This is a genomic window from Shinella sp. 838 (assembly GCF_029623935.1).
GTDB lineage: Bacteria > Pseudomonadota > Alphaproteobacteria > Rhizobiales > Rhizobiaceae > Shinella.
In genome coordinates, this window is record NZ_JARSBQ010000004.1 from 168,385 (window position 1) to 282,600 (window position 114,216).

The window sequence follows — 114,216 nt, forward strand, 5'->3', positions numbered from 1 at the left end:
TTGCGAGCCCCGCCCCGACATTGCCGAAGAGGACGCGCGAGAACAGCGCGACGGAAAGCCCGGTGCGGATGGCGAAGCGGCTCAGCACCGCATTGACGACGCCATAGGCGATGACCGACAGCACGATGCCGATGATGGCGTTGCGCGTGCCGAAATTGAGCGCCATTGCCGCGCCGACGACGATATAGAAGACGGCGCTGCACACGGCCCACCAGGCCATGGTCAAGGCGCCTTTCGGCATGCGCGCGTGCGGCGGGACCGCCACGTTGGAAAAATCCGAATTGTCGGCTTCGGTGGCCGATACATTGCCTGCCATCTTGTTCCCCTCGATTGTTGCAGGTGATGCGGTTCGACCGGCGACAGTGTCAGCCGGGCGGGCGATTGGGTGCGTATCTGTCTGGTGGCGAGGTGCTTGGGTCTGATCCGCCGGCTTCGGATTGCCGATGCGAAGGGGATCAGGGACCTCGGAGAAGCGTCATCGACATTGGTGCGTGCATTGCTCCTCCCCACGCATGTCCTCTTTGACCAGCCAACGCTAGGCCGATTGCCTCCTTTTGAAAAATTCTATTTTTGCATGCTTTGCATCTGAAAATCAGAACTGTTCATTTGCTGCCATGGCCGTAAAAACCGCCGATTATACAGACGTTTAGGCGTATCTCGCAAAACGCATTTGCGGTTTCATTGGCGTGTATGCAAAGCGCCTTCTGTTTTTTTGATGCATGGCCGCCATAAACCAGAAGGCGCTTTGCAACGGGACGTTTCGGGCGGCTCCGCTGGCGCAACCGCCCAGGGCCGATTAGGTGCGGGTCAGCAGGTAGCTGCCACTTTCATGCAGCACGCTCGTCCAGCCGGGCTCGATCACGATGGTCGTCGTCACCTCCTCAATGATCGCCGGTCCCTCGATGCGGGCGCCCGCGCCGAACTTCGCGCCGTCATAGATCGGCGTGGACGTCGCCTTGCCGGATTGGTCGAAGATCGCCTCGCGGTAGCCTTTCAGGGCCGCTTTCGCCTCGCCGCCTTCGGCGAGTTTCGGCGGACGGACCTTTTCGATGAGGCCGTAGACGGTGGATTCGAGATTCACCACCTCGACCGCACTGTGGCGTTCGGCATAGGTGTAGAGTTCCTCGTGACGGGCGTGGAAGGCGTCCTTGACCTTCTCGATCGTCGTCCCGTCGATCGGGAAGGTGCCGATATCGACCGTGCATTCATGCACCTGGCCAACATAGCGCATGTCGATCGAGCGCTTGATGGCGATCGCGTCGTCGGCAAAACCGTCGGCCTTCAAATGCGAAACGCCCTTCTCCTCGATCTCGTGGAACAGGCTGTCGATGCGCTGGTAGGCGGCGGCATTGTCGAGGCGCACCGGGGCCGGGGCCATATAGTTGTATTTGACGTCGGAGATGATCTGGCCGAAGGCGCAAAGGCCGGAGGCGAGTTTCGGCAGGATGATCGTGTCGATGCCCATCTCGCTTGCGAGCGCCGTGATATGCGCTGCCGTCGCGCCGCCCGCGCCCACCAGCACGAAATCGCGCGGATCGTAGCCGCGTTCGACGGAGACGCGGCGGATGCCGTTGACCATGCTGTTGTTGACGATGGCGAACATGCCGTAGGCGGCCTGTTCGACGGAGATGCCGAGCGGTTCGGCGACCCGCGCCACCGCGGCGCGCGCCTTCTCGATGTCGAGCGGCAGCTTGCCGCCGAGCAGACCCTCGGGGTTGAGGTAGCCGAGCACGAGATTGGCGTCGGAGGTGGTCGGCTCGGTGCCGCCGCGGCCGTAGCAGGCGGGGCCGGGCTCGGAGCCGGCCGACTGCGGGCCGACCTGCAACAGGCCGAGCGGGTCGATCCAGCCGATGGAGCCGCCGCCGGCGCCCAGCGTCTCCACCTGGATCATCGGCACGCCGATGCGGTAGCGCAGGAAGTCGATGTTCTTGTTGAGGTTGGTCTGGCCGTTGCGCGTCAGCGTGATGTCGAAGGAGGTGCCGCCCATGTCGACGGTGATGACGTTCTTCTGGTCGAAGGGCGCCCCGGCATAAAGACCCGCCTGCGGCGCGGAGGCCGGGCCGGAATTGATGGCATAGACGGAGCGGTCGGTCATCACCTGGCCGATCGCAAGGCCGCCGTTCGACTGGAAATAGCGCACCGGCTGCTTGGCGCCGAGTTTGCGGAAATAGGCATCGACGGCGGCGACGTAGCGGCGCATGACGGGTGCCAAGTAGGCATTGGTGACGGCGGTGGAGGTGCGGGTGTATTCGCGTACCTGCGGGTAGAGCTCGCCGCCGACCGTCAGGATGGCGTCCGGCATCATCTCGCGCACGATTTTTGCCGCGCGCCGCTCGTGGCTCGGGTCGAGCACCGACCAGACGAAGGAGATGGCGACGGTCTCGACGCCCTCTTTCAGGAACAGGCGGCAGGCCTCGCGTACGTCCTCCTCGTGCAGCGGCGTGCGCACGGAGCCGTCGGAGAGAATGCGCTCGCGCACGCCGCGGCGCAGATAACGCGGCACGAGCATGGTCGCCGCCGGATAATCCGGGTCGTAGCGGAAACCGTCTTCCTTGTGACCGTTGCGGATTTCGATGGAATCCTCGTGGCCTGCGGTGCAGATCAGCCCCGTCTTGCCGCCGCGATGGGTGATCAGCGCGTTGAGGCCGACCGTCGTGCCGTTGATGCAGAGATCGCAGCTCGCGATGATCTCCTCGATCGGCTTCCTGAGATCGGCGGCGATGAGGCCGAGGCCGTTTTCGATGGCCTTGGTCGGGTCGGTGGGCGTGGAAAGCGCCTTGAACAGTTTTACCTCTCCGCTGGCGCGGTCGGCGATGACGAAGTCGGTGAAGGTGCCGCCGGCGTCGATGCCGAGACGATAGGAATGCAGGGTCATGTCGGATCTTTCTTTATGCGCTGGCGCGCAGCCGCGCGGTCTCGGCGGTATCGACGGCGAGGGTTTGCGGGTTGGCGATGGCGACGCCGTAGTCGGCGCGCGCACCTTCGATGGAGACGAGGCCGTTGCGCACGTCCCAGACGACCTTCTCCACCGGCCGCTCGAAGGGATTGCCGTAGCCGCCGCCGCCCGGATTGAGGTTGGTGATGGTCTGGCCCGGCTTGATGGTTTCAATGATGTTCTTGCGCTCGACCTCGACCTTGCCGTCGCGGCGCAGCTCCACGCGGCCGACCTTGGTGTCGACCATCGCCGATTTTGCGCCCGCCGCGCCCATGGCGGGAATGCGCCGGCCCTCGCCGAAACCGATGCACAGCATGTCGCCGTTGAGCGGTTCCACCTCCCAGGCGGTGCCGGAGCCGCCGCGGAATTTTCCTGCGCCGCCGGAATCGGTCATCAGCGAATAGCGGTGGATGACGATGGGGTAGGAATATTCGAGCAGTTCGACGTCGCCGGAGGTGAGCGCGCCGAAGCAGCATTCCGGGCCGACGGCGTGCCAGCCGTCCTGCTTGGGCGTCGCGCCGCCGCCGGAGATGATGGTGGCGAGCACCATGGTCACGAATTCCTCGTTGGTGCGGGAATCGCGGCCGGCGATGTTGAGGCCGTTGGCATGGCCCCAGGAGGCGGAGACTTTTGAGGGCATCGCCTTTTCGAAGGCGAGGCGCACGGCGTCGGTCAGCGTCTCCATCGGCGTCGTCGTGCAATTCATGTGCGGGGCGGGTTCCTGCGCGTTGCAGAGCGTGCCCTTCGGCCCGAAATCGAGGCTGACGCAGCGATAGAGGCCCTCGTTGTAGGGTGGCGGCAGGGCGGCGAACATCATCAGGCCGAGATAGACGCCGGAATGGGAATTGCCCTCGTAGGAGTTGATGAAATAGGGGATCTGCGGCGGGCTCGCGATGGCGATGTGGCAGCTATCGCCCGTGACCGTCACGGTCGCCTTGATCTCGAAATCGCCGAAACCGTGGCCGGCATCTTCCAGGATCGCGGACCCCTCGTAGGTGCCGTCGGGCACGGTGGATATCAGCGCGCGCATGTGCCGGTCGGCCATGTCGAGCAACGTGTCGACGCAGGCGTCCACCTGTTCCTTGCCGTATTTGTCGAGCATGGCGATGAGGTTGCGCTCACCCACTTGGCAGGCGCCGATCAGTGCCCGGAAATCGCCCTCCTGGTCGCGGCGGGCGCGCATGTTGGTGAGGATCATGTTGAGCACGTCGTGGCGCGGCGTGCCGCGGTCCCAGATTTTGACCGGCGGAATGCGCAGGCACTCGGCGTAGATTTCCGTGGCGTTGGGGTTGTAGCCGGCCGGAACGGGGCCGCCGATATCGGTGAGATGGCCCTTGCAGACGGTCCAGTAGACGAGTTCGCCCTTGTAGAAGACCGGCTTGTACATGCAGGTGTCGATGGCGTGGCTGCCGCCGAAGGCCGGGTCGTTGTGCAGGAACAGATCGCCCTCGTGGATGTCGTCGCCGAAGAAGGCGGCGACCGCCTTCATGGCGGGAATGAGCGAGCCGAGATGGATCGGGATGTCCTGGCCTTGCAGGATCATTTCCGGCCGGGCGTTGAACAGCGCCGTCGAATAGTCGTGTGCCAGGTTGAAGACCGACGAGCGGGCCGTCTTTTCGAGCGCGAGCGTCATTTCACGCTGGGTCGTCTCGAGCATGCCGCGCACGACCGACAGGGTGATCGGGTCTACCTTGGAAGTCTGGGTATGATTCATCGTGTTCACGCTGGTTGAGGGCGAGAACCGACGGCCTGGAAACCGTTGGAGGTGCTGATGTGACTGTTCCCTTAAGCCGCCGGTATCTGTCGCACCGTTGAAGCCGGGGTCAATCTAGGCAGAGTTTTCCGCTTCGGTCTTTGCAGTGCGGGAACGACAAATTGCGCTGGGGCGCACAAGCTGTCATTTTCGTTGCCTGGCGGAAATCCTGTGCGTACCTTTGTCCGAAGAGGGGAAGCCGCATGAAGACGAGCATCACCACAAGCGCGACACGCGCCCCGGACCGCAGCCGGCACTGGCACGAGGCCATCGCCTCGGCCTATTTCCCGCTCGACCTGCGTTTCCGTGATCCCGACCGGTTTTCCGGCGACCTGACGACCTGGCAGTTCGGCGACGTCTCGATCTCGCGGCTCACCTCGGATGCCCTGCAATACCACCGCCTGCCGCATCATTTTCGCGCCGCGCGCGACGAGGAGTTTCTGGTGACGGTGCCGGCCAAGGCGGAGGTGTTCTTCTCCCAGTGCGGCAAGGACATCAGATGCCCGCCCGGCGGCTTCTTCCTGGAGCGCAGCAGCGAGCCCTACCAGTTCAGCCATGCCGAGCCGGCGGACATGTGGGTGCTGAAGGTGGAGGGCGACGCACTGGCGGGCCGCATGCGCGCGCCCGATCGCTTCTGCACCCTGCAATTCGAGGCGGACAACGGGGCGGGCGGCCTCTTCACCGACATGCTGCATCTCCTGCCGGCGCGTTTCGACGGCATGACGCAGGAGGCGCGTATCACGGTCGGCCGGCAGCTTGTCGACCTGCTCGTTCTGGCGATCAAGGCGGACGACCGGGTGCTGGTCTCGGGCAATTCCACCGTGCGCGGCGCCCATCTCGCCCGCATCGAAGCGTATGTCCGTGCCAATCTCCAGGACTTTCGCCTGGATCCGGAGCGTATCGCGCGGGCCTGTGGTATCTCCACCCGCTACCTGCACGAACTCTTCCGCGATACGGGGCAGACGGTGCGGAGCTGGATCCGTGACCAGCGGTTGATGGCTTGCCGGGAGGCGCTGGAAGACCCGAACAATGTCGAGACGGCAGCGGAGATCGCCTATCGCTGGGGTTTCGGCGACCAGACGCAGTTTTCCCGCGTCTTCAAGGCCGAGTTCGGCGTGCCGCCGGGCGAATTCCGTGAAAACGCCCGGGCTGGCCGCCTGTCATAGGGCGAAGAGGCTGGAAAGTTCCGCGACCGGCTCGCCGTTCCGCACGAGCACGCGGCCACGGCGGATGACGGTGCGTTTTTGCGGCGTCAGCGCCACGGCTTCTGCGAGCGTTCGGGCGGGAACCAGCACGACGTCACCGAAATCGCCATTCGCAAAACCGTAGCCGGAAAGGCCGATGCCTTCAGCGCCGCCGAAGGTGCAGATGCACGTCGTTTCCGCTAGGTCCGCATCGTTGGTCATGCCGTTGCGCTGGGCGAGGTATTTTGCCCGTTCCAGCATGTCGCCATTGCCCCAGGGCTCCCAGGTACCCTGGATGCCGTCCGAGCCGGAGGCGGTCGTGAGGCCGCATTCGCGCATCAGGCGCAGCGGCAGGGCAGGCGCCGTGGGGCTGCCGACCGTCATGACAGAAATGTTTTCCGCTGCCATTGCCTCGATCAGCGCGCGCTGGCGGGCCGGATCCAGCATGCCGAGGCAATAGGCGTGGCTGACCATGACGCGGCCCTGCATGGCCAGCGCCCGCGTCCGCTCGACGATCAGTTCGAGGCAGAAGGCGCCAAGATCGCCGGGTTCGTGCAGGTGGATGTCAATCGGCTTTCCGTAACGCTCCGCGAGGGCGAAAATTTCGCCGAGATGGCGCACCGGATCGCGGTCGATGGTGGCGGGGTCGATGCCGCCGACGATATCGGCTCCGGCCCGCATCGCGGCGTCCATCAGGTCCAGCGTGCCCGCGCGCGGCAGCATGCCGCTCTGCGGGAAGGCGACGATCTGCACGTCCACGAGATCGCGCACCGCCTCGCGGGTTTCGATGACACCCTCGATATTGGCGGTGCCGATCTCCGTATCGACGTCGATATGGCTGCGGATGTGCAGCACGCCGTATTTCAGTGTCTGGAGAACCTGGCGGGCGGATTGCCGGCGGGCGTTGATGCCGAGGTCGCGCTTGGCCTTGCGGTCGGCGAGGATGCGGTCGTTGCGGTTCGGGCCGATGCGGTTCTCGAACCAGTCCATGCCGATCAGCGTCTTGTCGAGATGAGTATGGGCTTCGACGAGGCCGGGAAGCGCGATGAAACCGGCGGCGTCGATCACCTCTGCCGGCGGCTGATCGCCGGGCGAGCTGAAGCGGCCGTCGCGGATGACGAGATCGACCGGTGCGCCGCCGAGGGGGCGGGCGTTGCGGATGAGAAGGTCTTTGCTCATGGCGTTCTCCTTTTCGCGCTCACGCGAGGCCGGCGCGGCGCATGGCCAGGCGAAAGGCCTTTTCCGCCCGGTCGAGGATCGCGCCCTCGTCGGCCTGCACCAGCTTACGCCCGCGCATCAGGATGCGGCCTGCAACGATCGTCGTGTCGACATCCGCGCCGTTGGCGAAGCGCGCGAGGCGCTGCACCGGATCGGTAGGCGGCCAGAGATGCGGCTGACGCATGTTGACAAGGAGAATGTCGGCGCGCTTGCCGACCTCCAGCGAGCCGATCTCGTCTTCCATGCTGAGCGCCCGGGCGCCCTCGATCGTCGCCATTTCGAGAAGCTGTTGCGGCGGCAGCACGGCGTCGTCGCGAAAATGCCGGGCGTGGTAGCGGTGCGCCTGGAACATGTTGCGGAACATGTCGAAGGAGCGGTCGGGCGCTGCAGCATCGGTACCGAGCGAGACGGTGACACCGTCCTCCATCAGCTCCGGCGCCGGGCAGCGGCCGGAAACCGACATCAGCGCGCTCGGATTGTGCGCCACCTTGGCACCGGTACGCGTCAGCACGGCGCGGTCCTCGTCGGTGAGGTCGATGCAGTGGGCGAGCAGCGAACGGGTGTCGAAGAGGTCGAGGCTGGCGTCGTTGGCCGCGATCGAGCCGTCGCGGTGGCCGTCCTGCACCAGGAGCACGCCCTTTTCCCGGGCAAGGTCGCGCGCCTTCAGGCAAAGGGCGCGCACGGCGGGGTCTTGGAGGTCGCATGCATCGAAGACCGGCAGCGAGACGGCGAGCCGTACCCGGTCATTGCGGCTGGCCCAGGCATCGATCAGGGCCGTGCACACCTTCAGTTGTGTATCCGGTAAAACAGCGATTTCGTCATACGATTTAGCGTTGTATTTTCGGTAGATGCTCTTTGCCGAGAGCCGGTTGGGGCCGATGGCCAGCACTTCCCGCAGTCCCATTTCGGCGATAACGGCAAGATGCGCGTTGGCGGCGTCCGGCGCTTCGGTGCGCATGATATCCGGCCCGCCGCCGAAGAGGAGAGCGGCGGTGGTCGTGCCGCATTTGATGCGTTCGGCGGCTGAAAGCGCTGCTTCCGCTGCCCAGAATTCCGCATCCGTCGCCTCGGCGTAGACCCGGCCGGTGATCGTCATCCAGTCTTCTGAATCCCCGCCCAGACCCTTGGTCAGCATGTGTCCGGCGTGAGCATGGGTGTCGATCAGCCCCGGCATGACAACCATGCCGGCGGCGTCGATGCAAGGCGTTTCGGGCGGCATGGCAGGCACATCCGCACCGATGGCGGCGATCCGTCCGTCACGCACCAGCAGGGATGCCCCCTCCAGCACTCTCCGGCCGGCATCCATGGCGAGGATCACGCCATTTTTGATCAGCAATGTGTCGGTCACTCAAAATCCTCCTAAATTGGATACAATTTTTGCATATAGTGTGTGCAAATTCTAGCGCTGGTATCTTGATATTCCATTTTCATTATGTACAGTCATATTCGGAGTGATCGTATGCAAAAATAGTGTTGTATGCATACAAATCTGGGAGAATCCGCATGAAGACCTATGTGAAAACCCTGCTGGCGGGGCTGGCCATGCTGGCGCCGCTTTCCGTACCTGCCCTTGCCGAGACGCTACGCTGGGCGTCGTCCGGTGATGTCATTTCCTACGACCCGAATGCGCAGGTCGACAGCTTTACCCAGAGCGTGCACCACATGGTGTTCGACCCGCTGGTGCGGCGGAACAAGGAGCTGAAGCTGGAACCGGCGCTCGCCACCTCCTGGGAGGTCATCGAGCCGACGCGCTGGCGCTTCAAGCTGCGCCAGGGTGTGAAGTTCCATGAAGGCCAGCCCTTCAATGCCGACGACGTGGTGGCGACGATCCAGCGTCAGATCGATCCCGGCGCACGCAACCGCGAAAATCTCTCCACCGTTACCGGCGTCGAGAAGGTGGACGACTATACCGTCGATCTCATCCTGCGCGGCCCCTATCCGCTGCTTCTCAACGACCTCGCCGCCATCTACATCATGAGCAAGCCCTGGATGGAGGAGCATGATGCGCTGAAGCCGGGCAACGCCTCGACGGGCGTCGTCACCTATGCGAGCAACCACGCCAACGGCACGGGCGCCTTCAAGCTGAAGAGCTACGAGCCGGATTCCCGCTCGGTCTTCGAGGTGAACAAGGACTGGTGGGACAAGCCCGAGCACAATCTCGACGAGGTGGAGTTCCGCCCGATCGCTTCCGATGCGACGCGTGTTGCCGCGCTGCTGTCCGGTGAAGTCGACATGATCGCGCCGGTGCCGTTGCAGGATGTCGACCGCATCGCCGCCACGGACGGGCTGAAGGTGGCCGAGAATCCGTCGCTGCGCACCATCTTCCTCGTCTTCAGCTACCGGCCAGAGCTTCATGCCGCCCCCGGAAAACCCAACCCGATGCTCGACGTGCGGGTGCGTCAGGCGCTCTGGCATGCCATCGACATGAACACGATCCAGAAGCGCCTGATGCGCGGAAAGTCGCGTATCGCCGCCATGCTCGTCGCCCCTGCCGTCACCGGCTATGACGAAACCATCGACGTGCCGCTGCCCTACGACATCGACAAGGCCAAGGCGCTGCTCACCGAGGCGGGCTATGCCGATGGCTTCAAGACGGGGCTCGCCTGCCCGAACGATCGCTACATCGCCGACGAGCAGATCTGCCTGGCGATTGCCTCCATGTGGGCGAAGGTCGGCGTCCAGGTGGACCTCAGCGTCGAGAGCAAGACGACCTATTTCCCGCGCACCGACAAGGGCGAGTTCGATACCTATCTGCTCGGCTGGGCCTCGCTGCCGCCAATGGACGGTTTCAGCCCGCTGCAGTCCCTGCTGGCCACCAACGATGGGGTCTTCGGCGGCAGCAATGCGGATGGGTTGTCCAATCCCGAGATTGACAAGCTGGCGCATGCCGCGGCCGTCGAACTCGACGAAGCCAAGCGTGTCGACATGCTGAAGCAGGCCTTCCGCATCACTCATGACCAGGTGCTCTATCTGCCGCTGCACCAGCAGCCCGTCGCCTGGGCGATGAGCACCAAGGTCGACATGCCGCAGTTCCCCGACGAATACGTTCGTCCCTGGTTCGCGCAGGTCAAGAAGTAACGGGATTCTCCCGAGGCATGGTTCCGGCCGGTGAAAGTTGGCCGGGACCATTTCGCAAACTGGTTTGATCCTCCCGGCCTGCCAAGACGGTGCGCGGGGAGGCGGGGCGAAGAGCCGGTTCACCGGCGTGTTTCGATGCCGTTCCGGATGCCGGGCCGCTACGGCCGTTTGCCGCAATTGCCCGTGGAGCGCAGGCGCTCCCTAGCAAGGACTATAACGATGCTCAGACTTTTCTCGGTGAGGCTGCTCCAGGCGGTCCTTGTCATGCTGGCCGTGACGGCTATCGCCTTCGTCATGTTCCGCTTCGTCGGCGATCCCGTTGCCTCCATGGTGCGCGAAGGGGCGACCCAGGCGGAAAAGGACGCGCTGCGCGCGGCCCTCGGCCTCGACAAGCCTGTGCTGATGCAGTTCATGGATTTCGTCGGCCAGGTGCTGACAGGGGATCTCGGCACGAGCTTCCGCTATCAGCAGCCCGTCGTAAGCCTGCTGATGAGCCGCCTGCCGGCAACGCTGGAACTTGTGATCGTGGCGACCTTCCTGGCGCTCGCCGTCGGCATTCCCCTGGGTGTGCTCTGCGCGCTCAAGCCCAATTCCGTTCTGTCCCGTCTCACCCAGGCGACGACGCTGGTCGGCATTTCCATGCCCACCTTCGTCACCGGCCTGCTGCTGATCCTGGTCTTTGCCGTCAACCTGCGCTGGCTGCCATCCTCCGGCCGAGGCGATCTCGTCGACCTCGGCTTCTGGCAGACGGGCTTCCTCAGCTTCTCGGGCCTGAAATCGCTGATCCTGCCGTCGATCACGCTGGCGCTCTTTCAGCTCACGCTGATCATGCGGCTGGTGCGCTCGGAGATGATCGACGTGCTGTCGTCGGATTACATCCGCTTCGCCTTCGCCCGCGGCCTGCCGCGCGCCTATATCTACGGGCGACTGGCACTGCGCAACGCGCTGATGCCGGTCGTGACCGTCACCGGCCTGCAGATCGGCCAGCTCATCGCGTTTGCCATCGTCACCGAGACGGTGTTCCAGTGGCCGGGCATGGGCCTGCTCTTCACCAATGCCGTCGGCTATCCCGATGTGCCTGTTCTTGCGGCCTATCTGCTCTTCGTCGGCTTCCTCTTCGTCATGATCAACATGATCGTCGACATCCTCTACACCTTCATCGATCCGCGCCTGAGGACACGATAATGGCCACGCAATCCCTGATGCGCCGGCTGCCGCCGGTTTCCGTGATGATCGCCGGCCTGGTGCTTGCCGTCATGCTCCTGCTCGTCCTTTTCGCCCCGCTGATCGCGCCGATGGACCCGCGCGACGTTTCCTCCTACTCGCTGATCGACATGGAGATCCCGCCCGCCTTCATGGACGGCGGCGACCCGCGCTTCCTGCTCGGCACCGACAACCAGGGCCGCGACCTCGTCTCGGTCATCCTGTTCGGCCTCAGAATCTCGGTCGTCATCGGCCTCGGCGCAGTGCTGTTCGCCGCCGCGCTCGGCGTCATCCTCGGCCTCGTCGCCGGTTTCTTCGGCGGCATGGTCGACCATGTGGTGATGCGCATCGCCGACGTGCTCGTCAGCTTCCCGACCATCCTCGTCGCGCTGCTGATCAGCGGCATCGCCCGCGCGCAGCTCAGCGCCGAGACGATGCTGACCTGGGCGCCGCTGGTGCTGATCTTCTCCATCGCCGTCAACGAATGGGTGCAATACGCCCGCACCGTGCGCGCCTCCACCATGGTGGAAGTCGCCCGCGACTACGTGCGCGCCGCCAAGGTCATCGGCCTGCCCTCCGGGCGCATCATGGGCCGCCACATCCTGCCGAACGTCATGAGCTCGGTCATGGTCATCGCCACGATCAACCTCGCCGGCGCGATCCTGACGGAAGCGACGCTGTCCTTCCTCGGCGCCGGCATGCCGCCGACCTATCCCTCGCTCGGCACGCTGATCCGCATCGGCAACCAGTTCCTGTTCTCCGGCCTCTGGTGGATCGCCGTCATGCCGGCGGCCGTCCTCGTCGTCCTCGTGCTCGCCGTCAATGTCATCGGCGACTATCTGCGCGATCGCTTCAACCCGAAACTGATGGCCCGCTGAGATGAACACGACCCCCGTCCTCGACATCAAGAAACTCCGCGTCGAATATCCGCTGGCGAGCGGCGATACGCTCGTCGCCGTCAAGGATATCGACCTCCTGATCCGCCCCGGCGAGATCCACGCCCTCGTCGGCGAATCCGGCGCGGGAAAAACCACCGTCGGCAACGCGCTGATGGGCCTGTTGCAGGCCCCCGGCAAGATCGTCGCGGGCTCCATCGAGATCGCCGGCAAGCCGATCGACCTGCGCACCGGCCGCACCGAGGGCATCGTGCCCGGCCGTGACGTCGGCGCGATCTTCCAGGACCCGATGACGAGCCTCAACCCGCTCTTCACCGTGGAAAGCCAGCTCTGCGAAGGCATGCTGACGCACCTGAAACTCTCCCGCGCCGAGGCGAAGGCCCGCGCGCTGGAGCTGATGAAGGCCGTCGGCATTCCCGAACCGGAACGCCGGCTCGGCTCCTATCCGCACCAGCTTTCCGGCGGCCAGCGCCAGCGTGTCGTCATCGCGACGGCGCTCGCCTGCAGCCCGCAATTGATCGTCGCCGACGAGCCGACCACGGCGCTCGACGTCTCCGTGCAGGCGCAGATCCTGAAACTGATCCGCGATCTCGCGGACCAGCGCGGCGTGGGCGTGCTGCTCGTCACGCACAATATGGGTGTCGTCGCCGAAATCGCCGACCGCGTCACCATCATGCAGAACGGTGCCGTCGTGGAAAGCGGCTCGGCCCGCGAGGTGCTGACCGCTCCCAAGGCCCCCTATGCCCGCACGCTGATCGCCGCCGTGCCGCCGATTGAACACCGGCTCGAACGCCTGCCGGTGCCGAGCGAGGAAACGCAGGTGACGCTCGATGCGCGCGCCGCCGTGCGCGCCAAGAGCACGAGCAGCGAGACGGGCAGCCGCGACGACGTGATGCTCTCCGTCAAGAATCTTGCCGTTGAATATGGTGGCCGGTCGCTGATCCCCGGCCGCAAATCCTCCGTCTTCCGCGCGGTGAAAGGCGTTTCTTTCGACGTGCGCCGCGGAGAGATTTTTGGCCTTGTCGGCGAATCCGGCTGCGGCAAGACGACCGTCGCCAACACCATTGCCGGCCTCGTCACTCAGAGTTCCGGCAATATCGATTTTCAGGGCACGGCGCTCGGCGCAAAACGCGAGAAATCCGTGCGCAAGTCCCTGCAGATGGTGTTCCAGGACCCGTATTCGGCGCTCAACCCGCGCTTGCGCATCAACTCGGCCATCGCTGAGCCGATCCTGTTCTACAAGCTCGCCTCCAATGCGGAGGAGGCCCGGCAGGACGCCAGGACGCTGCTGGAAGCGGTTGGATTGCCGGCGGATGCGGGCGGCCGCTTCTCGCACGCCTTTTCGGGCGGCCAGCGCCAGCGCATCGCCATCGCCCGCGCACTCGGCCCGCGCCCGTCGCTCCTGATCTGCGACGAGCCAACCTCGGCGCTCGACGTCTCGGTGCAGGCCCAGCTCCTCAACCTCCTCAAGGACCTGCGCGCCCTCGCTGGCCTCTCCATGCTGTTCATCAGCCACGATCTGGCGGTCATTCGCCAGATGTGCGACCGCATCGCGGTGATGAAGTCGGGCGAGATTGTCGAGCTGGCGGAGACCGAGACGCTGTTCACCGCACCACAGCACGACTACACCAAGGAACTGCTGCGCCTCGCGCCCTCGCTCGACCGAATCCTGTCGCGGCAGGCGGCGGAGTAACGTTGCGCTCCGTCCCTTCTCCCCGCTGGGGAGAAGGGACGGAGCGGCACCGGTTCACGTTAAGGCGTCCGTGTGTCAGAGACTGAACCGAACCAATGGAGACCGCCATGGCCGACATCCTCATCAAGAACGGCACCGTCATCGCCATCGATCCGGACCGCCGCATCATCGCCGACGGGGCGGTCGCCATCACCGGTGACCGTATCGTCGCCGTCGGGCCGACCGCCGAGGTGGAGGTCGCGCATCCGGCCGCAGAGGTCATCGATTCGCGCGGTATGGCGATCATGCCGGGCTTCGTCGATGCGCATGCTCATGCCGGCCATGGCCTGATCAAGACGCTCGGTGGCGGGAAGAGCGATCCGTGGTATCAGGCCTGCCGCGGCGCCTATACCGTCGGCTCGACGCCGGATTTCTGGTATACCGAAGCGCAACTTGCCGCGCTGGAGCGCCTGCGCTTCGGCGTCACGACGGGCGTCTCGCTGCTTGGCGGCGGCGATTCCGTCATGCGCACCGACGAACCGCAATATGGCGATGCCCATATGGAAGGCGTGCTTGGTATCGGAACACGCTCTGTGGTGGCGGTCGGCACGACCCGCCCGCCTCATCCCCTGACCTATGCCCGCTGGCACGGCGAGACACGCACCGACTATCCCGTTTCCTTCGACCAGCAGTTTTCGACCTGCAAGGCGCTTATCGACCGCTGGCACGGCAGCCATGGCGGCCGCCTGCACCTCGCCTTGCTGACGCCCACCTTGCATCAGGGTTATCGGGACACGGCGGGAGCGCAGGAGGCCGTCGCCCAGTCACGTGCCGTCAAGCGCCATGCCGAGGAACGCGGCCTCGTCTTCACCCAGGACGGCCACACCAGCGGCAGCGTGCGCATCGCGCATGAGATCGGGATCCTTGGCCCGCGCACCCTCCTGTCCCATGCAACGGGCCTCGATGCGGAAGAAGTTGCGATCTGCGCCGAGACCGGCACGACCATCGTGCACAATCCGAGCGCTGTTGCCGCTATCCTGGCGCGGTGCCCCGTGCCGGAGCTGCTGGATGCGGGTGTCACCGTGGCCATTGGTTCGGATGCGACGGCACCGGATCGTTCGGCCGACATGTTCCGCCACATGCAGCAATGCATGCATTACCACCGCACCCATTTTCACGATCCAAGCTGGCTTCCGCCCGGCAAGGTGCTGGAAATGTGCACCATCGACGCTGCGCGGGTGCTTGGGCTCGAGGCGGAGATCGGTTCACTCGAGCCGGGCAAGAAGGCCGATATCATCCTCGTAGACCTGCGCCGCCCGCACCTCTACCCCGCCCACATGCCGGAATTCCGCGTCACCTGTTTTGCCAACGGCAACGACGTGCACACCGTTCTGGTCGATGGCAGGGTGTTGCTGCGCGACCGCAGGCCCGTCCATGTCGATCAGGACGCGGTGCTCGACGCGGCGCAGCGCGAGGCCGAGCGTATGATCGACCGGCTGGATTTGCGTTACGCGCTGGAGACGCCGCGCATGTTCTGGCGCCACAGCCGGGACCTCGACGTGCTCGACTGAACGGCGACGGGGTAGCCGCAAGCAGGCGCGCGCCTTTGGTGCAACATGTCATCCCGGCATCAGGCGTTCGATGCCCGCCCTGAGACGTGAAACGCCCTCGACGATATTGGCACGCGGGATCGAGGAATAGCCCATGCGGAAGTAGCGGCATGGCTGGTCGTTTCTCGGGAAGAACGGCGAGCCGGATTCGACGAGGACGCCGTCCTGGCGAAGTGCGGTGACCAGCCTGTCGGCATCGAGCCCGTTTGGCCCTTCCATCCAGAAGGACGTGCCGCCGAAGGCTGAGGAACCGACGACCGTCAATCCCTCGCGCTCCAACGCATCGGCCATGAGGACATGGCGCTTGTGGTACTCGGTGCGCATGCGGTGGAGCACGGCATCATAGTGGCCGAGCGCCAGGAAATAGGCGGCCGTGCGTTGCAGGTGGCCGGGCGGGTGGCGCAGCATCAGCGAGCGCAACGCCCGCGCCTCGCGGATGAACGGCGCGGGCGCGACGAGATAGCCGAGGCGAAGCCCCGGAAACAGCGATTTCGAAAAACTGCCGATATAGAGCACCCGCCCGGTGGAATCGAAGGCTTTCAGCGCCGGCGAGGGCGGGGCGAGATAGCTGATCTCGAATTCGTAGTCGTCCTCGACGATGACGAAATCCTTCTCCGCCGCCGCCTGCAAAAGCCGCGTGCGCCGGTCGATCGGCATGGTCGCGCCGGTCGGCGAATGGTGGCTCGGCGTGACGAAGACGGCATCGGTATCGTCGGGCAGCCCATCCGGCGGCAGGCCCTCGCCATCGACGTCGACAGTGGTGACCTTTGCGCCGCTGAGGAGCAGCGAGGCGCTGATATCGGGATGGCACGGGTTTTCACACACCGCGCTGGAGCCCCTGTCGAGGATCAGCCGCGTGACCATCCACAGCGCATTCTGCGCGCCGACGGTGATGAGCACCTCGTCCGGATTGGCATGGATGCCGCGCCGCGGCAGGGTGCGCGAGCAGATGTAATTGACCAGCCGCACGTCGTCGGCGGCGGCAAAATCGCTCGCCATCAGGATGAAATCCTCGCGCGCCAAGGCGCGGCGGGCGCAATCGCGCCAGGCGTTGAGATCGAACAGCGTCGGGTCCATCTGGCCATAGAGGAAAGGGTAGGGATAGCGCCGCCAGTCGAGCGGTTTTGAAACCTGGCGCACCACCTCGAAGCGCATCTTCATCTTGCCCGTCCAATCGACCGGGGCGGAGCCGGCGGAGGGACGGTCGCCTTCCACGCCGCGCCCCGGCGGATTGCCGGCGATGCGATAGGAACTGCGGTCGGCCGCCTCGACATAACCCTGCGAGACCAGCTCCTGATAGGCGAGCGTCACCGTGATGCGGGAAATGTTGAGGTAATCCGCGAGCTTGCGGGTGGAGGGCAGGTGCGCGCCGGGCTGCACGCGGCCGGCCAGCACTGCCGAGACCAGCGTTTCGCGCAACTGCGCCTGCAAGCCCAGCCCGCTCTCCCGGTCGATGAAGAAAATCGTCTCGGAAACGTTGGTGCGCACGTCTTCCGTCCTCCGTCCCGCCAATCTGGATCTATTCAACTTCCAAACTGGATATAACGCAAGGCAGGCTTCGCCCTTATCACTTTCATCAAGAAGACCGGGAGGAAACCGGCTCAAGCACCAATCGATGAGGAGAACGATGATGCTTTTCAAACATTTTCAACGCATGACCGCGACCGCCGGCCTTCTGGCGGGCCTTCTTGCTTCCAGTGCCGCCTATGCGGAAACCAATCTGGTCGTCGGCTATCAGCAGATCGTCGGCCCGTTCGTCGCCGCCATCGCCGACGGCCGTTTCGACGCGGCGGCCAAGGAGGTCGGTTACACGATCGACTGGCGCCAGTTCTCGTCGGCCGGCGACATCACCACGGCGCTCGCCTCCGGCGACGTGCCGATCGGCGTGCTCGGCTCGACCGGCACGGCGGCGGCCGCGACCCGCGGCGTCGAGCTGCAACTGTTCTGGATCCTCGACAACATCGGCAAGTCCGAGGCGCTGGTCGCCCGCGATGGCTCGGGCATCGAGACACCCGCCGACCTCAAGGGCAAGAAGGTCGCCGTGCCCTTCGTCTCGACCTCGCATTTCCACCTTCTGGTCGGCATGAGCAAGGTGTGGAACGTCGATCCGCGCGAGGTGGAGATTTTGAACCTGAAGCCGCCGCAGATCGTCGCCGCCTGGCAGCGCGGCGATATCGACGCCGCCTATGTCTGGCCGCCGGCGCTCTCGGAAATCCTCAAGACCGGCAAGGCGATCTCGGACAGCGAGGTCATCGGCGCGGCCAGCGTGCCGACCTTCGACGGGCTGGTGGTCGACAAGGCCTGGGCGGCGGAGAACCCCAAGCTGATGGAGGCCTTCACCAAGGTTCTCGCCGAATCCTATGCCGACTACAACGCCAACAAGACGAAGTGGACGGTGGACTCGCCCGAGGTACAGGGTATCGTCAAGCTGATCGGCGGCGACGGGCCGAGCACGGTGGAGGCGCTGGGGCTGCTCTCCTTCCCCAATGCGGACGAACAGGCCTCCGACACCTGGCTCGGCGGCGGGGCGACGCGGGCGCTCACCGAAAGCGCCAAATTCCTCGTCGAGCAGAAGCAGATCGGCAAGTCGCTCGACGATTATACGCCCTTCGTCAATGCGGATTTCGCCGCGGCGGCGGCGAAGTAACCATCCGTCGATGGCGCACCGGCCGGTGGAGCGGCCGGTGCTGCCATCTTCGCTTAGAGACGTGATCGAGGTGCAGGGAGGCATTTCTCATGGAAACACTCAGCGTCAGGAACATCAGTCTGACCTATCCGGGCTTGTACTCGGACCAGGCGGTGATCGCCCTGAAAGGCGTCAATCTGACCATCAAGAGCGGCGATTTCGTCGTCGCGCTCGGCGCTTCGGGCTGCGGAAAGACCACGCTGCTCAACCTGATGGCGGGCTTCATGGCCCCCTCTGAGGGTGATATCTCGCTGGGCAATCACCGGGTCAACGGTCCCGGCGCCGAGCGCGGCGTGGTGTTCCAGAAACATGCTCTTCTGCCCTGGCTCAACGTCATCGAGAACACCGAATTCGGCCTGAAGCTGCGCGGCGTCGACAAGGCGGAGCGGCGGGAGATCGCGACGAAAAACCTCGCCCTCGTCGGCTTGCAGGATTTCCACCGTCACATGATCTATCATCTCTCCGGCGGCATGCAGCAGCGCGTCGGCATTGCGCGGGCGCTGACCTGCGACCCCGCCATGCTTTTGATGGACGAGCCGATGGCGGCGCTTGACGCGCTGACGCGCGAGACCATCCAGGAACTGCTGCTGGAGGTCTGGCAGCTCACCAACAAGATGTTCTTCTTCATCACGCACAGCGTCGAGGAGGCGCTGTTCCTCGGTTCGCGGCTGATCGTCATGTCGCCGCGCCCGGGCCGCATCACCCATACCTACGAGCTTGATTTCAACCGCCGTTTCCTCGCCGAAGGCAATGCCCGCGCGATCAAGTCGAGCCCGGAATTCATCCGCATGCGCGAGGAAGTGCTCGGCATCATCTATGGCGACGAACGTGCGTCCGGCAACCCGGAGGTGGCCCATGCTTGACAGAGTGACACGGGCCAAGCCCGCCAAGGCCGGCAAGATTTTTGGCGCGCCGGGCGACGGCAGCAGCGGCCTGATCAGCTTCGTGACGGCGGCCGTGCTCGTCGCAATGTGGTTCCTCGTGACGGAGTCCGGCTGGGTCAAACCGCTCTTCCTGCCGTCTCCGCTGTCCGTCTGGGACAAGTTCTGGCTGGCGATGACGGAGGGCGTTTCGAACTCGACGCTGGCGCAGCACACGCTCGCCAGCATCGGCCGCGTCTTCGGCGCCTTCCTGCTGGCGCTGGTGACGGCTGTGCCGATCGGCATCCTGATGGGCGTCAACCGCTTCGTGCGCGGCCTGTTCGATCCGATCATCGAGTTCTACCGCCCGCTGCCGCCGCTCGCCTATCTACCGCTGGTCATCATCTGGCTCGGCATCGGTGAATTCCCCAAGGTGTTCCTGATCTATCTGGCGATCTTCGCGCCGATGGCGATTGCCGCAAGGGCAGGGGTGCGTTCGGTCTCGACGGAGCAAATCCACGCGGCCTATGCGATGGGCGCCACCCGCGGGCAGGTCATCAGCCAAGTGATCATGAAGGCGGCCCTGCCGGAGATCTTTACCGGCATGCGCATCGGCATCGGCGTCGGCTGGACGACCCTTGTCGCGGCGGAAATGGTCGCAGCCAACCGCGGCCTCGGCTTCATGGTGCTCAATGCGGCGGAAAACCTCGAAAGCGACACTGTGATCATGGGCATCTTCATCATCGGCCTCTTCGCCTTCGCCTTCGACCTGCTCATCCGCTACCTCGAAAAGACGCTGATCCCCTGGAAGGGGCGCATCTGACCGGCGGCGACGAGAGCAATTCCAGCAAAAGTGCGCAGCGGTTTTGCGTCAGGAATTGCCGAAAAACAAAGAGATAGAGCGTTTTAGCGATTCGAAGAAAAGCGGAAATGCTCTAGCCCCGACACTTCATTTCCCCGGCCGTGGCGGCCTTTCAAAGACGGCGTTTCCCGTCTCCGGCGAAGCCATGCCTTGCGACAAAGGACAGGACGATGACACTCACCGCAACCGATCTCAAAAGCGTGTTCGATGCCTTCAACCGGCATGACGTCGACGGGGTCATGGGTTTCTTCGCCGAGGACTGTGTGTTCAACGCCGTCGGCGGCCCTGATGTTTACGGCACCCGGATCGAAGGCGCCGTGGCGATCGCCGACGCCTTCAGCGGCGTGTGGAAGGCGATGCCGGATGCCGAATGGGGCAACCACAGCCATTTCGTCAGCGGCGACCGCGGCGTTTCCGAATGGACCTTTTCCGGCACGGCCGCCGATGGCAGCCGCATCGAGGCGGAGGGCTGCGATCTCTTCACCTTCGAAAACGGCAAGATCGTCCGCAAGCAGGCGTTCCGTAAGAACCGGCCGGTTCTGCAGCCCCGCTACTGAGGGATGGGAGGCAAGGCCATGCAGATGCGCACCATTCCCCCGAAAACCGGCAGGGCGCCGTTCGATCCCGCCTATGATCCCGAACACGCCAAAAGCCCCGGCACCGGCAAGGACTATGCGCCGACCTACTGGATCGGCACCGCCGGCCCCGAGCCGGAGGACGACGGCCCGGTGACGCGCGATATCGATGTCGACGTCGCCATCATCGGCTCCGGCTATACCGGCCTGTCCTGCGCCATCCATCTCGCCCGCGAGCACGGCATCAAGGCGACGGTGCTGGAAGCCAACGGCGTTGCCTGGGGATGCAGCACCCGCAACGGCGGGCAGGCGCAAATCTCCGCCGGCCGCCTGAAACGCTCGCAATGGATCGCCCGCTGGGGCGTCGATGTCGCAAAGCGCATGCATGCGGAAATATCCGAGGGTTTCGACCTGTTCCGCGCGCTGGTCCGCGAGCCTGACATCGACTGCGATCCGCAGGATGGCGGCCATCTCTACATTGCGCACCGCGACAAGGTCCTGCCGAACCTCGAAAACGAGGCCCGCGTCCTCAACGACACGTTCGGCTATCGCGCCCGCATGGTCTCGCGCGAAGAGATTCACAGCGACTTCGTCCGCGATGCGGAAGCCCGCGGCGCGATGTACGAGCCTGACGGCATGGGCATCCACGCCGCAAAGCTCGCCTTCGGCTATCTCCGGCTGGCGCGGCGCCTCGGCGCGACGGTGCACACGTCGAGCCCGGTGCTCGACTGCACGGCGAAGGGCGGCGTGCATTATCTACGGACGCCGGGCGGCACGGTGCGCGCTCGCGCGGTCTGTATCGCGACGGCGGGCTACACCTCGCCCGGCATGAATGCGCTGACGAAGCACAGGCTGATGCCGATCCTGTCGAATTCGGTGGTGACACGACCGCTGACGGCGGCCGAGCAGGAGACGCTGAACTTCAAGGCGCGCATTCCGTTGACGGATACGCGCACGCTCCGCCACTACTACCGCATGCTGCCGGATGGCCGGGTGCAGATCGGCAGCCGCAGCGCCATCACCGGGCGCGACGCCACCAACCCGAAACATCTCGCGCTGCTGCTGGAGGGGCTCTACCGCAAGTTCCCGATCCTGCGCGGCATCGAGATCGACTATTCCTGGTGGGGCTGGGTCGATGTCAGCCATGACATGATGCCGCGCATCTTCCAGCCGGACCCCGCGCAAAACCTGTTCTACGCCATGGGCTATGGCGGCAACGGCGTCATGTATTCGGCGCAGGCCGGGCGTCGCATGGCGCAGATGGTCGCCGGCAAGGGCGCGGGCCTCAACCTTCCGATCTTCACCTCGCCGCTGCCGAGCCACGGGCTTCTCACCCCGTTCCGCCGGCTCGGCCAGTGGGGCATGTACCGCTGGTACTACCTGCGCGACGAAATCCTCTAACCCATTGAAATCAGAAAGGGAACACGCCATGAAAATGACCACCGAGGAAGCCTTCGTCAAAGTTCTGCAGATGCATGGCCTCGAACATGCCTTCGGCATCATCGGCTCGGCCATGATGCCGGTGTCGGACCTCTTCCCGAAGGCCGGCATCAAATTCTGGGACTGCGCGCACGAGACCAATGCCGGCATGATGGCCGACGGTTTCAGCCGCGCGACGGGCACCATGTCGATCGCCATCGGCCAGAACGGCCCGGGCGTCACCGGCTTCATCACGGCGATCAAGACCGCCTACTGGAACCACACGCCGCTCCTGATGGTGACGCCCCAGGCGGCCAACAAGACGATCGGCCAGGGCGGCTTCCAGGAAGTCGACCAGATGGCGATGTTCAAGGAGATGGTCTGCTACCAGGAAGAGGTGCGCGACCCCTCGCGCATTCCCGAAGTGCTGAACCGCGTCATCGAAAAGGCCTGGCGCGGCTGTGCTCCGGCGCAGATCAACATCCCGCGCGACTACTGGACCCAGGTGATCGACGTCGACCTGCCGGCCATCGTGCGCTTCGAGCGCCCGGCCGGCGGCCCGCAGGCGATTTCCGAGGCGGCAAAGCTGCTGTCGGAAGCGAAATTCCCGGTCATTCTCAATGGTGCGGGCGTCGTCATCGGCGGGGCGATCGGCGCGTCCATGAAGCTCGCCGAACGGCTGGATGCGCCGGTCTGCTGCGGCTACCAGCACAACGACGCCTTCCCGGGAAGCCACCGCCTGTCGGTCGGCCCGCTCGGCTATAACGGCTCGAAGGCGGCGATGGAGCTGATCTCCAAGGCCGATGTCGTGCTGGCGCTCGGCACGCGGCTCAATCCCTTCTCGACCTTGCCGGGCTACGGCATCGACTACTGGCCGAAGAACGCCGCGATCATTCAGGTTGACATCAACGCCGACCGCATCGGCCTCACCAAGAAGGTGACCGTCGGCATCTGCGGCGACGCCAAGCAGGTCGCCGGCCAGATCCTGGAACAGCTCTCCCCCTCCGCCGGCGATGCCGGGCGCGAGGCGCGTAAGGCCGCCATTCACCAGACCCGCTCGGCCTGGCAGCAGCAGCTCTCCTCGATGGACCACGAGGACGACGATGTCGGCACGGAATGGAACGAGAGCGCCCGCTCGCGCGAGCCGAACCGCATGTCGCCGCGCCAGGCCTGGCGGGCGATCCAGGCCGCGCTGCCGAAGGAGGCGATCGTCTCCACCGACATCGGCAACAATTGCGCGATCGGCAATGCCTATCCGACCTTCGAGGCGGGCCGGAAATATCTGGCGCCCGGCATGTTCGGCCCCTGTGGCTACGGCTTCCCGTCGATCGTCGGCGCCAAGATCGGTTGCCCGGATATGCCGGTCGTCGGTTTTGCCGGCGATGGCGCCTTCGGCATCTCGATGAACGAGATGGGTTCGATCGGCCGCGAGGGCTGGCCGGCGATCACCATGGTGATCTTCCGCAACTATCAATGGGGTGCGGAAAAGCGCAACACGACGCTGTGGTATTCCAACAACTTCGTCGGCACGGAGCTGAACCCCAATCTCAGCTACGCCAAGGTGGCCGAGGGCTGCGGGCTGAAGGGCGTCGCCGTCGATACGCCGGCGGCCCTCACCGAGGCGCTGGCAAATGCCATCGCCGACCAGAAGCGCGGCGTGACGACCTTCGTCGAGGTCATCCTTAACCAGGAACTCGGCGAACCCTTCCGGCGTGATGCGATGAAGAAGCCGGTGCCGGTTGCCGGCATCGAGCGCGCCGACATGCGCCCGCAGAAGCGGGCCTGATCCTCCCCGACCCATGTCCCGCCCGGCAGGAAAACCGGGCGGGCCCGTCTTCCCGCAAGCGACCGGAACGACATCATGACCTTCGCCGCCTCCGTCCAAGACCGTTTCAGGGGCATGCCCTCCGGATTTGCCGCTTACTGGCCGGGCTTTGCCGTCACCGCCGCCGTGGCCGTCGCCGCCCAGTTCCTCTCCGATCACTACGGCGCGCCGGCCATGCTGATGGCCTTGCTGCTCGGCATCGCCTTCCATTTTCTCTCAGAAGAGGGACGCTGCGTCGCCGGCATCGATTTCTGCGCCAAACATGTGCTGCGCATCGGCGTTGCGCTGCTCGGCATGCGCATCAGCGTCGATCTCCTGATCGGGCTTGGCGCCAGCACCATTCTGCTGCTCGTCTCGGCGCTGGTCGCCACGATCGGCTTCGGCCTCGCTGCCGCAAAACTGCTCGGCCGCGGCTGGCGGCTGGCGCTGCTCACCAGCGGTTCCGTCGCCATCTGTGGCGCCTCCGCGGCGATGGCGATCGCCGCCGTGCTGCCGAAAAACGAGTTTTCCGAGCGCAACCTGATCTTCACCGTGCTCTCGGTGACCGTGCTCTCGACGCTCGCCATGATCGCCTACCCGATCATCGCCCAGACCATGGGGCTCGATGCGCGGGCGACCGGCATCTTCTTCGGCGGCACCATCCATGACGTGGCGCAGGTCGTCGGCGCCGGCTTTTCCGTCTCGCCGGAAGCGGGCGAGACGGCGACGCTCGTCAAGCTGATCCGCGTCACCATGCTGGCGCCCGTCGTGCTCACCTATTCGCTGGCGCTGCGCAATGTGCCGCAGCCGGAAGGGGAGGCGGGAAAACGCCCACCACTCCTGCCTGGCTTCGTCGTCGCCTTCCTTATCTTCGCGGCGCTCAATTCCTTCGGCCTCGTGCCCGAGATGGTGGCGACGGCCGGCATGGAGGCCTCGCGCTGGGCGCTGCTCGCCGGCATCGTCGCCGTCGGCATGCGCACCTCGCTGCGCCGGGTGCTGGATGTCGGCGGCGACGCCGTTGCCCTCATCGTCGCGGAAACCGCCTTCATCGCCGTCTTCATCCTCGTCGGCATCTATTATCTGGGGCACGCCTGATGAAACCGCTCGACCGCATTCTCGAAACCGCGAAAGCGGCGCCCCGCCATATCGTGCTCGCCGAAGGGGAGGACCCGCGCGTCGTCGAGGCAGCCGTGCGGGCGGTGCGGGCGGGCATCGCCGGAATCACGCTCGTCGGCAGTCGGACCGCCGTCGAAGAGCGGCTGGCGGCGGCCGGCGCCGATGCGGGCGAGATTCGTATCGAGGATCCCGCATCTTCCCCGCTCACGCGACGCCTCGCCGCCGCCTATCATGCGCTGCGCAAAAACAAGGGCGTCGATGCAGCGGCTGCGGCCGAGGCGGCGCGCTCCCCGCTCGTCTTCGCCGCCATGATGGTGCGGGAGGGCGAGGCGGACGGCACGGTGGGCGGGGCGGTGGCGACGACCGCGGACACGGTGCGCGCCGCGCTCCAGACGATCGGCCGCGCGCCGGATGTCGGCCTTGTCTCCAGCTTCTTCCTGATGATGCTGTGCGAGGCGCATCATGTGAAGAAGGGCGCCTTCGTCTTCGCCGATTGCGGGCTGGTGGTCGATCCCGATGCCGCGGGCCTTGCCGATATCGCCGTCATGTCGGCGCGCTCGTTCGAAGCCTTGGCCGGCAAGCCGGCGAAGGTGGCGATGCTCTCCTTCTCGACGGCGGGCAGCGCTGCGCATGACCGCGTCTCCAAGGTGGTGGAGGCGACGCGGCTGGCCCATGCCGCCGCGCCCGGCCTCGTCATCGACGGCGAATTGCAGTTCGACACCGCCTTCGTCGAGGCCGTCAGCGCCGCCAAGGCGCCCAATTCCGCGCTGCACGGCGAGGCCAATGTCTTCGTCTTCCCCAATCTCGACGCCGCCAATATCGGCTACAAGATCGCCCAGCGCATCGGTGGCGCCACCGCCATCGGCCCGATCCTGCAAGGCCTTGCCAAGCCCGCCAACGATCTTTCGCGTGGCTGCAACGCCGATGATGTCTTTCACATGATCGCGGTCACGGTGGTGCAGGCGGGCTACAACCCATGACGGCGCCTTGCGGATATCGTTGACGCAAGGGCGATGTTTCTTCGTGAGAATTGATGGCCTGTCTTGATCACAAGGTAGATATTCTATCAGCGTCCTGCTTCAGGCTAGCAGGTCTGCACCGATCACCGTGCCCGTTAGCCTGAAGCAGGTCCGGCGAGAGGGATCCTGCCGTTCCCGACCCCTTCGTTCCTGCTTTGCCGTGCCGCCCATGTGTCCGGGGGCGATCTGCGCGGCGGCGCCGAACGGCCGCTTGGTGGATCCGTACCGCCTGTTTTATGTCCTTTCGACCTCCGCGAGAGGCTCACCACCGCGTGGGGCCGGGCGTCGGCGCGGGGCTTGCCGCTTGCACCGACTCGTGTTCGTTACCAAAGCCTGCCATCGTGTGATCCAGTGCCGCCACGGTGCTCGCCGCAGCCTGGATTGCGCGGGGCTTCTGGGTTGGTTTAAGTTGACACATGTATGATAAGTGATATATCCATTTTACGATTGAATACCCTTGCGATCGGATGGCCGGGCCGGGCGGCAGATACGGTAGGGGTGCGGCGCTGTAAGGATGTCGTCTGTGGAGGGTGCGATGGTAAAGGATAGCCCGCGAAACTGCCGGGTCGGCGTCGATATCGGCGGTACGTTCACGGATATCGCGCTCGACATCGACGGCGTCCTTCATTCGACGAAAGTGCTGACCGACTATACGGCGCCCGAACAGGCGATCCTCAAAGGTGTCGTTGCCGTCGCGGATCTCGCCGGCATCGCCCTTTCCAAGATCGACCTCCTGATCCACGGCACGACGCTCGCCACCAATGCGTTGATCGAGCGGCGCGGCGCGAAGACCGCCTTCGTCACGACGGAGGGGTTTCGCGACGTGCTGGAAATGCGCACGGAAAACCGGTTCGAGCAGTACGATCTCAACATTACCCTGCCACAGGCCTTGATATCCCGCGCCGACCGCTTTGTCGTGCGTGAGCGCATGAACGCCGCCGGCAAGATGCTTCTGCCGCTGGACGAGGCCTCCGTTGCCGCCGTGGTCGAGGCGATTGCCGCCGGCGGCTACGAGAGCGTCGCCATCGGTTTCATCCATGCCTATGCCAACGGCGCGCACGAGGTCGCGGTGCGCGCGGCGATCCTGGAGCGCCTGCCGCATGTCTCCGTGTCGATTTCCTCCGAAGTCTCGCCGCAGATGCGCGAGTTCGAGCGGTTCAACACGGTCTCAGCCAATGCCTATGTCAAGCCGGCGATCAAATCCTATCTCGATCGGCTCGTCGTCTCGCTGAAGGAGATCGGCGTATCCTGTCCGGTCTTCATGATCCATTCCGGCGGCGGCATCGTCTCGGTCGAAAGCGCTGCGGAATTCCCGGTTCGCCTCGTCGAATCCGGCCCTGCGGGCGGGGCGATCTTCGCCGCCGACATCGCCCGCCGCCATGGGCTCGACACCGTGCTTTCCTTCGACATGGGCGGCACGACGGCAAAGATCTGCCTGATCGAGAACCAGGTGCCGAAGACGGCAAAGACCTTCGAGGTTGCCCGTACCTATCGCTTCCGCAAGGGCTCCGGCATGCCGATCTCCATCCCGGTCGTCGAAATGGTGGAGATCGGTGCCGGCGGCGGCTCCATCGCCTCGGTCGATGGCATGCGCCAGATCCGCGTCGGCCCGCATTCCGCCGCCTCCGAGCCCGGGCCGGCATGTTACCAGCGCGGCGGCAGGAACCCGACCGTGACGGATGCCGACCTTATCCTCGGCAAGCTCGATCCCGACAATTTCGCCGGCGGCGTCATCCCGCTTTCTGTCGAGGCCAGCAGGCAGGCCATGGCCGACGATATCGGCGCCGTTATCGGCCTCGATCCGGAGGCCGCCGCCTTCGGTACCTGCGAGATGGTGGACGAGAACATGGCCAATGCCGGCCGTGTCCACACGGTCGAGAACGGCAAGAACATTGCCGATTTCACCATGATCACCTTCGGCGGCGCCGGCCCGCTGCATGCCGCGCGGCTCTGCGAGAAGATGGGCATCTCCACCTTCCTCGTGCCGCCGGGTGCCGGTGTCGGCTCCGCCATCGGCTTTTTGCGCGCGCCGTTCGGCTACGAATCCGTGCGCAGCGCCGTTTTCAATCTCTCGGCATTCGATTTTGCCGCGGCGAACGTGCTGGTTTCAGCCATGCAGGCGGAGGCCCTCGGCTTCGTCGAAGGCGGGCTCGATCGCGGAACGCCCGTCATCGAACGCACGCTCTTCATGCGCTACGCGGGGCAGGGCTGGGACATTCCGGTGCCGCTCGACGTTGAGCAGTTCGATGCTGCGAGCGCGGTGAAAATCGCGGGCCTGTTCGAGAGGGAATATGAGCGCTTTTTCGGCCGCGCCATCGAGGGGCTTGCGGTCGAGATCGTCAGCTGGTCGGTCAAGGCAAGCTCCCCGCTGCCGCCCGTCGCCCGGGTTTCCATCGTCGATGAGGGCGCCGTCGTGGCGCCTCCACGGACGCGCCGCCTCTTCGACGCCGCGCACGGCGTCTTCCGCGATGCCGGCATTCATGAGCGGGACAGCTTGATGCCCGGCGACGTGGTCAAGGGGCCGGCCGTCATCGTCGAGCGCGAGACGTCCACCATGCTCACCGCCGCATTCAGGGCCGTCGTGCAGAACGACGGCTGCTTGCTCGTCACCCGGACCTGATCGAGGATCGAAGGCATGAACCAGTCGATGATCGATATTCACATGCAGGTCATGTGGAACCGCCTGATCTCCGTCGTCGAGGAACAGGCGCAGACGCTGATCCGCACGGCCTTCTCCACCTCGGTGCGCGAGGCGGGCGATCTTTCGGCCGGCGTGTTCGACCTTGAAGGCCGCATGCTGGCACAGGCCGTCACCGGTACGCCGGGCCATGTCAATGCCATGGCCGAATCCGTCGCCCATTTCATTCGCGACATCGGCCCGGAGAACATCTTCGAAGGCGATGTCTACATCACCAACGATCCTTGGAAGGGCACCGGCCACCTGCACGACATCACCGTCGTCACGCCCTCCTTCCACCATGGCAGGCTTGTCGGCTATTTTGCCTCCACCGCCCATGTGGTGGATATCGGTGGTCGCGGCTTCGGGCCGGATGCGCGTGAGGTTTACGAGGAAGGCCTCTTCATCCCGATCATGAAGTTCTTCGAGCGCGGCGAATTGAACCGCACGCTCATCCATATCGTGCGTAACAATGTGCGCGAGAGCGACAAGGTGGTCGGCGATTTCCATGCGCTGGCCGCCTGCAACGAGACCGGCCACCGCCGCCTCGTCGACATGCTCACGGAGTTCAACCTCGAAGACCTTTCGGTGATCGGCGGCTTCATCCTGAAGCACAGCCGCGCGGCGACGCTGGAGCGGCTGCAGGCGCTGCCGCATGGCAGCTGGTCCTACAGTCTCGATCTCGACGGTTATGACGAGCCTGTGCATCTTGCCGCAAGGCTGACCGTCAGTCCCGACGGCGTGCTGGTCGATTTCGACGGCACCTCGGGCATGAGCCGATTCGGCATCAACGTGCCGCTGGTCTATGCGAAAGCCTATGCCTGCTACGGCATTAAATGTGTGGTGGCGCCCGACATTCCGAACAACGCCGCCTCGCTAGCGCCCTTCGACGTTGCCGCACCCGAAGGCTGCATCCTCAATGCCAGACGTCCAGCCCCTGTTGCCGTGCGCCACGTGCTTGGCCATTTCGTGCCGGACCTCGTGCTCGGCGCGCTGCATCAGGCACTGCCCGGAAAGGTGCCGGCGGAAGGCGCGAGTGCACTCTGGAACCTGCATATGAGCGTGCGTCCGCTGAGCGACGAGATCGGCGGCAAGGGCGCGGAAATCCTGATGTTCAATTCCGGCGGCACCGGCGCGCGCGCCGCGCTTGACGGGCTCAACGCGACGGCCTTTCCGAGCGGCGTGCATACAATGCCGATCGAGGCGACGGAAAATGTCGGCCCGGTCATCGTCTGGCGCAAGGAACTGCGTGAGGGCTCCGGTGGCGCCGGTGCGCAGCGCGGTGGTCTCGGCCAGATGATCGAGATCGAAGCGGCCGAGGGTTTTTCTTTCCGCTTTTCCGCGATGTTCGATCGCCTCGGTCATCCCGCCCGCGGCCGCGACGGCGGCCTTGATGGTGCGCCCGGCGGTGTAGCGCTGGATGATGGCACGGTGCTGAAGGGCAAGGGCCTGCAGTTCGTGCCGGAGGGGCGCCGCCTCGTGCTTTCTCTGCCGGGCGGTGGCGGATATGGCGATCCGGCCGAACGCCCCGCCGATACCGTCGCCCATGACGTCAGACACGGCTACATCACCGGCGAACAGGCTGCGCTTTACGGCAAGGCGCAGGGCAAAGCCTGAGACGGGCATCTCGGGTCGCCGTTGCTCTTGTCGCCCGCCATCGTGGCCAGCTTCGACTGAAAAGATTCTGGAGGAAAGACCATGTCGCATTTTCAAAGGGTTCTGTTGACGGGCGCGGCGGGCCGGGTCGGCACGGCACTGCGCCAGTCGGGCACGCGGCTCGGCAAGGTCGTGCGGCTGTCCGACCGCAGGCCCTGCGAAAACCTCGCTTCCCACGAGGAGGATTTCACGCTCGACCTTGCGGATTTCGAGGCGGTTTGTACGGCGGTGCAGGGGTGCGATGCCATTGTGCATCTCGGCGGCCAGCCGCTCGAGGCCGAATGGAAGACGATCCTCGACAGCAACATTTCCGGCGGTTACCACCTCTACGAGGCGGCGCGCCGCCACGGCGTCAAGCGCATCGTCTATGCCAGCTCCGTGCACGCCATCGGCTATTATGAGCGCACCGAGACGATCGACGGCAACGTGCCGACGCGGCCGGACAGCCTCTACGGCGTTTCGAAGACCTTTGTCGAAAATCTCGGCCGTTACTATTTCGACAAATTCGGCATCGAGAGCGTCAACATCCGCATCGGTTCCTGTTTCCCGGAGCCGACCGATCGGCGCCATCTCATCACCTGGCTCTCCTACCGCGACTGCCGCCAGCTCGTCGAAAAGTGCCTTTCGGCGGAACGCGTCGGTTTCATGGTCGCCTACGGCATGTCGAACAACAGCCGCGCCTTCTGGGACAATCGTACGGCGGCCTCGCTCGGCTACCGACCGGAGGACAGCGCCGACGACTATGCGGACAAGGTTTTTGCCGAAACCGGACAGGGTGATCCGAACGATCCGGCGGTGCGTTACCAAGGGGGCGGCTTCTGCGCGGCCGGCCATTTCGAGGACCGGTGATGCAGGCGTCTCGAACAGCCTATGACGTCGTCATCGTCGGCGGCGCGGTGGTCGGCAGCGCAGCGGCCTATTTCCTGGCGACCAATCCGGATTTCACCGGCTCCGTGCTGGTGATCGAGAAGGACTGGACCTACCAGCGATCGGCGACCGCGCTCTCCTCCAGCTCGATCCGCCACCAGTTTTCCAATGCCATCAACGTGAAAGTCTCGCAATTCGGCACGGAATTCATCCGCAACTTCAAGGAGAATGTCGCGGTCGATTCCGACACGCCGGAGATCGGCTTCCACGAGAACGGCTATCTCTTCCTGGCAGGCGACAGGCGGGGCGCGGACGTGCTTCGCCGCAACCATGAAACGCAGCTCGCCTGCGGTGCGGAGGTCTCGCTGCTCGACCCGGACGGATTGACCAGGCGCTTTGCCTGGCTGAACACGGAAGGCCTCACCCTCGGCAGCAAGGGCGAACGCGGGGAGGGCTGGTTCGACAGCGTCGGCCTCCTGCAAGGGTTCCGCAAGAAGGCGCGCGCGCTTGGCGTCGAATACATCGAGGACGAGGTCGTGGCGATCAACCGCGAAGGCGACCGCATCGTCTCCGTGACGATCAGGGGTGGGCAGACCATCGCCTGCGGTACGCTGGTCAACACGTCGGGCACCAATGGCAAGGTCATGGCGCGCATGGCCGGTCTCGACATTCCCGTCGAGCCGCGTCGCCGCTCGATCTTCGTCGTCGATTGCCGCACGCCGCTCGGCCCCGGCGTCGGCCTCACCATCGACCCTTCCGGCGTCTTCTTCCGCCCCGAGGGGAAATTCTACCTGATGGGCACTTATCCCAAGCATGATCCGGAGGTCGATCCGGCCGATTTCGCCGTCATGCATGACGAGTTCGAAACGGAAATCTGGTCAACGCTGGCAAACCGCGTACCGGCCTTCGAGGCGATCAAGGTCGTCAACAGCTGGGCAGGCCACTATGATTACTGCACGCTCGACCACAACGTCATCCTCGGCCCGCATGTCGAGGTGAAGAATTTCCTCTTTGCCAACGGTTTTTCCGGCCATGGCCTCCAGCAATCGCCGGCCATGGGGCGCGGACTTTCCGAACTGATCACCTATGGAGGTTTCCGCACGCTCGACCTCTCGCCCTTCGGCTACGCGCGCGTCGCCGCGAACCGGCCCTTCCTGGAAGACACCGTCATCTGAGGGTGCGCGCGCCGAGCCTTCAATCGTCCCCTTCGCTGCCCGCGGGCTCGTCCAGGAGGGCGCGATAGCGGTTGAGGCTTTCCTCCAGATGGGCGACCAGCGCCTGCTTAGCGGCCTTGGGATCGCCTTGGGTGATCGCGGCGAGGATGGCGGCGTGCTCCCGGTTGATCTTCTTCAGATAGGCCTTCGAGGCAGGGCCGGACTGGCGGTGCTTGAGAACAAGGTCGAGATTGATCTCGCCCATCACGGCTTCGAGGAAACGCGGGAAATGCGGGTTGCGCGTCGCCTTGGCGATGGCGAGGTGAAATTCGAAATCGGCGCGCGCCTCGATCTCGGCATCGTTCGTGTTGAGTGTCTCGATATGGTCGAAGGCGCGGGCGATCTCCGCGAGGGCTTCCGGGGTGCGCCGCTGGGCGGCCAGTGCCACGGCCTGCATTTCGACGCCGAGCCGCAGCTCGAGGATCTGCATGGCCGAGCGGATGTCGTCGATGCGGCTGATCTCGAAGTTCAGCGCCCGCGTGTCCTTCTCCGTGACATAGACGCCGGCGCCCTGCCGCGCGATGACGCGGCCGGCAACCTTGAGCGAAGCCAGTGCCTCGCGGATGACGGTGCGGGAGACGCCGAACTCCTCGCACAGCTGGGCGCTCGACGGAATCTTTTCGCCGGGTGGATAGAGGCCCGAGTCGATCCGCTCGGCGAGCCTGGCGACAACGATCTCTGCGAGGTTGCCGCGCTGCGTGATGATCGACATGCCGATCCAGCCTTTCCCGGGTTTTCAGGTATCAGATATCACATGTCGCAGGCTTCCCCAGAGGAAGCGCGCCTGCGGCGAACTCCGGGGGCAGCTTGCATTTCGATAAAGTTAGCATATAAGTGATAACATACCAATATAGCGTTGCCGCGAAAATTGCGGGGGAGATGAAGCATGCAGGATCAGTCTGTTGTCATCGTCGGCGGCGCTTCGGGTCTCGGTTTCGTCACGGCCCGGCTGATGGTCGAGCGCGGTGCTGCGAAGATCGGCCTTGTCGACCGCAACGAAGCGCTGCTTGCCTCCTCCGCGGCAACGCTGTCGGCGATGGGCGCCGAGGTGGCGACTGCCGTCGCCGACATTTCCCGGGCCGAGACGGCGCATGGCGGCTTCGAGGCAGTTGCGGAAAAGCTCGGCCGTGTCCATGCCCTCGTCAACAGTGCGGCCATCTATCCGCGCAAGCCCATCCTCGAGATCACCGACGAGGACTGGGACCTGGAAAACGCCATCAACATCAAGGGCACCTATCATATGATGGTCGCGGCGGTACGCCACATGCGCCGCTTCGTGACCCTGCCGGAGGTGACCGGCCGTATCGTCAACGTCACCTCGGTCGATGCCTTCAAGGCGCACCCGCAGAATGCCCACTATGCCGCCACCAAGGCGGCGGTCGTCAGCCTCACCAAATCCTTCGCCCAGGAATGCGCCAAGGACCAGATTCTCGTGAACTCCGTCGCGCCGGCCGGCTTTGCCACCGATCGGGCCAGGGAGCTCGGCTTCCTGCCGGAGCTTGCCAGGGCAAGCGCGCTCGGCCGGGCGGCGGAGCCGGTAGAAATGGCCGAGTGGATCGTCATGATGGCCTCCAGCCGCAACACCTATGCGACGGGCGAGAATGTCGTGATCAGCGGGGGCTACATCTATGTTTGACGCTAACCGCGTCGCCGTGGTCACCGGCGCGACCAGCGGCATCGGCGAGGCCATCGTGCCGATGCTGCGGGGGCGGGGACTGACGGTCTATGCCATCGGCCGCAACGCGGCAGCGCTTGCCGGGCTTGCGGAACGCTGCGGAGCGATCCCTGTCGAGGCGGACGTGCGCGATACGGCGCGCATCGCCGAAGTGCTGGCCGGCGTCGCGGTCGACATCCTCGTCAACAATGCCGGTATCCTCTCGACCCGCGCGGCTTTCCAGGACATCGACCCCGCCGAGATCGACGCGATGATCGACGTCAATCTCAAGGCGCCGATGCAGCTGACGCGAGTGTTCCTGCCCGGCATGGTGGCGCGCAAGCGCGGCCATCTCCTCTATATCGGTTCGAGCGGCGGTCAGGCACCCTATCCGAACATGGGCGCGTATGGTGCCTCGAAGGCGGGTCTCAGCCTGTTTTGCGACAACCTGCGCTGCGATCTCCTCGGCACCGGCGTGCGGGTGAGCGAGATCGTGCCCGGCCGCGTCCAGACAGCGCTCTACCGCACCTCGCTTCCCGGCGGCCAGGCGAATGCCGTGCTCTATGACGGTTACCGTCCCATCCAGCCGGAAAACATTGCGCAGATCGTCCATGACGTCATTGCACTGCCTGCCCATGTCGACGTCGCCCGCATCGAGGTCTTCCCGACGGACCAGGCCACCGGCGGCGGCACGATGGTGAAATTCGACCCGCCCTGAAGCGCTGCAACACGGGTTTCCGAGGCGGTGCGGTCTCCACCTGCGGCTTGGCTGTGCCCGTTGAACGTATCGCTGAAACGTCCGTTCAACGGATTGCTCCTGTTGCGACAACCACCCTCGAACCGGCGGCGAAAGTGCGCTAGATTGGTGGTGCGAGTGCGTTCTTTGAGGGACGGCGGTCGCGACCGGGAGGTGCTGATGGATCATGTCCGCAAGTTCACGCCAGCCCCGGCCGAGGCCGGGATCGTTGCCTCCAGCGTCTACACCGCCGGCAGGCGGATCGCCGATATCACCATCGAAGAGGCCGGCGAATGGGCGGCCAAGGATGGCCATGTCGTCTGGATCGGGCTGCTGGAGCCCAGCCGCGAGCTTCTCCTGCGCGTTCAGGCGCAATTCAACCTGCATGATCTAGCGATCGAGGATGCCGAGCACCCGCACCAGCGACCCAAGCTGGAGCAGTATGGCGACGCGCTGTTCATCGTGGCGCGCACGGCGCAACTGATCGACCGCCGCGTGATCTTCGGTGAAACGCATCTTTTCGTCGGCAAGGGCTATATCGTCAGCGTGCGCCATGGCCCGTCAACCTCCTACGCCTCGGTCCGCCAGCATTGGGAGAGCTGCCCTCATTCGCTGGCCAAGGGGGAGGATTTCGTCCTCTACGCCATTCTCGATTTCATCGTCGACAATTACATGCCCGTGCTGGAGCAACTCGAAGACGAGGTCGAGGAAATCGAGGACAAGGTGCTGATCAAGCCGATGACGGCGGGCGATATCGAGCGCCTCTACATGATGCGCCGCGACCTGCTCCGGCTGCGCAATGCCGCGCTGCCGCTGGTCGAGGTCTGCCGGCGGCTGACGAGCTCGGACTTGCCGCAGATCCAGCAGGCCATGCACCCGCTGTTTCGCGACGTCACCGATCACATCCGCACCGTGCAGGAAAAGATCGACAGCCTGCGCGAGGTGCTGGCCTTCGCCTTCGAGGCGAGCTTGCTGGTCGGCCAGAGCCAGGAAACGGCGATCTCCAAGAAGCTGGCCTCATGGGCAGCGATCCTCGCCGTGCCGACCGCGCTTGCCGGCATCTATGGCATGAACTTCAACGACATGCCCGAACTGCGCATGCAATACGGCTATCCCATGGTGCTGTCAGCGATCGGCGCGACCTGCCTGTTCCTGTACTGGCGGTTCCGCAAGAACGGCTGGCTCTGACAGGGGCGAGCCTCGGTCCTGCCGGCATATCCTCGTTGTTTCGCGTTCCTCGGTTTTCGTCAATTTCCCGCTTGCGCAATGAACTTTAGTAACACTAAAGTGTGCGATGATGATGGCACAGTGCGGAAAGACGGCATGAATTTCGATGAACGGGAGGCGCCGGAGGCGGGCGCCGGTTCCCTGGCCCAACCGCCCTCCGCGACCTCGCTCGGCCGCGCGCTGCGCCAGCGGCGCAAGGAGATCGGCAAGACGATGAAGGAGGTGGCGCAGGAGGCCGGGCTCAGCGAAGGCTTCATCAGCCAGATCGAGCGCGGGCTTTCCACCCCCTCGCTGATCTCGCTCTACAATGTCGCCAATACGCTCGGCATCAGCATTGAGGCTTTTCTGCCGCAAAACCCCCAGCCCGCCCATTCCATGGTCTCGCGGGCGAGTGAACGGCAAGGCTGCAGCATCGATGCGGAGGAGCGGGTCTATCAGATCCTGCAGCGCGGCTTTCCCGATGCCCGGCTGAACAGCTGCATCACCCATATGCCACCCGGCTATATCTCGGAGCTGACGCGCCACGAGGGCGAGGACTTCCTCTATCTCATCGAGGGCGAGATGCTCTACGAAGTCGGCGACCGGAACTATCTGCTGAAGGCGGGCGATACGTTGCATTTTCCCTCCTCCCTGCCGCACCGGGCGCGCAATGTCGGCATCGTCGAGGCGCGGGAACTCTGGGTCGGCACGACACGGATTATCCCGGAGCGCTGACGGTGGGTGCTTTCAATTCTTTGCGGGGTTTCTCGCAAAATCGGTTGACAAGCACCTCTCAAAAACTTTAGCCTGACTAAAGTTTCGAAGATGAGCGATGGAGGTCGCTCGATTTGGGGAGGCCGCCTCGCCGGTTCCGCGCCCGAAACGCGGACGGGATCATGGGGCGGGCGCATTTCACGAACGGCAACGCGGGAGCGGCCGGCGGCAGGAGATTCTGCCCGGCTGGAGGAGGAAACATGCGTATAGAAAGACTGATCGGCGGCGCGATGATCGCACTGGCACTGGCATCGACCAGCGCCCTTGCCGAAACGCCGCAGAACACGCTCGTCGTGGCCGACGCCATCGACGACATCATCACGCTGGATCCGGGCGAAGTCTCGGAGGTGGGTGGTGTGCTGGCGGCGAACCAGATCTACCAGCCGCTGGTAAGCGTGGCGCCGGATGATTCCAGCAAGATCATCGGTGTGCTCGCGGAGAGCTGGACGGCCTCCGAAGACGGCAAGACCTATACGTTCAAGATGCGCTCCGGCCTGAAATTCGCCTCCGGCAATCCGGTGACGGCGAAAGATGCCGAATATTCGCTGCGCCGCGTCGTCGCCATGAAGTCGCGCTCCGCCTTCATCCTGACCCAGTTCGGTTTCTCGCCGGAAAACGTCAAGGACCGCATCAAGGCGACCGACGACAGGACGCTGGTCATCGAGATCGGCGACACCTATGCACCGTCTTTCCTTTATTACTGCCTCTCCTCCTATGTCGGCGGTATCGTCGATTCCAAGCTGGTGCAGGAGCACGAGGTGAACGGCGACTTCGGCAATGCCTGGCTGAAGGCGGAGAATTCGGCCGGCTCCGGCCCCTATGTGCTGACGCGCTGGGAGCCGAAACAGTCGATCATGCTGACCCGCAACCCCAACTATACCGGCGAAAGCGGTGGCCTGGAGCGCATCTTCCTCCAGCACATCCCGGAAAGCGCCGCCCAGCGCCTGCTGCTCGAAAAGGGTGACATCGATATCGCCAACAAGCTTGGCCCGGACGATTTCGGAGCGCTGGAAGGCAATCCGGATGTCGGCTTCGTCGAAGGCGTTTCAGGCACCATCTACTATATGGGCCTCAACGTGCGGAACGAGTACCTCGCCAAGCCGAAGGTCGTCGAGGCGCTGAAATATCTCGTGGACTACCAGGGCATTGCCGACACGATCTCGCGCGGCACGATGGAGGTGCACCAGACGCTGGTGCCGAAGGGCTTCCTCGGGGCGATCGACTACAAGCCCTACAAGCTCGACATCGAGAAGGCCAAGGCGCTGCTTGGCGAGGCCGGTGTCTCCGGCGAATTCACGCTGGATTCCGTCGTCTGGAACACGCCGCCCTACACGGATTTCGCCCAGGCCATCCAGGCGACCATGGCGCAGGCCGGTGTCAAGCTGAACCTCGAAGTGGTCGATGGCCAGCAATGGCTGGAGCGTTACCGCTCTGCGAGCCTCGATATCTGGTTCGGCCTGTGGGGACCGGATTATCCGGACCCGCATTCCAACGGCAAGGCCTTCGCCGTCAATCAGAAGGACGCACCGGACGGCTCCACCGGGCTTGCCGACCGCTTCGGTTGGGATGCCGGAAAACTGTCGCAGGATGCGATGGCCGCGGTGCGCGAGCAGGACACGGACAAGCGCCGGGCGATGTACGAGGCGCTGCAGAAGACCCATACCGATACCTCGCCCTTCCTCTACATGTTCCAGCAGGTGCGCAAGGTCGGGGTGAAGAGCTCGCTCAAGGGCCTGGTCCTCGGCCAGACCTTCTCCGACGACCGCTACTGGAACGTCAGCAAGTAGGCGTAGGATCTGGGCTTCGGCCACGACAGGCTCGGCCTGGCCGTGGTCGAAGGCGGGTTCAAGGCAATCAAACCGGAGGGGTTCGTGCCGGCAGTTCTATTCCAGCGGGTCCTCGGTTTTACCGGCCGGATCGTCACCCTCGTCCTGACCGTGGGCATCACGCTCCTCGGTCTTGTCGCGCTCACCTTCTGCATCGGCCGTCTTGTGCCGATCGATCCGGTGCTCTCCGTGGTCGGGCAGAAGGCGAGCGAGGAGGTCTATCAGCGCGTTTTCCTCGAAATGGGTCTGGACAAGCCGCTCTGGCAGCAGTTCCTGCTCTATGCCGGCAAGCTGGTGCAGGGCGATTTCGGTACCTCCTTCGTCACCAACCGGCCGGTCCTGTCGGATCTCGCCGGCTTCTTCCCCGCGACGCTGGAACTGGCGACGCTCGGCCTTCTGATCGGCACACTGGTCGGCGTGCCGGCCGGCGTCGCCGCCGCCTACTGGCATGATCGCTGGCCGGACTACCTCATCCGCTTCATCGGCCTCATCGGCTATTCGGTACCGATCTTCTGGCTCGGGCTGGTCGGCCTCTTCGTCTTCTATTCCCGGCTCGACTGGGTCTCCGGTCCGGGCCAGATCGACGTCTTCTTTCAAGGCATCGTCACGCCGGTGACGGGATCGCTGCTGATCGATTCCCTGATTGCCGGCGAATGGGAGGTGTTCGGCAACGCCCTCAGCCATATCGTGCTGCCGGCCGCGCTGCTCGGCTACTACAGTCTTGCCTACATCTCGCGCATGACGCGCTCCATGATGCTCGACCAGCTTTCGCGCGAATATGTGCTGACAGCCCGTCTCAAGGGCGCGACGGAGTACCGGGCGGTGATGCTGCATGCCCTGCGCAACGCCGCGATCCCGCTCGTCACCGTGATCGCGCTCTCCTATGGCGGTCTGCTGGAAGGCTCGGTGCTCGTCGAGACGGTCTTTGCCTGGCCCGGCATCGGCAACTACATCGCCTCCTCGCTCTTCCGGGCCGATATCAATGCCGTGCTCGGCGGCACGGTGCTGGTCGGTGCCGTATTCATCCTGCTCAACATGGTCTCGGACGTCGTCTACCAGATGCTCGATCCGCGCTCCAACCTTCGCCGCCGGTAGGAGGCCGCCATGACCACCGCCAATCCCACCCACGCCGACAACCGCCGACAGTTAAGGCGTGCACGCCTCGGCGAATTCGGCAGGTTCTCTCGCCGCTTTGCGCGCAATCCGCTCGGCATGATCGGCCTTGCCATCCTTGGCGTGCTGCTGGCCAGCGCGATCCTCGCGCCGCTGCTTGCCCCGCACGATCCCTACCTTCCCGATCTCGTGCGCCGCCTCTCGCCGCCAAGCGCGCAGAACCGGCTCGGCACGGACGAGCTCGGCCGCGACATCTTCTCCCGCATTCTCTACGGCGCCCGGCTCACCCTGCTCATCGTCGGCCTGGTCGTGGCGACATCCGCGCCGATCGGTCTTGTTATCGGTGCCGTGGCGGGAACGGCGGGCGGCTGGGTGGATGCGGTCTTCATGCGCATCACCGATGTCTTTCTGGCGGTCCCGAAACTCCTGCTGGCACTCGCCTTCGTCGCGGCGCTCGGGCCGGGCATCGTCAATGCGGCGCTGGCGATCACGCTCACCGCCTGGCCGCCCTATGCGCGGCTGGCGCGGGCCGAAGCGCTGATCGTGCGCGACAGCGACTATGTCAATGCCGTGCGCCTTGCCGGCGGTTCGGAATTCCGCATCGTCTTCCGCCACATCATGCCCATGTGCCTTTCCTCGGTGATCGTGCGCATGACGCTCGACATGGCCGGCATCATCCTGACGGCCGCCGGCCTCGGCTTCATTGGCCTCGGCGCCCAGCCGCCGCTGCCGGAATGGGGCGCGATGATCTCGACCGGCCGCAAGTTCATCTTCGACCAGTGGTGGGTGGCGACCATGCCCGGCTTTGCGATCTTCGTCGTCAGCCTCGGCTTCAATCTCCTGGGCGACGCCATGCGCGATCTGCTCGACCCGCATCTGAGGAGGCGCGCATGAGCGACCCGCTCGTCACCGTGAAGAACCTGCGTATCGCCTTTGCCGGTGAAGGCGGCGCGACGATCGAGGCGGTCAAGGGCGTCTCCTTCGAGGTCGGTCGGGAAAAGCTCGGCATCGTCGGCGAAAGCGGCTCGGGCAAGAGCCTGTCCAGCCGTGCGCTGATGGGGGTTCTGCCCGGCCATGCCCATGTCGCCGCCGACGCCATGTCGTTTGCGGGCATCGATCTCCTGACGGCCTCGCCGCGCGTGCGTCGGCAGCTGCGCGGCAACCGCATGGGCATGATCCTGCAGGACCCGAAATTCTCGCTCAACCCCGTCATGCGCGTCGGCGCGCAGATCGCCGAGGCGATCCGGCTCGGCGACCGCTCGCTGCCGCGTGCAAAGGTGCGCCGGAAGGTGCTCGAGATACTGGAGGCGGTGCATATCCGTGCACCGGAGCGCGTCTGCGACCTCTATCCGCACGAACTCTCCGGCGGCATGGGCCAGCGGGTGATGATCGCCATGATGGTGGTGCGCGAGCCGGAACTGCTGATCGCGGACGAACCGACCTCCGCCCTCGACGTCACCGTGCAGGCGCAGGTGCTCGAGATCATGGACGAGCTGGTCAGGCGCCGCGGCATGGGCCTCGTCTTCATCAGCCACGATCTCAACCTCGTCTCGCGCTTCTGCGACCGGGTGCTGGTCATGTATGCCGGCCGTATCGTCGAGACGCTGGATGCGCGGCGCATGCACGAGGCGGCGCATCCCTATACGCAGGGCCTGCTTGCCTGCCTGCCCGCCATCGATGGGCCGCTGACGCCGCTGCCGACCCTTGCGCGCGCGGCAAGCTGGGGAGAGGCACGCCCATGATCCGTATCGACAATCTCGGCGTCCGTTTCGGCAGCGCCGTCGCCGTGCAGGATGTCAGCCTTGCCGTGGAGAGCGGCGAGAGCTTCGGGCTGGTCGGGGAAAGCGGCTCGGGCAAGTCGACGGTGCTGCGCACTGTCATGGGGCTCAATCGCCAGTGGACCGGCGATATCAGCATTGCGGGCATCGACCTGCGCCGGGGGCGGCGGAAGGATCTCGTGCGCGTGGCGCAGATGGTGTTCCAGGACCCTTATGCCTCGCTGCATCCGCGCTACACGATCGGCCAGGCCATCGCCGAGCCAATGCTGATCAACCGTCTGCCTGACGTGGATGCCCGTACGGTTGAGCTGCTGGAGATGATCGGGCTGACGGCGGCGCACCGCTTCCGTTTCCCGCATGAGCTTTCCGGCGGCCAGCGCCAGCGGGTGGCGATCGCCCGCGCCCTGTCGCTCGCCCCGAGCGTGTTGCTGCTCGATGAGCCGACCTCGGCGCTCGATGTTTCGGTGCAGGCCGAAATCCTTAACCTCCTCAACCGCTTGCGCCAGGAGCTGAAGCTGACCTTCATCATCGTCAGCCATGATCTCGCAGTCATTTCCTATATGTGCGACCGGCTGATGGTGATGCAGAATGCCCGGACGGTCGAAACGCTGACGCGCGAACAGCTGCGCGCCGGCGACATGCAGCATGACTATACCCGCACGCTGTTCCGGGCGAGCCATCACCGGGCGCAGGCCGCGCCTGCCGAAGCCTGACGATCGGCTCGGCCGGCGCTTGCCGCAAATCGGAGGCGGCGCCTTAACGCTCTGTTGGCCTCGTCTCGAAACGCGCTCTTAGGGCCTCCCGGATAGGGTGCGGGCGATGGGCGGCGCTTGCGTGCCGGCCGTCCCGCGCCGCCTGAGACGGCGTCGGTCAACGATCTTCGGATTGGGGGAAGCGCGTTCATGATGGATGCGAAAACCATATTCACGACGGCGTCTGTGATGGTGCTTGCCAATGGCGCGATCCTCGCCGCCATCCACCGCGACTTGCCGGCACGGCTGCGCGGGGCGGCCAGCCAATGGTGTCTTGGAACGCTGCTGGTCGCTTTCGGCTGCATCGTCTTTGCTTTCGGCGCGCCGCTGCCCCGGCCGGTCATGCTGTCGGCAGCCAATGCCGCCTTCGCCTTCGGCCTGACCGCCTATTATGCCGCGATCCTCTCGTTTCACCGGCTGGAGATGAGGGTTTGGCATTTTCTTCCCGCGACCATCGCGACATTGTCCGTGGTGTGGTTCTCCACCGTCATGCCGGATTTCCGCATTCGCATCCTGATCGTTTCCGCCGCCTGGATCTGGCTGATGGCGCTATGCGTGCGGGTGCTGCTCGACCGGACGCGCGGCCACGCCTCTCTGGCGCGCTCCATCCTTGCCGCGATGTTCATCGGGGTCGGTGCCTATTCGGCCCTGCGGGGCGCGCTCTATCTGCGGGTGGGTGTACCCGATGCCTTCGCCGTCGAGACGGGAGACAACTGGCTGAACGTCTTGTCCGCCATGCTGTTGACGCTGCTGCCCGTCATGGGCACGACGGCATTCCTGCTGATGTGTTCCGACCGGTTGCGGCGAGGTCTCGAGCGGGCTGCGGCGACGGACTACCTGACGCGCCTGCCGAACCGGCGCAGCCTCGCCGGTCGTGCCGCGGAAGCCTTTCTCGCCGCAAAGCCGAGGGGCCGTGATTTTTCCATCGCCGTCTTCGACATCGACAAGTTCAAGGCGATCAACGACACCTACGGCCACGAGACCGGCGACCGGGTGCTCATCCATGTCGCCAGGCGGTTGCGCGCCGAAATACGCCCGACGGACACGATCGCCCGGATGGGCGGCGAGGAATTCGCCGTGCTGTTCCCCGATCTCGGCACGGACGATGCCTTCGCTATTGCCGAGCGGATGCGCGCCGCCGTCGAGGGCAGTGATTTCACTGTCGGCGACGCGAGGATCGACATTACCATCTCGGGCGGTATCGCCGTCCTGCGCCCGGGCGACACAATCTATGACGATATCCTGCGCCGGGCCGACAGTGCGCTCTACCGCGCCAAGTCGAACGGCCGCAACCGTGTGGAGATCGCGGGCGAAGCGGGGCCGGACAGCGCGGTGAAGGCCCGTATGGTCATATCGCCGCCGCCGGCGATCTCGGCCGCCGGATCTGCGATCGCGCATACGACGAGACAGTCGGCGCACCCCTGATCCTCGTGCATGGTCTTTGCAGCCGGGGCCGGGCGTGTGGAGGAATTGACCCATCTCCCGACGATGGGTAGATTCCCGGTGGCGGGTCCGGTTTGCGAGCCGCCCGGCCATGGACGGTCGGCAGGCCGGGCGAAGGGCCTTTTCCGCAAACAGCAAATGACAAGCGCAGGGCGTGTGCCCTCTGCGTCAGGATGGAGTTCGAGTGTGAGCGTAGCCTTCATGAAGGAAGAGAGCGCCGAGACGGCAGCGGAAACCCTGCTGCCCGAACGGGCGATCTCCCCGCACCTCAATCTTGTGACGGAGACCGGGCTGAGGGCACTGGAGGCGCAGCTTCAGGAGGCCCGCGAGTCCTATGCGGCGGCGAACGCCATCGAGGACGTCAACGAGCGCCGGCGGCAGGCGGCTGGCCCGGGACGGGACCTGCGCTATCTTGCCGAAAGGGTCCGAACCGCCGAGCTCGTTGCCGCGCCTGCCTCGAACGATGTCGTTTCCTTCGGCAGCACGGTCACCTTCAGCCGCGACGACGGACGCGTTCAGACCTATCGCATCGTCGGCGAGGACGAGGCCGACCCCAAGGCCGGCTCGATCTCCTACGTGGCGCCCGTGGCCCGCATTCTCATGGGCAAGGCTGTTGGCGATCTGGTGACAGTCGGTGACCAGGAACTCGAAATCACCGCCATCGCGTGAGCGATCACAGGAAGAGATGCACGATGAGGGATGTGAGCACCGCGTTCAGCCCCATCGCGATCCCCGAAAACAGCCCGGCCACCGGATCCACCGAATAGGCGCGTGCCGTGCCGATGCCGTGCGAGGCGAGGCCGACGGCAAAGCCGCGCGCGCTGTAGTCCTTGATGCGCATGGCGTTCATCATGGGCGTCACGACGATCGCACCGCAGATGCCGGTGAGCACGACGACGGCTGCGGTGAGGGCCGGGTCCCCCGCAAGGCCGGAGGATATGGCCATGGCAACCGCTGCGGTCGTGGATTTCGGGGCGAGCGAGGCGACGACCTCGGGTGCGAAGCCGAACAACTGGCTGAAAAACACCGTCGAGCCGACCGCGGTGAGGCTGCCGACGAAGAGGGCGGCGAGCAGCGGCAGGAGGTTGCTCTTCACGAGCGCCAGTTTTTCATAGAGCGGGATGCCGAGGGCGACGGTCGCCGGGCCCAGCAGAAAATGGATGAACTGGGCGCCCTCGAAATAAGTGGCATAGTCGATCCCGGTGACGCAGAGCACGGTGGCAATGGCGGCGATGGAGAAGAGGATCGGGTTCAGCAAGGGATTTCCCGGACGGAGCCCGGCAAGGCCGGTGGCCGCGAGCCAGACGACCAGCGTGCAGGCAAGCCACAGGAGCGGCGAGGTGGCGAGATAGACCCAGAGCCCGTCAGTCATTCGTATAGCCTCCGGAAAGTCGCTTCACCAGGATGAAGACCCAGACGGTGACGGTCAGTGTGATGACGGTCGACAGCAGTACGATGGCGAGCAACGCGAAACCCCGGTCACGGATGAGATCCAGGTGCTGGATGATGCCGACCCCGGCGGGCACGAAGAGGATGCCAAGATTGGCAAGGATGGCTTTCGACGTGTCGAGGGTTTGCTGGTGGGCGGACTGCAGAAACGGCTTTCCGCCGGTCAGCGTGAGAACCACGGCGATCATCGCCATGCCGATGACCGGCCCCGGCACGAAGCCGCCGAGGTAATAGGCGGTCACTTCGCCGATCAACTGGAAAACAAGCAAGATCGTAATTCCGACGAGCATCTGCGCACTCCCTGCATGAGCTTCGGGCCCGGGTGTCCGTCGGTTCGATTGCAATCCCAACGAACGACCGGGCCGCAGCTGCGAGGCTTAAAGGCCTTTTGCCTTTAAATCCATGGCTCTGGCCTGTCGGGCGGCAGGAGAAAATCCGCGCGGCACTTTGCCCGGGCGCTGAGCGATGGACAAAGCGGGATCGGATCCCTATTTTTGTATCATGCTGCGGTTTCTGTTGCTCATCGTTTCGGCTTGTCTGTTCGCGGTCGTGTCCTTCACGGCCTCGGCGCACGAGACCGGCATGATCGTGTCGACGGAACTGGCCAGCCGCATGCAGCCGATGGACCACACGTCTATGGCGAAGGCGTCCTGTACCGATGACGGGACGTGCAAGACGGATCCCGGCCTGTGTGATCTCGTCTGCATGGGTATCGGCGTGTTCCTGCCGGCCGAGCGGATCCCGGCAGGCCTTGCCTCGCCCCGCGAAACCTATCGTCGTCATCCCGACGCGGCGCTCGTCTCGACGCCACCCGCCCTCGACGACCGACCTCCCATAGCGCACCGCCTTTGAAGCCGCGGCAGGCTCTTCCTGCCGCACCCCTCCAGATTGTTGAACGGGACGCCTGTCCCGAGGTGATGCTATGAGATCCTTTACCCGACGCGGCTTGCTGGCCGCCGGCGCAGCGACGCTTGCTGCAACCCAGTTCCCCATCCCTGTCTTCGGCCAGACGGCTGCGCCATTGCGGCTTGCCGCCACGCGCCGCACACTCGATATCGACGGTCGCGCCGCCACCGTCTTCGGCCTTTCCGGCCCCGGCGGGCAAGGCCTCGTGCTCGATCCCGGCCAGCGTTTTCGGGTCGACCTTAGCAATGACCTGCCCGTCCCCACCATCGTGCACTGGCATGGCCAGATTCCGCCGAACGTGCAGGACGGCGTGCCGGATATGCCGCAGCCGCTTCTAGCGCCCGGTGAGACGCGCAGCTTTGATTTCGCCCCGCTTGCGGGCACGCACTGGATGCACAGCCATGTGCCGATCCAGGAAATGAAGCTGCTTGCAGCTCCGCTGATCGTGCGCCGGCCGGAAGACCTCGCCGCCGACCGGCAGGATGTGGTGCTCTTCCTGCACGATTTCTCCTTCAAGGCGCCGGAAGAGGTGCTGGCGGAGATCACCGGCGGGCATGCGGGCACTGCTCCCTCCGGTGCCGTGCAGGGCATGGACCACGGCAGCATGGCGGGAATGAACATGGACAGCGCCGGAACCACGGGTGCGATGGCGATGCCGATGGATATGGGCAGCATGGCCGGGATGGGCGGCATGACCATGGACCTGAACGACTACGACTGGGATGCCTATCTTGCCAATGACCGCACGCTGTCCGATCCCGAGGTCGTGTCGGTCGAGCACGGCGGACGGATCCGGCTGCGCGTCATCAATGCCGCCGCCGCCACGGTTTTCTGGATCGATACGGGCGCGCTGACAGGGCAGCTCGTCGCCGTGGACGGGCATCAGGTCCGCCCGCTCGCCGGCTCCCGCTTTGGCCTTGCCATGGGACAGCGGCTCGACATCGAGATCGACCTGCCGAACGAAGGCGGGGCATGGCCCGTGCTTGCGCTGCGCGAGGGTGCGCGCGAGCGGACCGGCATCGTCCTTGCGACGCCCGGTGCGGCCATCGCCAGGATCGACGCCCTTGCCGAAAAAGAGGCACCGGCCTTCGATATTGACCTTGCGCAGGAAGCGAGCCTTTCGGGCATCGACACGTTGCCGGAAAGGCCGATCGAGCGCAACCAGATGGTCATGCTGGGCGGCTCCATGCAGCCCTATGTCTGGACCATCGACGGGGCTGCTTGGGGCAAGCACCGCCCCATCGTCGCAAAGAGCGGCGAGCGGGTGGAACTCGGCTTCCACAACATGTCGATGATGGGACACCCGATGCACCTGCACGGCCATGCCTTCCAGGTGGTCGGGATCAATGCCCGTCGTTTTGCCGGCGCCCGACGCGACACGGTCTATGTGCCGCCGATGTCGATGGTCACGGTGGCGCTGGACGCGGGCGAGGCCGCGCGCTGGATGCTGCATTGCCACCACATGCCGCATCTTTCGGCCGGCATGATGACCGAGTTCCGGGTCGAGGCGTGAAGGCGGCGTGGATTGCAGGCGGCGCGGTCCTTGCGGCCGTGGCCGGCGTGGTTCTCTTCGTCCTGGAAAGGCCGGGCCGGGAGGCGGACGCGCGTATCGCCCTCGGAAAAGCCCTCTATGCGGAGAACTGCGCGAGCTGTCACGGCGTCAGGCTGGAGGGCCAGCCTGACTGGCGCAGCCCGCGGGCGGACGGCCGCCTGCCCGCACCGCCCCACGATGCCACCGGCCACACCTGGCATCATGCCGACGCGCAGCTTCTGGCGATCATCCGCCGCGGTACGGCCGCGGTCGTTGGCGGCGGCTACGAGAGCGACATGTCGGGTTTTGCCGGCATCCTCAGCGATGCCGAAAGCGCGGCGGTGCTTGATTTCATCAAGAGCACCTGGCCGCAGCGCGAGGCGGATTATCAGCGCCGGATCTCGGGCGGCTGATCTTGCACATCCGGTCGCGGGGATTGCCCCGTGGCCCTTCAGGAAACAATTTCGCCGGGTTGCAATTCCCGCTTCCGGCTTCCGATCAGGACACGCACATGACACGAAACGAACAACAGAAGAGCCACTCGAAAAATGCCGCTGGCGGCATGAACAAGGGAAAGATCGCCGTTCTCGCCATCGTCGCGGTGGGCATTGCCGCCGCCGCTGTCTGGACGCGCCGGGGGGCGGAGGCCCCGGCGGCAGAAGCTGCGACAGGTGGGGGCGCTCTCGTCGCCGTCACGGTTCCGGCAACCCTGTCGGAGGCGGCGAAGATGGGGGAAAGGGCGTTCAACGCCGTCTGTGCCGCCTGCCACGGCGCAAATGCCGCGGGAACCGAGGCCGGGCCGCCGCTGGTGCACAAGATCTACGAGCCCTCGCATCATGGTGACTACGCCTTCGAGATGGCCGTTGCCAACGGCGTGCGGGCGCATCACTGGAGGTTCGGCGACATGCCGCCCCAGCCGGCCATGACGAAGGCCGATCTCCAGAACGTGATCGCCTACGTGCGTGAGGTGCAGCGGGCAAACGGCATCGAGTGACCCGGCATGCCCTGCCGGCCAGATTTGCCGAGTTGCGAAGCCGGCGCGGATGGAAAGAATGGCCGCCGGAAAGATTCGCAGCGATCCCCGCAGGGCAGGCGCCGGGCGGGGCGGGAACGGAAGGCAGGCAGGGCATGATCGACGAGAAGCGGCTCGAAGCGGAAATGGATGCACTCGCCGTGCGGTTTCCGGGGCCGGGCGGCGTTGCCGGTGTGGTCAGCGAGGGGCGGATTGTTGCCCTTCGTTCCTGGGGTTTCTCCGAACTCGACGCGCGGCGATCGATGACGGCCGGCACGCGGCTGCCGATCTGCTCGGTCTCCAAGCAGTTCACCTGCGCGGCCATGCTGGCCGCCTGCGGCACGCCGGAGGCCCTCGATGGCCGGCTCGCCGCGCATCTGCCGAATTTCGACGGTCCGCTGCCGCGGGTGCGCGACCTCTGCAACAACCAGTCGGGCCTGCGCGACTACTGGGCGCTGACCGTGCTGCACGGTGCCAGAGCCGAGCAGGCCTTTTCGCGTGATGATGCGGCATCGGCGTTCAAGCGTATGCGCAGCGGGCATTTTGCGCCGGGCACGCGTTATTCCTACAGCAACGGCAATTTCCGCCTCCTCTCCGATCTTCTCGAGGAGTTCTCCTCCGACACGCTTGAGACGCTCTACGCGCGGCACATCTGGGAGCCGGCCGGCATGGCCGGTGCCGTGCTGACCGCCGATACCCGCCAGCCGGAGGACGGCGTGGTCGGTTACGAGGGCAGTGACGCGACCGGCTATCTGCCGGCTGACAACGGCATCTACTGGCGCGGTGATGCGGGCATTTCCGCCTCGCTCGACGACATGCTTGCCTATGAGCGCTGGATCGATGCGACACGCGGGGATCCGGACAGCCTCTACCGGAAGATTGCCGTGCCGCAGACCTTCCGCGACGGGGCGGCCGCCTCCTATGGTTTCGGCCTGCAGCATTCGCGTGTCGGTGATGTTGCCTTCACCGGCCACAGCGGCGCCTTGCGCGGGTTCCGGGCCTTCCGGGCCTATTCGGCCGAGGCGCGGCTTTCGGTCGTGGTGATGTTCAACCATCACGGCGATGCGCATGGGGCCGCGCATCGGCTGCTGCGCGCCGCGTTCGACCTGCCGCATCCCGCTTCCAAGCCGCTCGGCGAGCGCTGGGGCGGTCAATGGATGAGTCGCGAGACCGGTCTTCTTGCGCGACTGGAGCCAGGTTTTGATTCGGCGACACTGCGCTTCGGCACGTCGCCGGAAAGCCTTTTGGAGGCGGAGGAGGGCAGTCTTGCCTCTTCGTCCGTCAAGGTCGCCCGTGCCGGTGAGGACCTCCTGATGCAGCGCGCACAGGAAAACTACGCCGAGAGGCTGGTGCCGGTCGCATCGGCGCCGGCGGTCGGCGACGCGCGTCTTGCGGGCCGCTACCGCTCCCCCGAACTGGAGGCCGACATCGTCATCGAATGCCGTGACGGCGGGACCTATCTCTGGGCTGAGGGCTTCCTCGGCACGGGCCGGCCCGAAATCGTCCGGCCGGCCGGTCCTGATGTCTGGCTCGTCGTGACCCGTCGCTCGATGGATGCGCCGGCCCCGGGGGACTGGACGCTGGTGGCTGAGCGCGATGCGGCCGGAGACATCACGGGTCTGGTGCTCGGCTGCTGGCTGGCCCGCGGGATCCGCTATGTCCGGTGCAACTGACGCCGTCTAACATATTGCAAAACAAGACCTCAGGCGATTTTTGCATAGGATCCTGCCCAAATTGAATTGGTCAGCCGCGGCAAGTCGCACCAATGTTCCGCGCCAAAGGCAACCGGCGCAAGCAAGAGGAACAGATGGGCAGGATCGTCTACGTCCACGGTCAATTCGTAGCAGAGGAGGAGGCCAGGATCGGGTTGTTCGATCGCGGCTTCCTGTTCGGTGATGCGGTCTACGAAGTGACGGCGGTGATTGCCGGACGAATGATCGATAACGACCTGCATCTCGCCCGGCTCGAACGCTCGCTGAGGGAGCTCGGCATTGCCCTCTTGCTCGGCCGGCCGGAAATCGAGGCCATTCAGGCGGAACTGATCGCCCGCAACGCCCTGCAGGACGGAACCGTCTATCTGCAGGTCTCGCGCGGCGAGGCGGATCGCGACTTCTTCTACCCTGCCACTCTGACGCCGCGGCTCGTCGGCTTCACCCAGGCCAAGACCCTGACGGGGACGAAGGCCCAGCAGAACGGCATCTCGGTCGATCTGGCCGCTGATCCGCGCTGGCAGCGCCGCGACATCAAGACCGCCATGCTGCTCGGGCAGGTGATGGCCAAGCAGACGGCGCGGGCACGTGGCTTCGACGATGTCTGGCTGGTGGAAGACGGGCTGGTGACGGAAGGCGCCTCCTCGACCGCCCATCTCATCACCGCCGATGGTCGCATCCTCACGCGCGCCGCCTCGCAGGCCACGCTGCCGGGCTGCACCCAGCGCGCCCTTGCGCGCCTCTGCGCCGCCGAGGGCCTGCGCATCGAGGAGCGCGCCTTCACGCCCGAAGAGGCGCAGGATGCGGCGGAGGCCTTCCAGACCTCCGCTTCCAGCCTGGTCATGCCCGTTGTGCGTATCGGCGACCGGGTGATCGGCGATGGAAAACCCGGACCCCGGACACGGGTGTTGCAGGCGCTCTATCTGGAAGCGGCCGGCGTTTCGGTCTAGAGCATGCCCGGCGAGGCGGCTTATGGTTGCTCGTTGAAAAAGAACCATCTTTTCAAGAACTGGAATGCCGGAAGGGGCGGACATGAAAACGGCGCGCGAACTGGGCCTGATCCCGCAGGGGCGGCTGGAGCCGGGGCCGGGCAATGCCATCACCGATATTGCCGGGGTCGCCGTCGGCCACCGCTCGCTGCGCGGGGACGGCCTCTTCACCGGCGTGACGGCAGTCGTGCCGCATCCGGGTGATCTCTTCCGCGTCAAGCCGCGGGCAGCGGTCGAGATCGTCAACGGTTTCGGCAAGTCGGCCGGGCTGATGCAGGTGGCCGAGCTCGGCACGATCGAGACGCCCATCCTGCTCACCAACACCTTTGGCGTTGCAGCCTGCACCGAGGCGCTCATCCGCCGTGCCATCGGCGCCAATCCGGCGATCGGGCGGAAAACCTCGACCGTCAATGCGCTGGTCTGCGAATGCAACGACGGCGGCATCAACGATATCCAGGCCCTCGGCGTGACGCCCGCCGATGTCGATGCCGCTCTTGACGCCGCGCGTCCGGGGCCGGTCGAGCAGGGGGCGGTCGGCGCCGGGTCCGGCATGACCGCCTTCGGCTTCAAGGCTGGGATCGGCACCGCGTCGCGGCTGATGCGCATCGGCAAGCACGATTTCACGCTCGGCACGCTGGTCCTCGCAAACTTCGGCGCGGCTGGCGATCTCGTCCTGCCGGATGGCCGCCGGCCCGATCCGCGTGTGCCGGCAAGCCCCGAGCGCGGCTCGGTCATCGTCGTTATGGCGACGGACCTGCCGCTGGGGGACAGGCAGTTGCAGCGCGTCGCCCGGCGTGGCGGGGCTGGGCTTGCCCGGCTCGGCGCCTTCTGGGGCCACGGCAGCGGCGACGTTGTCCTCTGTTTCACGACGGCCGATCCGGTCGAGCACGATCCGGCCGCGCCCGTCGCCATGCAGCAACGGCTGTCTGACAGCTATATCGACATCGCCTTCCGCGCCGCTGCCGAGACCACGCAGGAGGCGGTGCTGAACGCGCTCTGTGCCGCGCCGGCCACGCCGGCACGGAGCGGCCGCATCTATCCCGCCCTCACGGACTGGCTGAAGGAGAGCCCCGCATCATGAAAGTCTTCATCTCCGCCGATATCGAAGGCACCGCCGGCATTGCCCACTGGAACGAGGCCGAGCGCACTCATCCGGACTGGGCCGAGTTCCGCGCACTGATGACGGGCGAGGTGGTTGCCGCCTGCGAGGGCGCGCGCGCCGCCGGTGCCACGGAAGTGGTGATCAAGGATGCCCATGACAGCGGCCGCAACCTCATCCTCGATCGCCTGCCCGATTACGCCCGCATCGTGCGCGGCTGGTCGGGCCACCCGGACGAAATGATGTTCGGCATCGACGCCGGTTTCGCCGCCGCGATCTATACCGGTTACCATTCCAAGGCCGGCACGGAGGTCAATCCGCTGGCCCACACTTCCAACCTGCGCATCTCGCGCCTGCTGCTGAATGGCGAAGTCGCGTCCGAGTTCACCTTCAACGCGCTCTGTGCGGCCGGCTATGGTGTGCCCTCCGTATTTCTCGCGGGAGACATGGGTATCTGCGCCGAGGCCCGGGCCATGGTGCCTGGCCTTGCGACGGTGGAAACGCTCGATGGGAGGGGCCGTGCCTCGACATCCATCTCGCCCGCCTGGTCGCGTCGCCTCATCCGTGAAGGCGTGGCGGCAGCGCTGTCGGGCGATTTCGCGCAGGCACTGCCCGCGAAGGCGGATCACTACGAGGTGGTGATCGAGTTCAGCACGCCGACCGAGGCGTACCGGGCCGCATGGTATCCCGGTGCCAAGGCGCACGGTCCTCGCGCCGTCGCCTTCGAGCATAGAGATTTTTCGGAAATCCTCAGGGCGTTGCTCTTCCTGAAGGTCTGATTTCGGCAGGCGCTGCTTCCAGAAATTGCCGCGCCGCGCGCCAAAAATCCTCGACCTTGCCGGTCCGGGCTGCCGCATGGCGGTAGAGACGGATTTCGAGGTCGAGGTTCCAGCCCTCGTCCGCCGAGGCCGACACAAGGCGTCCCGCCTCCATCTCCTCGCGCGCAAGGCTTTCCGGCAGCCAGCAGAGGCCGGCGCCCGTTACCGCCATGTTCATCAGGCCGGCACTGATGGTGTTCTCGTGCGTCGTGCGCCGGCGGAAGGGCGGGCGGCGCAGGAGGAGGCGCGACAGGGCGACGCCGAAGAAGGAATTGAATCCATAGCTGAGATAGGGAACGGCGAGCCGTGGCTGCGCGACGGCGCGGTCGAGGAGATTGTGTCCGGGCTGCACCTGGCCCGCAATCGTGACCTCCGCCGATACAAGCGGCATCAGCCGGTCTTGACCGACCGTCAGCGAAGCAAATTGCCCGCGATCGAGATGGAACGGCACCTCCGGATGGGCATAGGTGAGGAAGAAATCCGCTTCGTCGCCAACGAGCGCATCGAGATTGGCCTCGATGCCGCCGCGGTCAGGGATGAGCGATGTGCTGAAGGTGCCGCCCGCGCCTTCCAGCGTCTTCAGCCAGCGCGGAAAGAAGGTGACCGTCAGCGTATGCAGGGCGGCAAAGCGGATGAGGCCCGGCTCATGCGAGGGGCGCAGCGCTTCGCGAGCCGCATAGAAGGTACGGATCGCCTCCTGTGCGACGGGCAGGAAGTTGCGCCCCGCAGGCGTCAGTTCAGCCGGCATGGTGGCGCGACTGATCAGCGTGGCGCCGAGCCAGCCTTCGAGCTGCTTGATGCGGCGGCTGAAAGCCGGTTGGGTGACATTGCGCAATTCGGCGGCGCGCGAAAAGGAGGACGTGTCGGCCAGCGTCACGAAGTCCTCCAGCCACTTGATCTCCATTCACGTGTCCCTCCGGTGCCTTCTGCGCGGCAAAGGTGATCATAAGTCATTCAATCGAAATAGGTATGCCGATTTCGCATGGGGTCGTGCCAAAAGCGAATTGGCCAAGGCCGCCGCAACCTTTCACGTTGCGTGTGGAGGAAAGAGGCGCCGGTTCGCCGGTGCCGACAGGGGGAGCTGTGCATGGCATTCGGAATTGAGGCTGACCGTATCCTGATCAACGGCCGGATCTGGCGGGGGCGGGAAGAAGGCATCAGCGAGGCCCTCGCCGTCTGGCAGGGCAAAGTTCTGGCGACCGGCAGCACAGCCGACATGCTGAGCCTGAAGGGGCCTGCGACCGAGGTGATCGACCTGGAGGGGCGCTTCGCAACCCCCGGCCTCATCGACAATCATCTGCATCTCATCGCGACCGGCATCGCCATGGGCTTCGTCGACGCGACGCCCGCCGCTGCGCCGACGGTGGCCGCCCTTACGCGGGCCATCGCCGAGCGTGCCGCATCGACGCCGAAGGGTGGCTGGGTGCGCGCCCGCGGCTATGACCAGGTCAAGCTCGACACGGGCCGCCATCCGACGCGCGAGGATCTCGATCGCGCCGCGCCGGATCATCCGGTGTATCTGACGCGGGCCTGCGGTCATGTCTCCATCGCCAATTCCCGCGCGCTGGAGCTTGCCGGCATCAGCGAGGCGACGCCGGTGCCGGACGGCGGCGTCATCGGCATCACGGACGGCAAGCTCAACGGTCTTCTCGCGGAGAACGCCCAGAATCTCGTCAAGGCCGTCATGCCGCCGGCGACCACCGAGGAGCTGATCGACGGCATCGAGCGGGCGGGGCGGCATCTGCTCTCCTTCGGCATCACCAGCTGCATGGATGCGGCTGTCGGCCATGTCGCCGGGTTCTCGGAGATCCAGGCCTATGAGATGGCAAAACTGTCCGGCCGCCTGCCGGTGCGCGTCTGGCTGACGCTGCTCGGTGATCCCGGCGTCTCCATCGTCGAGGATGCCTGGCGGGCGGGGCTGCTGTCGGGGGGGGGCGACGACATGCTGCGCGTCGGCGGCGTGAAGGTCTTCCTCGACGGTTCGGCCGGCGGGCGCACCGCCTGGATGACGAAGCCCTATGAGGGCGAGCCCGACAACATCGGCGTGCAGATGCTGCCGGACGAGACGGTTGAGGCGGTCGTTCGGGATTGCCATGACCGCGGCTATCAGATGGTCTGCCACGCCATCGGCGACGGCGCGATCGAACAGCTGATCACGGCCTACGAAAAGGCGCTTGCCGCCAACCCGGATCCCAATCGTCGTCACCGCATCGAGCATTGCGGCTTCTCCACGCCCGCGCAGCACGCGCGCATGCAGGCGGCCGGCATCCTGCCCGCGCCGCAGATGGCCTTCATCCATGATTTCGGCGACAGCTACATTTCCGTGCTCGGAGAGGCACGCGGCAAGCCGTCCTATCCGATCGGCACCTGGGCGCGCCTCGGCCTGAAGCCATCGACCGGCTCGGATTCACCGGTCTGCTCGCCCGATCCCTTCCCCAATCTTCACGCGATGATCACGCGCCAGACCGGCAAGGGCACGGTCATGGATGCTTCCGAACGGCTGAACCCGGAAGAGGCGCTGCAGGCCTATACGGAATATGGCGCCTGGTCGCAAAAGGCCGAGGGCGTGAAGGGACGGCTCGTGCCCGGCCAGTGGGCCGATATCGCGGTCTTCGACAACGATCTTCTGACCGCGGATCCCAAGACCATTCTCTCAGGCACACGTTGCCTGCTGACCCTGCTTGCAGGCCGTGTCGTGCATGATGCGAGGTGACGGCCTGACAGACTGAATCGAAACGATGCCGAAAACGGCACGAGAGGGAGAACGACATGCTTAAGACACTGACACTGGCCGCAATGCTCAGCCTCGGCGTGGCCTCCGGGGCGCTCGCTGCGGGTGAACGCCAGGGCGGAACGCTCGTCTTCACCGCACCCTACGGCTCGAGCTTTGCCACGCTCGACGTGCAGGCGAGCCCGAACACGCAGGAAGAGTTCATCACGCAGGCGATCCACCGCGCGCTCTACAGCTGGGATTCCATCCAGAACAAGCCGGTGCTGGAGCTGGCGGATTCCGAAGACGTCTCCGAGGACGGCACGGTCCATACCTATCACCTGCGCAAGAACGCCGTCTTCCACAACGGCAAGCCGCTGACGGCCGACGACTTCATCTACAGCTACAAGCGTATCGCCAATCCGAAGAATGCCTTCCCGGGCGCAAGCTTCATCGCCAACATCAAGGGCGCGGACGACTATATCGCCGGCAAGGCCGAGGAGATTTCCGGCCTCAAGGAGATCGACGACAACACGCTGGAGATCACCTATACCGGCCCGATCAATCCCGGCTTTCCGCTGATGCAGAACACGACGGTCATCTACCCGTCGAATGTCGAGGACGAATCGAGCTTCGGCAAGACTCCCGTTGGCCTCGGCGCCTTCGTTTTCAAGGAGCATGTGCCGGGTTCGCAGGTCGTCGTCGAAAAGTTCGACAAGTACTACGAGGAAGGAAAGCCCTACCTCGATCGCATCAACATCGTGCTGATGGCCGAGGATGCCGCGCGCGACGTTGCCTTCCGCAACAAGGAGATCGACGTCTCCATTCTCGGCCCGACCCAGTACCAGGCCTATCAGGGTGAGGACGCGCTGAAGGGGCAACTGCTCGAGGTCGCCGAGGTCTATACCCGCAATATCGGTTTCAACCCGGCCTTCGAGCCTTTCAAGGACAAGCGGGTACGCCAGGCGATTAACCATGCCATCAATGCGCCGCTGATCATCGAGCGCCTCGTCAAGAACAAGGCCTATCCGGCGTCCGGATGGCTGCCGCTCTCCTCGCCGGCCTTCGACAAGGACAAGCCGGCCTATGCCTTCGATCCGGAAAAGGCGAAGGCACTGCTTGCGGAAGCCGGCTATGCCGACGGCTTCGAATTCGAGGTGACGGCGAGCCCGAATGAAAGCTGGGGCGTTCCGATCGTCGAGGCCATCCTGCCGATGCTGAAGAAGGTCGGCATCACCGTGAAGCCGAAGCCGGTGGAAAGCTCGGCGCTCGGCGAGGCTGTCACGACCAACAATTTCCAGGCCTTCATCTGGTCGAACCTCTCTGGTCCCGATCCACTGAACGCGCTGCGCTGCTATCATTCGAAGACGGCGCAATCGGCCTGCAACTATACGAACTATGCGAGCGCGGACTTCGACAAGCTCTACGACGCGGCCCAGCAGGAGCGTGATCCCGCCAAGCAGAACGACCTCCTGCGCCAGGCCAACAACATCGTGCAGGACGACGCGCCGGTCTGGTTCTTCAATTACAACAAGGCGGTCATGGCCTATCAGCCGTGGATCCACGGCCTCGTTCCCAACGCGACGGAACTGGCGGTCCAGCCCTATGACGAGATCTGGATCGACGAGACCGCGCCGGACTCGCGCAAGTAAGATCTTGAGGGGTTCGGGGGCGGCGTGACTGCCGCCCCCGCATCGATTGTCGCGCCCTTGCGGGCGGCCAACACGGAACCGCTCATGCTTCGTTTCACCCTGCGCCGCATCTTTCAGATCATTCCGACGGTCGTCGTGGTGGCGCTGCTGATCTTCGTCATCTTCTCCGTCGTGCCCGGCACCTTTGCCGCCAGCCTCTTCGCCGATGGCAAGCGCGCCGCCGATCCCCAGATGATCGCCCGCCTCAACGAGGAATTCGGCCTCAACAAGCCGCTCATGGAACGCTTCGTGACCTATGTCACGGACCTCGCGCAGTTCGATCTCGGTACCAGTTTCCGCACCCGCCAGCCGGTGATCGACCTCATCAATGACCGTATGTGGGCCTCGTTGCAACTTGCCATCGCCGCCATGGTTTTTGCCTTGGTCATCGGCGTGCCGCTCGGCTTCCTCGCGGCGCTGCGACCCGGCTCCGTGCTCGATACCGTGACGATGATCGGTGCCGTCTCGGGTCTCTCCATGCCGCAGTTCTGGCTCGGCCTCCTGCTGATGTACCTCTTCGCCCTGCAACTGAACTGGCTGCCCAGCTTCGGCTATGGCGACGGTTCGTTCCAGAACCTCATCCTGCCCGCCGTCACGCTCGGCGTCACGCCGCTCGCGCTTCTCGCACGCACCACGCGGGCCGGCGTGCTTGATGTGCTCAATGCCGATTTCATCCGCACCGCCCATTCCAAGGGCATGAGCGAGGTGAATGTCGTGCGCTGGCATGTGGCGCGCAATGCGCTGGTGCTGATCGTCACCACGGTCGGCCTGCAGTTCGGCTCGCTGATCGGTCAGGCCGTCGTCATCGAGAAGCTGTTCGCCTGGCCCGGTATCGGCTCGCTTCTGGTCGACAGCGTGGCGATCCGCGACATTCCCGTCGTGCAGGGCACGATCCTCGTCATCGTGCTGTGGTTCCTCGTCATCAACACGGCCGTCGATCTGATCTATGCCGCGATCGATCCGCGCATCAAGCAGGAGTGACGGGAATGCGTCTCGGCTTCAACTTCTGGCTTGGCGCGACGCTGACGACGCTGGTCATCCTCGCCGGCGTGCTCGCACCGTGGATCGCGCCCTTCGACCCGGTGCTCGATGCGGACCTGATGAGCTCAGAACTGCCGCCCGACGCCACCTTCTGGTTCGGTACGGACGCGCAGGGCCGCGACGTCTATACCCGCATCCTCTACGGTGCGCAGATCTCGCTGACGGTCGGCATCGTCTCGCAGGTCATCAACTCGGCCATCGGCGTCACGCTCGGCATGACCGCCGGCTACTGGGGCGGCTGGTGGGACGACCTGGTGAACGGCCTCACCAACGTCATGCTCGCCATTCCCTCGCTGATCTTCGCGCTCGCCGTGATGGCCGTGCTCGGTCCCGGCCTGCCGTCGCTCCTCATTGCGCTCGGCCTCACCAACTGGAGCTGGACCTGCCGTATCGCCCGCTCCTCGACGCTGTCGCTGAAATCGCAGGGTTACGTGCAGGCGGCGCAGACGCTCGGCTATGGAGACCTGCGCATCATGTTCACGCAGATCCTTCCCAACATGATGGGGCCGATCCTCGTCATGGCGACGCTCGGCATGGGCTCCGCGGTGCTCTCCGAAGCCGCACTCTCCTTCCTCGGCCTCGGCATCCAGCCGCCGTTCCCGAGCTGGGGCTCGATGCTGACGGATGCGCGGCAGCTCATCCAGCTCGCGCCCTGGGTGGCGATCTTCCCGGGCCTTGCGATCTTTCTCTCCGTGCTCGGCTTCAACCTTCTCGGTGACGGGCTGCGCGACAGTCTCGACCCGCATATGAGGACGCGCAAGCCATGACCGCGCCGCTTCTCGATATCAGGGATCTCCGGCTCGGCGTCGCCCTCGGCCGCTCCGTCCACCATCCGCTGCTGAAGGACGTTTCCTTCCAGATCATGCCGGGCGAGGCCTACGGGCTCGTCGGCGAATCGGGCTCAGGCAAGTCGATCACCTCGCTAGCCGTCATGGGGCTTTTGAAGAAGCCGCTCGCCGTCACCAGTGGCGAGATCCGGTTCAAGGGCCAGAACCTGCTGTCCCTGCCGAAGCGCGAGATGCGGCGCCTTCGCGGCAACCGCATCGCCATGATCTTCCAGGAGCCGATGACGGCGCTGAACCCGCTTTCCACTGTCGGCCGGCAGATCGCCGAAATGTTCGTGTTGCATCAGGGCAAGAGCTGGGGCGAGGCGGAACGGCTCGCCGTTGAGGCGCTGGGCAATGTGCGCGTGCCCAATCCCGACCGGCGTGCGAAGAACTATCCGCACCAGATGTCCGGCGGCCTGCGCCAGCGCGTGATGATCGCCATGGCGCTCGCCTGCAACCCGGATCTCCTCATCGCCGACGAGCCGACGACGGCGCTCGACGTGACCGTGCAGGCCGAGGTGCTGCGGCTAATCAAGGAGCTTTGCGCCGCGCGCGGCACGGCTGTGCTCTTCATCAGCCACGATCTCGGCGTCATCGCCAGCATCTGCCAGCGTGTCGGCGTGATGTATGCCGGCTGCCTCGTCGAGGAGAACGAGACGCGAGCACTCTTCGAAGATCCCCGGCACGCCTATACGCGCGGCCTGCTCGGCGCCCTGCCGCGCCTTGGCAGCCGCAGCGCGCACGGCCGCCAGCGTCTCGTCGATATCGACAGCATCATCGCCGACCGCTCGACGTTGACGCAGACGCGCTTCATCACCCCGCGCGGGCCGGAAGGGAGCCAGCCATGACCGCTCCCCTGCTGCAGGTGGACGACCTGCATGTGCGTTTTCCGATTTCCGGCGGCGGCCTGTTCGGCACAGGGCGGCGCATGCTGCACGCCGTCAACGGCATCAGCTTCGACCTTGCCAAGGGCGAGTGCCTGTCGATCGTCGGCGAATCCGGCTGCGGCAAGTCCACCACGGCCCTCTCCATCCTCGGTCTTCAGGAGCCGACGGAAGGGACGATCCGCTATCGCGGCCAGCCGCTTGCCGGCCTTGGGGCGCCGGGGCGCATGCAGCGTGCGAAGGCGGTGCAGATGGTCTTTCAGGACCCCTATGCCTCGCTCAATCCGCGCCAGTCCGTGCGCACCTCCCTTGCTGCGCCGCTGAAGCTGCACGGCATCACCGCGGCGTCGGAAATCGAGGGTCGTATCGAGGCCATGCTGAAGAATGTCGGCCTGACGCCCGAACAGGCGGGGCGCTACCCGCACGAATTCTCCGGCGGCCAGCGCCAGCGCATCGGTATCGCCCGCGCGCTGATCCTCGAACCGGAGATCGTTGTGCTCGATGAGCCGGTCTCCGCCCTCGACGTCTCGATCCGCGCCCAGATCATCAACCTGCTGCTCGATCTGCAGGAAAAGCTCGGCCTCTCCTACATCATGATCAGCCACGACTTGAGCGTGGTCGAGCATATGAGCGACCGGGTGCTGGTGATGTTCTTCGGCGAGGTGGTGGAGGAGGGCGGCTGGCGGCAGATCTTCGAGACGCCGACCCATCCCTATACCCGCCGGCTGATCGCCGCCATTCCCGACCCGGACACGGCGTTGAACCCGGGCGAGGCTCTGCTCGCGACGGATGCGGCTCTGCCCGATGGACGCCGCTTCGTTTCCGATGGCAGCGTGGCGCCGGATGTCTTCACGCGGCCGGTGCCTTCGGCACTCACCGAGATCGCGCCCGGCCATCGCGTGCGGCGGGCATCGACGGCTTGACGCCACCCCGCACCGGCTTGCGCATCCGACCTATGGGCGATTGTCCCGGGGCGGCTCCTGTGCGACCATGGGCACGGGAGGATGTCTTATGGTGTCGACGCTGTCGCACATACGGGAGATCGAGCGCGTCGGCATGGGCGCCGTCAGCCCGCGCGATGCGCCGGTCGTCAAATCCTGGCTGCGCTGCCTCAACGACTACAAGCTCGACCCGGCGATTGCGCAGGAAGCCTATATCGTTCCCGAACTGAAGCTGCGCGAGCATCGCGAGCAGGCGGAGGAGCTGATCCGCATCGGTCGCTCCGGCCTCGAAGGCCTGTTCAACCAGGTTGCCGGGCAGAACTATGTGTTGCTTTTGTCGGATGCGCGCGGCGTCACCGTCGACTTCATGGGCGATCCGACCTTCGACAACCAGCTCCGCAAGGCAGGGCTCTATCTCGGCTCGGAATGGTCGGAGAACCGCGCGGGCACCTGTGCCGTCGGCGCCTGCATCGTCTCCGGCGAGCCTGTCATCATTCACCAGGACGATCATTTCGACGCCAGCCATATCGGGCTGACCTGCACGGCCGCGCCCATCTTCGACACGCTCGGCGACCTCACGGCCGTGCTGGATATTTCCCAACTCCGCTCGCCCACCGTCAAGGCGAGCCAGCAACTGGCGCTGCACCTTGCCGCCGCCACCGCGCGGCGCATCGAGCTTGCCAACCTCATGACCCGCACCCGCAACGACTGGGTGCTGCGCCTTGCCCGCTCGCCGGAGTTTCTGGACGTGGACCCGGATGCCGCCATCGCGCTCGACGGTTCCGGCCGCATCACCGGCATGACCCATGGCGGCTTCGGCGCGCTTGCCCGCTCGATGAACATGCGGGGCTTTGCGACACGCGATTTTCTCGGTCTGCCGATCTCCGAGGTGTTCGACATGGATGTCGACGACCTGCCGCGTTTTATGCGCGGTCGGCCGAACGGCGAGCGCCTGCTTCGTGCGAAAAACGGCCTCGTGCTCTTCGCCAGCGCGGTTGCTCCCGCCGTCAGCCTGCGTGCGCCCACAAGGCCGGAACCGCGCCTGCCGCGGGCGTTGCGCGACCTCAGCAACGGCGATGCAGCCATGGAGCGGGTGCAGGCCCGCGCCGCGAAACTGGCGGCGCGCGACATTCCGATCCTCATCCAGGGGGAGACCGGCAGCGGCAAGGAATTTCTGGCCCGTGCGATCCATGAAAGCTGCGGTGGCAGCGGCAATTTCGTCGCCGTCAATTGTGCTGCGATCCCCGAGCACCTTATCGAATCCGAGCTGTTCGGGTATGCGCCCGGCGCTTTCACCGGGGCCAGCCAGAAGGGCAAGCGCGGCCTGATCGAGGAGGCACAGGACGGAACGCTGTTCCTCGACGAAATCGGCGACATGCCGCTCGCGCTGCAAAGCCGGCTGCTGCGCGTGCTTTCGGAAAACGAGGTGCAGCCGGTCGGTGCGCTGAAGGCGCGCCCGGTGCGCCTGCGCGTGCTCTCCGCCTCGCACCGCGACCTTGCCGATCTCGTGAAGCAGGGCCGCTTCCGGCAGGACCTCTACTATCGCCTGAATGCCGCGACCCTCAGCCTGCCGGCCCTGCGCGAGCGGGAAGACCTCGGCTGGCTGATCGACCAGCTTCTCGCCCGTGTCGAAAAGGAAAACGGTGAGACCTATCGCGTCGACAAGGCAGTACGGGCAGCTCTGCTGACCCATGCGTGGCCGGGCAATCTGCGCGAGCTTTCCAATGCGCTGCGCGTTGCTGCGGCGCTCTCCGAGAGCGGTGTCATCGATGTCGGCTGCCTGCCGGACCATCTCTTCGCCGGTCCGGTCGCGGCTGCGTCCGACGATGACGGTGAACTGCGCCAGGCGCTCAGCGACTGCGGCAACAATGTCTCTGCGCTTGCCCGCAAGCTCGGTGTCAACCGCTCCACCATCCACCGCCGCCTGAAGCGCCTCAACTGACGCGGCACCTGCAACACCTGTTGCACGCCACCTGTTGCATTGCTTCAGGCAGGGAAATCTTGCTCATCGCAACAATCTGAAAACAAAGTGAAATCAGGCGTCCTTTCGGTTTGGCACGGCGTTTGCTGACCTTCCTGTGCAAGAACAACAGGAGGAAACACAATGAAGGCTCTGCGCTTTCACGCCGCCAAGGATCTGCGTATCGAGGAGGTCGATGCCCCGCCGTCGCCCGGCCCGGGTGAAGTTCTGGTCGAGAACCGATTTTGCGGCATTTGCGGTACGGACCTGCATGAATATGCCTACGGGCCGATCTTCGTGCCGAAGGAGCCGCATCCTTTCACCGGCGCGCACGGACCGCAGATCCTCGGCCACGAATTCGGCGGGGTCGTCAAGGCAGTTGGTGCGGGCGTCACGCATGTGAAGCCCGGTGACCGGGTGTCGATCCAGCCGCTCATCATGCCCCGTCAGGGCGACTATTACGCCGATCGCGGCCTCTTCCATCTCAGCGGCAACCTCGCGCTTGCCGGTTTGTCCTGGCACTCCGGCGGTATGGCCGAGGCCGCCCTTCTCAATGACTACAATGTCCAGCCCATTCCCGATGCGCTCAGCGATCAGGAGGCCGCCCTCATCGAGCCGACGGCGGTTGCCGTCTACGCCTGCGATCGCGGTGGCGTGACGGCCGGAAACAGCGTGCTCGTCACTGGCGCTGGACCGATCGGTATTCTTGTCGCCATGGCGGCACGCGCTGCGGGCGCCTCGCAGATTTTCCTCTCCGATCTCAACGACACGCGGCTGCGGCTGGCGCGCGAGGCGCTGGGCGCCGTGCGCACCATCAATCCGAAGACGGAAAAGGTCGGTGATGTCATCCGCGCCGAGACGGAGGGCGGCGTCGGCTGCGATGTTGCCATCGAATGTGTCGGCAACGAACACGCGCTGAAGAACTGCGCCGATGCCGTGCGCAAACAGGGTGTTGTCGTGCAGACCGGGCTTCACCCCGGCGAGAACCCGCTGAACTGGTTCGACGTCACCTTCAAGGATATCGATATCCGCGGTTCCTGGGCCTACCCGACCCACTACTGGCCGCGTGTCGCCCGGCTGATCGCCAGCGGCCAGATCCCCGCAAGCCGTATCGTCACGAAATATGTCTCGCTCGGCGAGGCTGTTGCGGAAGGGTTCGATCAGCTGCTCGACCCGGCCGGAAAACACCTGAAAATCCTGATCGACCTTTCCCGTTAGGCCGGTCCGTTTTGCGGGGCGGTTGAGGAGCCGTCCCGTCTTTCACCTGAGCAGGAGGAGAAACATATGCTCGACAAAACCCCCACCACGCGCGTCCAGACGCTTCTCGACACGCTCGGTTCGGCCCTTGAGGCCGGCCGGGTCGACGATGCCGCCAACCTCTTCGCCGAGGAGTGCTACTGGCGCGACCTCGTCGCCTTCACCTGGAACCTCAAGACCGTCGAAGGGCGGGACCAGGTGCGCGACATGCTGCAATCGCAGCTTTCCACGGCGAAACCCTCCAACTGGCGCGTTGCCGACGGCGAGGCAGCGACGGAGGCGGACGGTGTCCTGGAAAGCTGGATCTCGTTCGAGACGGCGACCGGGCGCGGCTACGGCTTGGTGCGCTTCAAGAACGGTCTCATCTGGACGCTTCTCACCGTGCTGTCCGAACTGAAAGGCCACGAGGAGAAATCCGGCTTCACCCGCCCGCTCGGCGCAAGGCACGGCCAGAATGTCGGCGCCAAGACCTGGAAGGAGGCGCGTGAGGAGGAGGAGCGCACGCTCGGCTACGAGAAGCAGCCTTACACCGTCATCATCGGCGGCGGGCAGGGCGGTATTGCGCTTGGTGCCCGGTTGCGCCAGCTCGGCGTGCCGACCATCATCCTGGAAAAGAACGACCGGCCGGGCGACAGCTGGCGCAAGCGCTACAAGTCGCTCTGCCTGCACGATCCCGTCTGGTACGATCACCTGCCGTACATCGATTTCCCGAAGAACTGGCCGGTCTTCGCACCGAAGGACAAGATCGGCGACTGGCTGGAATTCTACACCAAGGTCATGGAGCTGAACTACTGGACGCGCTCCGCCGCCAAATCCGCCAGATGGGACGAAGCCGCCAAGGAATGGACCATCGTCGTCGACCGTGACGGCGAGGAGGTGGTGCTGCGGCCGAAGCAGCTCGTCTTTGCGACCGGCATGTCCGGCAAGGCGAACATCCCGGATTTCAAGGGCCGCGAGCGCTTCCAGGGCGAGCAGCACCATTCGTCTCAACATCCGGGGCCGGATGGCTACAAGGGCAAGAAGGTGGTGGTCGTCGGCTCGAACAATTCAGCCCATGACATCTGCGCCGCGCTCTATGAGGCGGGTGTCGACGTCACCATGATCCAGCGCTCGACGACGCATATCGTGCGTTCCGACACGCTGATGGATATCGGCCTCGGCTCGCTCTATTCGGAGCAGGCGCTGGCAAACGGCGTGACGACGGCGAAGGCCGACCTCATCTTCGCCTCGCTGCCCTATCGGATCATGCACGAATTCCAGATCCCGCTCTACGACAAGATGCGCGAGCGCGACGCCGATTTCTACGCAGCGCTGGAAAAGGCCGGCTTCCAGCTGGACTGGGGTTCGGACGGTTCGGGCCTCTTCATGAAGTACCTGCGTCGCGGTTCCGGCTACTATATCGACATCGGCGCCTCGCAGCTGATCATCGACGGCAAGGTCAAGCTCGCCGCCGGCCAGGTGGAGGAGATCACGGAGAGTTCCATCAAGCTCTCCGAAGGCAAGGAAATCCCGGCTGACGTTATCGTTTATGCGACCGGTTATGGTTCGATGAACGGCTGGGTCGCCGATCTCATCGACCAGGAGACGGCGGATGCGGTCGGCAAGGTCTGGGGTCTCGGTTCGGATACGCCGAAGGACCCGGGGCCCTGGGAGGGCGAGCAGCGCAACATGTGGAAGCCGACGCAGCAGGAGGCGCTGTGGTTCCACGGCGGCAACCTGCACCAGTCGCGCCACTATTCGCAATATCTCGCCCTGCAGCTGAAGGCGCGCATGGAAGGCATCCCGACGCCGGTCTACGCCCTCCAACCGGTGCATCACCGGAAGTAGGCCGGCGCGCTGAGGGCGGGCGGCGCTCGCCACCCGCCCTCAATGGATCTGTGCCGGCATCGGTTTTGCGGCAGGCAGCGGGTTTCGCTGCCTGCCCGTTTCGTCAGGCTCAGCCGAGAACCGCCTTTACCGCATCGGCGGCCGCCTTCACGACGGTGTCGGCTTCCTCGCGTGTGAGGCACAGCGGCGGCGCAAAGCCCAGGATATCGCCCTGCGGCATGGCGCGGCCGATGACGCCGCGTTCCAAGAGGGCGGCGGAGACCTGCGGGCCGATCTTTCTGCCCGGATCGAAGAAGGCGCGGTCGTCCTTGTCTTCGACGAATTCGACGGCGGCCATCAGGCCATCGCCGCGTACCTCGCCGACATGCTTGTGGTCGCCGACGGCCTTGGCGAGTTCGCTGCGGAAATAGGCGCCGGTGGAGCCGGCATTCTCTACGAGGCCGAGTTCGTCGATGAGCTCGAGGTTGGCGACACCGGCTGCGGCGCAGATCGGATGCGAGGAATAGGTCCAGCCATGGCCGATGGCGCCGAGCTCGTCCGAGCCCTTGACCAGCACCTCCCACATCTTGTCAGAGACGATGGTGCCGGAGAGCGGCGCATAGGCAGACGTGAGGCCCTTGGCGATGGTGATGAGGGCGGGCTTCATGCCGTAGTGGTCCGAGCCGAACATCGTGCCGAGACGGCCGAAACCGGTGACGACCTCGTCGGCGATCAGAAGAATGTCGTATTTGTCGAGCACGGCCTGGATCTTCTGCCAGTAGCCTTTCGGCGGCGGCACGATGCCGCCCGTGCCGAGGATCGGCTCGCCGATGAAGGCCGCGATGGTGTCCGGGCCCTCGGCAAGGATCATTTCCTCCAGCTTGTCGGCGCAATACTGCGCGAATTGCTCCTCGTCCATCGATCGGTCCGGGCGGCGGAAGAAGTAGGGCGCTTCCGTGTGCAGGATCGGGGCGCGCGGCAGGTCGAAGGCATTGTGGAAGAGGTGAAGGCCGGTCAGCGAGCCGGTCATGACGCCGGAGCCGTGGTAACCGCGCCAGCGCGAGATGATCTTCTTCTTCTCCGGCCGGCCGAGGATATTGTTGTAGTACCAGACGAGCTTGATGTTCGTCTCGTTGGCGTCCGAGCCGGAAAGCCCGAAATAGACACGGCTCATGCCCTCGGGCGCGCGGTCGATGATCATCTTGGAAAGCGTGATCGAAGCTTCCGTGCCGTGCCCGACATAGGCGTGGTAGTAGGCGAGGTTCTTTGCCTGCTCGGCAATCGCGTCGGCAATCTTCGTGCGGCCATAGCCGACATTGACGCAGTAGAGGCCGGCAAAGGCGTCTAGGCTTGTCTTGCCGTTCGTATCGGTGATGTAGACGCCTTCGCCGCCGCCGATGACGCGGGTCGGCGTTTCGCCGCGCGCATGCATGCCCATATGGGTCGAGGGGTGAAAGAAGTGGTCGCGATCCCAGGCGGTGAGTTCGTTGCGTCTGTCGAGCATGGTCTTTCCTTTCGAAGTCAGTCTGTTTGCGTGTTCCGGGCCGGGGCAGGTGTTGAAAATCATGCCGCCGTGTCGATGCACAGATATTTCAGTTCCGTGAAGGCCTCCATGCCGTGGCGCGAGCCCTCGCGGCCGAGGCCGGATTGTTTCCAGCCGCCGAAGGGGATCGGCCCGCCGGTGATCTTCACGCGGTTGACCGCCACCATGCCGTATTCCAGCGCGCGGGCAAGCCGCATCTGCCGCGCGCCGTTCTCGGTGACGACATAGGCGACAAGGCCGTATTCGGTGTCGTTGGCGCGGGCGATCACCTCCGCCTCGCTGTCGAAGGCCGTGACGGCAGCGACGGGGCCGAAGGTTTCCTCACGCATGATCAGCGCGTCGTCGGAGACTTCGGCAAGAAGCGTCGGTTCGTAGAACAGCGGGCCGGCCTTGTGGCGCTTGCCTCCCGTGAGAACCTTTGCCCCTTGTTTGACGGCATCGGCCACCTGTTCTTCCACCTTGGCGATGGCGCGCTCGTGCATCAGCGGGCCGATCTCGACATCCGCGTCCAGCCCGGCGCCGACCTTCAGTGCCTCGATCCGAGCCTTGAAGGCCTTGGTAAAGGCGGTAAGCACGGGGCGCTCGACATAGATGCGGTTGGCGGCAAGGCAATCCTGCCCGGACGTCGCGAACTTGGCGCCGACGGCGATATCCGCGGCCTTGTCGATATCGGCGTCGGCGAAGACGATCAGCGGTGCATGGCCGCCGAGCTCCATGACGAGCCGCTTCATGGTCGGCGCGCACTGGCCGGCGATCAGCTTGCCGATCTCCGTCGAACCGGTGAAGCTTATGGCGCGCACACGGACGTCCGCGTTCATGCAGCCGACAATGGTGGCGGCGTTGCCCGTCACGACATTGAAGACGCCTGCCGGGAGGCCGGCCCGCTCGCCGAGTTCGGCAAGGGCGAGGGCCGAGAGCGGCGTTTCGCTGGAGGGATGGGCGACGACCGTGCAACCGGCGGCAAGCGCTGCGGCGGCCTTGCGGGTGATCATTGCGGAGGGGAAGTTCCACGGCGTCACGATGCCGACGACGCCGAGCGCCTCGCGCCGCACGATCATCTCGGCGCCGGGCAGGTGGCTCGTCACGCTCTCGGCGTTGAGGCGCTTGCCCTCCTCGGCGTACCACTCGATGAAGGAGGCGGCATAATCGATCTCGCCGCGGGATTCCGCGAGCGGCTTGCCCTGTTCCAGCGTCATCAGCAGCGCGAGGTCCTCGCGCGCTTCAAGGATCAGCCCGTGCCATTTGCGCAGGGTTTCGGCGCGCTGCTGCGGCAGCAGATCCCGCCAGGCGGGAAAGGCCTGCGCGGCGGCTGAAACGGCCTCCGTCGTCTGGCCGGCATCGAGCGCGGCGGCCCAGGCGAGCGTTGCGCCGGAGGCGGGGTCCGTTACGGCAAAACTGTCGCCGTCGCGGCCGGCCACCCAGCGACCACCGACATAGGAGAGTTCGCGCAGCAGATGCGGATCGCTCAGGCGGGCGAGCGCATCGTGAAAAACGGTCCGGGCGAATAGGGCGGTCAAGTCGGCCTCCTCTGGCTGTGTCGACCATGAGTCTGCCAGAGGCGGGGCAAAAGATTGTCTATTGCCGGGGCTGGTCGCAGAGACTTTGGCCAAACCCGCGACCAAGCGTAGACAATCTCTCTACGTCGCGATCAGTCCGGGGCCGGCAGCAGCGTTGCCAACGGCAGTGCGGTCTCCTCCTTCACCGTCTTGGTGACGATGTAGGTAAAGTAACGGTCGATGCCGAGCTCACGGTCAAGCAAATCGTCGACGAGCCGCTGGTAGGCGTCGATGTCGGGCGCCATGATCTTCAGGATGTAGTCGACGCCGCCGCCGACGGACCAGCAGGCGACGATTTCCGGTGTCGCCGCCACCGCACGCTCGAAACGGTCGAAATCCGCCTGGCGGTGGTTGGCGAGCGTCACTTCCATCATGACGCTGGCGACGGGCGCCAGGCGCCGCACCGCGACGCGCGCATGATAGCCCGTGACGATGCCCGCTTTCTCCAGCTTGCGCAGCCGTAGCCAGCAGGGCGTCGGGGAAAGGCCCGCCTTCTCCGCCAGCGCCAGCTTGGTGATGCGGCCGTTCTCCTGGATCGCCTCCAGGATGCGCAGGTCGATGGCGTCGAGTTTCATGCGGTCGCCCTCCGGGCGAAGATCATGTCAAAGCTTGGAAAAAGACAATGGAAAGGCATTTTGGCGTTGTCAATTGGACTGAATTTGAGCACTGTTGAAATCATGACAAATTGGCGACCCGATATATCCCAATTGCGCCGGCCGGCCTACCTGTCGCTTGCCGAGCAGATCGCCCGCGCCATCCAGGAGGGGTTGCTGCCCAACGGTACACGCCTTCTGCCACACCGCAAGCTCGCCGACGAGCTGAAACTCTCCGTACAGACCGTCAGTCGCGCCTATGACGAACTGATCCGCCGTGGCCTGATTTCCGGCGAGATCGGCCGCGGCTCCTTCGTGCAGACGCGGCCGAAGGAGCCGGAGCCGCCCTATCTGCCCGAGCGGCTCGGCGAGCTGGTCGACCTGTCGATCCTGAAGCCCGTCTGCGAGCAGATCCACCTGGAGCGCATGCGCGAGGCCTTCGGCTGGCTTGCGGAAAACCTGCCGTCGAGTTCGGCGCTCTCCTTCCGGCCCAACATGGTGTTCCCGCGCCACCGCACCGTTGCCTCCGAATGGCTGGCGCGCTGCGGGCTCGACATTTCGCCGCTGAACATCAGTCTTACAAACGGCGCGACGTCGGGCATGACGGTGGCGCTGATGAGCGTCGCGCCGCCGGGCGCGACGGTCGCGACGGAGGCGATCAGCCACCATACGCTGGTGCCGCTCTCCACCTATCTCGGCCTGCACCTTGAGGGGCTGCCGATCGACCGCGACGGCATGATCCCGGAGGCGCTGGACGAGGCCTGCCGAAAGGGCGTCATCCGCGCCGTCTTCCTGCAGCCCTCCGTCATCAACCCGACCGCGACGCTGATGAGCGCGGAGCGGCGGCAGGCGCTGGCCGAGGTGGCGCGGCGCCATGACATCGCGATCATCGAGAACGATATTCTGGGGCCGCTCGTCGCGGAAAGGGCGCCGCCACTTGCCGCCTATGCGCCGGAGCGCACGCTCTACGTGACGAGTTTCACCAAGATCACGGTGCCGGGCCTGCGCATCGGCTATCTCGCCGCGCCCGACCGCTATGTCGCGGCCGTTGCCAACCGGCATCTCGTCTCGAACTGGATGGCGACGCCCTCCATTGCCGAGATCGCCACGCGCTGGGTCAGCGACGGCACGGCGATGGAGCTCGTCAGCTGGCAGCGCCGGGCGCTGGCGGTGCGACATGCCATTGCGGAGGAGGTCTTCGCCGGCCTGCCGTACCGCTCGCATGCGCAGAGCCTGCATGTCTGGTTGCCGCTGCCGGAAGGACATACGGAGGAAGGCTTCGTCTCGCAGGCGCGTCTGCGCGGCGTCGCCATCGCGCCCGGCTCGTCCTTCCGGACCGCGGATCAGGGCTGGCAGCCGGCGGTGCGCATTTCCCTCGGCTCGACGACGGAGCAGGAACTTCGCACGGGCCTTGGCATTCTGGCTTCACTGGCCAGCGGGAACCCGGAGGCGTTGCTGCTCGCGATTTGACGATCGGTGCCCGAGAAATGGGCGATGAAACAATAATTGTCATGAGATTATTATCTACATTGACATGATTTCGATCGCCGCGCATCGTTAGGCCATCACTTGTCTCAACAGGGAGAGACATGCATGGCCGCACCCATCATCCGCATCGACAACATCGTGAAGCGCTACGGTCCCTTGACCGTGCTCGACGGGCTGTCGATGGAGGTGCTGCCGGGCGAGAAGCTTGCGCTCATCGGCCCCTCCGGCTCCGGCAAGACGACGATCCTGCGCATCCTGATGACGCTGGAGACGATCAGCGGCGGCCATATCGAGGTCGACGGCGACCAGCTCTACCACATGCCGAAGAACGGCGGTCTGGTGCCGGCGGACGATCGCCACTTGCACAGGATGCGCGAGAAGATCGGCATGGTCTTCCAGCACTTCAATCTCTTTCCGCACAAATGCGTGCTCGACAACGTCACGCTGGCGCCGATGCTGACCAAGGACGTCGCGAAAGCGGCGGCCGAGAAGCGGGCGATGGAGCTTCTCGACATGGTGGGCCTTGCCGACAAGGCGAGGAACATGCCCGCCCAGCTGTCCGGCGGACAGAAGCAGCGTGTCGCCATCGCCCGTGCTCTCGCGCTTTCTCCCAAGATCATGCTGTTTGACGAGGTGACCTCGGCGCTCGATCCGGAGCTGGTCGAGGAGGTGTTGAACGTCATGCACAAGCTCGCTTCCGAGACCGACATGACCATGCTGCTCGTTACGCACGAGATGGGCTTCGCCCACGATTTTGCCGACCGCATCCTGTTCTTCGATCGCGGCAAGATCGTCGAGGAGGGCAAGCCGGACGAGATTTTCCGCAATCCAAGGCAGGAACGCACGCAAACCTTCCTGCGCAAGATCATCGCGGCAGGGCACCGCGTCTGAGGGGTGTCCCTCGGAAACAACGCTCCAAACAACAGCCAAAGACAGCCAGAGGAGTTGGGAACAATGAGCATGAGGACATTTTTGACCATTGCCGCCAGCGCGAGCGCGCTGATGGCGGTCGTTGCCGCCGCGCCGGCTTTTGCCGATGACGGCAAGCTTGCGGAACTGAAGGAACAAGGCTTTGCCCGCGTCGCCATAGCCAACGAGCCGCCGTTCACGGCGGTCGCCGCCGACGGCAAGGTTTCGGGCGCCGCGCCCGATGTCGCCCGCGAGGTCTTCAAGCGCCTCGGCGTTGCCGATATCGTCGCCTCGATCTCGGAATATGGCGCGATGATCCCGGGGCTCCAGGCCCGCCGCCACGACGTCGTCACCGCCGGTCTTTTCATGAAGCCGGAGCGTTGCGCCGCTGTCGCCTATTCGGAGCCGGTCCTGTGTGACGCGGAGGCTTTCGCGCTGAAGAAGGGCAACCCGCTCGGTTTCAAGAGCTACAAGGACATCGCTGACAATCCGGACGCGAAGATCGGCGCGCCGGGTGGCGGCACGGAAGAGAAGCTGGCGCTCGAAGCCGGCGTGCCGCGTGACCGCGTCATTGTCGTGCCGGACGGCCAGAGCGGCCTGAAAATGCTCCAGGACGGCCGCATCGACGTCTATTCGCTGCCGGTCCTCTCGATCAACGACCTCGTTTCCAAGGCGAATGATCCGAACATCGAGGTCGTCGCGCCTGTCGAGGGCGCTCCGGTCTATTGCGACGGCGCTGCCTTCCGCAAGGGTGACGAAGCGTTGCGGGACGCCTTCGACGTCGAGCTCGCCAAGCTGAAGGAGACGGGCGAGTTTGCCAAGATCATCGAGCCCTATGGCTTTTCCGCCGCCGCGGCGATGTCGACGACGCGCGAAAAGCTCTGCGCGGCGAAGTGAGGATGGCGGATTTGCCCCTCATCCCGCTGCCGCGACCTTCTCCCCGCAAGCGGGGAGAAGGGGCTGGTGGCCACGGTTTCCCATCATCAAGTGTCTTTGATGGACGGAAGTCGGCTCCTGTTCCCCCTTCTCCCCGCTTGCGGAGAGAAGGTGCCGGCAGGTGGATGAGGGGCGCTGCCCCGTCGAAGCTAACTTGGAACACACCATGACCGACTGGTCCGGCTATATAGGCTTGATCCTGCAAGGCGCGCTGGTGACGCTGCAGCTCACCGTGATGGGCTCTGCGCTTGCCGTTGTCATGGCGTTTATCGCCGGGCTCGGGCGCGTCAGCCGCTTCATGGCGGTCCGGGCGCTGGCCACCACCTATATCGAGTTCTTCCGCGGTACCTCGATCTTCGTGCAGCTCTTCTGGGTCTATTTCGTGCTGCCGCTCACCGGCGTCACGCTGTCGCCGCTCCAGGCCGGCGTTCTGGCGCTGGGGCTCAATGTCGGGGCCTACGGCGCGGAGGTGGTGCGCGGCGCGGTCAAGGCGATTGGCCGGGAGCAGCGCGAGGCCTGCATCGCGCTGAACCTGACGCGCGGCCAGGCGATGCACCATGTCATCCTGCCGCAGGCGCTGCCCTTGATGCTGCCGACCTTCTGTAACAACGCAATCGAACTTCTGAAGGCCACGGCCGTCGTCTCGCTGATCTCGCTCACCGACATGACGTTCCAGGCCCAGGTGGTGCGCGCGCAGACCGGCAGCACGCTGATCCCCTTTGCGACGATCCTCGTCCTCTACTTCCTGATGGCGCTCGCCATCTCCACCAGCATGCGCTGGCTGGAGCGCCGGATCACCCGTGGTCTCGATGGTGTGAGGACCTGACGATGGAATGGGACTGGAATTTCGTCTGGGAAATCATGCCGACCCTCCTCGAGGGGCTGAAGATCACCATTCTTGCGACCGCTCTCGGTGCGGTGCTCGCCGCAGCCATCGGCCTCGTCTTCGCGATCCTGCGCATGACGGCGCCGAAGCCGGTTGCCAGGGCCACGGGCTTCGTCGTCGAGTTCATTCGCGGCACGCCGCTGCTCGTGCAGCTCTATTTCATCTTTTATGTGCTGCCGGACATCGGCATCCGGTTGCCGGCGCTGCTCGCCGGCGTCATCGGGCTCGGCCTGCACTACGGCACTTATGCCGCGGAGGTGTATCGCGCGGGTATCGAGAACGTGCCGCGCGGGCAATGGGAGGCGGCGAAGGCGACGAACCTCAGCGGCCGCCAGACCTGGATCCACGTCATCCTGCCGCAGGCGATCCCGCCGATGATCCCGGCCCTCGCCAACTATCTCATCGCCATGTTCAAGGAGACGCCGCTGCTGTCGGCCATCACGGTGCTGGAACTGATGAACCAGGCGAAAAGCGTCGCCAACAGCAGCTATCGCTACATCGAGCCGATGACGCTGGTCGGCGTGTTCTTCCTGATCATGAGCCTGATCTCCGTCGTCTTCCTGCGCTGGCTGGAAGAACGTTACGCCCGGGTGGAGGAACGCTGATGCGCACCTTTGATCTCGCGCTCGCTTCCCGCGCACCAAAACTCGACGACCGGCCGCTGGAAAAACGTCTCGGCCTGATCATTCTGGCGACCGACCACACGACGGAGGTGGATTTCCAGCGCATGGTGGCGAATGAGCGCATCGGCGTCTACGCCACCCGCATTCCCTATGCCAATCCGGTGACGCCGGAGAACCTTGCCGCCATGCAGCCCTCGTTGACGGCGGGCGCGGCACTCATTTTGCCGGACGAGCCCCTGGATGTGGTGATGTATTCCTGCACCTCGGCCTCCGTCGTCATCGGCGATGCGATGGTGAAGGCCGCGATCAGGGCAGCCAAGCCCACCGCTACGGTCGTGACGCCGACCGCTGCCGCGGTTTCTGGCCTGAAGGCCCTCGGCGCGAGGCGGATATCCGTGCTGACGCCCTATACGCTCGACACCAGCCGGCCGATGGCCGACTATTTTCTGGCGCTCGGCTTCGACATTGCCCGTTTCACCCGCCTCGGCCTCTCCGACGATCGGGACATGGCGCGGATTTCCCCGGAAGAGATTATCGCCTTCGCGAAGGAAGCGACGGCGCCGGATTGCGACGCGCTCTTCATCTCCTGCACCGCCGTGCGCGCGGCGGGCGTGGCGGCGAAGATCGAGGCTGCCATCGGCAGGCCGGTCGTTACCAGCAACCTCGCCACCGCCTGGGCGTGCCTGCACCTTTGCGGCGACGAGACCGCCCGGCCGGCGCTCGGCCGGCTGATGACCTGCGCCTATCCGGGCGGTGACGCATGACGACGTTAGATCTTCCCGTGACCATGGCAGATATCGAGCAGGCGGCCCGGCGCATCGACGGTCGCATCCTGCGCACGCCCTTCGTGCCGTCGGCATCGCTGGCCGAGCGCTGCGGTGTGCCGGTCGGGCTGAAGCTCGAGCACCACCAGACGACTGGCAGCTTCAAGCTGCGTGGTGCGACAAATGCCGTCCTGTCGCTCTCGCCGGGCGAGCGGGCGCGTGGCGTCGTAGCGGCCTCGACCGGCAACCATGGCCGGGCGCTTGCCTATGCGGCGAAGGTCGAAGGATCGGTCGCGACGATCTGCATGTCGCGGCTCGTCCCGGAGAACAAGGTCTCGGAAATCCGCCGGCTCGCCGCCGATGTGCGCATCACCGGCCGGTCGCAGGACGAGGCGCAGATCGAGGTGGAGCGACTGGTGGCCGAAGAGGGCCTCGTCATGGTGCCGCCCTTCGACAACAGGGCCGTGGTGGCCGGGCAGGGCACGCTCGGACTGGAGATCGCGGAGGCGATGCCGGATGTGTCGACCGTGCTTGTGCCGCTCTCCGGTGGCGGGTTGGCAGCAGGTGTCGCCGCGGCGGTGAAGGGGCGCGTTCCGAAGGCGCGCGTCATCGGCCTCACCATGGCGCGCGGCGCGGCGATGAAGGCGAGCCTTGTTGCCGGACGTCCGGTCGAAGTCGAGGAGGTCGCAAGCCTTGCGGATTCCCTCGGCGGCGGCATTGGCCTCGACAATGCCGTGACCTTTCAGATGTGCCGCACGCTGCTCGACGATGTGATCCTGCTCTCCGAAGCGGAGATCGCCGCCGGTATGCGCCATGCCTATGCCGAGGAGCGTGAGGTGATCGAGGGGGCGGCGGCGGTTGGCATCGCGGCGCTGCTCTCCGGCCGGCTCGGCCGGCTGGACGGTCCGGTGGCCATCGTCCTTTCCGGCCGGAATGTGGATATGGGCCTGCACAAACGGGTTCTTGACGGCGCGGTGGATTCCTTTGCGGAGGAGAGGGCGTGACGACGATGAAGATACTCACCGAAGCGGAGTTGTGGCGCATCGTGCCGCTCGATCTCGAGGCGATCGACTGCGTGGAGAATGCGTTTCATGCGCTCGCCACCAAGGCCGTCGCCATGCCGCCGATCCTCCGGCTCGACATCCCCGAGCATCGCGGCGAGGTGGATGTGAAGACCGCCTATGTGCCCGGCCTCGATGGCTTCGCCATCAAGATCAGCCCCGGCTTCTTCGACAACCCGAAGATCGGCTTGCCGAGCACCAACGGCCTGATGGTGCTGTTTTCGACGAAGACCGGCCTCGTGCAGGCCGTCCTACTCGACAACGGCTATCTTACGGACGTGCGCACCGCCGCGGCCGGCGCGGTGGCGGCGAAGCATCTTTCGCGTGAGGACGCCTCCGTTGCCGCCATCCTCGGTGCGGGCATGCAGGCGAAACTGCAGCTTGAAGCCTTGAGCCTGGTGCGCCCCATCCGGGAGGCGCGCATCTGGGCGCGGGAGGTGGAAAAGGCGGAGGCTGTCGCGGCGGAGCTGGCGAAAAAGCTCGGTTTTCCCGTGCGTGCCGAGGCGAGCGGCCGGGCGGCGGTCGATGGCGCGGATGTCGTGATCACCACGACGCCATCGGAAACGCCGATCCTCAAGGCCGAATGGCTCCAGCCGGGCCAGCACGTCACCGCGATGGGCTCGGATGCCGAGCACAAGAACGAGATCGAACCTGCCATCGTCACCGGGGCGGGTCTCTATGTCGCCGACAGCCTCAGGCAGACGCGCAGGCTTGGCGAGTTGCACCACGCCATCGAGGCCGGCCTTGTGACCGAGGGCGCCCTCTTCACCGAACTCGGCGAGATCATTGCCGGGCGCAAACCGGGCCGCTCCGGCCCCGAGCAGATCACCGTGGCGGATCTTACCGGCACGGGCATCCAGGACACCGCCATCGCAACGCTCGCAGCCGCTCGCGCGGCGGCGGCCGGGGCTGGCGCGACCTTCGAAAGTTGAGACCGGCCTCCCGCTAGCGGAAGACCAGCCGGGTACAGAGGAAAAACCGATGAAACAAGCGAGCCTGAAGTTCTCACTTCCGGAATATGAAACGCGTCTTCAAAAGACGCGAAAGGCCATGGAGGCCAAGGGGATCGACGTCCTGATCGTCAGCGATCCCTCGAACATGAACTGGCTGACGGGCTACGACGGCTGGTCCTTCTACGTACACCAGTGCGTCGTCGTGCCGCCGGCCGGCGAGCCGATCTGGTACGGCCGCGGACAGGACGCCAACGGCGCGAAATTCACCGCCTATCTGAAGCACGAGAACATCGTCGGCTATCCCGACAACTATGTGCAGTCCACCGAACGCCACCCGATGGACTATCTCTCCGCCAGGCTTGCCGAACGCGGTCTCGAGAAAATGACCATCGGCGTCGAGATGGACAATTACTGGTTCTCCGCCGCGGCCTTCGCCTCGCTCCAGAAACATCTGCCGAACGCCCGGTTTGTCGATGCCACCGCGCTCGTCAACTGGCAGCGCGCGGTCAAGAGCGAGACGGAAATCCGGTACATGCGCAATGCCGCGCGCATCGTCGAGAAGATGCACCAGCGCATCTTCGACAGGATCGAGGTCGGCATGCGCAAATGCGATCTCGTCGCCGAGATCTATGACGCCGGCATCCGCGGCACGGAGGGCATCGGCGGCGACTATCCGGCCATCGTGCCGTTGCTTCCGTCCGGCGTCGAGGCCTCTGCGCCGCATCTCACCTGGGACGATCGGCCGATGAAGTCGGGCGAGGGCACCTTCTTCGAGATCGCCGGTTGCTACAACCGCTATCACCTGCCGCTCTCGCGCACCGTCTTCCTTGGCAAGCCGACACAGGCCTTCCTCGATGCCGAAAAGGCGACGCTGGAGGGTATGGAGGCGGCCCTTGCCGTGGCCAAACCCGGAAACACCTGCGAGGACATCGCCAACGCCTTCTTCGCGGTGCTGAAAAAGTACGGCATCGTCAAGGACAACCGCACGGGCTACCCGATCGGTGTCTCCTATCCGCCGGACTGGGGCGAGCGCACGATGAGCCTTCGCCCCGGCGACAGGACCGAGCTCAAGCCGGGCATGACCTTCCACTTCATGACGGGCCTCTGGCTTGAGGACATGGGCTTCGAGACGACGGAGAGCATTCTCATCACCGAGACCGGTGTCGAATGTTTCGCCGACGTGCCGCGCAAGCTTCTCGTGAAGGACTGAACCATGCGCGCTTCTCCTATTGCGCCCACAGTCGATTTCTCAGCCGAAGGCGTGCAGCACGGGTTCCTGCGTCTGCCCTACAGCCGGGACGATTCGGCCTGGGGCTCGGTGATGATCCCGGTGACGGTCATCAAGAACGGGGAGGGGCCGACCGCGCTCCTCACCGGCGGCAACCATGGCGACGAATACGAGGGGCCGATCGCGCTCTTCGATCTTGCCCGTTCGCTGAGAGCCGAGGAGGTGACCGGCCGCGTCATCATCGTGCCCGCGATGAATTATCCGGCCTTCCTTGCCGGCACGCGCACCTCCCCGATCGACAGGGGCAACATGAACCGGAGCTTCCCCGGCGCGCCGGATGGAACGGTGACCCAAAAGATCGCCGACTATTTCCAGCGCACGCTGCTGCCGCTCGCCGATGTTGTTCTCGACTTTCATTCCGGCGGAAAAACGCTTGATTTCCTGCCTTTCTGCGCCGCCCACATCCTGCCCGACAAGGCGCAGGAGGCAAAGGCCTTCGACCTCGTCAGCGCCTTCGGCGCGCCCTGGTCGATGAAGATGCTGGAGATCGATGCGGTCGGCATGTACGACACGGCCGCCGAGGAGATGGGCAAGGTCTTCATCACAACGGAACTCGGCGGTGGCGGCACGGCGACGGCGAAAAGTGCCGGCATCGCCAAGCGGGGCGTCGCGAATGTGCTGAAGGCGGCGGGTATTCTGCAAGGCGCGGTCGGGGCGTCCGGGACGATCTGGCTCGACATGCCCGATGGCAGTTGCTTCTCCTTTGCCGAGGACGGCGGGCTCATCGAACCGCTGTTCGATCTCGGCGATCCGGTCGCGGCCGGTGCCGTTGTTGCCCGTATCTATCCCGTTGGCCGTACCGGCGCCGCGCCGCTGGAGGTGACGGCGAAGATGGACGGCATCCTTGTGGCACGCCATTTCCCTGGGCTGGTCAAGCCCGGCGATTGCGTCAGCGTGCTCGCGGCCGTCGTCGCGTAGGTGGCGCCGGACGGGCGTGCGGCGGTCTCTGGACAGCCGTCGATTGAAGGATTTATGATTGCGGTCTCGATCAATGCGATACTCATATCATGAACATGCTCAAGCCGCCTTTACCGTCTGACAGCAGCCGGGAGGACAGGATCCAGTCGAATCCCGTGCGGCTCGGCGCGCGCCTGAAGCTCGCCCGCCAGACGCGCGGGCTGACGCTGAAGGCGCTCGCGCTGGCGGCGGAATGTTCCGAAAGCCTGTTGTCGAAGATCGAGAACGGCAAGGCTTCGCCCTCGCTGCCCATGCTGCACCGGCTGGTACGGGCGCTCGATTCCAATATCGGCTGGATGTTCGAGGAGACCGATGGCGAGGAGGGCGTTGTGTTCCGCGCGGGGACCCGTCCGCTCATCGCGCTCGATCCTCTCCGGCGCGGCGAGGGCATCTCGCTCGAGCGCATCATCCCCTATTCGACCGGCCATCTTCTCCAGTGCAACATCCACCATATCGACACAGGCGGCCAGAGCGCCGGGCCGATCCAGCATGTCGGGGAAGAAGTGGGCTACGTGCTGGTCGGCGAGATCGAGCTGATGATCGGTGACAAGACCTTCCGGCTTTCGGCGGGCGACAGTTTCGTGTTCAATTCCGAGCTTGCGCACTGGTATCGCAATGTCGGAGCCGAGCGCGCCTCGATCTTCTGGGTGAACACGCCGCCAACCTTCTGATATTCCTCTTTAAAAATCTCCCCAACGGATTTTGCAGGCGCGCAATTCAAGTCTCTTGACATAAATTCAAGTCACTTGAATAATGCCTCTCGTAAATTCCGGTTGCCGCCAACGGCATCAAACAAGGGGAACATCAAAATGGGTCGGACCAAATATCTCCTCGGCTGCGCTGCAGCCGTTGCCATGACGCTTTCCATGAGCGCCGCAAACGCCTTCGCCGATACGTTCGCGCTCGTCACCATCAACCAGCAGGCGCTGTTCTTCAACCAGATCAATGACGGTGCCAGCGCGGCGGCCAAGGAAGCCGGCGCCGAGCTCGTCATCTTCAACGCCAACAACGTGCCTTCTGCCCAGAACGATGCGATCGAGACCTACATCACCCAGAAGGTCGACGGCATCATTCTGGTCGCCATCGATGTCAACGGCGTGAAGCCGGCCATTACCGCCGCCAAGAATGCCGGCATCCCCGTCATCGCCATCGACGCGCAGATCCCCGATGGCGACAACATCGCCTTCGTCGGCGTCGACAACACGGCGGCAGGCGGTGAAATCGGCAAGTTCTTCTCCGATTACGTGAAGAGCGACATGGGCGGCGCGGCCAAGGTCGGCGTCGTCGGCGCGCTCAACTCCTTCATCCAGAACCAGCGCCTCGACGGCTTCAAGGCGGCGGTCGGCGAGGGCGGCCAGAAGGTCGAGTTCCTCAACACCGTGGACGGCCAGAACGTGCAGGACGTCGCGCTTGCAGCGGCGGAAAACCTGATGACCGCCAATCCCGACATGAACGCGCTCTACGCCACCGGCGAGCCAGCGCTGCTCGGCGCAGTCTCCGCCGTCGCCAGCCAGGGCCGCGGCGACTCGATCAAGGTCTTCGGTTGGGACCTGACGAAATCCGCCATCGACGGCATCGACCAGGGTTTTGTCACCGCCGTCATCCAGCAGGACCCGGCCGGTGAAGGCAAGGCCGCCGTCGAAGCGCTCGTCAAGGTGAAGAAGGGCGAGACAATCGAGCCGATCATCAACGTTCCGGTGACGATCGTCACCAAGGCGAACGTCGACCAGTATCGCGACATGTTCAAGTAAGCCGAACCGCCGCTGCCCGGTCCGCTTGGCGGATCGGGCAACCGGAACCTCCTCCAGGGGCCATCGAACATGACCGATAGTGACGTCAGCCGCGTCCGGATGACCGGCATATCCAAGCGCTATGGCGCTTTGCAATCGCTCGACAATGCCTCGCTCAACCTCAAACCTGGCGAAGTGCTCGGGCTGGTGGGCGACAACGGCGCGGGAAAATCCACCATCAGCAAGGTGCTTTCGGGCGCCGTCATCCCCGATACCGGCACGATAGAGATCGACGGCCGGCCGGTTTCCTTCACCTCTCCGGCGGAGGCGCGCGCCGCGCGCATCGAGATGGTCTACCAGGACCTCGCCCTCTGCGACACGATCGACGTCGCGGGCAACCTCTTCCTCGGCCGCGAGCCGAAGCGGCGCCTCGCCGGCGTGCCGATGCTCGACAAGCGAACGATGCACGAGCGGGCGCGCGACATGCTCTCCAATCTCGGTATCGTCATTCCCGACACACGCATGAAGGTGGAGAACCTCTCCGGCGGCCAGCGCCAGTCGATCGCGATCGGCCGCGCCGCGTCCTTCAATCCCTCCGTTCTGATCATGGACGAGCCGACGGCAGCCCTTGCTGTCGCCGAGGTCGAGGCCGTTCTCGAACTCATCCGTACCGTCTCGAAGCGCGGGGTTTCCGTCATCCTCATCACGCATCGGCTGCAGGACCTGTTCCTGGTCTGCGATCGCATCCAGGTGATGTACGAGGGCCGCAACGTCGCCGAGCGGCGCATCGAGGACACCAATATCGAGGATGTCGTCAATCTCATCGTCGGGCGGAAATTCACCGCCCGTTCTGCCGGCAACAATCATCAGGAACGAGGCGCTTCCGCATGAGCTCCGAGCCCAACGCCTATTCCAGCCATCCCCCGCGTCTGCGTGAGGCGACCATCCTCGACAAAATTGTCGCCAATGGCGGCGTCATGTCGATCGCGCTGTTCTTCATCGTCTGCTGTCTCTTCTTCGCGGTGACGACGGATGCCTTTCTCACGGCGCCGAACCTCCTGAACATCATCCGCCAGTCCGCGCCGCTGCTGATCGTCGCTGCCGCCATGACCTTCGTCATCACGACAGGCGGCATCGACCTTTCCGTCGGCTCCGTCCTGGCGCTGACCGCCACGCTGTCCGCTGCCGCCCTGCAGGCCGGCGTTCCCTGGCCGCTCGCCATTCTGCTGATGCTCGCACTCGGCGGCACGGTGGGGCTGATTCAGGGCTATTTCATCGCCTACGAACGCATTCCCGCCTTCATCGTCACGCTCGCCGGCCTTTCCGTCATCCGCGGCTTCGCGCTTCTGATCACCGGCGGCTATTCGATCCCGATCGAACCGACGAGCCCGTTCGTCGCCATCGGCAGGGCCTGGATCCTCGGCATTCCGGCGCCGGCGCTCATCGCCATCGTCGTGCTGATCGTCGCCTATATCGCCTTCAACGAGACCCATTTCGGCCGCTACGTCACCGGGGTCGGCGCCAATGCGGAGGCGACGCGCCGGGCCGGCGTCAACACGCAGCGCATCATCCTCTGGGTCTATGTCCTGTCGGGTGCAGCTTCGGCAGCGGCTGGGGTCATCCTCTCTGCCCGTCTCGGCTCCGGCTCCTCGAATGCGGGGCAGGGATTCGAGCTCGATGTCATCGCGGCCGTGGTGCTTGGCGGCACCAGCCTGTTCGGTGGGCGAGGCTCGCTCGTCGGCACGATCCTCGGGGCGCTGACGGTCGCGGTTCTGGCGAACGGCCTCATCCTGTCGCATCTTTCGCCCTTCTTCACACCCATCGTCACCGGCTTCATCATCCTGGTCGCGATCTGGCTCAATTTCCGCCTCTTCAAGGGCGGGGCGAGGGGACGCTGACATGCTCGACCACCTCTTTGCCGAGGAGCCGAGGAAGCGCCATCCCATCGGCGTGAAGTCCGGCACCGCAATGACCGTGACCGGCCCGATCCCCGTCGACGACCTCGGCGTGACGCTGATGCACGAGCATATCTTCCTCGACGGCGCGCGCAGCTGGATCTGCCCCTGCCACCCCGACGAGAAGGCGATCGCCGAGCAGAAGGTTTCCATCGAGATCGTCGGTGACCTCCGGATGAACCCCTACATGAACCGGGACAATGTCTCGCTCGATGACGGGGACCTGGCGCTCAGCGAGTTGAAGCGTTTCCAGGGGCTGGGTGGCTGCACGGTGGTGGAGACGACGAATTTCGGCATCGGCCGCGACGCGGCCGGCCTTGCCCGCATCGCCCGCATGTCCGGGCTGCGCATCGTCATGGGCACCGGCTTCTACCTCGAACACACCCATCCCGACTGGCTGAAGGCGATGGACGTGGAAGAGGTGACGCAGTTCATCGTCGCGGATGTCGGCGGCGGCGAGAGCCAGCCGGAGATCATGGCGGGTATCATCGGCGAGGTCGGCGTCAGCCGGAACTTCACCGCCGAGGAGGAAAAGTCGCTGCGCGCCTCGGCGCGGGCGGCGCGCATCACCGGTCTGCCGCTCTCCATCCACCTGCCCGGCTGGGAGCGCCTCGCACACCGCGTGCTCGATGTGGTGGAGGAGGAGGGGGCCGATCCCGCGCATACCGTGCTCTGCCACATGAACCCGAGCCACGGCGACCCAGACTACCAGATGGCGCTCGCAAAGCGCGGCGCCTTCCTGGAGTATGACATGATCGGCATGGACTACTACTATGCCGACCAGGACGCCCAGTCGCCGTCCGACGAGGAGAACGCCCGCGCCATCGCGTCGCTCGTCGACAAGGGGTTTGCCGACCGTCTGCTGCTCTCGCAGGACGTGTTCCTCAAGATCATGCTCACCCGTTACGGCGGCTTCGGCTACGGTTATATCCTCAAGCATTTCCTGCCGCGCCTGAAGCGGCATGGCGTCGAGCAGGCGGCGATCGACCGCATGCTGATCGACAATCCGAAATCCGTTTTCTCCGCCGCGCATTGAGCGCCGGCCAACCGTTCAAGGAGTTACCATGACCAAGAAGAAAGTGCTGCTCGCCGGCGAATCCTGGGTGTCGACCGCGACCCATATCAAGGGCTTCGACCAGTTTCCGACCGTCACCTACCACACCGGCGCCGATGAACTCTTGAAGGCGCTGAAGGACAGCCCGTTCGACGTCACCTTCATGCCGGCGCACGAGGCGCAGAAGGAGTTTCCGAACACGCTGGAGGGCCTTGAGGCCTATGACGCCATCGTGCTCTCGGATATCGGCGCCAACACGCTGCTCCTGCATCCCGACACCTGGATCCATTCCCGCCGCACGCCGAACCGCCTGAAGCTGCTGCGTGACTACGTCGCCAAGGGCGGCGCGCTCCTGATGTTCGGCGGTTACTATTCTTTCCAGGGCATCAATGGCGGCGCGCGCTTCCGCAACACCGCCGTCGAAGAAGTCCTGCCCGTCTCCTGCCTCTCGGTCGATGACCGAGTCGAGGTGCCGGAGGGTTTTACGCCCGTCGTGTCAGGCGATGCGTCGCATCCGATCCTGTCGGGCATTTCCGGCGAGTTCCCCTACCTGCTCGGCTTCAACGAAGTGACGCTGAAGGACGGCGCCAACCAGCTGATGACGGTTTCCAGCGAGTACGGCTCGTTGCCGCTGCTCGTCACCGGCACCTATGAAAAGGGCCGCACGCTGGTCTGGACCTCCGACGTCGGCCCGCACTGGCTGCCGCCGGAGTTCATCGCCTGGCCGGGCTACAAGACCCTGTTCGAGCAGATGCTCGCCTGGGCGACGGACTGACCGGAGAGCCCAGGAACGCGTCCCATGACCATTCACGTCGTCGGCAATGTCTGCATCGATACGAGCTTTCGCCTGGAGCGCTTGCCGCTGCCCGGCGAAACGTTGAATGCGACCGCTGCCGGCGACGGCCCGGGTGGCAAGGGCGCCAACCAGGCGGTCGCCGCGACACGCACGGGGGCCGCGGTGGCCCTCTGGGCGCCGGTCGGCCGCGATGCGGCGAGCGACTGGGTGGAGAGGCGGATCGCCGCCGAAATCCCGGCGCTTCACCTCCTGCATCTCGATTTGCCTTGCGACCGCTCGGTGATCATGATCGACCGTGACGGCGAAAACGTCATCGTTACCGCCGCAGCCTGTGCGGAAGCCTTCGACCCGCTCGCCATGACCGCCCTCTGCGACACATGGGCAGCCGGGGACATCCTGCTGATGCAAGGCAATCTCCCGCAGGCGGCGACACTGGCCTGCCTGGCGGCGGCGCGGTCCGCGGGCCTCGTCACGGTCCTCAATCCGAGCCCGCTGCCGGCCGACCCGTTCGATCTTTCGGCGGTGTCGCTCATCGTCGTCAACCGGCCGGAGGCGAAAGCCCTGACCGGCGAGGCCGATGCCGAGCGCGCCGCGCGCCGCCTGCTCGCCATGGGCGCCGGCAGCGCCATCGTCACGCTCGGCAGTGCAGGCGCCCTGCTTCTCGATGAGGGGGCCTCGTCCGGCATCCGCCTGCCGCCCGGAGAGGTGGAGGCCGTCGATGCCAGCGGCGCGGGTGATTGTTTCGCGGGCACGCTGGTGGGCCTTCTTGCCCAGGGGGCATTGCTGCCGGACGCCGCGCTGCTGGCGACACGAGCGGCCGGTATTGCCGTCGGCCGCCCCGGCACGCTCGCCTCCTTCCCGACCCGGGCGGAAATCTCCGCCCTTACCAAGACACTGAAACTGGAAAACGTGTGATCGCCATGAGCAACCCTATCGGACGACAGGACAAGGATACGCTGAAGACGCTTTTCGGGCGCGACAAGCCGGTGATCGGCGTGGTGCACCTGATGCCGCTGCCCGGCGCGCCGCGGTATGACGACGAGGGCGTTGATGCAATCTACGAGCGCGGCCTCTCGGATGCGCGCGCTTACCTCGCCGGCGGCTGCGATGCGCTGATCGTGGAAAACCACGGTGACGTGCCCTTCGCCAAGCCTGACGATATCGGTCATGAAACCTCCGCCCATATGGCCGTCATCGCCGACCGCATCCGCCGCGAACTCGGCCGGCCCATCGGCATCAACGTGCTCGCCAATGCGGCAATCCCGGCGCTTGCCATCGCCTCGGCGTCGTCGGCCTCCTTCATCCGCGTCAACCAGTGGGCCAACGCCTATATCGCCAACGAAGGTATCGTGGAGGGAGAGTCCGCCCGCGCCATGCGCTACCGCGCGCAGCTTCGCGCCAAGGGTATCCGCATCTTCGCTGACGCCCATGTCAAGCACGGCGCACATGCCATCGTCGCCGACCGGCCGGTGGAGGAGCAGGTCAAGGATCTCGTTTTCTTCGACGCCGACGTCGTCATAGCCACCGGCCAGCGCACCGGCCATACGGCTGATCTCGGCTATATCCGCATGATCAAGGAGGCCGCCTCGCTGCCGACACTGGTCGGCAGCGGCGTCACCCACGACAATGCCAATGACATCCTTGCCGTCGCCGACGGCGTCATCATCGCCAGTGCCCTCAAATATGACGGTGTCTGGTGGAACGCGGTCGATCCAGACCGGGTGAAGCGTTTCATCGCAGGCCTCGGCCGATGAGCCGGCAGCCGGAGGTCAACCCCGCGCGCCTCCTCAGATCCGTTGCCGACTTCGCGGCCATCGGCGCGACACCCGCCGGCGGCGTCAATCGGCAGGCCTTGAGCGTCGAAGATCGTGCTGCCCGGCGGCTCCTCGCCGAACGTGCAATGGCCCGCGGTTTCGGCGTGTTTCAGGATGAAGCGGCCAATCTCTTTCTCCGCCGTGAAGGCCGGGATACGGCGCTGCCGCCGCTCCTTATTGGCAGCCATCTCGACAGTCAGCCGACCGGCGGCCGCTTCGACGGCGCGCTCGGCACGCTCAGCGCCTTCGAGGCGCTGGAGGCGCTCGCCGATGCGGGCATAGAGACGGACCGCGCCATCGAAGTGGTCGCCTTTACCAACGAGGAGGGCAGCCGCTTCTCACCGGGATGCATGGGCTCCATGGCCTTTGCCAGGGCGGGCAGCATGTCCGATTGGCGGGGTGCGCAGGCGACGGACGGTGCGCTGCTTGCCGACGAACTGGCAGCGACGCTCGATGCCTTGCCCCAGGCCAGGGTGCGCCCCATCGGGCACCCGATCTCCGCCTTTGTCGAACTGCATATCGAGCAAGGCCCCATCCTTGAACGCGAGGATGTGCCGATCGGTGTCGTCACCGCTGTTCAGGGCACGAAGTGGCTGGAGGTCGCCTTCTCCGGCGAGGCGGCGCATGCCGGCACGACGCCGCTCGAGTTCCGCAAGGATCCCATGGGGGCGGCTGCGGCCGCCATCGCGCGTATCCAGGACGATATCATGCCTGCCGATCCCGAAGCGCGGCTGACGGTCGGCCGCATTGCTGCCGAGCCCGGCTCCATCAATGTCATCCCCAGCCGGGTCTCCTTTACCGTCGATATCCGCCATCCGGACGCAGCGACGCTAGCAGCGATGGAGCAGCGTGTGAGGGAGGAATGCGAGGGGGCTGGCGAGCGGTGGGGTTGCAGGACGGCCATCCAGCAACGGGTCGATATGGCTCCCGGGCGCTTTGCCCCGTCGGTGACGGCGGCTATCGAGGAGACGTGCCGGGCGCTCGGCATCCGTTGCCGGCCGATGGTGTCGGGCGCTTTCCACGACGCGCTCTTCGTGGGTCGGGTTGCACCGGCGGCGATGATCTTCGTGCCGTGCCGGAACGGCGTCAGCCACAACGAGGCGGAGTTCGTCTCCGACGAACATATCATCGCCGGTGCACGCACCCTGCTGGGCGTCGCGCTTCGCCTCTCGGCCGCCTGAAACCTACCAGCCGGCGAAGTCCGCAAGCAACGCTTCGTCGACACGCCCCGCCGCGACATCGGCGAGCGCCTGGCCGAGGATCGCGACGCCCTCCTGCGCTTCCGCCTCCGTCAAGGTCAGCGGTGGCGTAAACTCCAGCACGTTGGAATTCACGCCGACATAATAGAGCACGAGGCCGAGCTGGAAGGCGCGGTAGACCGTCAGCGCCGTTTGGCGTGCGTCCGTCAACTCGACCCCGAGGGCGAGGCCGCGGCCGCGTACATCGCCGATCAGGGCGTGGCGGGCGGCGAGGCGGTCGAGCGCCTCGCGCAGCACGCGGCCCGTCCGCTCGGCATTTGCCACCAGGTTGTCGCGCTCGATGGTGTGCAGCACGGCGAGCGCCGCCGCGGCGCAGACGGGATTGCCGTGTACGGTCTGCAGCGAAAAGGCGACGGCGTGGTTCAGGATCGCCTCCGGGCCGACCACCGCCGAAATCGGCAGGCCGCCGCCGAGGCCCTTGCCGAAGACGGCGATATCGGGCTCGATGCCGAAATGGGCGAAGGCATTGAAGCGGCCGGTGCGGCCGAGGCCGACCTTCACCTCGTCCGAGACGATGAGGATACCGTGTTGGCGGCAGAGCGCTTCCAACGCTGGAAAGAAGCCGTCCGGTGGAACCAGCATGCCGCCATCCGACTGGATCGGCTCGATGAAGAAGGCGGCGACCTCCTGCGGCGGGACCTCCGTCGCGAAAAGTTTTTCGAGGTGGGCGAGGGCGGCGTCCTTCGCGGCATCCGGGCTGCCGGCGGCGTAGCTGTTGGGGTAGGGTATGAGCGTCAGGTTCTTCGCCCGCGCGCCCTGTTGCGATGGGTGGCCGGAGACGGCCATGGAGCCGACGGTGCCGCCGTGATAGGCGCCGTCGAAGGCGAGGATGCGCGGCCGGCCGGTGGCGGCAACGACCATGCGGGCGACCGTCTCGTTGGCATCCGAGCCGGAATGTCCGAACCAGACGCGGCCGCGGGCGCGCTCCGGCACGAGGGACAGCAGCTTCTCGGCGAGGAGAACGCAGGGTTCGTTGGCGGTGGAGAGGTAGCTTGCGCCCGCCTGGTCGGAGAGCGCGCGGTTTACCGCCTCGCGGATGGCCGGATGCGCATGGCCGAGGCTCGCTGCGCCCCAGGACGCGGCAAAATCGAGCAGCTTTCGCCCGTCGTCGCCGGTCAGATAGGCCCCGTTTCCGCCGACCACCGCCTGCGGAAAGAAGCGCAGATGCGCCATCGTCGAGACCGATCGGCTTTCGCGGGCGTAGAGGCCGGACATGTCGCTCTCCTCGTTATTTGAAGAAGGTCAGGACCTCGTCGAGCTGGACGACGTGGCAGTAGATCATGTTGATGATCTCCAGCTCACGCCGGTGCAGCTCGTCCGTCGCCGCCGCGCCGCAATCGTCGACGACGACCACGCCGAAACTTTCATCCGCAAGGCTGCGCACGGTGGAGGAGACGCACTGGTCGGTGAAGATGCCGCAGCAGATGACGTCCTTGATGCCCATATTGTGCAGGATCAGGCGAAGGTTCGTGCCGGTCAGCGCGCTGTCGGTCGTCTTGGTGATGACGATCTCGTCGGCGCGCGGTTCGAGTTCCGGCACGACCTGGCCCTCGGGCAGTTCCTTCGGCAGCAGCAGGTAGTTGAAGCCCGGTTTCTTCTGGCTCAGCGAGCGGTCGCGGCCATCCGGCTTCTGGCAGGCGATGCGGGCGAAGATGACCTCCACCTGGCGTTTGCGGCATTCCTCGATCAGTCGTGCAGTGTTCGGAATCACCGTGCCCCGCATGCGATCGTAGAAGGGTTGCCAGCGGGCGGTTTCCTCCAGCGTGTCCTTCGGGTCGAGGTAGGTGTTCTGGATATCGATGACGAGCAGGGCCGTCGTATCGGGATCGAGCGTAATGTCGCCCGGTTCCTCGGCATAGGCATAGTAGAAGGAACGGTAGGCGGTTTTCCAGCTCACGACGAAAACTCCTTCTTGCGGCGGGTGCGGGTGAGGATGTGGCCGATCTCGCGGTTCGGGAAGAGGCCGCCGGGCTTGACGATCATCACGGCGATCATGGCGAGTGCCAGCACGATCTCGGTGAGACCGACGACCTGGCCGGCGCCGATGGCTGTGGCGTTCAGCGCGCTTTCGGTGCCGCGCAGGCCCTCATAGGCGAAGGTGATGAGGATCGCGCCGGCGACGGCGCCCGTCACCGTGTTCGCCCCGCCGATCACCAGCATGGTGACGATGAGGAAGGTTTCCTTCAGGTAGAAGGCTTTCGGCGCGAAGGAGGTGATGAAGTGGCCCCAGAGCGCGCCGCCGATGCCGGCGATGAAGGCGGCGAGGATGAAGGCGCGCCAGCGCAGGCGCGGGATATCGGCGCCGAGTGCGGCGGCGGCCACTTCGTCTTCCCGCGAGGCGCGCAGAAGCTTGCCGGTGCGCGATTCCTTGAAGAGGAGGGCGACGACGATGACGATGGCCGCGATGATGGCGGCGAGCGGCATGTCCGTCGTCTTCGGCAGGCCGAAGAGCGTGCGCGGCCCGTTGGTGATCGCGCTCCAGTTGTTCATGACCGTGTAGAGCACGACGAGCAGCGCGAAGGAGGTGATGACGGCCGCGGCATCCGAGAGCCGCATCAGTGGATAGGCGACGACTGCCGCCACGAGCGCGGCGACGACGCCGGCCGCGAGCATGGCGAGGAACGGCGAGACTTCGACGACCTTCAGGAAGTCATAGAGATCCGGCAGCGCCATGCCCTTCATCTGCGCGGGAATGGTCAGCACAGCGGAGGTGTAGGCCCCGAAACCCATGAAGCCGATATGGGCGAAGGAGAGCAGGCCCGAATTGCCCATGAAGGTCTGCAGGCCGACGACGAGGACCAGCGAGATCAGGAGGTTGGTGGCGATGCGGTCATAGAGGCGAATGCCGAGCATCTGGCTGCCGATGGCGATGGCGGCGACGACAGCGATGAGGATGAGCGCGGTGAGATAGGTGTGTTTCATGGATCCGCTCCTCAGGTCCGCTGCCCGCTCGCCGGACCCTTGATGAGGCCCTGCGGACGCCAGAGCAGGATCAGGATGACGAGGCTGAAGGTGAAGGCGTCGCGGAATTTCAGGAGGTCCTGCGACAGGGTGTAGTTGAGCGTCGTGTCGATGAGTGCCAGGAGGAAACCGCCGACGACGGCGCCGGGAAGGCTGCGCATGCCGCCGATGACGGTGGCGATGAAGGCGACGAGCAGCGGCTCCAGTCCGACGCCCGGCACGACCGTACCGATGCGCCCGATCCAGAGAATGCCGACGACGCCGGCAAGGAAACCGGACAACGCGAAGGCCGAGGAGATGATGAGGTTCGCCGGGACGCCCAGCATGCGTGCCATGGTGAAGTTTGTCGCCGCCGCGCGCATGGCGATGCCGAGCGTCGTTTTGCGCATCAGGAAGGCGACGGCGGCGAGCAGCACGATCGAAGCGGCGATGGTGATGAGGTTGCGCACCGGCGTGATCGCGCCGCCGATCGAGACGGTCTGCGAAAAGATCTCCGGCAGCGGCACGTTGCGTGGGCGCGGGGAGATGAAGAGCAGGGCGGCGTTCTGCAACAGGTTGGAGAAGGCGAAGGAGGTGATCAGGACGGCGGTTACCGATTTGGCGCGCACCGGACGGAAGGCGGCGTAGTCCGTGAGGATGCCGAAAAGCACGGCCATGGCGACAGCGACGACGGCCATGACCAGCCAGGGCAGGCCCGAGCCGCTCGAAAGATACATGGTGTAGCCGGCGACCATGATGAGTTCGCCATAGGCGAAGTTTACGAGGCGCAGGATGCCGTAGATGATGACAAGTCCGAGCGCCATGAGGGCATAGGCCCCGCCGAGGCTCAGGACGTCGATGACGAACTGGATCGCGAAAGCCATCGGTCAGCCTCCCAGATAGTGTGCGCTGAGATCGCTTCCGGAGCGGATCTCGTCGGCGGTGCCGGAGGCGACGATGGCGCCGAGCCGCATGACATAGGCGCGGTCGGCGACGGAGAGCGCCTGGTTGACGTTCTGCTCGACGAGCAGGATGGTGAGGCCGGATTTCTTCAGTGTCTCGATCATCTCGAAGATGCGCTCGACAATGGCGGGCGCAAGGCCGAGCGAGGGTTCGTCGAGAAGGAGGACGCTGGGCCGCGCCATCAGCGCGCGGGCGATGACCAGCATCTGCTGTTCGCCGCCCGAAAGCGTGCCGGCAGGCTGGTGCGTGCGCTCGGCAAGACGCGGGAAAAGGGTGTGCAGCTTTTCGAGGTTCTGGCGGTTGCCGGCCTGGTCGCGGCGGTGGATGTAGGCGCCGAGCATGAGGTTTTCGGCGACCGTCAGGTCGGGAAAGACGTCGCGGGTTTCCGGCACGGTGGCAAGGCCGGCGCGGATGACCTGTTCAGGGTTGGCGGCGGTGATGTCCTTGCCTTCGAGCACGATCGAACCGCCCGCCGCCTTCAGCGCGCCGGCGATGCACTTGATGGTCGAGGATTTGCCTGCGCCGTTGGCACCGAGCAGGCTGACCAGCTCGCCTTTGGCGACGGAGAAACTGACGCCACGCACCGCGCGGATCGTGCCGTAGCTGACGGAGAGGTCGGAAATCTCAAGCATGCGCCGCTCCCTTGCCGAGATAGGCTTCGATGACATCAGGATGGCTGCGGACATGGGCGGCGTCGCCTTCCGCGATGGTACGGCCGGAGGCGAGCACATGCAGCCGGTGGCAGAGGCGCATGATGAGGCCCATGTCGTGGTCGATGATGAGTAGGCCGAGGCCGCGCTTCTTCGGTAGTTCGGACAGGGTGTGCAGCAGGGTTTCCGTCTCCGCGTCGTTCATGCCGGCGGCGGGCTCGTCGAGCAGCAGGAAGCGCGGTTCGGCGGCGAGCGCCCGGGCGATCTCGACGCGGCGCTTGTCGCCGTAGCTGAGGCTTTCGCCCAGTTCGTCCGACTTTGCCGAGAGGGCGAGTTCGGCGAGCAGGCCCTTGGCGCGCTCGGCGGCAACGGCGCGCGAGGCGCCCTTTGCCAGCGCCGCGGCCTCGACATTCTCCAGCACCGTCATCGTGTTGAAGAGGCGAACGATCTGGAAGGAACGGCTGACGCCCGCCAGTGCGATCTCGCGCGGGGAGAGGCCGGAGAGTTTTGTGTCGCCGGCGGTGATCGTGCCGCCCGCAAGCTTCACCTGGCCGGTGATGGCGTTGATGAGCGTGGTCTTGCCGGAGCCGTTCGGCCCGATGAGGCCGACGACCTCGCCGGTTGCAACGGAGAGTGACACATGGTCGAGGGCGCGGAGGCCGGTGAATTCCACCGACACGTCGTTTACCGCGAGGCGGGTTTCAGACATGGCTTTTCCGAAGGTGATGGGCCGGCTTCAAGGGCCGGCCCGTGAGGTGCGATCAGGGCTTCGGCAGGGATTCCGGCTTGCGCCAGCCCACGAAGGTCGGTTTGCCGCCCTTCAGCTCGATGAGTGCCGCCGCCTTGTTCGGAACGTGGCCCTCTTCGGCCGTGCCATAGTCGAGGTCACCGGTCAGAAGCTTGAACTGGCCGTCTTCCAGCGCCTTGGCGAGTGCGCCGCCTTCCGTCGTGCCGGCCGCTTTGATCGCTTCGGCAAGCAGCATGATCGTATCCCAGCCGGTCGAGACGAAGGACGTATCCGGTGCCTTGCCATGCATGGCGGTGTAGAGCTCGATGAATTTCGCCATGTCCGGGTGGGCTTCCGGGCCCATCCAGGTATGCGTGACGAAATAGACGTTGTTGCCGAATTTTTCGCCGAGCGCCTGGTGCATCGCCGGGTCGTCATAGGCATCGCCACCGAGGATCGGCGCATCATAACCCACTTCACGCAACGCGCGGATGATCACGCCGATATCCGTGCCGTAGGACGAGACGAAGATCACGTCCGGCTTCTTGCCGAGCGCCTGGAGACGCGCGAGCTGGGCGGAAAAATTGTTGTCGCCGTTCGTATAGGTGTCTTCCAGCAGGATTTCGCCGCCATCGGCCTTGAACTGCTCGACGAAGTATTTCGAGAGCGACTTGGTATAGGCGATGAACTGGTCGGTAACGACATAGGCCGTCTTCCAGCCCTTTTCCTTGAAGGCGAAATCGGCCGCGGTCGCGCCCATCGTGGTGTTCCACATGGAAAGCGTGAACTGCTTGTCGCCGAGCGACCAGGAAGAATAGAGCGGGTCGGACGCGCAGGTGGAGATGCCGACGAGTCCGGCCGACTGCGCCTCGCGGCTCGCCGGTGAACCGAAGTCGAAATCGCACGGCGCGACGATGACCTGGGCACCCTTGTCGATCAGCTCGACGGCGACGTTGCCGACGGTGACGGGATCGGACTTGCCGTCGATGTTGATGAACTCGACCTGTTTGCCGAGCACGCCGCCGTTGTCGTTGAGATATTTCACTGCGACCTGCGCGCCGTTATAGCCGGGCGTGTCGAGCGGGGCCTGGATGCCCGTCATGGAAAGTGCGCCGCCGATGACGATCTTGTCGTCTTCGGCAAAGGCCGCGGACGCGGCGAGCGCAAGGCTTGCGGCCGCCAGAAGCAGTCTTGAAGTCTTCATCATGGTCGTTCCCCTTTTTAATGCCTTTGGGCAGTGAAATGTCGCGCGGTCCTGCCTTTTTGTTTTGTTCTGCGGCCCGCTTTCGGATGCTCCTTGTTCCGTCCCGTCTGTTCGTCTGCGGGCCTTACTGCCCGATTTCCTTCAGCAGCGCGTCGGTCGAGACCTGGCGGCAATAGCCCTTGATGGCGTTGAGCGAAAAATCATGCCGCTCCTGCGAATAGGTGCCGCAGGCATCCGGCACGAGCGTCACGAGATAGTTGAGGTCGCAGGCATCGCGAATGGCCGATTCCACGCACTGGTCGGTCAGAAGTCCACACAGCACGAGTTGTTTTACGCCGAGATTGCGCAGGATATAGTCGATATGGGTGGACACGAAGACGCTGGACGAGCTCTTCGGAAAGACGATCTCGTCGTCGAGCGGCTCCAGCTCGTCGATGACCTTGCCGTCCCATGAGCCCTTCGGCACGTTGAAGCCGGTGATCTTGTAGTCGAGGCTGCGGTCGCGGCCGTCCCTGGTGAGGCTCTCGATGGTCGTGTGCAACACCTCGATGCCGGCCTTGCGGAAGCCTTCGAGCAGGCGCTGCATGTTCGGGATCGCCACCTCGTGGACGCGCTTGAAATAATAGCCGTATTTCCCGGCGATATCGGCGTCGGACACGTCCTTGAACTCGCCGCCCTCGCGGCGCACGGAAAAGTTCTGCACGTCGATGAAGAGAATGGCGGCGGCGGCCGGATCGAGCGGCACGTCACGGGTGGTCAGATGGTCAGCGGCCATCAGGCGTTTCCTTCGAGGCTGTCTGCCGCAAGGCGGAGGGGGCCGGCCAGGCGGCCTGCCCATTCCTCCTGCCCGCGGGCATCGTTGATGAGGTCGTTGCGGACTTCCAGAAGCACATGCGCAATGCCACGCCGCTCGCCATGCACCGGGATCGTGTAGTCGGAGATGTCGTCGACGTGGTAAGGTGCGTTGAGCTTGACGGTAACGTCCGGATTGGCGGCGCGGAACGTCTGCGCGAGCCGTTCGGCAAGGCGGGCGTCGCGATTGTAGAGCAGGCCGAGTTCGAAATCCCTGACGGCGCCCGTCGCGCGCATCACCGGGGTGAAGCTGTGCACCGAGACGAGCAGAAGCGGCTTTCCGCTTGCCTGGCGCTGGTCGAGCGCGGCGGCGATCGCTTCGTGCAGCGGCTGGTGAATCTCAACGAAGCGGCGGCGGCGGTCGAGATCGGAGATATCGGCATTGGCCGGCACCGGGGTGCCATCGCTCTCAAGGACGACGCAGTCCTTCGCCTCGAAGGGACGGTTGCAGTCGATGACGAGGCGGCTGTAGCGCTGCAGGACGAGCGCGGCGTCGAGCCGTTCGGCAAGACCGCGGGCTACGCCCTCGGCGCCGACGTCATAGGCGATGTGGCGGTCCATTTCGGCGGCGGGAATGCCGAGATCGCCGAGGGCCGCCGGAATGGCGCGGCCGGCATGCTCGCAGGTCAGGAAGATCGAAGAGGCACCGGCGGCATTGATCCATTCCACCGGCTCCGGATCGCCCGTCTGCAGCAGTCTGGTCGTGTCGCGGTCGGCGAACCTGAGCATGGAGTGGCATCCGTCGTGGACCCGGTGGGTCGGGTTTTCATGACAGTCAGTCAAAGAAATTTTTCGATCATAGTCAATTGCATTTTTCCATTTGACTAATTTTTTTCATGGCGCAAATATCCGGACCAACCAAGGGAACGAACGCCAATGAGCGATGGGAAATCGTCGACGACGATCCGCACGAGGATTCGCGATGCCGCAGCGCAGCTGACCGCCAGCGAGCGCAAGATCGCCAATGCCATTCTTGCGGATTACCCCTTCACGGGCCTCGAAAGCATCCAGGAGCTGGCGGCCAAGACCGGCGTCAGCGCCCCCTCGATCACCCGTTTCGTCAGCAAGATCGGCTGTGGGGGCTTCCAGGACCTGCAGCGCCAGCTGATTGCCGAGCTGAAGGAAGGGCAGCGCTCGCCGCTCGACCTGAAATCGAGCCAGAAGCCGGTGGGCCATTCGGAATTCCTGTCGGAATACGTCGCGCGCGTCTCGGCCGTGATGCAGGAGATGACCGCAACGGTGTCGCAGGCGCAGTTCGACATCCTTGCCGAGCTGCTCGCCGATCCCGCGCGCAACATTTTCCTGCTCGGCGGGCGCGTCAGCGACAATGTCGCCGCGTTCCTGTCGATCCACCTGCGCCAGATCCGCAGCGGCATCTACCATATGGCCGGCAACCCGGAAATATGGCCGGAGCACGTCCTGCGCATGCGCCGGAAGGACGTCGTTCTGCTGTTCGATTTCCGGCGTTACCAGCTCAGCCTGGCGCGCCTTGCCGAGACCATCGCCGAAAAGCGCGGCGCGACGATCGTCGTCGTCACCGACAAGTGGATGTCGCCGGCGGCGCGCAGCGCCGACCATATCGTCGCGCTGCCGATCGATGCCGGCACGGCCTGGGATACGGTGGCGGCCGCCATGGCACTTGTCGAGGCGCTGATCGTGCGCGTCTCCGAGGCCGATTGGGGGGCGACGCAGAAACGCATCAAGGATTGGGACGGTATCCGCTTTTCGATGCCGGGCTATGATCAGATCAACGGGGACGCTGATGAAACGTGAAGAAATGATGGTCGCCTGCTGCGGCGACCTTTCGGGCAAAGTGCGCGGCAAGGCTTTTCCGCTGGTGCAGATGGAGAAGCGTCTGAGGCGTGGTGTCGGCTGGACGCCGACCAATGTGCAGATCACCTGCTTCGACAACATCGCCGAAAGCCCGTTCGGCTCGCTCGGCGATCTCGTGCTCATTCCCGATCCGGCGACGAGCGTCAGCATCGAGAGCGAGGAGGGGGCACCGAACGAGAATTTCGTTCTCGGCAACATCCGCTATACCGACGGTCGGCCCTGGGAATTCTGCACGCGTTCGATCCTCGAGGCGGCGCTAGATCGCCTGCAAAGGGTGGCGGGCGTCACGCTCTACGGCGCCTTCGAGCACGAATTCCAGATCAAGCACCTCGTCTCCGATATCGGCAAGGCTTTTACGCTCGGCGGTTTCCAGGAGGAGCGGCATTTCTGCGAGGCGATCATCGCGGCGATGCGGGAAGCGGGCGTCACGCCCGACACCATCCTGAAGGAGTTCGGCGCCGGCCAGTTCGAGGTGACGATGGGCCCGCAGAAGGGCGTCACCGTCGCGGACCATTCGCTGATCACCCGCGAGCTCGTCGGTCTTGTCGCCCGCGAGCTTGGCTACGATCCCACCTTCACGCCGATCCGCGACCCCGCGGGCGTCGGCAATGGCGTGCATGTGCATATGAGCATGCTGGACGCAGCCGGCAATCCCGTCACGCATGATCCGAACGGCAAGCACGAGCTCTCCGACGTCGCCGGAAAGTTCGTTGCCGGTATCCTGAAATACCTCGATTCGATCATCGCCATTACCGCGCCGAGCGTCGTCTCCTATCTGCGTCTCACGCCGCATCGCTGGAGCGCGGCCTTCAACAATCTCGGTTTCCGCGATCGTGAGGCGTCGGTGCGCATCTGCCCGGTTTCCGACATCAGCGACATCGCCCGCGCTGCCCAGTTCAATTTCGAGTTCCGTGCTGCCGACGGCACGGCCAATCCGCATCTGACGCTTGCCGCCATCGTGCATGCCGGCGTGCAGGGTATCGAAGAGGGGCTTGCCGTGCCGGAGGCGACGCAGGAGGATTTATCTCTTTTGACCGTCGAGGCGCTGGCTGCACGCGGCTACGTTCGTCTGCCGCAGACGCTGGAGGCCGCGCTCCAGCGGTTCCGTGGCAATGCAACGGTGTGCGGCTGGTTCCCGGAAGGCTTTGCCGATGTCTACGTCAAGCACAAGGAAGGCGAGATCGCCTACCTTGCCGGCAAGACGCAGGCGGAAATCTGCGCCGCCTACGAAAATGCCTACTAGCCACAAGGCTTTTGAGTGCGGGGAAGTCTACAAGGATCCCTGCGCTCTTTTCGGGCGCCAGTGCTCGATGATGAAGTGATCGCCCGGGTTTCCGAGGGGGATGCAAAGCGGTTCGGCGGGATATCCGCCGGGCCGCTTTTTCGTCAGCGTGCCAACGTGACGTTGACGCCAGCCGCCTTCAGCGAGGCGGAGACATCGCGGGGCGGCGTCTTGTCGGTGAAAAGATCGGTCAGCATGCTGAATTCGCAGACCCGTACCAGCCCCTGCCGGCCGAACTTCGTATGATCCGTGACGACGACGGCTCGCTTGCCGCGCGAGACCACGGCCCGGGCGAACTCCGCCTCCTCGAGGTCGTAGTCCATCACCCCGATGCCGGCATCGATCGCGCCCGTGGAAATGACCGCGTGGCCCACGGTGAAATGGCTGATGAACTCGATCGCCGAGACGCCGAAGGCGGCGCCGTTGTCGCTGCGCAATTCGCCGCCCGCCATGTAGACCCTGTTGTCGTTGACCGTTGAAAGGGTGCGGGCGATGTCGGAGGAGTTGGTCACGACCGTTAGCCGTCGGTGCCCCAGCAATTCACGGGCGAGGTAGCTCGTCGTCGTGCCCGTATCGAGCATGATCGAATCACCGTCGCGAATCGTCGCGGCCATGGCGACGGCGATCGCCTTCTTCGCCTCGCTGTTTTCGCGCATACGCTTTTCAAAGGGCGCTTCGCCGACCACGGAGGGCAGCGCCACGGCGCCGTGCATCTTCAGCACGGTGCCGTTCGTCGTCAGCGGCTTGATGTCCCGTCGCACGGTTTCCAGCGAAACGTCGAGTTTCTTGGCAAGGTCGGCGATCGTCACCGTGCCGTCCTGCTGGAGCAGCCTCAGAATGTCGTTGTGGCGTTTGGAGTGGTTCATCGTCGTCATGTCCGCATGCGTTCTCCTGCTTCATAATCCTAGACGGATCATCTGGCAAGAAAGCCGCAAATTCGGTCATAAAGGCAGAAAAAGCCACATTGCAGGATTGACAGCCGCTTTTATCCAGCGTGAGATCGCTACCGTGCGCAGGCCGACAGATACAAAAGTACGGGGAACGGCATCCGGCGCATCATACAGCATCGACTTCAAAGTGCGACCGGGAGATCACGCATGTTTCAACCTATTCGCCTGTCAGGACTGTTTGCCGCGACGCTCTGCCTGTCCGCGGCCTTCACGATTGCGCCCGCAGCGGCGCAGGAATCCACTGACCCCATCAAGCTGACTCTGCACGACTGGACGGGCCAGCTCATCACCACCGAGATCATGGGTGAGGTGCTGAAGAAGGCCGGCTATTCCGTCGAATATGTCCAGGCCGACTATCTCGCGCAGTTTGCGGGGCTGGAAACCGGCGACCTGCACGTCGCCATGGAAATGTGGGAAACGACCGGCCGCGACGCGATGGACGCCGCGACGGCCACCGGCAAGGTCGAGAATTTCGGCGAGACCGGCATGCAGGCCAAGGAAGAGTGGTGGTATCCGGCCTATATGAAGGAGAAATGCCCCGGCCTGCCGAACTGGGAGGCGCTGAAGAGCGAGGCATGCGCGGAAGCCTTCTCCATTCCGGAAACCGCGCCAAAGGGGCGTTATCTCGGCGGCCCCGTCACGTGGGGCGGCTTCGATGACGAGCGCGTCGAGGCGCTGGACCTGCCCTTTGAGGTGATCCATGCCGGCACGGACGCCGCGCTCTTTGCCGAACTGGAAAGCGCCTACCAGCGCCAGGCGCCCATCCTCCTGTGGATATACGCGCCGCACTGGGCGCCGGCCAAGTACAAGGGCGAGTGGGTCGAGTTCCCGCCCTATTCGAAGGAATGCTACGAGGATCCGGCGACCGGCGTGAACCCCGATGCCGCCTATGATTGCGGCAAGCCCTTCGGCCCGATCTGGAAGGTCGGCTGGTCCGGCGTCAAGGACAAGTGGCCGGGCGCTTATGCCGCCATTAAGGCGTTTAACATCAACAACGACGAAATGGGGGCGATGATCACCAAGGTGGACCTCGACGGCAAGAAGGTCTCCGAGGTGGTCGCCGAATGGATGGCGGCGAACGAAGCGCGCTGGTCCGGCTGGATCAAGAAGTAGCGCGCAAGGCCCGGCCCTCCGCCAGCAGGGGAGGCCGGGCACCTTTCGTGCGGTCCCGCAAGGACCGCGTTTCGATGACGCGACCGGAATGAAAATGGCCTCTAGCGAACCGAAACTTGTCTGCCGCGGCGTCTGGAAGATTTTTGGAGCAGGCGGCAAATCCCTCGTCGGCTCCTCGTCTGCCCGGCTGACGAGTGCGGAGTTGCGCGCGGCCGGCGCTGTCGGTGCGGTGCGCGATGTCAACATCGAGGTGCGCGAGGGCGAGATCTTCGTCATTATGGGCCTGTCCGGCTCGGGCAAGTCGACGCTGGTGCGCTGCCTCTCCCGTCTCATCGAGCCGACCTCCGGCGACATCCTCTTCAACGGCGAGAATCTCCTGGCGGCGAGCGAGGCGCGGATGATCGAGATCCGCCGCCACCAGATGGGCATGGTCTTCCAGCATTTCGCCTTGCTGCCGCATCTCACGGTGCTGGCGAATGTCGCCTTTCCGCTGGAGATCCAGGGTGTCGAGCGGGCGGCGCGAGAGGAGCGGGCGCGGCGCATGATCGATCTCGTCGGTCTTGCCGGCCGCGAGAATGCCTTCCCGCGCGAGCTGTCCGGCGGCCAGCAGCAGCGCGTCGGCATTGCCCGCTCGCTGGCCGTCGAGCCGGAGCTCTGGTTCCTCGACGAGCCCTTTTCCGCGCTCGACCCGCTGATACGGCGGGAGATGCAGGACGAGTTCCTGCGCCTGCAATCGGTGCTGAGGAAGACCATCGTCTTCATCACACATGATTTCGACGAAGCGATCCGCCTTGCCGACCGCATCGCCATCATGAAGGATGGCGAGATCGTGCAGGCGGGCACGCCGGAGGATCTCGTGTTGAACCCGGCGACCCCCTATGTGGCGGAGTTCACGCGCAGCGTCGCCAGGGCCAAGGTCGTCAAGGTGGCCACCCTCATGCGGCCGCTCAACGGTACGCTGCCGCAGGCCTCGATCCGCGCCAATGCGCCGGTGGCCGAAGCCGCGCCGCTTTTTTCGCACGGTGCGGAGACACTCGCCGCACTCGACGCGGCGGGAATACCCGTCGGCCTCCTCGACCGCGCGGCGGTCATCGACGTGATGATGCGGGGCTGACGACATGGGCGCGTCCTTCCCCGTTCTCCAGCCAGTCGCCGAACCGATCCCGGAAAATCCGACCGCGCGTGGTGCTGTGCGGACGCGCTGGCTGTGGCCTGCGGCGCTCGCCCTCTTGGTCCTCTTCTGGCAGTTCGGCGAGGGCGTTGCGAAATGGGCCTTCTCCTACCCGCGCGCTTTCGAGATCCCGGCGGCGCGCTGGATCGGCAAGGCGACGAAATGGCTGGTGGACGAGGCGAGCTTCGGCCTCTTCACCTTCACGGACTTCACCCGGTTCCTCGCCGAGATCATCGACCTGCCCTATCGGGTGGCGCTCGGCCTGCTCTCGAGCGGGCTCCTGTCGGGGCAGGGCTCGAGCGCCGTGCAGCACCTGCCGCCACTCTCCTGGCTGGCGGTTCTCGCCATCGTTGCGCTGATCGGCCATCATGCCGGCGGCGTGCGGCTCGCCGCGCTCGTCACGGCCTGCTTCGGCTTCCTCGTCCTCTTCGGCCAATGGACGAGCGCCATGGTGACGCTTGCCTCCATCGTCGTCGCGGTGCCGATCGGCGTGGTGGCCGGCCTGCTGCTCGGCCTTGCCGCCTGGCGCTGGCCGGTCTTCGAGCGGGTACTGGTTCCCATCCTCGACCTCATGCAGACGATCCCCGTTTTCGCCTACCTCGTGCCCGTGCTCGTCTTCTTCGGCTTCGGCCCGACCGCAGCCATCGTCGCGACGCTGATCTATGCCCTGCCGCCGATGGCGCGCGTCACGATCCTCGCCATGCGCTCCGTACCATCGGAAATCCGCGACCTCGGCAACATGGTCGGTTGCAGCCGGCGGCAGATGACCTGGAAGATCATGGTGCCCTCGGCCAAGGACAGCCTGATGGTGGGGGTCAACCAGGTCATCATGCTCTCGCTCAACATGGTCATCATCGCCTCGATGATCGGTGCCGGCGGCCTCGGCTTCGACGTGCTCGCCGCGCTCCGCCGCCTCGATATCGGCGCGGGCCTCGAAGCCGGGCTTGCAATCGTCGCGCTCGCCGTGGCGCTCGACCGGCTGAGCCAGGCCTATGCGGAGAAAGCTGAGCGGCCTGCAGCCGGTCTCCCGACGGATGGCGGCCTCGTTTCCCGTCATGCCTATTTCGTCGCCGCGCTCGCCATCGTCGTCGCGACCTTCCTTGCCGGGCTTGTCGTGCCCGCGCTGCAGAGCTTTCCGGAAAGCTGGCGGGTCTCCACCGGCACTTTCTGGTCCGAAATGGTGCGCTGGATCAACGTCAATTTCTTCGATGCGCTGGAGGCGATCCGCAACGTCATTCTGCTGAACCTTCTCGTTCCGCTGAAGCGGCTGCTTGGCGACCTGCCCTGGGCGGGTGTCGTCGCGCTGCTCGCGTTGGCCGGCTACCGGCTGGGCGGCCTGCGTCTCGCCACGCTGGTCGGTGTGCTTTCTTTCCTGATCGCCGCAACCGGGCAATGGGAGAAGGCGATGATCACCGTCTATCTCTGCGGCGTCTCCGTCGTCTTCGCCTGCCTTATCGGCGTGCCGCTGGGCATTCTGGCGGCGGAGCGCGACCGGCTGTGGCGCTGGCTGCAACTCCTTATCGATACGCTGCAGACGCTGCCTTCCTTCGTCTATCTCATGCCTGTCGTCATGCTCTTCCGCGTCGGGGATTTTACCGCGATGATCGCCGTCGTCGCCTATTCCGTCGTGCCGGCGATCCGCTACACGGTGCTGGGCCTTCACCGCGTCGATCCGCGTGTGGTGGAGGCGGGCCGAGCCATGGGCTGCACGCCCGGGCAGATTCTCGTCAAGATCAAGCTGAAGCTGGCGCTGCCGGAAATCCTGCTCGGCCTCAACCAGACGATCATGTTCGCCCTTTCCATGCTGGTCATCACGGCGCTGGTGGGCACGCGTGATCTTGGGCAGGAGGTTTATATCGCGCTCACCAAGGCCGATACGGGGCGCGGCCTCGTCGCCGGTCTGTCCGTCGCCTTCATCGCCATCATCGCGGACCGGCTGATCTCAGCCGGCGCGAACCGCATTCGTGAAAGGGTGAGCTGATGGACGGTCATGTCGAACCCAGCCGGGCCGTCGAGGATCGCATCCGTGCTCTGCCCTGCTGGGCGGGCCGCATCGAGATCGCGCCGCTGAAGGGCGGTATCAGCAACGAGAGCTATCTGGTCAGCGATGGGGCGGGGCGTCATGTCGTGCGCTTCGGCCGGGACTATCCCTTCCACCACGTCTTCCGCGAGCGGGAGCTGATGACGGCCCGTGCGGCGCATGCGGCCGGATTCGGTCCCGAAGTGCGTTATGCCGAGCCCGGTGTGATGGTCTCTGCCTTTCTCGGTGCGAAGACGTTCAGCGCGGAAGATGTTGCCGCCGGGCGGCGGCGGGTGGCCGACCTGCTGCGCCGGTTCCATGGCGAGATGCCGCAGGAGGTCAGCGGCGCCGCCTTTCTCTTCTGGCCGTTCCACGTGGTGCGCGACTATGCCCGCACGCTGCGGGAGGGTGGCAGCCGCATGAAGCCGCATCTTCCGGGCTACCTCGCGCTTGCCGCTGAACTGGAGGCCGCCCAGGCGCCGCTGCCGATCGTCTTCGCGCACAACGACCTGTTGCCGGCCAATATCCTCGACGATGGCGACCGGCTCTGGCTGATTGATTTCGAATATGCCGGCTTCTCCACCGCCATGTTCGATCTTGCAGGCGCCACCTCCAATGCCGGGCTTTCGCCCGACGAGGCGGAGGATTTTCTCGATGCCTATTTCGCCGGTGCCCCCGACCCGGCGATCCTTCGCTCGCACGCGGCCATGCAATGCGCCTCGCTGCTGCGCGAGGCGATGTGGAGCATGGTGTCGGAGCTCCATCTCCAAGCCCCGGGGGCCGACTATGTCGGCTACACGGCCGAAAATCTCGATCGCCTCGACAGGGCGCTCGACCACTACAGAACGAAATACGGGAAACACACCAAATGACCCTGCCATCCCATGCTGAGATCGTTGTCATCGGCGGCGGCATCATCGGCTGCTCGACAGCCTATCATCTCGCCCGCGACCACAAGGCGAACGTGATCCTCCTGGAGCAGGGCACGCTGACCTCGGGCTCGACCTGGCATGCGGCCGGTCTCGTCGGTCAGCTCCGTTCCTCGGCGTCGATCACCCGGGTGCTGAAATACTCCGTCGATCTCTACAAGGGCCTCGAAGCCGAGACAGGCCTTGCGACCGGCTGGAAGATGACGGGATGCCTGCGGCTCGCCACCAACCAGGACCGCTGGACGGAGTTCCGCCGCCTCGCCACCACCGCCAAGAGCTTCGGCATGGACATGCATCTCCTGACGCCGCAGGAGGTCAAGGCCATGTGGCCGCTGATGGAGGTCGGCGACCTCGTCGGCGCAAGCTGGCTGCCGACGGACGGGCAGGCGAGCCCCTCGGACATCACCCAGTCGCTCGCCAGGGGCGCGCGCATGCACGGCGCGAAGATCGTCGAGAACGTGCGCGTGACGGGTTTCGACATCGAGGGCGGCCGTATCCGGCGCGTGCGCACGACGCTCGGGGACATCGCCTGCGAGAAGGTGGTCAATTGCGCCGGCCAGTGGGCGCGGCAGGTGGGCGCGATGGCCGGCATCAACGTGCCGCTGCAGCCGGTCAAGCACCAGTATATCATCACGGAAACCGTGCCGGGGCTTGCAACCGATGCGCCGACGATCCGCGATCCGGATCGCCGCACCTACTTCAAGGAAGAGGTCGGCGGGCTCGTCATGGGCGGCTACGAGCCGAACCCGCAGCCCTGGACGACCGGCGATGTGCCGGATGAGTGGGCCTATCGGCTGTTCGATGACGACTTCGACCATTTCGAGCAGCATATGGTGGAGGCGATCGCCCGCGTGCCGGCGCTGGAAAAGGTCGGCGTCAAGCAGATGATCAACGGACCGGAGAGTTTTACGCCCGACGGGAACTTCATTCTTGGTGTGGCGCCGGAATGCAGCAACATGTTCGTCGGTGCGGGCTTCAACGCTTTCGGGATCGCGTCGGGCGGCGGGGCCGGCTGGGTGCTGGCGCAATGGGTCGTTGACGGCGAGGCGCCGTTCGATCTCTGGGTGGTCGATATCCGCCGCTTCGCCGGCATGCACCGCGACCGTCAATGGGTGCTCGACCGCACGCTGGAGGCCTATGGCAAGCACTATACGATCGGCTTCCCGCACGAGGAATATGAAAGCGGGCGCCCGCACGTCGTCTCGCCGCTCTATGAGCGGCTGAAGGCGCATGGCGCGGTGTTCGGTTCCAAGCTCGGCTGGGAGCGGCCGAACTGGTTTGCGCCGAAGGGCATGGAGGCACGGGACGTCTATTCGATGGGCCGGCAGAACTGGTTCTCGACGGTCGGCGACGAGCACCGCCATGTGCGCGAGGCCGTCGGCATCTTCGACCAGTCCTCCTTCGCCAAGTACGAGATGACGGGGCCGGATGCGCTGAAGGCGCTCGACTGGATCTGCGCCAACGATGTCGGCAAGCCGGTGGGGCGGCTGACCTATACGCAGCTTCTCAACACCCGCGGCGGTATCGAGGCGGACCTGACTGTGGCGCGGCTCGCCGAGGAAAAGTTCTACATCGTGACGGGCACGGGCTTCCGCACCCATGATCTCGGCTGGATCACGGATCACCTTCCCGATGGTCTCGACGTAACGCTTCGCGATGTGACGGAGGATTTCGGCACGCTCTCGCTGATGGGGCCGAAGGCGCGCGACGTGCTGGCCGCGCTGGCCGATGCCGATGTCTCCAATGCGGGCTTCCCCTTCGGCCATGTGCGGGAAATCGTGCTCGCCGGCCATGTCGTGCGGGCGCTGCGCGTCACCTATGTCGGTGAGCTCGGTTGGGAGCTGCATGTGCCGATCGATGCCATCGGCACGGTCTTCGACGCGCTGATGACGGCCGGTGCCCCGTTCGGCATCCGCCCGGTCGGTTACCGCGCCCTGGAATCGCTGCGCCTCGAAAAGGGCTATCGCGCCTGGGGATCCGACATCACGCCGAACGACACCCCCCTCGATGCCGGTCTCGGCTGGGCGGTGAAGCTACGCAAGAATACCGATTTCCTCGGCCGCCGGGCGCTGGAGGCCCTGCAAGGGGAAAAGCGCAGGAAGGCGCTGGCCGGCTTCACGGTCGACAATCCCGATATCGTGCTCGTCGGCCGTGAGACGATCCTGCGCAACGGCGAGCCCGTCGGCTACCTCACCAGCGGCGGCTATGGCTACACGCTCGGCAAGAATGTCGGCTACGGCTATGTGCGCCGCGCCGAGGGTGTGGACGACGATTTCCTGACAGGCGGCGATTATGAACTCGTCGTCGCCATGGAGCGCACGCCGGCAAAGATTCATCTCGAACCGCTCTACGACCCGGCCGGTGCGCGTGTGAAAGCCTGATCCTGATGAAGGGAAGGCCCTCGGGCCTTCCCGGTTGATGATTCATATAGTATACCCCCCTATAGTATAGATTCGAAGGACGACCTGCATGGGCCACACCATCCAGCAGAAGGACAAGCTGATCGCCCGCGTGCGCCGCATTCGTGGCCAGATCGAGGGCATCGAACGGGCGCTGGAAGGCGAGGCGGGATGTGCGGAGATCATGCGCCAGCTCGCCTCGGTGCGCGGCGCGCTCGGCGGCCTCACGGCCGAGGTGATGGAGGATCACCTGCGTCACCATGTGATGGAGGCCGAAACGAAGGCGGACTGTCTTCAGGGCGGCGAGGAACTGATCGGGGTCATCCGGACCTACATGAAATAGCGCAGTTCCCGCTACGGCGGGATGTACCGCGCAGCGGGACCTGTCGAAGGGATCCAGTCTCGCCGGCTACAACGAAAGGAAATCCCATGGCAAACGACATGACGGCAAGGTCCACACACGAGCACGTCTTTCTCGGCACAGACCATAGCCGCAACGAGCGCAGGGTCTGGCTCGTCATCGCGCTGACGGCCGGCATGATGGTGGCGGAAATCGTCGCGGGTGCGATCTACGGCTCGATGGCGCTGGTGGCGGATGGCTGGCACATGTCCACCCATGCCGGCGCCATGTTGATCGCGGCGCTTGCCTATTCCTATGCGCGCCGGCATGCGCGCGACCCGCGCTTCACCTTCGGCACGGGAAAACTTGGCGATCTCGCTGGCTTTGCCAGCGCCATCATCCTCGCTTTCATTGCCCTGCTCATTGGCTGGGAAAGTTTCCAGCGCCTTGCCAACCCGGTCGAGATCCATTTCGGCCAGGCGATCGCCGTCGCCGTTGCCGGCCTTGCCGTGAACCTTGTCAGCGCCTGGCTGCTGCGGGACGATCACGCGCATCACCACCATGGCCATCACGGTCATGGCCATGGTCATGGCGGGCACCATCATCACCACGACCATGAGGATCATGATCACCATGCGCATGATCACCCGCATTCCGCGCGCGACAACAACCTGCGCGCCGCCTATCTGCATGTCCTGGCGGACGCACTGACCTCGATCCTTGCCATCGTGGCGCTGCTGGTCGGCCGGAGCTACGGCTGGCTCTGGGCAGATCCGCTGATGGGCGTGGTCGGGGCGCTGGTGATCGTGCGCTGGTCATGGAGCCTCATCCGCGAGACTGGCGGCGTGCTGATCGATGCGGTGCCGGAGGGCGGCGCGCTGGCGGACGGTATCCGCACGGCGCTGGAGCGCGGCGACGAGCGCATTACCGACCTGCATGTCTGGCAGGTCGGCCCGGGCCACCACGCCGCCATCGTTTCGCTGTCCTCGCCGCAGCCGAAGGCGCCGTCCGACTACAAGGCGCGGCTTGCCCATCTCGGTGCGCTGTCGCATGTGACCGTCGAGGTGCAGCCGGCCTGACCGGCGCTGCCTCAGCCGTGGCGCAGCACCTTCAGCACGACGCCGCGGCTCGGCACGGTGCCCGTCTCGCCGGGCATCGAGACATAGGGCGCCGTTTCCTCGGCCCGCTCGAGGATGCCCCCGCGCTCGAGGGTAGCCAGACGGTCGGAAAAGCCGTCGTTCCAGAGCGTGTTCTTCACCGTCAGAACGAGGATGCCGCCTGGCCGTGTGATGCGGATAAGCTCCGGCATGCCCTCCATCCCGACATGGCCTGACGTGAAGACGCCGGCCGAGACGATGCCGGCGAAGTGACCGTCCGGGAAGGGCAGAGGATTGCCGAGGGCGGCGCGATGCAGAGCGGCATAGACGCTCTTTGCTGCCGCCCGGGCGAGCATGCCTTCGGAAATGTCGAGGCCCTCGACATGGGCATAGCCGAGGATCGCCAGCCACTCGCCGATGAGCCCGGTGCCGGCACCGGCATCGAGCAGGGGCGCGGCGCCACGCGGCAGGTGGCGCGCAAGCAGCGCAAGGCAGATCGACGGATGACGATAGCCGGCGCTCGCCATGTCGGCGTCGTAGGTCTCCGCCCAGCCGTCGTAGAGGGCTGCGACTTCCTCCGTGCCGCTTGCATTGTAGACCGCGCCGAGTGCGCCCTCGTGATGCCCGTTTGCCATAGCCTTTTCTCCCGTGTTCTGATGATGATAGCGAAAGGCCGAAATCTGTGAAACCGTCCCGGGCGGCCAAAAGGAGGTGTTGATGAGCGACGAGCGGCAGGCCCTGGATGCAATCGCAAAAATCCCCCTTCTGGCAGGCTACGACGGTCCCGTGGAACGGCTCGGTGGCCTCACCAACCTCGTCTTCCGCATCCGTGACTGGTGCCTGCGCGTGCCCGGCAGGGGCACGGAGGAATATATCGATCGCGGCAACGAGGCCGCTGCGGCAAGGGAAGCCGCGCGTGTCGGCGTGGGGCCGGAGGTCTTTCACGCGGATCCGGCGAGCGGGCTGATGGTCACGCGCTTCATTCCCGGTGCGACGACGATGACGCCGGAGGGCTTCAAGGCCGTCGCCGGCGCCCCGGCGCGTGCAGGCGAGGCCTTCCGCCGCCTGCACGACAGCGGTGCGGTCTTTCCCGCGCGCTTCGAGCTCTTCGCGATGATCGACGATTACCTTTCGGTGCTCGCCACCAAGGATGTCGCCTTGCCGGAAGGCTATCACGAGGGACTGCGCGAGGCGGAGGCGGTGCGCGCCGCGCTTGCCGCCCATCCGCTGCCCGTCGTCGCCTGCCATTGCGATCCGCTCTGCGAGAACTTCCTCGACACGGGAGACCGCATGTGGATCGTCGACTGGGAATATTCCGGCATGAACGACCCGATGTGGGATCTCGGCGACCTCTCGGTGGAGGCTGAGTTCGACCGCGCGCAGGAAGAGGCCATGATTCGCGCCTATTTTGGTGGCGAGCCGAAACCGGCCGAGCGCGGCCGGATCGTCATCTACAAGGCGATGTGCGACCTGCTCTGGACCCTGTGGGGGCTCATCCAGCTGGCGAACGGCAATCCGGCCGCCGACTTCCGCGCTTATGCAGACGGGCGTTTTGCCCGTTGCCGCGCGCTGATGGCCGATCCGGTCTTCGCCGCGTCCGTGGCGGCCGTCTCCAAAGGGTGAAAGATATTTCAGTCTCCGGGCTTGATTTCACCATTTGAGTATGAAATATATTTCAATGTCTGAATTATATTGACACCCCCTCTGCTTTGCGATTAGTTGCCCATACCGGACTTCGAGGAGGAATTCCGGTCTTCACGGAGATCACCGGCGTCGGAACGACGCCCACGGGCTTTTTGGGAGGGGCTTTCGCCCCGAGGAGGATACTTGCGCACTTTTCTGACGACGACCGCGATGGCGGTCCTTGCAACGACGCTCTTTGCCGGTTCCGCGGCGGCCGAAACGGAGAACCCGTTCCGCTGCAAGCCGGGCGAGAAATACGTCATGAATGTCATGGTCTCGGGCGTCGAATACTGGTTCCCGGTCTATGAAATGTTCAAGCAGGCCGGCCAGCAGCTCGGCTGCGAGACGGAATACACCGGCACGCCGGAATATGACGTCAACAAGCAGATCGCCACCTTCGACCAGGCACTGGCACAGAACCCGGCCGGCATTCTCGTCCACCCGATGAACTCCGACCCGTTCATCGAGCCGATCAACCGCGCCATCGACCAGGGCACGGCGGTGGTGACCTTCGCTGCCGACTCGCCGCTTTCCAAGCGCGTCTCTTTCATCACCTCGGACAATACCCGCGAAGGCACCTATGCCGCCGATGCGATCGCCGAGAAGATGGGCGGCAAGGGCGAATATGCGGTCCTTGAAAATCCGGGTCAGGACAACCACGACAAGCGCATTTCCGCCTTCATCGCCCGCATGGAGGAGAAGTGGCCGGACATGAAGCTGGTCGGCCGCGCTGCGTCCAACCAGGACCCGACCAAGGCCTATCAGGGCCTGTCGAGCCTCATCCAGGCCAACCCGAACCTCGGCGCGGTCTTCATGCCGGAAGCCAACTCCGCCATCGGCGCGGCGCAGGCCAACAAGGAAGCCGGCGGCAAGGTCCTCGTCATGTGCGCGGACGTCAACGCCAACATCCTCGACATGATCAAGGCCGGCGAAGTCTTCGGCTCGATCAACCCGAACCAGGGCATGCAGGGCTATATGGGCTTCATGCTGCTCTGGCTTGCCAAGCATCCGGAACTGATCGACCCGATGAACGACGCCAAGCGCTCCGGCTTCAACCCGATGAGCATCCCGGTTGTCGACAACGGCCTGTCTATCGTGACGGCGGAAAATGCCGACGACTTCTACTGGGACAAGTACCTGAAGCGCCGCGGCACCAAGGGCATCGAGGAGTAAGCTTCCCAGGTGAACGCCATCCGCGCCGTGTGGCGCGGATGGTTCCGGGAAGAGGGAGGAAGACGATGGCGGAGCCGGTGCTCACCATTCATGGCGTGACCAAGCATTTCGGGGCGGTGAAGGCGTTGACAGAGGTCGACTTCACCCTGGAGCGCGGCGAAGTGCATGCGCTCTGCGGCGAGAACGGCGCCGGCAAGTCGACGCTGATGAACATCATCGCCGGCGTCCTGCAGCCGACAGAGGGGGAAATCCGCGTCGACGGCAAGGCCGTGCGCATCGCTTCGCCTGCCGCCGCACAGGCACTCGGCATCGGCCTCGTGCATCAGGAAATCGCGCTCTGCCCGGATGCGACGGTTGCCGAAAACATGTTCATGGCCGCCACCAACCGGCGCCGGTCGCCTTTCATGAACTACCGCGCTCTGGAGCATGATGCGCAGGCCGTGATGAACCGCCTTGCCGCCATCGATGTCCGCCGCAAGGTGGCGGACCTGCCGATTTCCAGCCAGCAGCTCGTCGAGATCGCCAAGGCGCTGACGCTCGACTGCCGTGTGCTGATCCTCGACGAACCCACCGCTGCCCTCACCGAAACCGAGGCGCAGCAGCTCTTTTCCATCATCCGCGACCTCAAGGTGAACGGCATCTCGATCATCTATATCAGCCACCGTATGGCCGAGATCTTTTCGCTCTGCGACCGCGTGACCGTTTTTCGCGATGGCCGCTATGTCTGCACCGACCGTATCGCCGATATCACGCCTGATGACGTGGTACGCCGCATGGTCGGACGCGAGATCACGCAGCTCTATCCGGACAAGCTTGGCGCGGGAGAGGCGCCCGGCACGACGATCCTTGAGGTCGACCGCCTCGGTGACGGCGACCGTTTCCACGACGTCGGCTTCACTCTGCGCAAGGGCGAGATCCTCGGCATCGGCGGCCTGATCGGCTCCGGCCGGACGGAGATCGCGGAGGGCATCTGCGGGCTGCGGCCGCACACGGCGGGTAGGGTGCGCCTGCACGGCGAGACACAGGCGATCCGCTCCTATGCGGATGCAGTGAAGGCCGGCATCGTCTACCTCTCCGAGGACCGCAAGGGATCCGGCGTCTTCCTCGATCTCTCCATCGCGCAGAACATCTCCGTGCTCGATCTCAAGTCGCTGACGAGCCCGCTCGGCCTGCTCGACGGCCGCGCCGAGGCGGCGCTGGCGGAGGATTTTGCAAAGCGGCTCGCCGTGCGCATGGGCGGCATCGACGCGCCGGTAAAATCGCTTTCCGGCGGCAACCAGCAGAAGGTGGCCATCGCCAAGCAGCTCGCCGTCAAGCCGAAGGTCGTTCTGATGGACGAACCGACGCGCGGTATCGATGTCGGGGCGAAGACGGAAATTCACCGCCTGCTGCGCGAGCTTGCACGCTCGGGTATCGGCATCGTCGTCATATCCTCGGAAATGCCGGAGCTGCTCGGGCTCTGCGACCGCGTGCTCGTTGTCCGGGAGGGACGCATCGCGGGTGAACTCGGCGCGGAGGAGATGACGGAGGAAGCCGTGATCCGGCTCGCTTCGGGCATGGGTACGGCAAGGGCGGCGAACCATGCCGCGTGAGAAGAAACTGGGAGAGACGGGAATGGCAATCGACACGATGGCGGCAAGCACGCCGAAGACATCGTCCTTCAGGCGCATCGGTACCATGCGTGAGGCCGGGCTGATCGCGATCATCCTCGTGCTCTGCGTGATCATGAGCTTCGCCTCGCCGCACTTCCTGACGCTCGGTAATTTCCGCGCCATGCTGATGAGCTTTTCGGTGGAAGGCATTGTCGTCGTCGGCATGACGATCCTTCTGATCGTCGGCGGCATCGACCTTGCGGTCGGCTCCGTCGTCTGCTTCGCGATGGTGCTGTCCGGCTCGCTGTTCCTGGCCGGGCTCGATCCGTGGACGGCCTCGCTGATCGGCATTCTCGCCTCGAGCGCCATCGGCGGCGCCATGGGCTTCTTCGTGACGGTCGTCGGCCTCAACCACTTCATCACGTCTCTGGCCGCGATGGTGATCGTGCGCGGTCTCTGCCTCATCATCACCAAGGGTACGCCGCTGTCGCTCTTCACGCTGCCGGCCGGCTTCAAGGCGGTGGGCCAGGGCACCTTCTACGGTGTGCCCTATGTCATCCTGATCTTCGTCGCGGTCGTCATCCTGTTCGATTTCCTGCTGCGCCGGGCGACCGCGTTCCGCAAGGTCTTCTACACCGGCAGCAACGAGAAGGCTGCGCTCTATTCCGGCATCAAGACCAACCAGGTGAAGTTCTGGGTGACGGTTCTGTGCTCCACCCTCGCCGGTGTCGCAGGCGTCATCTACATGTCCCGCTTCGGTGCAGCGACGCCCACCTTCGGTGCCGGCATGGAGCTCAACATCATCGCTGCGGCCGTCATCGGCGGGGCTTCGCTCAGCGGCGGCTCGGGCACCATTCTTGGCGCCATCCTCGGCATCGCGCTGCTCTCGGTCGTCACCTCGTCGCTGATCCTGCTCA

At 65.0% G+C, this 114,216-nt stretch carries 101 protein-coding genes and 1 pseudogene (2 of these 102 cut by a window edge); 78 read left to right on the forward strand and 24 right to left on the reverse strand.

Translation table 11 applies throughout. The features are described 5' to 3' along the window. From P9A16_RS15400 to capB, 3 genes are all read right to left on the reverse strand, one after another. On the reverse strand, positions 1–316 hold the 5' portion of the coding sequence (locus tag P9A16_RS15400) for a purine-cytosine permease family protein (RefSeq protein ID WP_023513789.1). 1,040 nt of this gene lie to the left of the window's left edge; the window shows 316 of its 1,356 coding nt (coding positions 1–316); the start codon lies at positions 314–316; its stop codon lies beyond the left edge, outside the window. Positions 317–796: 480 nt separating this feature from the next. Further along, positions 797–2,875 (reverse strand): caprolactamase subunit alpha, encoded by a 2,079-nt coding sequence (capA, locus tag P9A16_RS15405; RefSeq protein ID WP_023513788.1) that lies wholly within the window; start codon positions 2,873–2,875, stop codon positions 797–799. 13 nt (positions 2,876–2,888) lie between these two features. Continuing rightward, the gene (capB, locus tag P9A16_RS15410; protein WP_024271200.1) at positions 2,889–4,649 is read right to left on the reverse strand and encodes a caprolactamase subunit beta; all 1,761 of its coding nucleotides are present in this window, start codon (positions 4,647–4,649) and stop codon (positions 2,889–2,891) included. Positions 4,650–4,891: 242 nt separating this feature from the next. On the opposite strand from capB, the gene P9A16_RS15415 reads away from it, so the two are divergent. Next, a complete protein-coding gene (locus P9A16_RS15415; RefSeq protein ID WP_023516173.1) occupies positions 4,892–5,854 on the forward strand; it encodes a helix-turn-helix domain-containing protein in 963 nt (320 codons plus the stop codon). Here P9A16_RS15415 and P9A16_RS15420 read toward each other — a convergent pair. Both P9A16_RS15420 and P9A16_RS15425 read right to left on the reverse strand, forming a co-directional pair. Further along, positions 5,849–7,051, reverse strand: a complete 1,203-nt coding sequence (locus P9A16_RS15420; RefSeq protein WP_024271199.1) for an amidohydrolase — start codon at positions 7,049–7,051, stop codon at positions 5,849–5,851. The two genes, P9A16_RS15415 and P9A16_RS15420, sit on opposite strands and share 6 nt — an antisense overlap. A 19-nt stretch (positions 7,052–7,070) precedes the next feature. Further along, positions 7,071–8,438, reverse strand: coding sequence for an amidohydrolase family protein (locus tag P9A16_RS15425; protein WP_278025752.1), 1,368 nt, complete (start codon positions 8,436–8,438; stop codon positions 7,071–7,073). 155 nt (positions 8,439–8,593) lie between these two features. Between P9A16_RS15425 and P9A16_RS15430 the strand changes: the two genes are divergently transcribed. From P9A16_RS15430 to P9A16_RS15450, 5 genes are all read left to right on the forward strand, one after another. Continuing rightward, positions 8,594–10,168: an ABC transporter substrate-binding protein gene (locus tag P9A16_RS15430; RefSeq protein WP_023515891.1), complete on the forward strand. Its 1,575-nt coding sequence runs from the start codon at positions 8,594–8,596 to the stop codon at positions 10,166–10,168. Between the two features lie 219 nt (positions 10,169–10,387). Then, complete coding sequence (locus P9A16_RS15435) at positions 10,388–11,353, forward strand: ABC transporter permease (protein WP_023515892.1); 966 nt, start codon at positions 10,388–10,390, stop codon at positions 11,351–11,353. Next, positions 11,353–12,249: an ABC transporter permease gene (locus P9A16_RS15440; RefSeq protein ID WP_023515893.1), complete on the forward strand. Its 897-nt coding sequence runs from the start codon at positions 11,353–11,355 to the stop codon at positions 12,247–12,249. The genes P9A16_RS15435 and P9A16_RS15440 overlap by 1 nt, the downstream gene beginning before the upstream one ends. 1 nt (position 12,250) lies before the next feature. Next, entirely contained in the window at positions 12,251–13,960 is a 1,710-nt protein-coding gene (locus P9A16_RS15445; RefSeq protein WP_024271198.1) for a dipeptide ABC transporter ATP-binding protein, read from the forward strand. A gap of 107 nt (positions 13,961–14,067) precedes the next feature. After that, positions 14,068–15,510 carry an amidohydrolase family protein gene (locus tag P9A16_RS15450; protein ID WP_023515475.1) on the forward strand — a complete coding sequence of 481 codons (1,443 nt, stop codon included), beginning with the start codon at positions 14,068–14,070 and terminating at the stop codon, positions 15,508–15,510. 48 nt (positions 15,511–15,558) lie between these two features. On the opposite strand, the gene pdxR is transcribed toward P9A16_RS15450, so the two are convergent. Further along, a complete protein-coding gene (gene pdxR / locus P9A16_RS15455) occupies positions 15,559–17,037 on the reverse strand; it encodes a MocR-like pyridoxine biosynthesis transcription factor PdxR (RefSeq protein ID WP_023515474.1) in 1,479 nt (492 codons plus the stop codon). A 139-nt stretch (positions 17,038–17,176) separates the two neighbouring features. Here pdxR and tauA point away from each other — a divergent pair, with 139 nt between their 5' ends. The 12 genes from tauA (at position 17,177) to P9A16_RS15515 (ending at position 32,265) form a co-directional block, all read left to right on the forward strand. Beyond that, positions 17,177–18,196, forward strand: coding sequence for a taurine ABC transporter substrate-binding protein (gene tauA / locus P9A16_RS15460; protein WP_037408629.1), 1,020 nt, complete (start codon positions 17,177–17,179; stop codon positions 18,194–18,196). A gap of 89 nt (positions 18,197–18,285) precedes the next feature. Next, positions 18,286–19,098 (forward strand): taurine ABC transporter ATP-binding protein, encoded by an 813-nt coding sequence (locus P9A16_RS15465; RefSeq protein WP_023513817.1) that lies wholly within the window; start codon positions 18,286–18,288, stop codon positions 19,096–19,098. Then, the gene (locus tag P9A16_RS15470; protein ID WP_023513816.1) at positions 19,091–19,918 is read left to right on the forward strand and encodes an ABC transporter permease subunit; all 828 of its coding nucleotides are present in this window, start codon (positions 19,091–19,093) and stop codon (positions 19,916–19,918) included. The genes P9A16_RS15465 and P9A16_RS15470 overlap by 8 nt, the downstream gene beginning before the upstream one ends. Before the next feature lie 209 nt (positions 19,919–20,127). After that, the gene (locus P9A16_RS15475) at positions 20,128–20,514 is read left to right on the forward strand and encodes a nuclear transport factor 2 family protein (RefSeq protein ID WP_278025753.1); all 387 of its coding nucleotides are present in this window, start codon (positions 20,128–20,130) and stop codon (positions 20,512–20,514) included. Positions 20,515–20,532: 18 nt separating this feature from the next. Next, a complete protein-coding gene (locus P9A16_RS15480; protein ID WP_023513814.1) occupies positions 20,533–21,933 on the forward strand; it encodes an NAD(P)/FAD-dependent oxidoreductase in 1,401 nt (466 codons plus the stop codon). 28 nt (positions 21,934–21,961) lie between these two features. Beyond that, complete coding sequence (xsc, locus tag P9A16_RS15485; protein ID WP_023513813.1) at positions 21,962–23,737, forward strand: sulfoacetaldehyde acetyltransferase; 1,776 nt, start codon at positions 21,962–21,964, stop codon at positions 23,735–23,737. Positions 23,738–23,812: 75 nt separating this feature from the next. Then, positions 23,813–24,850, forward strand: a complete 1,038-nt coding sequence (locus P9A16_RS15490; protein ID WP_023513812.1) for a YeiH family protein — start codon at positions 23,813–23,815, stop codon at positions 24,848–24,850. Further along, positions 24,850–25,851 carry a phosphate acetyltransferase gene (pta, locus tag P9A16_RS15495; RefSeq protein WP_023513811.1) on the forward strand — a complete coding sequence of 334 codons (1,002 nt, stop codon included), beginning with the start codon at positions 24,850–24,852 and terminating at the stop codon, positions 25,849–25,851. The genes P9A16_RS15490 and pta overlap by 1 nt, the downstream gene beginning before the upstream one ends. Positions 25,852–26,425: 574 nt before the next feature. Continuing rightward, entirely contained in the window at positions 26,426–28,510 is a 2,085-nt protein-coding gene (locus P9A16_RS15500) for a hydantoinase/oxoprolinase family protein (RefSeq protein ID WP_024271196.1), read from the forward strand. A 15-nt stretch (positions 28,511–28,525) separates the two neighbouring features. Beyond that, positions 28,526–30,184, forward strand: a complete 1,659-nt coding sequence (locus P9A16_RS15505; protein ID WP_023513192.1) for a hydantoinase B/oxoprolinase family protein — start codon at positions 28,526–28,528, stop codon at positions 30,182–30,184. Positions 30,185–30,265: 81 nt separating this feature from the next. Continuing rightward, on the forward strand, positions 30,266–31,072 hold the full coding sequence (locus P9A16_RS15510) for an NAD-dependent epimerase/dehydratase family protein (RefSeq protein ID WP_272791154.1): 807 nt from the start codon (positions 30,266–30,268) through the stop codon (positions 31,070–31,072). Continuing rightward, positions 31,072–32,265, forward strand: a complete 1,194-nt coding sequence (locus tag P9A16_RS15515; RefSeq protein WP_023513194.1) for an NAD(P)/FAD-dependent oxidoreductase — start codon at positions 31,072–31,074, stop codon at positions 32,263–32,265. The genes P9A16_RS15510 and P9A16_RS15515 overlap by 1 nt, the downstream gene beginning before the upstream one ends. A gap of 19 nt (positions 32,266–32,284) precedes the next feature. On the opposite strand, the gene P9A16_RS15520 is transcribed toward P9A16_RS15515, so the two are convergent. Then, positions 32,285–33,016 carry a FadR/GntR family transcriptional regulator gene (locus P9A16_RS15520; protein ID WP_023513195.1) on the reverse strand — a complete coding sequence of 244 codons (732 nt, stop codon included), beginning with the start codon at positions 33,014–33,016 and terminating at the stop codon, positions 32,285–32,287. A 174-nt stretch (positions 33,017–33,190) separates the two neighbouring features. Between P9A16_RS15520 and P9A16_RS15525 the strand changes: the two genes are divergently transcribed. The 11 genes from P9A16_RS15525 (at position 33,191) to greA (ending at position 44,255) form a co-directional block, all read left to right on the forward strand. Further along, positions 33,191–33,940 carry an SDR family NAD(P)-dependent oxidoreductase gene (locus tag P9A16_RS15525; protein WP_023513196.1) on the forward strand — a complete coding sequence of 250 codons (750 nt, stop codon included), beginning with the start codon at positions 33,191–33,193 and terminating at the stop codon, positions 33,938–33,940. Beyond that, positions 33,933–34,676 (forward strand): SDR family oxidoreductase, encoded by a 744-nt coding sequence (locus P9A16_RS15530; RefSeq protein WP_023513197.1) that lies wholly within the window; start codon positions 33,933–33,935, stop codon positions 34,674–34,676. Before P9A16_RS15525 ends, P9A16_RS15530 begins: the two co-directional genes overlap by 8 nt. A 198-nt stretch (positions 34,677–34,874) precedes the next feature. Then, positions 34,875–35,882, forward strand: coding sequence for a magnesium and cobalt transport protein CorA (locus P9A16_RS15535; RefSeq protein WP_023513198.1), 1,008 nt, complete (start codon positions 34,875–34,877; stop codon positions 35,880–35,882). Between the two features lie 135 nt (positions 35,883–36,017). Further along, positions 36,018–36,635 (forward strand): helix-turn-helix domain-containing protein, encoded by a 618-nt coding sequence (locus P9A16_RS15540; protein WP_023513199.1) that lies wholly within the window; start codon positions 36,018–36,020, stop codon positions 36,633–36,635. Positions 36,636–36,874: 239 nt separating this feature from the next. Continuing rightward, positions 36,875–38,461: an ABC transporter substrate-binding protein gene (locus P9A16_RS15545; protein ID WP_024271195.1), complete on the forward strand. Its 1,587-nt coding sequence runs from the start codon at positions 36,875–36,877 to the stop codon at positions 38,459–38,461. A gap of 84 nt (positions 38,462–38,545) precedes the next feature. Next, positions 38,546–39,595: an ABC transporter permease gene (locus tag P9A16_RS15550; RefSeq protein ID WP_051758760.1), complete on the forward strand. Its 1,050-nt coding sequence runs from the start codon at positions 38,546–38,548 to the stop codon at positions 39,593–39,595. 9 nt (positions 39,596–39,604) lie between these two features. Beyond that, on the forward strand, positions 39,605–40,507 hold the full coding sequence (locus tag P9A16_RS15555; protein WP_278025754.1) for an ABC transporter permease: 903 nt from the start codon (positions 39,605–39,607) through the stop codon (positions 40,505–40,507). Then, positions 40,504–41,355, forward strand: coding sequence for an ABC transporter ATP-binding protein (locus P9A16_RS15560; protein ID WP_023516144.1), 852 nt, complete (start codon positions 40,504–40,506; stop codon positions 41,353–41,355). Before P9A16_RS15555 ends, P9A16_RS15560 begins: the two co-directional genes overlap by 4 nt. Beyond that, positions 41,352–42,104 carry an ABC transporter ATP-binding protein gene (locus P9A16_RS15565; protein ID WP_023516143.1) on the forward strand — a complete coding sequence of 251 codons (753 nt, stop codon included), beginning with the start codon at positions 41,352–41,354 and terminating at the stop codon, positions 42,102–42,104. The genes P9A16_RS15560 and P9A16_RS15565 overlap by 4 nt, the downstream gene beginning before the upstream one ends. A 189-nt stretch (positions 42,105–42,293) precedes the next feature. Then, positions 42,294–43,568 carry a GGDEF domain-containing protein gene (locus P9A16_RS15570; protein ID WP_278025755.1) on the forward strand — a complete coding sequence of 425 codons (1,275 nt, stop codon included), beginning with the start codon at positions 42,294–42,296 and terminating at the stop codon, positions 43,566–43,568. A gap of 204 nt (positions 43,569–43,772) precedes the next feature. Next, entirely contained in the window at positions 43,773–44,255 is a 483-nt protein-coding gene (gene greA / locus P9A16_RS15575) for a transcription elongation factor GreA (RefSeq protein ID WP_037408628.1), read from the forward strand. A gap of 4 nt (positions 44,256–44,259) precedes the next feature. On the opposite strand, the gene P9A16_RS15580 is transcribed toward greA, so the two are convergent. Beyond that, on the reverse strand, positions 44,260–44,958 hold the full coding sequence (locus P9A16_RS15580; RefSeq protein ID WP_024271193.1) for an LrgB family protein: 699 nt from the start codon (positions 44,956–44,958) through the stop codon (positions 44,260–44,262). Further along, positions 44,951–45,325: a CidA/LrgA family protein gene (locus P9A16_RS15585; RefSeq protein ID WP_023516458.1), complete on the reverse strand. Its 375-nt coding sequence runs from the start codon at positions 45,323–45,325 to the stop codon at positions 44,951–44,953. Before P9A16_RS15585 ends, P9A16_RS15580 begins: the two co-directional genes overlap by 8 nt. 211 nt (positions 45,326–45,536) lie before the next feature. Between P9A16_RS15585 and P9A16_RS15590 the strand changes: the two genes are divergently transcribed. From P9A16_RS15590 to P9A16_RS15625, 8 genes are all read left to right on the forward strand, one after another. Continuing rightward, on the forward strand, positions 45,537–45,887 hold the full coding sequence (locus tag P9A16_RS15590; protein ID WP_050744755.1) for a hypothetical protein: 351 nt from the start codon (positions 45,537–45,539) through the stop codon (positions 45,885–45,887). 70 nt (positions 45,888–45,957) lie between these two features. Beyond that, positions 45,958–47,454: a multicopper oxidase family protein gene (locus P9A16_RS15595; RefSeq protein WP_023516460.1), complete on the forward strand. Its 1,497-nt coding sequence runs from the start codon at positions 45,958–45,960 to the stop codon at positions 47,452–47,454. Continuing rightward, positions 47,451–47,885, forward strand: a complete 435-nt coding sequence (locus P9A16_RS15600) for a c-type cytochrome (protein ID WP_023516461.1) — start codon at positions 47,451–47,453, stop codon at positions 47,883–47,885. Before P9A16_RS15595 ends, P9A16_RS15600 begins: the two co-directional genes overlap by 4 nt. Before the next feature lie 98 nt (positions 47,886–47,983). Then, positions 47,984–48,466, forward strand: a complete 483-nt coding sequence (locus P9A16_RS15605; RefSeq protein WP_023516462.1) for a c-type cytochrome — start codon at positions 47,984–47,986, stop codon at positions 48,464–48,466. 134 nt (positions 48,467–48,600) lie between these two features. Beyond that, a complete protein-coding gene (locus P9A16_RS15610; RefSeq protein ID WP_023516463.1) occupies positions 48,601–50,157 on the forward strand; it encodes a D-aminopeptidase in 1,557 nt (518 codons plus the stop codon). 134 nt (positions 50,158–50,291) lie between these two features. Then, positions 50,292–51,143, forward strand: a complete 852-nt coding sequence (locus tag P9A16_RS15615) for a D-amino-acid transaminase (RefSeq protein WP_023516464.1) — start codon at positions 50,292–50,294, stop codon at positions 51,141–51,143. A gap of 82 nt (positions 51,144–51,225) precedes the next feature. Then, positions 51,226–52,263: a DmpA family aminopeptidase gene (locus tag P9A16_RS15620; RefSeq protein ID WP_024271192.1), complete on the forward strand. Its 1,038-nt coding sequence runs from the start codon at positions 51,226–51,228 to the stop codon at positions 52,261–52,263. Beyond that, positions 52,260–53,060, forward strand: a complete 801-nt coding sequence (locus P9A16_RS15625) for a M55 family metallopeptidase (RefSeq protein ID WP_023516752.1) — start codon at positions 52,260–52,262, stop codon at positions 53,058–53,060. The genes P9A16_RS15620 and P9A16_RS15625 overlap by 4 nt, the downstream gene beginning before the upstream one ends. Here P9A16_RS15625 and P9A16_RS15630 read toward each other — a convergent pair. Then, on the reverse strand, positions 53,032–54,003 hold the full coding sequence (locus P9A16_RS15630; RefSeq protein WP_023516751.1) for a LysR family transcriptional regulator: 972 nt from the start codon (positions 54,001–54,003) through the stop codon (positions 53,032–53,034). The two genes, P9A16_RS15625 and P9A16_RS15630, sit on opposite strands and share 29 nt — an antisense overlap. Before the next feature lie 183 nt (positions 54,004–54,186). Here P9A16_RS15630 and P9A16_RS15635 point away from each other — a divergent pair, with 183 nt between their 5' ends. The 9 genes from P9A16_RS15635 to P9A16_RS15675 all read left to right on the forward strand — a co-directional run bounded on the left by P9A16_RS15635 (position 54,187) and on the right by P9A16_RS15675 (position 66,237). Next, entirely contained in the window at positions 54,187–55,812 is a 1,626-nt protein-coding gene (locus P9A16_RS15635; RefSeq protein WP_050744760.1) for an amidohydrolase, read from the forward strand. Positions 55,813–55,868: 56 nt separating this feature from the next. Then, entirely contained in the window at positions 55,869–57,461 is a 1,593-nt protein-coding gene (locus P9A16_RS15640; protein ID WP_023513450.1) for an ABC transporter substrate-binding protein, read from the forward strand. An 84-nt stretch (positions 57,462–57,545) separates the two neighbouring features. Further along, positions 57,546–58,481 carry an ABC transporter permease gene (locus P9A16_RS15645; protein WP_024270250.1) on the forward strand — a complete coding sequence of 312 codons (936 nt, stop codon included), beginning with the start codon at positions 57,546–57,548 and terminating at the stop codon, positions 58,479–58,481. 5 nt (positions 58,482–58,486) lie between these two features. Beyond that, positions 58,487–59,308: an ABC transporter permease gene (locus tag P9A16_RS15650; protein ID WP_023513452.1), complete on the forward strand. Its 822-nt coding sequence runs from the start codon at positions 58,487–58,489 to the stop codon at positions 59,306–59,308. Next, positions 59,305–60,216, forward strand: coding sequence for an ABC transporter ATP-binding protein (locus P9A16_RS15655; protein ID WP_023513453.1), 912 nt, complete (start codon positions 59,305–59,307; stop codon positions 60,214–60,216). Before P9A16_RS15650 ends, P9A16_RS15655 begins: the two co-directional genes overlap by 4 nt. Further along, the gene (locus P9A16_RS15660) at positions 60,213–61,175 is read left to right on the forward strand and encodes an ABC transporter ATP-binding protein (protein WP_023513454.1); all 963 of its coding nucleotides are present in this window, start codon (positions 60,213–60,215) and stop codon (positions 61,173–61,175) included. Before P9A16_RS15655 ends, P9A16_RS15660 begins: the two co-directional genes overlap by 4 nt. 88 nt (positions 61,176–61,263) lie before the next feature. Then, on the forward strand, positions 61,264–63,135 hold the full coding sequence (locus P9A16_RS15665) for a sigma-54-dependent Fis family transcriptional regulator (protein WP_023513455.1): 1,872 nt from the start codon (positions 61,264–61,266) through the stop codon (positions 63,133–63,135). 162 nt (positions 63,136–63,297) lie between these two features. Continuing rightward, positions 63,298–64,371, forward strand: coding sequence for a 2,3-butanediol dehydrogenase (locus P9A16_RS15670; protein ID WP_023513456.1), 1,074 nt, complete (start codon positions 63,298–63,300; stop codon positions 64,369–64,371). Between the two features lie 66 nt (positions 64,372–64,437). Further along, positions 64,438–66,237, forward strand: a complete 1,800-nt coding sequence (locus tag P9A16_RS15675; RefSeq protein ID WP_023513457.1) for an NAD(P)/FAD-dependent oxidoreductase — start codon at positions 64,438–64,440, stop codon at positions 66,235–66,237. 109 nt (positions 66,238–66,346) lie between these two features. Here P9A16_RS15675 and P9A16_RS15680 read toward each other — a convergent pair whose 3' ends face one another. The 3 genes from P9A16_RS15680 to P9A16_RS15690 all read right to left on the reverse strand — a co-directional run bounded on the left by P9A16_RS15680 (position 66,347) and on the right by P9A16_RS15690 (position 69,890). Then, on the reverse strand, positions 66,347–67,720 hold the full coding sequence (locus P9A16_RS15680; protein WP_023516070.1) for an aspartate aminotransferase family protein: 1,374 nt from the start codon (positions 67,718–67,720) through the stop codon (positions 66,347–66,349). A gap of 59 nt (positions 67,721–67,779) precedes the next feature. Then, the gene (locus P9A16_RS15685; RefSeq protein ID WP_023516071.1) at positions 67,780–69,276 is read right to left on the reverse strand and encodes an NAD-dependent succinate-semialdehyde dehydrogenase; all 1,497 of its coding nucleotides are present in this window, start codon (positions 69,274–69,276) and stop codon (positions 67,780–67,782) included. 131 nt (positions 69,277–69,407) lie between these two features. Then, positions 69,408–69,890 carry an Lrp/AsnC family transcriptional regulator gene (locus P9A16_RS15690; protein WP_023516072.1) on the reverse strand — a complete coding sequence of 161 codons (483 nt, stop codon included), beginning with the start codon at positions 69,888–69,890 and terminating at the stop codon, positions 69,408–69,410. 102 nt (positions 69,891–69,992) lie between these two features. Between P9A16_RS15690 and ehuR the strand changes: the two genes are divergently transcribed. From ehuR to P9A16_RS15785, 19 genes are all read left to right on the forward strand, one after another. Beyond that, positions 69,993–71,378, forward strand: a complete 1,386-nt coding sequence (gene ehuR / locus P9A16_RS15695) for a MocR-like ectoine utilization transcription factor EhuR (protein ID WP_023516073.1) — start codon at positions 69,993–69,995, stop codon at positions 71,376–71,378. Between the two features lie 123 nt (positions 71,379–71,501). After that, a complete protein-coding gene (gene ehuA / locus P9A16_RS15700; RefSeq protein ID WP_023516074.1) occupies positions 71,502–72,287 on the forward strand; it encodes an ectoine/hydroxyectoine ABC transporter ATP-binding protein EhuA in 786 nt (261 codons plus the stop codon). 69 nt (positions 72,288–72,356) lie between these two features. Next, a complete protein-coding gene (gene ehuB, locus P9A16_RS15705; protein ID WP_037406054.1) occupies positions 72,357–73,202 on the forward strand; it encodes an ectoine/hydroxyectoine ABC transporter substrate-binding protein EhuB in 846 nt (281 codons plus the stop codon). 205 nt (positions 73,203–73,407) lie between these two features. Further along, positions 73,408–74,067, forward strand: coding sequence for an ectoine/hydroxyectoine ABC transporter permease subunit EhuC (gene ehuC, locus P9A16_RS15710; RefSeq protein WP_023516076.1), 660 nt, complete (start codon positions 73,408–73,410; stop codon positions 74,065–74,067). Between the two features lie 2 nt (positions 74,068–74,069). Continuing rightward, entirely contained in the window at positions 74,070–74,732 is a 663-nt protein-coding gene (gene ehuD, locus P9A16_RS15715) for an ectoine/hydroxyectoine ABC transporter permease subunit EhuD (protein ID WP_023516077.1), read from the forward strand. Further along, positions 74,732–75,514, forward strand: a complete 783-nt coding sequence (gene eutA, locus P9A16_RS15720) for an ectoine utilization protein EutA (protein WP_023516078.1) — start codon at positions 74,732–74,734, stop codon at positions 75,512–75,514. Before ehuD ends, eutA begins: the two co-directional genes overlap by 1 nt. Continuing rightward, complete coding sequence (eutB, locus tag P9A16_RS15725) at positions 75,511–76,518, forward strand: hydroxyectoine utilization dehydratase EutB (protein WP_023516079.1); 1,008 nt, start codon at positions 75,511–75,513, stop codon at positions 76,516–76,518. The genes eutA and eutB overlap by 4 nt, the downstream gene beginning before the upstream one ends. Continuing rightward, on the forward strand, positions 76,515–77,507 hold the full coding sequence (gene eutC, locus P9A16_RS15730; RefSeq protein ID WP_023516080.1) for an ectoine utilization protein EutC: 993 nt from the start codon (positions 76,515–76,517) through the stop codon (positions 77,505–77,507). Before eutB ends, eutC begins: the two co-directional genes overlap by 4 nt. Positions 77,508–77,556: 49 nt before the next feature. After that, positions 77,557–78,738, forward strand: a complete 1,182-nt coding sequence (doeA, locus tag P9A16_RS15735; RefSeq protein ID WP_023516081.1) for an ectoine hydrolase DoeA — start codon at positions 77,557–77,559, stop codon at positions 78,736–78,738. A gap of 3 nt (positions 78,739–78,741) precedes the next feature. Continuing rightward, positions 78,742–79,734, forward strand: coding sequence for a N(2)-acetyl-L-2,4-diaminobutanoate deacetylase DoeB (gene doeB / locus P9A16_RS15740; protein ID WP_023516082.1), 993 nt, complete (start codon positions 78,742–78,744; stop codon positions 79,732–79,734). Positions 79,735–79,829: 95 nt separating this feature from the next. Next, the gene (locus P9A16_RS15745; RefSeq protein ID WP_037409164.1) at positions 79,830–80,444 is read left to right on the forward strand and encodes a cupin domain-containing protein; all 615 of its coding nucleotides are present in this window, start codon (positions 79,830–79,832) and stop codon (positions 80,442–80,444) included. Between the two features lie 138 nt (positions 80,445–80,582). Continuing rightward, positions 80,583–81,524, forward strand: a complete 942-nt coding sequence (locus P9A16_RS15750; protein ID WP_023516084.1) for an ABC transporter substrate-binding protein — start codon at positions 80,583–80,585, stop codon at positions 81,522–81,524. Positions 81,525–81,593: 69 nt separating this feature from the next. Next, positions 81,594–82,394 carry an ATP-binding cassette domain-containing protein gene (locus tag P9A16_RS15755; protein ID WP_023516085.1) on the forward strand — a complete coding sequence of 267 codons (801 nt, stop codon included), beginning with the start codon at positions 81,594–81,596 and terminating at the stop codon, positions 82,392–82,394. Continuing rightward, the gene (locus P9A16_RS15760; RefSeq protein WP_023516086.1) at positions 82,391–83,401 is read left to right on the forward strand and encodes an ABC transporter permease; all 1,011 of its coding nucleotides are present in this window, start codon (positions 82,391–82,393) and stop codon (positions 83,399–83,401) included. The genes P9A16_RS15755 and P9A16_RS15760 overlap by 4 nt, the downstream gene beginning before the upstream one ends. A gap of 1 nt (position 83,402) precedes the next feature. Then, positions 83,403–84,494: a phosphotriesterase family protein gene (locus tag P9A16_RS15765; RefSeq protein WP_023516087.1), complete on the forward strand. Its 1,092-nt coding sequence runs from the start codon at positions 83,403–83,405 to the stop codon at positions 84,492–84,494. Positions 84,495–84,522: 28 nt separating this feature from the next. Then, positions 84,523–85,287, forward strand: a complete 765-nt coding sequence (locus P9A16_RS15770; RefSeq protein ID WP_023516088.1) for a glutamine amidotransferase — start codon at positions 84,523–84,525, stop codon at positions 85,285–85,287. Positions 85,288–85,311: 24 nt separating this feature from the next. After that, complete coding sequence (locus P9A16_RS15775; RefSeq protein WP_023516089.1) at positions 85,312–86,223, forward strand: ribokinase; 912 nt, start codon at positions 85,312–85,314, stop codon at positions 86,221–86,223. A gap of 5 nt (positions 86,224–86,228) precedes the next feature. Then, the gene (locus tag P9A16_RS15780; protein WP_023516090.1) at positions 86,229–87,062 is read left to right on the forward strand and encodes a BtpA/SgcQ family protein; all 834 of its coding nucleotides are present in this window, start codon (positions 86,229–86,231) and stop codon (positions 87,060–87,062) included. Continuing rightward, positions 87,059–88,303, forward strand: a complete 1,245-nt coding sequence (locus tag P9A16_RS15785; RefSeq protein ID WP_024271387.1) for a Zn-dependent hydrolase — start codon at positions 87,059–87,061, stop codon at positions 88,301–88,303. The genes P9A16_RS15780 and P9A16_RS15785 overlap by 4 nt, the downstream gene beginning before the upstream one ends. Before the next feature lie 3 nt (positions 88,304–88,306). Here the strand turns inward: P9A16_RS15785 and P9A16_RS15790 are convergent, their stop codons facing one another. From P9A16_RS15790 to P9A16_RS15830, 9 genes and pseudogenes are all read right to left on the reverse strand, one after another. After that, the gene (locus tag P9A16_RS15790) at positions 88,307–89,596 is read right to left on the reverse strand and encodes an aspartate aminotransferase family protein (RefSeq protein WP_050744785.1); all 1,290 of its coding nucleotides are present in this window, start codon (positions 89,594–89,596) and stop codon (positions 88,307–88,309) included. Between the two features lie 13 nt (positions 89,597–89,609). Further along, positions 89,610–90,278, reverse strand: a complete 669-nt coding sequence (locus P9A16_RS15795; protein ID WP_023514872.1) for a cysteine hydrolase family protein — start codon at positions 90,276–90,278, stop codon at positions 89,610–89,612. Further along, entirely contained in the window at positions 90,275–91,303 is a 1,029-nt protein-coding gene (locus tag P9A16_RS15800; RefSeq protein WP_024271384.1) for a branched-chain amino acid ABC transporter permease, read from the reverse strand. Before P9A16_RS15800 ends, P9A16_RS15795 begins: the two co-directional genes overlap by 4 nt. An 11-nt stretch (positions 91,304–91,314) precedes the next feature. Further along, the gene (locus P9A16_RS15805) at positions 91,315–92,205 is read right to left on the reverse strand and encodes a branched-chain amino acid ABC transporter permease (protein ID WP_023514870.1); all 891 of its coding nucleotides are present in this window, start codon (positions 92,203–92,205) and stop codon (positions 91,315–91,317) included. A 3-nt stretch (positions 92,206–92,208) separates the two neighbouring features. Next, on the reverse strand, positions 92,209–92,916 hold the full coding sequence (locus P9A16_RS15810) for an ABC transporter ATP-binding protein (protein WP_023514869.1): 708 nt from the start codon (positions 92,914–92,916) through the stop codon (positions 92,209–92,211). After that, positions 92,909–93,643 carry an ABC transporter ATP-binding protein gene (locus P9A16_RS15815; protein ID WP_023514868.1) on the reverse strand — a complete coding sequence of 245 codons (735 nt, stop codon included), beginning with the start codon at positions 93,641–93,643 and terminating at the stop codon, positions 92,909–92,911. Before P9A16_RS15815 ends, P9A16_RS15810 begins: the two co-directional genes overlap by 8 nt. A gap of 52 nt (positions 93,644–93,695) precedes the next feature. After that, positions 93,696–94,868 (reverse strand): ABC transporter substrate-binding protein, encoded by a 1,173-nt coding sequence (locus tag P9A16_RS15820; RefSeq protein ID WP_023514867.1) that lies wholly within the window; start codon positions 94,866–94,868, stop codon positions 93,696–93,698. Positions 94,869–94,989: 121 nt separating this feature from the next. Then, positions 94,990–95,640 carry an isochorismatase family cysteine hydrolase gene (locus P9A16_RS15825; protein WP_023514866.1) on the reverse strand — a complete coding sequence of 217 codons (651 nt, stop codon included), beginning with the start codon at positions 95,638–95,640 and terminating at the stop codon, positions 94,990–94,992. Continuing rightward, positions 95,630–96,446, reverse strand: a pseudogene (locus P9A16_RS15830) (N-formylglutamate amidohydrolase). Before P9A16_RS15830 ends, P9A16_RS15825 begins: the two are co-directional and overlap by 11 nt. Before the next feature lie 147 nt (positions 96,447–96,593). Between P9A16_RS15830 and P9A16_RS15835 the strand changes: the two are divergent. Both P9A16_RS15835 and P9A16_RS15840 read left to right on the forward strand, forming a co-directional pair. After that, on the forward strand, positions 96,594–97,490 hold the full coding sequence (locus P9A16_RS15835) for a MurR/RpiR family transcriptional regulator (RefSeq protein ID WP_023514864.1): 897 nt from the start codon (positions 96,594–96,596) through the stop codon (positions 97,488–97,490). Next, positions 97,480–98,793 carry a glutamine synthetase family protein gene (locus P9A16_RS15840; RefSeq protein WP_023514863.1) on the forward strand — a complete coding sequence of 438 codons (1,314 nt, stop codon included), beginning with the start codon at positions 97,480–97,482 and terminating at the stop codon, positions 98,791–98,793. The genes P9A16_RS15835 and P9A16_RS15840 overlap by 11 nt, the downstream gene beginning before the upstream one ends. 143 nt (positions 98,794–98,936) lie before the next feature. Here P9A16_RS15840 and P9A16_RS15845 read toward each other — a convergent pair whose 3' ends face one another. After that, complete coding sequence (locus P9A16_RS15845) at positions 98,937–99,698, reverse strand: DeoR/GlpR family DNA-binding transcription regulator (RefSeq protein WP_023514862.1); 762 nt, start codon at positions 99,696–99,698, stop codon at positions 98,937–98,939. Between the two features lie 231 nt (positions 99,699–99,929). On the opposite strand from P9A16_RS15845, the gene P9A16_RS15850 reads away from it, so the two are divergent. The 7 genes from P9A16_RS15850 to dmeF all read left to right on the forward strand — a co-directional run bounded on the left by P9A16_RS15850 (position 99,930) and on the right by dmeF (position 108,833). Further along, complete coding sequence (locus P9A16_RS15850) at positions 99,930–100,895, forward strand: ABC transporter substrate-binding protein (protein ID WP_023516957.1); 966 nt, start codon at positions 99,930–99,932, stop codon at positions 100,893–100,895. A 94-nt stretch (positions 100,896–100,989) separates the two neighbouring features. Beyond that, positions 100,990–102,009, forward strand: coding sequence for a quaternary amine ABC transporter ATP-binding protein (locus P9A16_RS15855; RefSeq protein ID WP_024271383.1), 1,020 nt, complete (start codon positions 100,990–100,992; stop codon positions 102,007–102,009). A gap of 4 nt (positions 102,010–102,013) precedes the next feature. Then, the gene (locus P9A16_RS15860) at positions 102,014–104,047 is read left to right on the forward strand and encodes an ABC transporter permease (RefSeq protein ID WP_024271382.1); all 2,034 of its coding nucleotides are present in this window, start codon (positions 102,014–102,016) and stop codon (positions 104,045–104,047) included. Next, positions 104,047–104,958 carry a choline/ethanolamine kinase family protein gene (locus tag P9A16_RS15865; protein ID WP_023516302.1) on the forward strand — a complete coding sequence of 304 codons (912 nt, stop codon included), beginning with the start codon at positions 104,047–104,049 and terminating at the stop codon, positions 104,956–104,958. The genes P9A16_RS15860 and P9A16_RS15865 overlap by 1 nt, the downstream gene beginning before the upstream one ends. Continuing rightward, positions 104,955–107,396 (forward strand): GcvT family protein, encoded by a 2,442-nt coding sequence (locus tag P9A16_RS15870; RefSeq protein WP_023516303.1) that lies wholly within the window; start codon positions 104,955–104,957, stop codon positions 107,394–107,396. Before P9A16_RS15865 ends, P9A16_RS15870 begins: the two co-directional genes overlap by 4 nt. 88 nt (positions 107,397–107,484) lie before the next feature. After that, positions 107,485–107,757 (forward strand): metal/formaldehyde-sensitive transcriptional repressor, encoded by a 273-nt coding sequence (locus P9A16_RS15875; protein WP_023516304.1) that lies wholly within the window; start codon positions 107,485–107,487, stop codon positions 107,755–107,757. An 86-nt stretch (positions 107,758–107,843) separates the two neighbouring features. Continuing rightward, positions 107,844–108,833, forward strand: a complete 990-nt coding sequence (gene dmeF / locus P9A16_RS15880) for a CDF family Co(II)/Ni(II) efflux transporter DmeF (protein WP_023516305.1) — start codon at positions 107,844–107,846, stop codon at positions 108,831–108,833. 11 nt (positions 108,834–108,844) lie between these two features. Here dmeF and P9A16_RS15885 read toward each other — a convergent pair whose 3' ends face one another. After that, positions 108,845–109,486, reverse strand: coding sequence for a class I SAM-dependent DNA methyltransferase (locus P9A16_RS15885; RefSeq protein WP_023516172.1), 642 nt, complete (start codon positions 109,484–109,486; stop codon positions 108,845–108,847). Positions 109,487–109,568: 82 nt separating this feature from the next. Here P9A16_RS15885 and P9A16_RS15890 point away from each other — a divergent pair, with 82 nt between their 5' ends. The 4 genes from P9A16_RS15890 to P9A16_RS15905 all read left to right on the forward strand — a co-directional run. Further along, the gene (locus P9A16_RS15890) at positions 109,569–110,474 is read left to right on the forward strand and encodes a choline kinase family protein (protein WP_023516171.1); all 906 of its coding nucleotides are present in this window, start codon (positions 109,569–109,571) and stop codon (positions 110,472–110,474) included. 204 nt (positions 110,475–110,678) lie between these two features. Further along, the gene (locus P9A16_RS15895; RefSeq protein ID WP_023515422.1) at positions 110,679–111,707 is read left to right on the forward strand and encodes a substrate-binding domain-containing protein; all 1,029 of its coding nucleotides are present in this window, start codon (positions 110,679–110,681) and stop codon (positions 111,705–111,707) included. 65 nt (positions 111,708–111,772) lie between these two features. Continuing rightward, positions 111,773–113,299: a sugar ABC transporter ATP-binding protein gene (locus tag P9A16_RS15900; RefSeq protein ID WP_023515423.1), complete on the forward strand. Its 1,527-nt coding sequence runs from the start codon at positions 111,773–111,775 to the stop codon at positions 113,297–113,299. Between the two features lie 22 nt (positions 113,300–113,321). Continuing rightward, positions 113,322–114,216, forward strand: the 5' portion of a protein-coding gene (locus P9A16_RS15905) for an ABC transporter permease (RefSeq protein WP_023515424.1). Its footprint extends 95 nt past the window's final position; the window shows 895 of its 990 coding nt (coding positions 1–895); it begins with the start codon at positions 113,322–113,324; its stop codon lies off the right edge, out of view.

Excerpts from the sequence above, each read along its gene's own strand:
- P9A16_RS15890 (WP_023516171.1), top strand. The coding sequence starts at position 109,569 with ATGAGCGACGAGCGGCAGGCCCTGGATGCAATCGCAAAAATCCCCCTT.
- P9A16_RS15590 (WP_050744755.1), top strand. The coding sequence starts at position 45,537 with ATGCTGCGGTTTCTGTTGCTCATCGTTTCGGCTTGTCTGTTCGCGGTC.
- P9A16_RS15650 (WP_023513452.1), top strand. The coding sequence starts at position 58,487 with ATGCGTCTCGGCTTCAACTTCTGGCTTGGCGCGACGCTGACGACGCTG.
- tauA (WP_037408629.1), top strand. The coding sequence starts at position 17,177 with ATGATGCTTTTCAAACATTTTCAACGCATGACCGCGACCGCCGGCCTT.
- P9A16_RS15810 (WP_023514869.1), bottom strand. The coding sequence starts at position 92,916 with ATGCTTGAGATTTCCGACCTCTCCGTCAGCTACGGCACGATCCGCGCG.
- P9A16_RS15675 (WP_023513457.1), top strand. The coding sequence starts at position 64,438 with ATGCTCGACAAAACCCCCACCACGCGCGTCCAGACGCTTCTCGACACG.
- P9A16_RS15855 (WP_024271383.1), top strand. The coding sequence starts at position 100,990 with ATGGCCTCTAGCGAACCGAAACTTGTCTGCCGCGGCGTCTGGAAGATT.
- P9A16_RS15690 (WP_023516072.1), bottom strand. The coding sequence starts at position 69,890 with ATGAAACTCGACGCCATCGACCTGCGCATCCTGGAGGCGATCCAGGAG.
- P9A16_RS15820 (WP_023514867.1), bottom strand. The coding sequence starts at position 94,868 with ATGATGAAGACTTCAAGACTGCTTCTGGCGGCCGCAAGCCTTGCGCTC.
- P9A16_RS15870 (WP_023516303.1), top strand. The coding sequence starts at position 104,955 with ATGACCCTGCCATCCCATGCTGAGATCGTTGTCATCGGCGGCGGCATC.
- P9A16_RS15445 (WP_024271198.1), top strand. The coding sequence starts at position 12,251 with ATGAACACGACCCCCGTCCTCGACATCAAGAAACTCCGCGTCGAATAT.
- P9A16_RS15790 (WP_050744785.1), bottom strand. The coding sequence starts at position 89,596 with ATGTCCGGCCTCTACGCCCGCGAAAGCCGATCGGTCTCGACGATGGCG.
- P9A16_RS15875 (WP_023516304.1), top strand. The coding sequence starts at position 107,485 with ATGGGCCACACCATCCAGCAGAAGGACAAGCTGATCGCCCGCGTGCGC.
- dmeF (WP_023516305.1), top strand. The coding sequence starts at position 107,844 with ATGGCAAACGACATGACGGCAAGGTCCACACACGAGCACGTCTTTCTC.
- P9A16_RS15860 (WP_024271382.1), top strand. The coding sequence starts at position 102,014 with ATGGGCGCGTCCTTCCCCGTTCTCCAGCCAGTCGCCGAACCGATCCCG.
- P9A16_RS15450 (WP_023515475.1), top strand. The coding sequence starts at position 14,068 with ATGGCCGACATCCTCATCAAGAACGGCACCGTCATCGCCATCGATCCG.
- P9A16_RS15440 (WP_023515893.1), top strand. The coding sequence starts at position 11,353 with ATGGCCACGCAATCCCTGATGCGCCGGCTGCCGCCGGTTTCCGTGATG.
- ehuD (WP_023516077.1), top strand. The coding sequence starts at position 74,070 with ATGGAATGGGACTGGAATTTCGTCTGGGAAATCATGCCGACCCTCCTC.
- P9A16_RS15620 (WP_024271192.1), top strand. The coding sequence starts at position 51,226 with ATGAAAACGGCGCGCGAACTGGGCCTGATCCCGCAGGGGCGGCTGGAG.
- P9A16_RS15815 (WP_023514868.1), bottom strand. The coding sequence starts at position 93,643 with ATGTCTGAAACCCGCCTCGCGGTAAACGACGTGTCGGTGGAATTCACC.
- P9A16_RS15565 (WP_023516143.1), top strand. The coding sequence starts at position 41,352 with ATGATCCGTATCGACAATCTCGGCGTCCGTTTCGGCAGCGCCGTCGCC.
- P9A16_RS15540 (WP_023513199.1), top strand. The coding sequence starts at position 36,018 with ATGAATTTCGATGAACGGGAGGCGCCGGAGGCGGGCGCCGGTTCCCTG.
- P9A16_RS15625 (WP_023516752.1), top strand. The coding sequence starts at position 52,260 with ATGAAAGTCTTCATCTCCGCCGATATCGAAGGCACCGCCGGCATTGCC.
- P9A16_RS15415 (WP_023516173.1), top strand. The coding sequence starts at position 4,892 with ATGAAGACGAGCATCACCACAAGCGCGACACGCGCCCCGGACCGCAGC.
- pta (WP_023513811.1), top strand. The coding sequence starts at position 24,850 with ATGAAACCGCTCGACCGCATTCTCGAAACCGCGAAAGCGGCGCCCCGC.
- P9A16_RS15660 (WP_023513454.1), top strand. The coding sequence starts at position 60,213 with ATGACCGCTCCCCTGCTGCAGGTGGACGACCTGCATGTGCGTTTTCCG.
- P9A16_RS15845 (WP_023514862.1), bottom strand. The coding sequence starts at position 99,698 with ATGAACCACTCCAAACGCCACAACGACATTCTGAGGCTGCTCCAGCAG.
- xsc (WP_023513813.1), top strand. The coding sequence starts at position 21,962 with ATGAAAATGACCACCGAGGAAGCCTTCGTCAAAGTTCTGCAGATGCAT.
- P9A16_RS15505 (WP_023513192.1), top strand. The coding sequence starts at position 28,526 with ATGAACCAGTCGATGATCGATATTCACATGCAGGTCATGTGGAACCGC.
- P9A16_RS15615 (WP_023516464.1), top strand. The coding sequence starts at position 50,292 with ATGGGCAGGATCGTCTACGTCCACGGTCAATTCGTAGCAGAGGAGGAG.
- P9A16_RS15645 (WP_024270250.1), top strand. The coding sequence starts at position 57,546 with ATGCTTCGTTTCACCCTGCGCCGCATCTTTCAGATCATTCCGACGGTC.
- P9A16_RS15570 (WP_278025755.1), top strand. The coding sequence starts at position 42,294 with ATGATGGATGCGAAAACCATATTCACGACGGCGTCTGTGATGGTGCTT.
- P9A16_RS15560 (WP_023516144.1), top strand. The coding sequence starts at position 40,504 with ATGAGCGACCCGCTCGTCACCGTGAAGAACCTGCGTATCGCCTTTGCC.
- P9A16_RS15825 (WP_023514866.1), bottom strand. The coding sequence starts at position 95,640 with ATGGCCGCTGACCATCTGACCACCCGTGACGTGCCGCTCGATCCGGCC.
- P9A16_RS15765 (WP_023516087.1), top strand. The coding sequence starts at position 83,403 with ATGCTCGACCACCTCTTTGCCGAGGAGCCGAGGAAGCGCCATCCCATC.
- doeB (WP_023516082.1), top strand. The coding sequence starts at position 78,742 with ATGCGCGCTTCTCCTATTGCGCCCACAGTCGATTTCTCAGCCGAAGGC.
- P9A16_RS15800 (WP_024271384.1), bottom strand. The coding sequence starts at position 91,303 with ATGAAACACACCTATCTCACCGCGCTCATCCTCATCGCTGTCGTCGCC.
- P9A16_RS15435 (WP_023515892.1), top strand. The coding sequence starts at position 10,388 with ATGCTCAGACTTTTCTCGGTGAGGCTGCTCCAGGCGGTCCTTGTCATG.
- P9A16_RS15475 (WP_278025753.1), top strand. The coding sequence starts at position 20,128 with ATGACACTCACCGCAACCGATCTCAAAAGCGTGTTCGATGCCTTCAAC.
- ehuA (WP_023516074.1), top strand. The coding sequence starts at position 71,502 with ATGGCCGCACCCATCATCCGCATCGACAACATCGTGAAGCGCTACGGT.
- ehuC (WP_023516076.1), top strand. The coding sequence starts at position 73,408 with ATGACCGACTGGTCCGGCTATATAGGCTTGATCCTGCAAGGCGCGCTG.
- P9A16_RS15420 (WP_024271199.1), bottom strand. The coding sequence starts at position 7,051 with ATGAGCAAAGACCTTCTCATCCGCAACGCCCGCCCCCTCGGCGGCGCA.
- doeA (WP_023516081.1), top strand. The coding sequence starts at position 77,557 with ATGAAACAAGCGAGCCTGAAGTTCTCACTTCCGGAATATGAAACGCGT.
- P9A16_RS15580 (WP_024271193.1), bottom strand. The coding sequence starts at position 44,958 with ATGACTGACGGGCTCTGGGTCTATCTCGCCACCTCGCCGCTCCTGTGG.
- P9A16_RS15750 (WP_023516084.1), top strand. The coding sequence starts at position 80,583 with ATGGGTCGGACCAAATATCTCCTCGGCTGCGCTGCAGCCGTTGCCATG.
- P9A16_RS15535 (WP_023513198.1), top strand. The coding sequence starts at position 34,875 with ATGGATCATGTCCGCAAGTTCACGCCAGCCCCGGCCGAGGCCGGGATC.
- P9A16_RS15610 (WP_023516463.1), top strand. The coding sequence starts at position 48,601 with ATGATCGACGAGAAGCGGCTCGAAGCGGAAATGGATGCACTCGCCGTG.
- P9A16_RS15500 (WP_024271196.1), top strand. The coding sequence starts at position 26,426 with ATGGTAAAGGATAGCCCGCGAAACTGCCGGGTCGGCGTCGATATCGGC.
- P9A16_RS15780 (WP_023516090.1), top strand. The coding sequence starts at position 86,229 with ATGAGCAACCCTATCGGACGACAGGACAAGGATACGCTGAAGACGCTT.
- P9A16_RS15555 (WP_278025754.1), top strand. The coding sequence starts at position 39,605 with ATGACCACCGCCAATCCCACCCACGCCGACAACCGCCGACAGTTAAGG.
- P9A16_RS15635 (WP_050744760.1), top strand. The coding sequence starts at position 54,187 with ATGGCATTCGGAATTGAGGCTGACCGTATCCTGATCAACGGCCGGATC.
- P9A16_RS15850 (WP_023516957.1), top strand. The coding sequence starts at position 99,930 with ATGTTTCAACCTATTCGCCTGTCAGGACTGTTTGCCGCGACGCTCTGC.
- P9A16_RS15585 (WP_023516458.1), bottom strand. The coding sequence starts at position 45,325 with ATGCTCGTCGGAATTACGATCTTGCTTGTTTTCCAGTTGATCGGCGAA.
- P9A16_RS15865 (WP_023516302.1), top strand. The coding sequence starts at position 104,047 with ATGGACGGTCATGTCGAACCCAGCCGGGCCGTCGAGGATCGCATCCGT.
- P9A16_RS15510 (WP_272791154.1), top strand. The coding sequence starts at position 30,266 with ATGTCGCATTTTCAAAGGGTTCTGTTGACGGGCGCGGCGGGCCGGGTC.
- P9A16_RS15605 (WP_023516462.1), top strand. The coding sequence starts at position 47,984 with ATGACACGAAACGAACAACAGAAGAGCCACTCGAAAAATGCCGCTGGC.
- ehuB (WP_037406054.1), top strand. The coding sequence starts at position 72,357 with ATGAGGACATTTTTGACCATTGCCGCCAGCGCGAGCGCGCTGATGGCG.
- P9A16_RS15900 (WP_023515423.1), top strand. The coding sequence starts at position 111,773 with ATGGCGGAGCCGGTGCTCACCATTCATGGCGTGACCAAGCATTTCGGG.
- eutA (WP_023516078.1), top strand. The coding sequence starts at position 74,732 with ATGCGCACCTTTGATCTCGCGCTCGCTTCCCGCGCACCAAAACTCGAC.
- P9A16_RS15470 (WP_023513816.1), top strand. The coding sequence starts at position 19,091 with ATGCTTGACAGAGTGACACGGGCCAAGCCCGCCAAGGCCGGCAAGATT.
- P9A16_RS15630 (WP_023516751.1), bottom strand. The coding sequence starts at position 54,003 with ATGGAGATCAAGTGGCTGGAGGACTTCGTGACGCTGGCCGACACGTCC.
- P9A16_RS15670 (WP_023513456.1), top strand. The coding sequence starts at position 63,298 with ATGAAGGCTCTGCGCTTTCACGCCGCCAAGGATCTGCGTATCGAGGAG.
- P9A16_RS15840 (WP_023514863.1), top strand. The coding sequence starts at position 97,480 with ATGAAACGTGAAGAAATGATGGTCGCCTGCTGCGGCGACCTTTCGGGC.
- capA (WP_023513788.1), bottom strand. The coding sequence starts at position 2,875 with ATGACCCTGCATTCCTATCGTCTCGGCATCGACGCCGGCGGCACCTTC.
- P9A16_RS15520 (WP_023513195.1), bottom strand. The coding sequence starts at position 33,016 with ATGTCGATCATCACGCAGCGCGGCAACCTCGCAGAGATCGTTGTCGCC.
- P9A16_RS15640 (WP_023513450.1), top strand. The coding sequence starts at position 55,869 with ATGCTTAAGACACTGACACTGGCCGCAATGCTCAGCCTCGGCGTGGCC.
- eutB (WP_023516079.1), top strand. The coding sequence starts at position 75,511 with ATGACGACGTTAGATCTTCCCGTGACCATGGCAGATATCGAGCAGGCG.
- capB (WP_024271200.1), bottom strand. The coding sequence starts at position 4,649 with ATGAATCATACCCAGACTTCCAAGGTAGACCCGATCACCCTGTCGGTC.
- ehuR (WP_023516073.1), top strand. The coding sequence starts at position 69,993 with ATGACAAATTGGCGACCCGATATATCCCAATTGCGCCGGCCGGCCTAC.
- P9A16_RS15785 (WP_024271387.1), top strand. The coding sequence starts at position 87,059 with ATGAGCCGGCAGCCGGAGGTCAACCCCGCGCGCCTCCTCAGATCCGTT.
- P9A16_RS15490 (WP_023513812.1), top strand. The coding sequence starts at position 23,813 with ATGACCTTCGCCGCCTCCGTCCAAGACCGTTTCAGGGGCATGCCCTCC.
- P9A16_RS15480 (WP_023513814.1), top strand. The coding sequence starts at position 20,533 with ATGCAGATGCGCACCATTCCCCCGAAAACCGGCAGGGCGCCGTTCGAT.
- P9A16_RS15430 (WP_023515891.1), top strand. The coding sequence starts at position 8,594 with ATGAAGACCTATGTGAAAACCCTGCTGGCGGGGCTGGCCATGCTGGCG.
- P9A16_RS15835 (WP_023514864.1), top strand. The coding sequence starts at position 96,594 with ATGAGCGATGGGAAATCGTCGACGACGATCCGCACGAGGATTCGCGAT.
- P9A16_RS15545 (WP_024271195.1), top strand. The coding sequence starts at position 36,875 with ATGCGTATAGAAAGACTGATCGGCGGCGCGATGATCGCACTGGCACTG.
- P9A16_RS15760 (WP_023516086.1), top strand. The coding sequence starts at position 82,391 with ATGAGCTCCGAGCCCAACGCCTATTCCAGCCATCCCCCGCGTCTGCGT.
- P9A16_RS15595 (WP_023516460.1), top strand. The coding sequence starts at position 45,958 with ATGAGATCCTTTACCCGACGCGGCTTGCTGGCCGCCGGCGCAGCGACG.
- P9A16_RS15745 (WP_037409164.1), top strand. The coding sequence starts at position 79,830 with ATGCTCAAGCCGCCTTTACCGTCTGACAGCAGCCGGGAGGACAGGATC.
- P9A16_RS15525 (WP_023513196.1), top strand. The coding sequence starts at position 33,191 with ATGCAGGATCAGTCTGTTGTCATCGTCGGCGGCGCTTCGGGTCTCGGT.
- P9A16_RS15665 (WP_023513455.1), top strand. The coding sequence starts at position 61,264 with ATGGTGTCGACGCTGTCGCACATACGGGAGATCGAGCGCGTCGGCATG.
- P9A16_RS15655 (WP_023513453.1), top strand. The coding sequence starts at position 59,305 with ATGACCGCGCCGCTTCTCGATATCAGGGATCTCCGGCTCGGCGTCGCC.
- P9A16_RS15465 (WP_023513817.1), top strand. The coding sequence starts at position 18,286 with ATGGAAACACTCAGCGTCAGGAACATCAGTCTGACCTATCCGGGCTTG.
- P9A16_RS15885 (WP_023516172.1), bottom strand. The coding sequence starts at position 109,486 with ATGGCAAACGGGCATCACGAGGGCGCACTCGGCGCGGTCTACAATGCA.
- P9A16_RS15805 (WP_023514870.1), bottom strand. The coding sequence starts at position 92,205 with ATGGCTTTCGCGATCCAGTTCGTCATCGACGTCCTGAGCCTCGGCGGG.
- P9A16_RS15770 (WP_023516088.1), top strand. The coding sequence starts at position 84,523 with ATGACCAAGAAGAAAGTGCTGCTCGCCGGCGAATCCTGGGTGTCGACC.
- P9A16_RS15775 (WP_023516089.1), top strand. The coding sequence starts at position 85,312 with ATGACCATTCACGTCGTCGGCAATGTCTGCATCGATACGAGCTTTCGC.
- P9A16_RS15530 (WP_023513197.1), top strand. The coding sequence starts at position 33,933 with ATGTTTGACGCTAACCGCGTCGCCGTGGTCACCGGCGCGACCAGCGGC.
- P9A16_RS15680 (WP_023516070.1), bottom strand. The coding sequence starts at position 67,720 with ATGCTCGACAGACGCAACGAACTCACCGCCTGGGATCGCGACCACTTC.
- P9A16_RS15755 (WP_023516085.1), top strand. The coding sequence starts at position 81,594 with ATGACCGATAGTGACGTCAGCCGCGTCCGGATGACCGGCATATCCAAG.
- P9A16_RS15515 (WP_023513194.1), top strand. The coding sequence starts at position 31,072 with ATGCAGGCGTCTCGAACAGCCTATGACGTCGTCATCGTCGGCGGCGCG.